This window comes from Flavobacterium sp. 2, from assembly GCF_049949195.1.
Classification (GTDB): Bacteria; Bacteroidota; Bacteroidia; order Flavobacteriales; family Flavobacteriaceae; genus Flavobacterium.
In genome coordinates, this window is record NZ_CP188206.1 from 519,043 (window position 1) to 634,385 (window position 115,343).

92 protein-coding genes and 1 pseudogene (1 of these 93 running past the window's edge) are annotated in these 115,343 nt (G+C 33.1%); 28 read left to right on the plus strand and 65 right to left on the minus strand.

The genetic code is table 11. The features are described from left to right. Positions 1 to 84 precede the first annotated feature (84 nt). The 3 genes from fdhD to ACNFIH_RS02165 all read left to right on the plus strand — a co-directional run bounded on the left by fdhD (position 85) and on the right by ACNFIH_RS02165 (position 4,395). Complete coding sequence (fdhD, locus tag ACNFIH_RS02155) at positions 85 to 957, plus strand: formate dehydrogenase accessory sulfurtransferase FdhD (RefSeq protein WP_426485279.1); 873 nt, start codon at positions 85 to 87, stop codon at positions 955 to 957. Between the two features lie 18 nt (positions 958 to 975). After that, positions 976 to 3,342, plus strand: a complete 2,367-nt coding sequence (locus ACNFIH_RS02160) for an FdhF/YdeP family oxidoreductase (protein WP_426485280.1) — start codon at positions 976 to 978, stop codon at positions 3,340 to 3,342. A gap of 234 nt (positions 3,343 to 3,576) precedes the next feature. After that, positions 3,577 to 4,395, plus strand: coding sequence for an alpha/beta fold hydrolase (locus ACNFIH_RS02165; RefSeq protein WP_426485281.1), 819 nt, complete (start codon positions 3,577 to 3,579; stop codon positions 4,393 to 4,395). A 775-nt stretch (positions 4,396 to 5,170) separates the two neighbouring features. On the opposite strand, the gene ACNFIH_RS02170 is transcribed toward ACNFIH_RS02165, so the two are convergent. From ACNFIH_RS02170 to ACNFIH_RS02190, 5 genes are all read right to left on the minus strand, one after another. Further along, complete coding sequence (locus ACNFIH_RS02170) at positions 5,171 to 8,221, minus strand: efflux RND transporter permease subunit (protein WP_426485282.1); 3,051 nt, start codon at positions 8,219 to 8,221, stop codon at positions 5,171 to 5,173. 8 nt (positions 8,222 to 8,229) lie between these two features. Next, on the minus strand, positions 8,230 to 9,315 hold the full coding sequence (locus tag ACNFIH_RS02175) for an efflux RND transporter periplasmic adaptor subunit (RefSeq protein WP_035644135.1): 1,086 nt from the start codon (positions 9,313 to 9,315) through the stop codon (positions 8,230 to 8,232). 11 nt (positions 9,316 to 9,326) lie between these two features. After that, on the minus strand, positions 9,327 to 10,658 hold the full coding sequence (locus ACNFIH_RS02180; protein WP_035644137.1) for a TolC family protein: 1,332 nt from the start codon (positions 10,656 to 10,658) through the stop codon (positions 9,327 to 9,329). Positions 10,659 to 10,714: 56 nt separating this feature from the next. Next, complete coding sequence (locus tag ACNFIH_RS02185; protein WP_035644139.1) at positions 10,715 to 11,332, minus strand: TetR/AcrR family transcriptional regulator; 618 nt, start codon at positions 11,330 to 11,332, stop codon at positions 10,715 to 10,717. A 90-nt stretch (positions 11,333 to 11,422) separates the two neighbouring features. After that, complete coding sequence (locus tag ACNFIH_RS02190; protein ID WP_035645078.1) at positions 11,423 to 12,190, minus strand: SDR family oxidoreductase; 768 nt, start codon at positions 12,188 to 12,190, stop codon at positions 11,423 to 11,425. 102 nt (positions 12,191 to 12,292) lie between these two features. Here ACNFIH_RS02190 and ACNFIH_RS02195 point away from each other — a divergent pair, with 102 nt between their 5' ends. Beyond that, positions 12,293 to 12,706: a winged helix-turn-helix transcriptional regulator gene (locus ACNFIH_RS02195; RefSeq protein WP_035644141.1), complete on the plus strand. Its 414-nt coding sequence runs from the start codon at positions 12,293 to 12,295 to the stop codon at positions 12,704 to 12,706. A 594-nt stretch (positions 12,707 to 13,300) separates the two neighbouring features. Here ACNFIH_RS02195 and ACNFIH_RS02200 read toward each other — a convergent pair. Next, positions 13,301 to 13,717 carry a winged helix-turn-helix transcriptional regulator gene (locus ACNFIH_RS02200; protein WP_426485283.1) on the minus strand — a complete coding sequence of 139 codons (417 nt, stop codon included), beginning with the start codon at positions 13,715 to 13,717 and terminating at the stop codon, positions 13,301 to 13,303. A 98-nt stretch (positions 13,718 to 13,815) separates the two neighbouring features. Here ACNFIH_RS02200 and ACNFIH_RS02205 point away from each other — a divergent pair, with 98 nt between their 5' ends. After that, positions 13,816 to 14,619 (plus strand): enoyl-CoA hydratase/isomerase family protein, encoded by an 804-nt coding sequence (locus tag ACNFIH_RS02205; protein WP_426485284.1) that lies wholly within the window; start codon positions 13,816 to 13,818, stop codon positions 14,617 to 14,619. A 6-nt stretch (positions 14,620 to 14,625) separates the two neighbouring features. Then, on the plus strand, positions 14,626 to 15,627 hold the full coding sequence (locus tag ACNFIH_RS02210) for an NADP-dependent oxidoreductase (protein ID WP_426485285.1): 1,002 nt from the start codon (positions 14,626 to 14,628) through the stop codon (positions 15,625 to 15,627). 637 nt (positions 15,628 to 16,264) lie between these two features. Here the strand turns inward: ACNFIH_RS02210 and ACNFIH_RS02215 are convergent. The 4 genes from ACNFIH_RS02215 to ACNFIH_RS02230 form a co-directional block, all read right to left on the minus strand. Next, a complete protein-coding gene (locus ACNFIH_RS02215) occupies positions 16,265 to 16,717 on the minus strand; it encodes an Lrp/AsnC family transcriptional regulator (protein WP_035644147.1) in 453 nt (150 codons plus the stop codon). 77 nt (positions 16,718 to 16,794) lie between these two features. Next, positions 16,795 to 17,787: a bile acid:sodium symporter family protein gene (locus ACNFIH_RS02220; RefSeq protein ID WP_426485286.1), complete on the minus strand. Its 993-nt coding sequence runs from the start codon at positions 17,785 to 17,787 to the stop codon at positions 16,795 to 16,797. A gap of 58 nt (positions 17,788 to 17,845) precedes the next feature. After that, on the minus strand, positions 17,846 to 18,877 hold the full coding sequence (locus tag ACNFIH_RS02225; RefSeq protein ID WP_426485287.1) for a methionine synthase: 1,032 nt from the start codon (positions 18,875 to 18,877) through the stop codon (positions 17,846 to 17,848). A gap of 31 nt (positions 18,878 to 18,908) precedes the next feature. After that, positions 18,909 to 19,961, minus strand: a complete 1,053-nt coding sequence (locus tag ACNFIH_RS02230; protein WP_426485288.1) for a DUF1852 domain-containing protein — start codon at positions 19,959 to 19,961, stop codon at positions 18,909 to 18,911. Between the two features lie 269 nt (positions 19,962 to 20,230). On the opposite strand from ACNFIH_RS02230, the gene ACNFIH_RS02235 reads away from it, so the two are divergent. Next, the gene (locus ACNFIH_RS02235; protein WP_426485289.1) at positions 20,231 to 20,860 is read left to right on the plus strand and encodes a nitroreductase family protein; all 630 of its coding nucleotides are present in this window, start codon (positions 20,231 to 20,233) and stop codon (positions 20,858 to 20,860) included. Between the two features lie 81 nt (positions 20,861 to 20,941). On the opposite strand, the gene ACNFIH_RS02240 is transcribed toward ACNFIH_RS02235, so the two are convergent. The 4 genes from ACNFIH_RS02240 to ACNFIH_RS02255 form a co-directional block, all read right to left on the minus strand. Continuing rightward, positions 20,942 to 22,594 carry a S41 family peptidase gene (locus ACNFIH_RS02240; RefSeq protein WP_426485290.1) on the minus strand — a complete coding sequence of 551 codons (1,653 nt, stop codon included), beginning with the start codon at positions 22,592 to 22,594 and terminating at the stop codon, positions 20,942 to 20,944. Next, complete coding sequence (locus ACNFIH_RS02245; protein ID WP_426485291.1) at positions 22,591 to 25,446, minus strand: thiopeptide-type bacteriocin biosynthesis protein; 2,856 nt, start codon at positions 25,444 to 25,446, stop codon at positions 22,591 to 22,593. The genes ACNFIH_RS02240 and ACNFIH_RS02245 overlap by 4 nt, the downstream gene beginning before the upstream one ends. Before the next feature lie 48 nt (positions 25,447 to 25,494). After that, positions 25,495 to 26,646, minus strand: coding sequence for a lanthionine synthetase LanC family protein (locus tag ACNFIH_RS02250; RefSeq protein WP_426485292.1), 1,152 nt, complete (start codon positions 26,644 to 26,646; stop codon positions 25,495 to 25,497). Positions 26,647 to 26,754: 108 nt separating this feature from the next. Further along, positions 26,755 to 26,925 (minus strand): hypothetical protein, encoded by a 171-nt coding sequence (locus ACNFIH_RS02255; RefSeq protein ID WP_426485293.1) that lies wholly within the window; start codon positions 26,923 to 26,925, stop codon positions 26,755 to 26,757. Between the two features lie 261 nt (positions 26,926 to 27,186). Here ACNFIH_RS02255 and ACNFIH_RS02260 point away from each other — a divergent pair, with 261 nt between their 5' ends. Beyond that, positions 27,187 to 27,564 (plus strand): helix-turn-helix domain-containing protein, encoded by a 378-nt coding sequence (locus ACNFIH_RS02260; RefSeq protein WP_426485294.1) that lies wholly within the window; start codon positions 27,187 to 27,189, stop codon positions 27,562 to 27,564. A gap of 140 nt (positions 27,565 to 27,704) precedes the next feature. Here ACNFIH_RS02260 and ACNFIH_RS02265 read toward each other — a convergent pair whose 3' ends face one another. The 4 genes from ACNFIH_RS02265 to ACNFIH_RS02280 form a co-directional block, all read right to left on the minus strand. Next, positions 27,705 to 29,597, minus strand: coding sequence for a hypothetical protein (locus tag ACNFIH_RS02265; RefSeq protein WP_426485295.1), 1,893 nt, complete (start codon positions 29,595 to 29,597; stop codon positions 27,705 to 27,707). A gap of 58 nt (positions 29,598 to 29,655) precedes the next feature. Next, entirely contained in the window at positions 29,656 to 31,881 is a 2,226-nt protein-coding gene (locus ACNFIH_RS02270) for a DNA/RNA non-specific endonuclease (RefSeq protein WP_426485296.1), read from the minus strand. Between the two features lie 48 nt (positions 31,882 to 31,929). Beyond that, positions 31,930 to 32,526 carry a CBS domain-containing protein gene (locus ACNFIH_RS02275; protein ID WP_426485297.1) on the minus strand — a complete coding sequence of 199 codons (597 nt, stop codon included), beginning with the start codon at positions 32,524 to 32,526 and terminating at the stop codon, positions 31,930 to 31,932. Between the two features lie 124 nt (positions 32,527 to 32,650). Further along, positions 32,651 to 33,562, minus strand: coding sequence for a hypothetical protein (locus ACNFIH_RS02280; RefSeq protein ID WP_426485298.1), 912 nt, complete (start codon positions 33,560 to 33,562; stop codon positions 32,651 to 32,653). A gap of 429 nt (positions 33,563 to 33,991) precedes the next feature. Here ACNFIH_RS02280 and ACNFIH_RS02285 point away from each other — a divergent pair. Beyond that, positions 33,992 to 34,247, plus strand: a pseudogene (locus ACNFIH_RS02285) (XRE family transcriptional regulator); the annotation flags it as partial. Positions 34,248 to 34,476: 229 nt separating this feature from the next. On the opposite strand, the gene ACNFIH_RS02290 reads toward ACNFIH_RS02285, so the two are convergent. Continuing rightward, complete coding sequence (locus ACNFIH_RS02290; RefSeq protein ID WP_426485299.1) at positions 34,477 to 35,574, minus strand: protein kinase domain-containing protein; 1,098 nt, start codon at positions 35,572 to 35,574, stop codon at positions 34,477 to 34,479. Positions 35,575 to 35,978: 404 nt separating this feature from the next. Here ACNFIH_RS02290 and ACNFIH_RS02295 point away from each other — a divergent pair, with 404 nt between their 5' ends. After that, positions 35,979 to 36,638, plus strand: a complete 660-nt coding sequence (locus ACNFIH_RS02295; RefSeq protein WP_426485300.1) for a hypothetical protein — start codon at positions 35,979 to 35,981, stop codon at positions 36,636 to 36,638. Between the two features lie 51 nt (positions 36,639 to 36,689). Here the strand turns inward: ACNFIH_RS02295 and ACNFIH_RS02300 are convergent, their stop codons facing one another. Then, on the minus strand, positions 36,690 to 39,065 hold the full coding sequence (locus ACNFIH_RS02300) for an outer membrane beta-barrel protein (protein WP_426485301.1): 2,376 nt from the start codon (positions 39,063 to 39,065) through the stop codon (positions 36,690 to 36,692). A gap of 196 nt (positions 39,066 to 39,261) precedes the next feature. On the opposite strand from ACNFIH_RS02300, the gene ACNFIH_RS02305 reads away from it, so the two are divergent. Next, positions 39,262 to 40,836, plus strand: a complete 1,575-nt coding sequence (locus ACNFIH_RS02305) for a histidine kinase (protein WP_426485302.1) — start codon at positions 39,262 to 39,264, stop codon at positions 40,834 to 40,836. Next, complete coding sequence (locus ACNFIH_RS02310; protein ID WP_426485303.1) at positions 40,833 to 41,528, plus strand: LytR/AlgR family response regulator transcription factor; 696 nt, start codon at positions 40,833 to 40,835, stop codon at positions 41,526 to 41,528. Before ACNFIH_RS02305 ends, ACNFIH_RS02310 begins: the two co-directional genes overlap by 4 nt. Positions 41,529 to 41,585: 57 nt before the next feature. Here ACNFIH_RS02310 and ACNFIH_RS02315 read toward each other — a convergent pair whose 3' ends face one another. The 6 genes from ACNFIH_RS02315 to ACNFIH_RS02340 all read right to left on the minus strand — a co-directional run bounded on the left by ACNFIH_RS02315 (position 41,586) and on the right by ACNFIH_RS02340 (position 46,400). Further along, entirely contained in the window at positions 41,586 to 42,164 is a 579-nt protein-coding gene (locus ACNFIH_RS02315; RefSeq protein ID WP_426485304.1) for a DUF4833 domain-containing protein, read from the minus strand. A gap of 17 nt (positions 42,165 to 42,181) precedes the next feature. Then, positions 42,182 to 42,613 carry a GtrA family protein gene (locus tag ACNFIH_RS02320; protein ID WP_426485305.1) on the minus strand — a complete coding sequence of 144 codons (432 nt, stop codon included), beginning with the start codon at positions 42,611 to 42,613 and terminating at the stop codon, positions 42,182 to 42,184. Position 42,614: 1 nt separating this feature from the next. Continuing rightward, complete coding sequence (locus ACNFIH_RS02325) at positions 42,615 to 43,301, minus strand: CDP-alcohol phosphatidyltransferase family protein (RefSeq protein WP_426485306.1); 687 nt, start codon at positions 43,299 to 43,301, stop codon at positions 42,615 to 42,617. A gap of 154 nt (positions 43,302 to 43,455) precedes the next feature. Next, positions 43,456 to 44,262: a phytanoyl-CoA dioxygenase family protein gene (locus ACNFIH_RS02330; RefSeq protein ID WP_426485307.1), complete on the minus strand. Its 807-nt coding sequence runs from the start codon at positions 44,260 to 44,262 to the stop codon at positions 43,456 to 43,458. Positions 44,263 to 44,489: 227 nt separating this feature from the next. Then, positions 44,490 to 45,278 carry an SDR family NAD(P)-dependent oxidoreductase gene (locus ACNFIH_RS02335; RefSeq protein ID WP_426485308.1) on the minus strand — a complete coding sequence of 263 codons (789 nt, stop codon included), beginning with the start codon at positions 45,276 to 45,278 and terminating at the stop codon, positions 44,490 to 44,492. Positions 45,279 to 45,344: 66 nt separating this feature from the next. After that, positions 45,345 to 46,400, minus strand: coding sequence for a PD-(D/E)XK nuclease family protein (locus ACNFIH_RS02340; protein WP_426485309.1), 1,056 nt, complete (start codon positions 46,398 to 46,400; stop codon positions 45,345 to 45,347). Between the two features lie 263 nt (positions 46,401 to 46,663). Here ACNFIH_RS02340 and ACNFIH_RS02345 point away from each other — a divergent pair, with 263 nt between their 5' ends. Next, on the plus strand, positions 46,664 to 47,359 hold the full coding sequence (locus ACNFIH_RS02345; RefSeq protein ID WP_426485310.1) for a pseudouridine synthase: 696 nt from the start codon (positions 46,664 to 46,666) through the stop codon (positions 47,357 to 47,359). A gap of 104 nt (positions 47,360 to 47,463) precedes the next feature. On the opposite strand, the gene ACNFIH_RS02350 is transcribed toward ACNFIH_RS02345, so the two are convergent. Further along, positions 47,464 to 48,669, minus strand: coding sequence for a hypothetical protein (locus ACNFIH_RS02350; RefSeq protein WP_426485311.1), 1,206 nt, complete (start codon positions 48,667 to 48,669; stop codon positions 47,464 to 47,466). 213 nt (positions 48,670 to 48,882) lie between these two features. Between ACNFIH_RS02350 and ACNFIH_RS02355 the strand changes: the two genes are divergently transcribed. Next, the gene (locus ACNFIH_RS02355) at positions 48,883 to 50,568 is read left to right on the plus strand and encodes a S41 family peptidase (RefSeq protein ID WP_426485312.1); all 1,686 of its coding nucleotides are present in this window, start codon (positions 48,883 to 48,885) and stop codon (positions 50,566 to 50,568) included. A 27-nt stretch (positions 50,569 to 50,595) separates the two neighbouring features. On the opposite strand, the gene ACNFIH_RS02360 is transcribed toward ACNFIH_RS02355, so the two are convergent. Continuing rightward, positions 50,596 to 51,297, minus strand: a complete 702-nt coding sequence (locus tag ACNFIH_RS02360; protein WP_035644210.1) for a response regulator transcription factor — start codon at positions 51,295 to 51,297, stop codon at positions 50,596 to 50,598. Beyond that, positions 51,294 to 52,649 (minus strand): sensor histidine kinase, encoded by a 1,356-nt coding sequence (locus ACNFIH_RS02365; RefSeq protein WP_426485313.1) that lies wholly within the window; start codon positions 52,647 to 52,649, stop codon positions 51,294 to 51,296. Before ACNFIH_RS02365 ends, ACNFIH_RS02360 begins: the two co-directional genes overlap by 4 nt. Positions 52,650 to 52,792: 143 nt before the next feature. Between ACNFIH_RS02365 and ACNFIH_RS02370 the strand changes: the two genes are divergently transcribed. The 8 genes from ACNFIH_RS02370 (at position 52,793) to ACNFIH_RS02405 (ending at position 59,286) form a co-directional block, all read left to right on the plus strand. Further along, positions 52,793 to 53,488: a redoxin domain-containing protein gene (locus ACNFIH_RS02370; RefSeq protein ID WP_426485314.1), complete on the plus strand. Its 696-nt coding sequence runs from the start codon at positions 52,793 to 52,795 to the stop codon at positions 53,486 to 53,488. Between the two features lie 442 nt (positions 53,489 to 53,930). Further along, on the plus strand, positions 53,931 to 54,701 hold the full coding sequence (locus ACNFIH_RS02375) for a putative quinol monooxygenase (RefSeq protein ID WP_426485315.1): 771 nt from the start codon (positions 53,931 to 53,933) through the stop codon (positions 54,699 to 54,701). 48 nt (positions 54,702 to 54,749) lie between these two features. Further along, complete coding sequence (locus tag ACNFIH_RS02380; protein ID WP_426485316.1) at positions 54,750 to 55,544, plus strand: DJ-1/PfpI/YhbO family deglycase/protease; 795 nt, start codon at positions 54,750 to 54,752, stop codon at positions 55,542 to 55,544. A gap of 167 nt (positions 55,545 to 55,711) precedes the next feature. Beyond that, positions 55,712 to 56,701 carry an aldo/keto reductase gene (locus ACNFIH_RS02385; protein ID WP_426485317.1) on the plus strand — a complete coding sequence of 330 codons (990 nt, stop codon included), beginning with the start codon at positions 55,712 to 55,714 and terminating at the stop codon, positions 56,699 to 56,701. Positions 56,702 to 57,000: 299 nt separating this feature from the next. Next, the gene (locus ACNFIH_RS02390; RefSeq protein ID WP_426485318.1) at positions 57,001 to 57,222 is read left to right on the plus strand and encodes a 2TM domain-containing protein; all 222 of its coding nucleotides are present in this window, start codon (positions 57,001 to 57,003) and stop codon (positions 57,220 to 57,222) included. Between the two features lie 13 nt (positions 57,223 to 57,235). Beyond that, positions 57,236 to 57,802 carry a cupin domain-containing protein gene (locus ACNFIH_RS02395; protein ID WP_426485319.1) on the plus strand — a complete coding sequence of 189 codons (567 nt, stop codon included), beginning with the start codon at positions 57,236 to 57,238 and terminating at the stop codon, positions 57,800 to 57,802. Positions 57,803 to 57,820: 18 nt separating this feature from the next. Further along, entirely contained in the window at positions 57,821 to 58,375 is a 555-nt protein-coding gene (locus tag ACNFIH_RS02400; RefSeq protein ID WP_426485320.1) for a carboxymuconolactone decarboxylase family protein, read from the plus strand. 56 nt (positions 58,376 to 58,431) lie between these two features. Then, complete coding sequence (locus tag ACNFIH_RS02405) at positions 58,432 to 59,286, plus strand: alpha/beta fold hydrolase (RefSeq protein ID WP_426485321.1); 855 nt, start codon at positions 58,432 to 58,434, stop codon at positions 59,284 to 59,286. A gap of 150 nt (positions 59,287 to 59,436) precedes the next feature. Here ACNFIH_RS02405 and ACNFIH_RS02410 read toward each other — a convergent pair whose 3' ends face one another. The 3 genes from ACNFIH_RS02410 to ACNFIH_RS02420 all read right to left on the minus strand — a co-directional run bounded on the left by ACNFIH_RS02410 (position 59,437) and on the right by ACNFIH_RS02420 (position 63,131). Beyond that, on the minus strand, positions 59,437 to 60,135 hold the full coding sequence (locus ACNFIH_RS02410) for a DUF1826 domain-containing protein (protein WP_426485322.1): 699 nt from the start codon (positions 60,133 to 60,135) through the stop codon (positions 59,437 to 59,439). A 218-nt stretch (positions 60,136 to 60,353) separates the two neighbouring features. Next, positions 60,354 to 61,076 (minus strand): DUF2278 family protein, encoded by a 723-nt coding sequence (locus ACNFIH_RS02415; RefSeq protein WP_426485323.1) that lies wholly within the window; start codon positions 61,074 to 61,076, stop codon positions 60,354 to 60,356. Between the two features lie 411 nt (positions 61,077 to 61,487). Next, entirely contained in the window at positions 61,488 to 63,131 is a 1,644-nt protein-coding gene (locus ACNFIH_RS02420) for an alpha-L-fucosidase (RefSeq protein WP_426485324.1), read from the minus strand. Between the two features lie 212 nt (positions 63,132 to 63,343). Here ACNFIH_RS02420 and ACNFIH_RS02425 point away from each other — a divergent pair, with 212 nt between their 5' ends. Then, positions 63,344 to 64,222, plus strand: coding sequence for a helix-turn-helix domain-containing protein (locus tag ACNFIH_RS02425; RefSeq protein WP_426485325.1), 879 nt, complete (start codon positions 63,344 to 63,346; stop codon positions 64,220 to 64,222). A 157-nt stretch (positions 64,223 to 64,379) separates the two neighbouring features. Here the strand turns inward: ACNFIH_RS02425 and ACNFIH_RS02430 are convergent, their stop codons facing one another. The 6 genes from ACNFIH_RS02430 to ACNFIH_RS02455 all read right to left on the minus strand — a co-directional run bounded on the left by ACNFIH_RS02430 (position 64,380) and on the right by ACNFIH_RS02455 (position 68,028). Continuing rightward, a complete protein-coding gene (locus ACNFIH_RS02430) occupies positions 64,380 to 64,757 on the minus strand; it encodes a DUF4440 domain-containing protein (RefSeq protein ID WP_426485326.1) in 378 nt (125 codons plus the stop codon). A gap of 52 nt (positions 64,758 to 64,809) precedes the next feature. Next, positions 64,810 to 65,295, minus strand: coding sequence for a PRC-barrel domain-containing protein (locus ACNFIH_RS02435; RefSeq protein WP_426485327.1), 486 nt, complete (start codon positions 65,293 to 65,295; stop codon positions 64,810 to 64,812). A gap of 93 nt (positions 65,296 to 65,388) precedes the next feature. After that, a complete protein-coding gene (locus ACNFIH_RS02440; RefSeq protein WP_426485328.1) occupies positions 65,389 to 65,544 on the minus strand; it encodes a hypothetical protein in 156 nt (51 codons plus the stop codon). Positions 65,545 to 65,814: 270 nt separating this feature from the next. Further along, the gene (locus tag ACNFIH_RS02445) at positions 65,815 to 66,267 is read right to left on the minus strand and encodes a hypothetical protein (RefSeq protein WP_426485329.1); all 453 of its coding nucleotides are present in this window, start codon (positions 66,265 to 66,267) and stop codon (positions 65,815 to 65,817) included. A gap of 38 nt (positions 66,268 to 66,305) precedes the next feature. Continuing rightward, complete coding sequence (locus tag ACNFIH_RS02450; protein ID WP_426485330.1) at positions 66,306 to 67,436, minus strand: hypothetical protein; 1,131 nt, start codon at positions 67,434 to 67,436, stop codon at positions 66,306 to 66,308. Positions 67,437 to 67,473: 37 nt separating this feature from the next. Then, positions 67,474 to 68,028 (minus strand): hypothetical protein, encoded by a 555-nt coding sequence (locus ACNFIH_RS02455; RefSeq protein ID WP_426485331.1) that lies wholly within the window; start codon positions 68,026 to 68,028, stop codon positions 67,474 to 67,476. Positions 68,029 to 68,675: 647 nt separating this feature from the next. Between ACNFIH_RS02455 and ACNFIH_RS02460 the strand changes: the two genes are divergently transcribed. Then, on the plus strand, positions 68,676 to 69,464 hold the full coding sequence (locus ACNFIH_RS02460) for a polysaccharide lyase (protein WP_426485332.1): 789 nt from the start codon (positions 68,676 to 68,678) through the stop codon (positions 69,462 to 69,464). 95 nt (positions 69,465 to 69,559) lie between these two features. Here ACNFIH_RS02460 and ACNFIH_RS02465 read toward each other — a convergent pair whose 3' ends face one another. From ACNFIH_RS02465 to ACNFIH_RS02480, 4 genes are all read right to left on the minus strand, one after another. Beyond that, on the minus strand, positions 69,560 to 70,564 hold the full coding sequence (locus ACNFIH_RS02465; RefSeq protein WP_426485333.1) for a VOC family protein: 1,005 nt from the start codon (positions 70,562 to 70,564) through the stop codon (positions 69,560 to 69,562). A 42-nt stretch (positions 70,565 to 70,606) separates the two neighbouring features. Then, positions 70,607 to 71,464 carry an SDR family oxidoreductase gene (locus ACNFIH_RS02470; protein ID WP_426485334.1) on the minus strand — a complete coding sequence of 286 codons (858 nt, stop codon included), beginning with the start codon at positions 71,462 to 71,464 and terminating at the stop codon, positions 70,607 to 70,609. A gap of 164 nt (positions 71,465 to 71,628) precedes the next feature. Further along, entirely contained in the window at positions 71,629 to 72,207 is a 579-nt protein-coding gene (locus ACNFIH_RS02475; protein WP_426485335.1) for a Crp/Fnr family transcriptional regulator, read from the minus strand. 84 nt (positions 72,208 to 72,291) lie between these two features. After that, positions 72,292 to 74,016 carry a tetratricopeptide repeat protein gene (locus tag ACNFIH_RS02480; RefSeq protein ID WP_426485336.1) on the minus strand — a complete coding sequence of 575 codons (1,725 nt, stop codon included), beginning with the start codon at positions 74,014 to 74,016 and terminating at the stop codon, positions 72,292 to 72,294. Positions 74,017 to 74,222: 206 nt separating this feature from the next. On the opposite strand from ACNFIH_RS02480, the gene ACNFIH_RS02485 reads away from it, so the two are divergent. Next, positions 74,223 to 75,830 (plus strand): class I SAM-dependent methyltransferase, encoded by a 1,608-nt coding sequence (locus ACNFIH_RS02485; RefSeq protein WP_426485337.1) that lies wholly within the window; start codon positions 74,223 to 74,225, stop codon positions 75,828 to 75,830. Between the two features lie 76 nt (positions 75,831 to 75,906). On the opposite strand, the gene ACNFIH_RS02490 is transcribed toward ACNFIH_RS02485, so the two are convergent. Beyond that, the gene (locus tag ACNFIH_RS02490; RefSeq protein ID WP_035644277.1) at positions 75,907 to 76,359 is read right to left on the minus strand and encodes a hypothetical protein; all 453 of its coding nucleotides are present in this window, start codon (positions 76,357 to 76,359) and stop codon (positions 75,907 to 75,909) included. A gap of 140 nt (positions 76,360 to 76,499) precedes the next feature. Further along, on the minus strand, positions 76,500 to 77,135 hold the full coding sequence (locus ACNFIH_RS02495) for a hypothetical protein (protein ID WP_035645111.1): 636 nt from the start codon (positions 77,133 to 77,135) through the stop codon (positions 76,500 to 76,502). 265 nt (positions 77,136 to 77,400) lie between these two features. On the opposite strand from ACNFIH_RS02495, the gene ACNFIH_RS02500 reads away from it, so the two are divergent. Next, positions 77,401 to 78,198, plus strand: coding sequence for a polysaccharide deacetylase family protein (locus ACNFIH_RS02500; protein WP_426485338.1), 798 nt, complete (start codon positions 77,401 to 77,403; stop codon positions 78,196 to 78,198). A gap of 228 nt (positions 78,199 to 78,426) precedes the next feature. Next, positions 78,427 to 79,206, plus strand: a complete 780-nt coding sequence (locus ACNFIH_RS02505) for a hypothetical protein (RefSeq protein ID WP_426485339.1) — start codon at positions 78,427 to 78,429, stop codon at positions 79,204 to 79,206. A gap of 90 nt (positions 79,207 to 79,296) precedes the next feature. On the opposite strand, the gene ACNFIH_RS02510 is transcribed toward ACNFIH_RS02505, so the two are convergent. Next, on the minus strand, positions 79,297 to 81,699 hold the full coding sequence (locus ACNFIH_RS02510; protein WP_426485340.1) for a TonB-dependent siderophore receptor: 2,403 nt from the start codon (positions 81,697 to 81,699) through the stop codon (positions 79,297 to 79,299). Between the two features lie 225 nt (positions 81,700 to 81,924). On the opposite strand from ACNFIH_RS02510, the gene ACNFIH_RS02515 reads away from it, so the two are divergent. After that, a complete protein-coding gene (locus ACNFIH_RS02515; protein WP_426485341.1) occupies positions 81,925 to 83,067 on the plus strand; it encodes a PepSY-associated TM helix domain-containing protein in 1,143 nt (380 codons plus the stop codon). A 27-nt stretch (positions 83,068 to 83,094) separates the two neighbouring features. Here ACNFIH_RS02515 and ACNFIH_RS02520 read toward each other — a convergent pair whose 3' ends face one another. From ACNFIH_RS02520 to ACNFIH_RS02615, 20 genes are all read right to left on the minus strand, one after another. Then, positions 83,095 to 83,862, minus strand: coding sequence for a methyltransferase domain-containing protein (locus tag ACNFIH_RS02520; protein WP_426485342.1), 768 nt, complete (start codon positions 83,860 to 83,862; stop codon positions 83,095 to 83,097). A 15-nt stretch (positions 83,863 to 83,877) separates the two neighbouring features. Beyond that, complete coding sequence (locus ACNFIH_RS02525) at positions 83,878 to 84,699, minus strand: AraC family transcriptional regulator (RefSeq protein ID WP_426485343.1); 822 nt, start codon at positions 84,697 to 84,699, stop codon at positions 83,878 to 83,880. A 93-nt stretch (positions 84,700 to 84,792) separates the two neighbouring features. Beyond that, positions 84,793 to 85,788 (minus strand): SDR family NAD(P)-dependent oxidoreductase, encoded by a 996-nt coding sequence (locus tag ACNFIH_RS02530; RefSeq protein WP_426485344.1) that lies wholly within the window; start codon positions 85,786 to 85,788, stop codon positions 84,793 to 84,795. A gap of 127 nt (positions 85,789 to 85,915) precedes the next feature. Then, positions 85,916 to 87,106, minus strand: coding sequence for a serine hydrolase domain-containing protein (locus tag ACNFIH_RS02535; protein ID WP_426485345.1), 1,191 nt, complete (start codon positions 87,104 to 87,106; stop codon positions 85,916 to 85,918). A 139-nt stretch (positions 87,107 to 87,245) separates the two neighbouring features. Further along, positions 87,246 to 89,234 carry an alpha-L-arabinofuranosidase C-terminal domain-containing protein gene (locus ACNFIH_RS02540; RefSeq protein ID WP_426485346.1) on the minus strand — a complete coding sequence of 663 codons (1,989 nt, stop codon included), beginning with the start codon at positions 89,232 to 89,234 and terminating at the stop codon, positions 87,246 to 87,248. Positions 89,235 to 89,285: 51 nt separating this feature from the next. Next, entirely contained in the window at positions 89,286 to 90,728 is a 1,443-nt protein-coding gene (locus ACNFIH_RS02545) for a glycoside hydrolase family 28 protein (RefSeq protein WP_426485347.1), read from the minus strand. Between the two features lie 34 nt (positions 90,729 to 90,762). Continuing rightward, complete coding sequence (locus ACNFIH_RS02550) at positions 90,763 to 91,905, minus strand: glycoside hydrolase family 28 protein (RefSeq protein WP_426485348.1); 1,143 nt, start codon at positions 91,903 to 91,905, stop codon at positions 90,763 to 90,765. Positions 91,906 to 91,927: 22 nt separating this feature from the next. Beyond that, positions 91,928 to 92,314: a glycosyl hydrolase family 28-related protein gene (locus tag ACNFIH_RS02555; protein WP_426485349.1), complete on the minus strand. Its 387-nt coding sequence runs from the start codon at positions 92,312 to 92,314 to the stop codon at positions 91,928 to 91,930. A gap of 48 nt (positions 92,315 to 92,362) precedes the next feature. After that, on the minus strand, positions 92,363 to 94,000 hold the full coding sequence (locus tag ACNFIH_RS02560) for a sodium/sugar symporter (RefSeq protein WP_426485350.1): 1,638 nt from the start codon (positions 93,998 to 94,000) through the stop codon (positions 92,363 to 92,365). 75 nt (positions 94,001 to 94,075) lie between these two features. Next, complete coding sequence (locus tag ACNFIH_RS02565; RefSeq protein WP_426485351.1) at positions 94,076 to 95,221, minus strand: acyltransferase family protein; 1,146 nt, start codon at positions 95,219 to 95,221, stop codon at positions 94,076 to 94,078. A 67-nt stretch (positions 95,222 to 95,288) separates the two neighbouring features. Beyond that, positions 95,289 to 98,435: a glycoside hydrolase family 2 TIM barrel-domain containing protein gene (locus ACNFIH_RS02570; protein WP_426485352.1), complete on the minus strand. Its 3,147-nt coding sequence runs from the start codon at positions 98,433 to 98,435 to the stop codon at positions 95,289 to 95,291. A gap of 98 nt (positions 98,436 to 98,533) precedes the next feature. Beyond that, on the minus strand, positions 98,534 to 99,406 hold the full coding sequence (locus tag ACNFIH_RS02575; protein ID WP_035644309.1) for an inositol oxygenase family protein: 873 nt from the start codon (positions 99,404 to 99,406) through the stop codon (positions 98,534 to 98,536). A gap of 122 nt (positions 99,407 to 99,528) precedes the next feature. Then, a complete protein-coding gene (locus ACNFIH_RS02580; RefSeq protein ID WP_426485353.1) occupies positions 99,529 to 103,566 on the minus strand; it encodes a hybrid sensor histidine kinase/response regulator transcription factor in 4,038 nt (1,345 codons plus the stop codon). 58 nt (positions 103,567 to 103,624) lie between these two features. After that, positions 103,625 to 105,454 carry a metallophosphoesterase family protein gene (locus ACNFIH_RS02585; protein WP_426485354.1) on the minus strand — a complete coding sequence of 610 codons (1,830 nt, stop codon included), beginning with the start codon at positions 105,452 to 105,454 and terminating at the stop codon, positions 103,625 to 103,627. Between the two features lie 238 nt (positions 105,455 to 105,692). Beyond that, on the minus strand, positions 105,693 to 106,463 hold the full coding sequence (locus ACNFIH_RS02590; protein ID WP_426485355.1) for a DUF4861 family protein: 771 nt from the start codon (positions 106,461 to 106,463) through the stop codon (positions 105,693 to 105,695). Between the two features lie 163 nt (positions 106,464 to 106,626). After that, on the minus strand, positions 106,627 to 108,423 hold the full coding sequence (locus ACNFIH_RS02595) for a hypothetical protein (RefSeq protein WP_426485356.1): 1,797 nt from the start codon (positions 108,421 to 108,423) through the stop codon (positions 106,627 to 106,629). 85 nt (positions 108,424 to 108,508) lie between these two features. Then, the gene (locus ACNFIH_RS02600; protein ID WP_426485357.1) at positions 108,509 to 109,075 is read right to left on the minus strand and encodes a hypothetical protein; all 567 of its coding nucleotides are present in this window, start codon (positions 109,073 to 109,075) and stop codon (positions 108,509 to 108,511) included. A gap of 12 nt (positions 109,076 to 109,087) precedes the next feature. Further along, positions 109,088 to 111,364, minus strand: coding sequence for a GH92 family glycosyl hydrolase (locus tag ACNFIH_RS02605; RefSeq protein WP_426485358.1), 2,277 nt, complete (start codon positions 111,362 to 111,364; stop codon positions 109,088 to 109,090). A 66-nt stretch (positions 111,365 to 111,430) separates the two neighbouring features. After that, positions 111,431 to 113,737 (minus strand): GH92 family glycosyl hydrolase, encoded by a 2,307-nt coding sequence (locus tag ACNFIH_RS02610; RefSeq protein WP_426485359.1) that lies wholly within the window; start codon positions 113,735 to 113,737, stop codon positions 111,431 to 111,433. Positions 113,738 to 113,862: 125 nt separating this feature from the next. Beyond that, positions 113,863 to 115,343, minus strand: the 3' portion of a protein-coding gene (locus ACNFIH_RS02615) for a RagB/SusD family nutrient uptake outer membrane protein (protein ID WP_426485360.1). Its footprint extends 130 nt past the window's final position; 1,481 of the gene's 1,611 nt are visible here — the last part of the coding sequence; its start codon lies beyond the right edge, outside the window — the gene reads right to left on this strand; its stop codon occupies positions 113,863 to 113,865.

Genomic DNA, 115,343 nt, shown 5'->3' on the forward strand with positions numbered 1-115,343 from the left:
AGTATGCTCTCAATTAATGAATGAAAGTATATTTTTTGAACCAATTTTTAATTAAATTTACGTAACAACTTCAATTACAACATCATGGAAATAAATTATACGGAATTAGTTTCCATCAAACACGTAAGTGTTCAAAGAATAGAAAATAACGGAACCTCATCGTTTTTAGATACGCTTTCTGTTGAAGAACCTCTTGAAATCAGGCTTTCTTACAGTCCTAATTCAGAGAGAATTCAAAAGAACATTTCGGTTACCATGCGAACTCCTGGCAATGATGTTGATCTTGCGATTGGTTTTCTGTTTACAGAAGGAATTATTGCTTCTTTTGAAGATATTCAAGATGCTTTTGCAATAAAAATGAATTGCTTGTCACAAAAACAAAACATTGTTCAGGTTGATCTTAAAGAAGGTTTTACTCCAAATTTGATGCAGACAGATCGAAATTTCTATACGACTTCAAGTTGTGGCGTATGCGGAAAAAGTTCAATTCAATCTATAAAAACGGTAAGCCCATTTGGAAATTTGATGAGACCTCAAATCCAAATTCATGCATCTGTTTTTTATCAATTACCCGAAAAATTAAGAATTGCTCAAAGCGATTTTGAATCCACTGGCGGTCTTCATGCCTCAGGACTTTTTAATACTCAAGGCGATTTGATTCTTTTAACTGAAGATGTTGGAAGGCATAATGCATTAGACAAATTGATTGGAAGATCTCTTGCAGATCAATCGCTGCCATTAAATGAACATATTTTGCTTCTAAGCGGAAGAGCCAGTTTTGAGTTAATCCAAAAAGCGGCAATGGCGGGAATTTCTATTATTGCTTCTATTGGCGCTCCATCCAGTTTGGCAGTCGAACTTGCCGCAGAGTTTAATATTACACTTTTAGGATTTCTAAAAGAAAACCGATTGAATATATACAACTCATCGGAACAAACCGTAATCGTAACACAATAGCCATTAAACCATAATACAATGAAGAAAGATCCACAACAAAAAACAGCTGATTTAACTCATAAATTACCTGAAGCAGAAAATCCGTACCAGCTTTCGAAACTTAAACTAACAAAAGTAGAAAAATGGGCTGCCGGCGTTCCTGCGGTTATGGCTGCGGTAAGCGATCTTATAGAAGACAAAACCATTCTAAGAGGCGGAAAAGCTTTGTTCAAGATGAATCAAATGGGCGGTTTTGACTGTTCCAGCTGCGCATGGCCAGATCCTGATGATGATCGATCTCCTTTGGGCGAATATTGTGAAAACGGAGCAAAAGCTCTGGCTGAAGAAGCTACAACCAAAAAAGTTGATGCTGCTTTCTTTAAAGAAAACTCTGTTTACAGCCTTTCAAAATTGGACGATTACCAAATTGGAAAAATGGGAAGATTGACCGAACCTATGTATTTGCCTGTTGGCGGTACACATTATCAGCCCATAAGTTGGAATGAGGCTTTTACAAAAATTGCTTCCCATTTAAATGCGCTTGAATCTCCAAATGAAGCGGCCTTTTATACTTCGGGAAGAACCAGTAATGAAGCTTCCTTTCTTTATCAGCTTTTTGCAAAAGAATTTGGAACCAATAATATGCCAGATTGTTCCAATATGTGCCACGAAACCTCTGGAACAGCTTTGAAAACTACAATCGGAATTGGAAAAGGAACGGTTACTCTAGAAGATTTTTATGATACCGATGTGATTGTGATAATCGGACAGAATCCAGGAACAAATGCTCCAAGAATGCTGAGTGCTTTAGAAAAAGGCAAAAACAATGGCGCAAAAATTATTGCGGTTAATCCGTTACCTGAGGCTGGCTTAATGGGATTCCATAATCCACAGGCTATAAAAGGGATAATTGGATCAGGCGGAAAACTTACAGACCTTTTTCTTCCGATAAAAATAAACGGCGATATGGCACTTTTAAAAGCTATTGAACTTTTGCTAATTGAATTAGAAAAGAAAAACCCAGGTGAAGTTTTTGATCATGAATTTATCAAAGACAAAACAACTGGTTTTGAAAATTTTGAGAAACAGTTTGAAAATTTAGACTTGGATCATCTTGCCTTTCTATCTGGAGTTCCAAAAGATTTAATTATAGAAGCAGCAAAAATACTGGCTTTCAAAAAAAGAATTATTGTTTGCTGGGGAATGGGACTTACCCAGCAGCCAAATGGTGTCGATATGATCCGAGAGATTGTCAATATTTTATTGATTAAAGGAAGTATTGGTAAACCCGGCGCAGGAGTCTGTCCCGTTCGCGGACACAGTAATGTTCAAGGAAACAGAACCATGCTTATTGATGAAAAACCTACCAATGAACAATTAGATCGTCTTCAAAATTATTTCGGATTTAGTCCGCCGAGAAATCACGGTTATGATGTAGTTGGAACGATAAAAGCGATTCATGACGAGAAAGTAAAATTTATGTTCTGCATGGGCGGTAATTTTCTATCGGCGGCACCAGATACGACTTATACCGCAGAAGCATTTCGAAAACTGAAACTGCTGGTGTGTGTCTCGACAAAACTCAATAGAGGCCATTTGATACACGGAAAAGAATCTCTTATTCTTCCTACGCTTTCCCGAAGTGATATGGATATCGTTAACGGAGAAGTGCAGATTATTAGTACAGAAAATTCTATGGGCGTGGTGCAGTCTTCAAAAGGCGTGCTTAAACCTATCTCGAATCAATTGACAAACGAAACTCAAATTGTCTGCCGAATGGCGATGGCTGTTCTTGGAGAAAAATCAGTCATCGACTGGAAGCGATACCACGACAGTTATGATGATGTGAGAGAAGCTATTGAAAATTGCATTCCAGGTTTTGAAAATTACAATAGTAGAGTTCGCGAAAAGGGCGGTTTTTATTTGCCTAATGCTCCTCGCCATGGTCAATTTACGGCTAAAGAATCTGCTGATCGTGCGGCATTTACTTTAACAGAAATTCCAGATAATGAATTGGAACCAGATGAATATATGATGGCCACAACTCGTACGCATGACCAGTTTAATACTACTATTTATGGTATGGATGACCGCTACAGGGGAATAAAAAATGAACGACGTGTTATTTTTATGAATCAAAATGATATTGATAAAGCAGGATTTAAAGCAGGAGATAAAGTAGATCTCTTTAATTATAATGATGGCATAGAAAGAATTGCACCTTTATTCCTTATTGTTTCTTATCAAATTCCAGAGCGAAATACAGTCACTTATTTTCCTGAAACCAATGTTTTGGTTTCTGTAAATAATGTGGTGAAAGAAAGCAATATGCCGGCATCTAAATACGTGAAAATAAAAGTAAAAAAACACGATCCTGCCATTTACGAAAAGATAAAACACATGTAATTCTTTTCAAATAAAAATAAGTTAGCGAAGACTTTTGAGGCATTTATTTAGATTAAAAATAGTAATAGCGCTGTTACAATTCATTACTTAATCTAGGTTAATCGACTGCTCTACTCTTCCTATATAAATTTGTCAAAGAAATCTAAGTCAAATAAAAAATGATAAAAACTTAGAATTTAACGACAATACCAAAATTAGGATACTCTTAATTTTATTAATCTTAAAACCAAAAAAATGAGCACAATTACAGTAAAAGACGGAACAGAAATTTATTATAAAGATTGGGGAACAGGACAACCTATCGTTTTTCACCACGGATGGCCTTTATCAGCAGACGATTGGGATGCACAAATGATGTTTTTCTTAAAACAAGGATATAGAGTTATTGCTCACGACAGACGCGGACACGGTCGTTCTGGTCAAAGTTCTGAAGGCAACAATATGGAAACCTATGCTGCAGACGTAGCAGAATTAACCGCTGCACTTGACTTAAAAGATGCGATTCATATTGGCCACTCAACTGGCGGAGGCGAAGTAATTCGTTACGCAGCAAAATATGGAAAAGGACGTGTCTCTAAAGCCATTATTATTAGTGCTGTTACGCCAATCATGATCAAAAATGAGGCAAATCCTGATGGTGTCCCATTGTCTGTTTTTGATGAAATCAGAGAAGGAACCGGATTTAACAGAGCACAATATTTCTATGATTTCCCAATCGCTTTCTACGGATGGAACCGCGAAGGAACAACAGTTCAGGAAGGTATCAAACACAATTGGTGGCGTCAAGGAATGATGGGTTCTGTACTAGCTCATTATGAAGGCATTAAAGCTTTCTCTGAATCCGATTTTACTGAAGATTTGAAAAGTTTAGTCATACCTGTATTGGTTCTTCACGGAGAAGATGATCAGATCGTTCCATATAATCAGGCACCTAAAGCTGCAGCTCTTTTGAAAAATGGAAAATTAATTTCTTATCCTGGATTTCCTCATGGTATGCCAACAACAGAGGCAGAAACAATTAATAACGATATTTTAGAATTTATCAAATCTTAAATATATCCTGATTTTTTAAATAAAAACCTCCAGTCTACATTTTGATTCTGGAGGTTTTTATTTATGATTTCTTTGATGATCTGTTGTCTAAAAATTAAATTGTTTTCGTGTTTAAACATTTGATATCATAATCGAATAACAAAATAGATAAAACTTTACTCATAACAAATATGTAAAGCAGTAAATCAAATTTTGTGGCAAATTCGTAGCATATGAGATTTGGAGTGGATATCTTTTTTGACGCAAAAATTTAAGGAAGTTTTTAATAAAAGAATTTAACTATCTGCTTTTTGATACTACATTTTTCAATCAATCCCCAACAGGACATCCAAACCAAATTCTTTAAGCTAATGAAAGACAGCCTTTACCAGTAGTAAGCCAATCTCTTCAAATCTTCCATAAAATTTATAGAAATTTGTCCTGTTGCTGTCACAAAGCCAAATGGCGCCAATTGAAGACAATTGGCGCCATTTTTTTATTTAACCCTTATCAATAAATGAGTTTGACTCGTTTTTGCTTTATTTTCTTCATAAATAAACAAACTTCAGAAAAACATTATTTATATGAAAAACAAGATAAATTTAAATTTTAGCGTTCGATAACTTAACAGGATTCGAACACCAAGAACAGAGCTGAAATTAAGTTTTACATTTTCAAAATTTGATAATTTCCTGTCTTCCCTTATCAATCTTTTTCAAGAAAAAAAGCCAGCAGTCTAAAACACGCTGCCGGCTTTAAAAATAATCATAATTTTAAAAAAATCTTTTCTCTCTTCTTACATCTTTTCAATACTAGGAGGGATCAATTTATACATCACGGGCGTTACAATTCGTGATAATATTGTAGAACTGATTAAACCGCCAATTAACACAATTGCCAATGGTGCGATCAAAGGATTTGAGTTTAATGCAATCGGAATTAAACCACAAATTGCAGTAATTGAAGTCAGTACTACAGGCAGAAAACGCGTTTCTCCTGCAATTGAAATAGCTTCATCGATCGAATGTCCTTCCTGCCTTAACTGATTGGTGAAATCTACCAGCAGCAAAGAATTCTTTACCTGAATTCCCGAAAGACCTATAAAACCGATTATAGCAACCAAAGACATAGGGCTTCCATTAAGAAGCAACAATAAAACACCGCCTAAAATCCCAAGCGGTATGATAGATAATACAATAATAATTCCTTTAAAAGTTTTAAACTGCAGCAGTAAAACTGCAACAAACAGAAAGGTACTCAAAATAATTACTGCCAAAAAGTTACCGCCCAGCGCATCGCCTTCCGATTCTTTCTCGCCCGATAATTTGTAATAATATCCTTTTGGCATTTTCAATTGATCTAGTTTTGGAACAATGTGCGTCAATAAATCATTGGCATAATACCCTTTTGCTGATAAAGCTGTTACTTTTGAAAAGCGTGATTTATTAAAATGGTTAATTGCAGTTGGAGAAGTTTCAAACGAAATTTCAGCAATCTGGTTCAGGGCAATCGGGATTCCCTGAAGGTTATTTACGTACAGGTTTTTCAAAGCATCGAGGTTCGAAAATTTATCTCGGGGCAATGTCAGCGTAACATTTCTGGCATCTCCCCTGTCATCTATATAATCACCGACTGTTAATCCTGCTACCGAAAGACGGATTACCCTATCTACATCGCTGGTCAATACGCCCAATGTTCTGGCTTTTTCTTTATTGATTTTAACTTTAACATCAGTTTTATACGTATTGAGTTCATTGTTGATATAAACAGTTCCTTCCTGCTTTCTCAGAATAGTTTCTACCTGTGAGGAAAGCTTACGCAGCACCTGCTGATCTTCACCAAATAATCTTACGACAATATTAGCTTCTAATGGTGTTCCCTGTTCAAAATCTTTGACCTCCACTTTTGCGTAAGGCATCGTTTTAAATCTATTTCGAAGTTCTTCAATCAAGGCTGTTTTCTCTGATGGTTTAGCTTCATCTTCGAGCTGGACAAAAATCTGCGCAAAATCGGGTTTTCTGTCCTGGGGATGCACATTGTAATAAATCTGCGGATTTCCTTTACCAACGTTCGAAGTGTAATACACAATTTCCTTATGATTTTTAAGCTCTGCTTCTACAATTTTTGTCACACGGTCACTTTCTGAAATATTGGTCTGAAGGGGCATTTTTATATTGATCAGAAACATCGGTTTTTCTGAAGTTGGAAATAATTTAAAACCCGTTACTTTAAACAATCCAAAAGCAGTGATGCTTAAAACTATAGAAATAGCAATAGTTGTTCTAGGATATTTTAATGCTTTGGGCATAATATCACGATATGCTCTGGTCAGGAATTTTTGCAGATACTGTAGAAAAATATTCCCTCCCGCATGATCGTGCGTTTTTAAAAATCGGCTTCCTAAAAACGGCACCAAAGTCAAAGCGACAATCATCGATGCTAGTACACTGGTAATAACTGCCATTGGAAGACTTCTGATAAATTCTCCCGAGACATCCGGCAGGAAAGCCAGCGGTAGAAACGCAATAATAAGTGTTGCTGTACAGCCTACTACGGCAATTCCAATTTGTTTGGTTCCTTTAAGAACTGCATCCATTTTAGAATGTCCTTCTCGCAGCCATCGCTCTATGTTTTCGACTACCACAATACTGTCATCCACCAATAATCCCAACGCTACTACCAGACCTACGATACTTAACTGATTTAAAGAAAAGCCAAAAGCATTCATTGCAATTAATCCTAATGCGAGGGATAATGGAATAGAAATCATCACAATTCCCGAAGCTCTTAAGCCTAATGGAAGCAACGTAACGATTACCAAAACAATGGCAAGGGTAAAATCAAAACCTAAATGTCCCAAACGCTGCGATACCATATTCGCCTGATCGAAGTTTTTTACTAATTTGATGTTTGACGGTAATTCTTTAGAAAATTCATCAACAATTGGCAGGAATTCTTTCTGCACATCTGTAATGTTTACATTATCTTTCATACCAGCTGTAACCAGTACACATCGGTGTCCGTTAATGCGGGTAATATGATCGACAACCTGCGACTTGTAGCCTACTTCGGCTACATCTTTCATATAGATTATTTTACCGTTAGCATTGTAGATTACTGTATTGGATACATCGTCCGCATTTTTAAATTTACCACTGGTTTTTACATTAAATACTTTACTGCCTAAATCAATGCTTCCTCCTGGAATATCGGCCGCTTCGCTCTGCAGGCTTGCCATGACTACATTTAACGGAATTTTTAATTGGGCCAACTTTTCCAGCTGTAAATCAATACGAATTTCCTGCTCGGGAATTCCAGCATATTTTACATCTTTCAGATTGGTAATTTTCTCAATTTTAGATTTAAGTTTATCCGCTTCATCACGAAGTTTTTTGTCTGATGCATTTTCTGAAACCAACGCTATCTGAAGGATTTTCACATCAGAAGAAGCAATTTTTTCGGTTTTTATCTGATAAATATCTTTTGGAAGTTCGCTGTTTTTAAGAGCATTCATTTCCGTAGAAATCTCCTGATATTTATTATCAACATCTACTCCGTATTTAAATTTTACCTGAAAAGCTGCAACACCGTCTTCTACTGTGGTTAATATTTTTTCGATGTTTTCGAGTCCGTAAATTTTATTCTCGATTGGTTTTACAACCTGCTCCTCCATATCCTTTGGACTTGTCCCGGGATAGATTACCGTAATTAAATATTGCGGTGGATGCGTTGAAGGATCTTCCGCTCTAGGCATGGTAAACAGCGTAAGATACCCCACCACAGCAATCAGCAGAAATATAATCAGCGTAAACTGATAATTTTTAACAGCAAAGTTTGTTATTTTCATGATACTGATTATTTAATGATCTTGATAGTTGATTGTTCGTTGAGATAAGCACTGTTGGAGATCACAATCTGATCTGTTTTCTGAAGACCTTCTTTTATGAATACTTTATTGTTCTCAAATTTATTAATGGTCACCGGTTGGCGTTTTACTTTGTTGTTTTCCACAATAAAAACAAACGCTTTGTTTCCGTCAGCTTCAATAAGCGAATTGTACGGAATGATGATGAAATCTTCTGATTGTTCTGCCTTTATTTCGGCTTTTCCAAACATTCCCACCGCTGGTTTACTTTTTTTAAGGCTCATTTTTAATTCGACTTGAAAGGAGCCCAATGCCGCATCTGCCGCCTGCGATTTTCTAAAAATAAAGGCATCGAATTTTTCATCAGGATAACCGTCAAGCGTTACAGTGGCTTTCTGCCCTACTTTTACCGCGGCCCATTCTTTGTCTGTCAATCCCACTTTTAGCAGATAATTATTGTTTTGGCTGGTTTCATTTATAGCCAGAATTGGCGATCCTGCGCCAACTACTTCTCCTTCGTTTGCTATTTTTTTCGAAACAAAACCATCTGCAGCAGCATAAATTTTAGAATAACGTGCATTAAAAGCCACTGCATCTTTCTGCTTTTTAGCAATGTCAAGACCCGTTTTGGTATTCTGAAGCTGTTCTAATGTATACACACTGTCTTTGTACAAATTGCTTGCTCGTTTATAATCACGCTCGTACTTTTTTAGATTTAAATCTGTTTGGTTCAATCCGGCATTTATCTCTGTTTCGTCTAATGATGCCAAAAGCTGTCCTTTCTTAAAAAACTGGCCTTCTTCAACATAAATACGATTGATGATCCCTCCTATTTTAAATCCGTAATTGGCCTGATTTTCTGTTGTTACTAAACCTGATGCGCTTATGGTATTGTTAAGAGCAAAAGATTCGACCGGAGCTGTTTTAATAGGGATAACATCTGTGCTTTCAAAGGGCGAATTTTCCTTTTTTTCTTCTTTACAGGCGTAAAAAAGTGTTAAAGCAAGCAATATAATCAACCCTTTTTTGGAGGCTGCGATATGTTTTTTTAGATATTTGTGAATCGTTAATTTCATGTTTTTTGTTTTTAGTTAAAAGTAAAAGTGGCGTTGGCTCTTTCTAATTCTGCAAAAGCAATCCAGGAGTTATAAAGCGAAATATTAGTATTAAGCTGCGCATTTACCCATTGGTTCTGTGCATCCAGCAGTTCTATATATATTGCCTGACCTTCCTTGTACAATTTGGTAATGTCGTCATTGTATTTTTTGGCCGACTGTTTTTGATTTTTATCAGCATTGAATTGCTCTAAAGCCGATTTTAGATTGTTCTGTGAAACCTGAAACTGAAGCAGTAACTGCTGTTTTACATTATCAGTTTGTGAAATGATTTTTTTACTGTCTTCTTCAACTTGTTTCAGCTTCCATTTGTTTTTGTTGCCCGAAAAGATATTCCACTCCAGCCCCACTCCGGCAAAATAGTAGCGTGAGTTTTTATCTGCTTCAAAATCAAAATCCTGAATTCCGAAATCAGCAAAACCATTTACTTTTGGCAGCCAGTACGAGTTGGTTAGTTTGCTTACATTTTCGTTTATTTCTTTTGCCTGAGTGAGCTTTTGCAACTCTTCTCTATTTTGGGTATTTTCTGAAAGGACTTCTATTGGGGGTACTTCACTCTCATCAGTTTCTATTGCGGCATCAAGTTTTTGATTCAATAAAAAATTAAAATACGATCTGGCATTATTGCTGGTTTGTCTGGCGGTTTCTAAATTGGCCTGAATGCGGATTACCTCATTATCGCTTCGTAAAACGGCAGTCCGGTTTATTTTTTCATTTCTAAATAAAGCCTGATTTACCCTTTGATTTTCTTTTACCAAAGCCAGGGCATCTTCATAAATCTTAATTCCTTCAACCGACTGCAGGTATTTGTAATAGGCAATTTTAATTTCCTTTACTAACTCTCTTTGGTAGATTTCGAGTTCTATTTTTTGAAGCGTCGTCTGCTGGGTTTTTATTCTTTTGTTATAAATAATTTCAAAATTCAGAAGCGGCATCGTGGTATGAATTTTAGCATCATAAAAATTATCCGGATTTATCAAGACCGACTGATTTTCTAACATTGGAAAAGCGTTAGAATTGGTAATCTGATTTAAAGTACTATATACCGGATTCAGCATATCTCCAATCGGAATATCGATTGTCCTTCCGCCTTCTGCCTTGGTGTAACTTCCGTTTAGGGAAACTGTTGGATAAAATAAAGCTCGTGCTTCTTTTAAGGCATACATGCTTTTATTAATGTCAAAATTATGCTGTCTGATTACTTCGTTATTTTTTAAACCGGTCTGTATATAAGTTTCCAGCTTGTTCTGTGCATACCCTAAATATCCTAGACAGAGTATTGCAAAAGTTAGTTTAATTTTCATTTATTGTACGTTGTTTATTGTTTGAACGTTGTTCATTTTTTTAGGCAAAAAAAATTTTAAAGCTTTTCTATCATTTTTAAATATTCATTATATCCGTCATACAAAATGGTATCGGGATTCGTAAAATTTACATTTTTAATTCTCTGGTGAATTTCCAGACAGCACATACCATGTACCAAACTCCAAACCATAAATGCCAACGGCTCTACACTATGGCCTTTAAAATAACCTTTGTTAATACATTCTTCAATAGTTTTTTTAACTAATCCAAATGCTGTACATCCTTCGTCCCAATCTTCATTCTCGGAGTCTTTCAGGAATTCTATTGGAGCTTTTAGATTAAACATCAAATCATACATTTCAGAATTTTCGATGGCAAATTTGATATAGGAAAATCCCATTTTCTTTAATCTTTCCTTCGGATCTTCTATAGTATATAACTCCATAAAATAACTATCTAATTCCTGAAAACCTATTGTATGAAGATCATGGAGAATATCATTTTTATCTTTAAAATAAACATAAACAGTACCTACACTGTAGTTAATTTCTTCAGCAATGTTTCTTATGGTAGTATGTTCAATTCCTTTTTCAACAAAAAGCTTTTTAGCACCTTTTAATATCAGGGCTTTTAAAGCTTCTTTTTCTTTTGCTTTTCTATCAATTGTACTCATACTTATTTTATTCAAGGCTTACTAAGGACAAAGATATAAAATAAAATGAACGCTGTTCATTTTTTATTCAGTTAAATATTTTTATACAAATTAAGATTGCAATCTGGCCGTAATACCTTTATGATTCAATAACTTGTAAGCTAACTTTGGTAAAAATCTATTTAACAGATAAATCGCTTTTGTATCGCCAACACGAATAGTGTACGTATTGTTTTTTAATCCTTTTATTAAAGCATCAATTAGCACATCTGGTGTTATCGATTTACCTTCCATTCCCTCAGACATATTTGTTTTTACCAACGGCGGCAATAATTCAAATATTTTTATTCTGCTTCCAATTATCTGTAAATGATCTCGTAATGCTTCTGTATAAAAACGTACCGCAGCTTTTGATGCTGAATAAGTTGGTACAAGATTAGACGGCGTGTAACTCAATATCGATGATGTATTGATAATAGCTGCTTCTTTTCTGCTTTTAAGCATATCCAGAAAAAGATCATTTAAGAGAATAACTCCTAAGTAGTTAGTATTAATTTCTATGGCAGCTTTTTCAAAATGTTTTGAATTACTGAAACCTAAATTATCCTGGCCATTCATAATTCCGGCATTGTTATAAAGTATATCGATACCACCCATTTCATTAATTTGATTGTACAAAGCAACCGCGGCTTCCTGGCTGGACGCATCACTTTTAATGGTCGTAATGGATGGATACATTTTTTTGGCAAGATCTAATTTTTTCTGATCTCTTCCTGTAATAATTACTTTAGCGCCTTCTGTAATGAATTGTTTTGCAGCCTCTAATCCGATTCCGGCAGAGCCACCTGTAATCAAAATTGTCTTACCTTTTAATTCCATAATTTTTCTATTTAGTTTATTATCCCTATATTTGCTTGCAAAATGCAAGTGCAAATATAAATATATTTACTTGCAAAAAGCAAGTGATTTTAAATTTATTTTATGAAAACTCAAAAAAAGAGATCAGACTGCCCAGTAAGTTTTTCACTTGAAGCCTTTGGTGACAAGTGGTCGCTGTTGATTGTGAGAGATTTAATGCTTAAAAAAAAATGTACCTATGGCGAATTGGCAAAATCTGATGAGAAGATCGCAACTAACATTTTGGCTGCTCGACTGCTTTCATTAGAAGAAAACGGAATTATTCAGAAACTGGAGCATCCCGACAGTAAAGCCAAAGTACTATATCAATTGACACAGAAAGGAATGGATTTAATTCCAATAATTGTTGAAATTAATCTTTGGGCAGAAAAGTATACCGACATTCCTGAAAAAAGAAAGGAATTGCTGGCACAAATGAATGCTGATAAGGAAGGATTTATTAAAAATGCTTTTAAAGAACTTGAATCAAATCGATAGTATATATTACATAGCTACTACTTTTTTTGCCACAATAAATTTGGGCTGGAATGTGCATGACAAAACACGCCCTCGCAGGTGTAGAACTGCCTCCAATTTTGTCACACAAGCTAAGGCGGTTTTAATAAAAGAGGTTAGCGATTTGTTTTTGAAGCTGCATTTTCCTTCAATCCCCAACGGGACATCTAAACCAAATTCATTAAGCCACTGGGAGACAAGTGACTACATATAATAAGCCAATTTCTTCAAATCATCCAAAAAAAATGTTGAAATTTGTCCCGTCGGGGTCACTAAAAGAGACAACTAGTTAATAGTTGTCTCTTTTTTTATACACAAATATGTAGATTTTTCAAACCTTCAACCTAACATTTGCGGTTCGATTTTTTAATAAGGAATTCTTAGTCTGTTTGAAATAAACAGTCTTAAAGTGGCGCTATTAGAGATTTAATCGAAGCTGAACGATGGATGATTCGAAACCCCGTTAAGGATACAGGATTTTTTTTCTCTTTTGGTTTATTGCAATTTTTTGATACTAAATATAGCAACTTCAAAATAATTTTAGCCTCGGTCTCATCTATCTGAGTGTCGTTCTTTTTAAACAATCATCTTTTTCATTTTATCGGCCAGCTTATCTATAAAAGCCTGTTTATCTTTCTTGATCTCTCTCAAAAATTCAATATGATGCTCAGAAAGTATAAAATACTTTTCACCCCAAATATACATCTCAATTAATACAGGAAGCAAATCAATCCCCTTCTCAGAGAGTTGATATAAAAATTTCACTTTGCTTTCAGGGTGATCCAGCTTTACAATAACCCCTCCTTCTTCAAGAGTTAACAATCTAGATGCAAGGATATTTGTAGCAATTTTTTCTTCCGATTTCAAAAAATCACCATAAGTACACTTCTTATAATACATCAGGTCACGGACAATTAAAAGTGACCATTTATCTCCTAACAAATCAAGTGAACTGCTCACCGGACAGCCCGACCTTTTTTTTATTTCTTTCATTATTTTTTTTCTACTTGCATTTTGCAAGTATATTTATTTATATTTGTACTTTCAATTTGCAAGTAAAATTACAAAAAATTAACCAAAATGACTAAATTATGATTTTTACGACACACAAAATTACAAATGGATACTGGAAAATCAGTTTCAACAATCCTCCTATTAACATGTTTGATACCGAATTTTCAAAACAGCTAATAACTGTGATGGACGAACTGGAGTCAAATGAAAACCTGAAAGTTGTAGTCTTTGAGAGTGAAAATCCAGACTTTTTTGTTGCTCATGTTGAACTGCTCAATGTTGGGAACTTTCCAAAAGGAACCGGAAAAACAGGTCTTTCGATAGCATGGCCGGATATTGCACGCAGACTGGAACTTGCCCCTTTTGTGACCATAGCTTCGATCCGAGGCCGTGCAAGAGGACTTGGAAGTGAATTTGCACAAGCATTTGATTTACGCTTCGCCAGCAAGGAGAAGGCGTTCTTGGCTCAGGTAGAAATAGGTATCGGTTCATTTCCTGGTGGTGGCGGACTTGAACGACTGCATCTCCTTACAGGACGCAGTCGAGCCCTTGAAATTATTTTAAGCGGTAAAGATTTTGATGCAGATACAGCCGCTTTATATGGCTGGGTAAACCGCTCAATTCCAGACCCCGAACTGGATGAATATGTTGAAAAATTTGCAAAACGAATAGATTCATTTGACAAAAAACCAATTGCTGCCATAAAAGAAATTATGAACCAAAGAGCTAAACTTGCTTCAAACGAAGAAATTTTAGACACACAGGTTAAATTCTTTGCTTCACTCGAGGAGCCGGAAGCACGCGGTCGTATTAAAAATCTATTTGAAAGAGGACTCCAGCAGAATGGAGATCTAGAACTAAATCTTGCTGATAACATCTAAAAAAATATGAAAGCATACATCTTACCTAAATACGGCAAAACAGAAAAATTATTTCTCAGCGATGTAAAAATACCTAAAATTGGAGATTATGAGGTATTGGTGGAAATTCATGCTGCCAGCATCAACCAGTTGGACTTAAAAATAAAAAATGGAGATTTCAAGTTAATCCTTCCTTACCAATTACCTTTAATATTAGGTCACGATATTGCAGGAATAATAGTGGAAACCGGTTCTAAAGTCACTCGCTTTAAAATTGGAGATCAGATTTATGGACGAGCAGCCGATTTTCATATCGGTACTTTTGCAGAATATATAGCTGTGAATGAAAATGATCTGGCACTAAAACCTAAAAATATATCAATGGAGCAGGCAGCATCAATTCCATTAGTTGGGCTAACCGTATGGCAGACATTCGTCGAAAAAACAAAACTTCATAAAGGCCAAAAAGTTTTTATTCAGGCCGGTTCTGGCGGAGTTGGCACAATAGCAATTCAGTTTGCCAAACATCTTGGGGCATTTGTCGCCACGACAGCTAGCGAAAAGAATTTTGACATGCTGAAAGCCCTTGGAGCTGATATTATAATAGATTATAAAAAGGATAACTTTGAAAATATTCTTAAAGATTATGATGTAGTGCTTAACAGCCAGGATGCTAAAACGCTTGAAAAATCATTGACAATTTTAAAACCCGAAGGTAGAATTATTTCAATTTCAGGGCCTCCAACTCCAGAGTTTGCAAAATCAATTGGCGCATCAGCAGTAATACGTTTTATCCTTTGGTTAACCAGCCTGAAAATTCGCAATAGGGTTAAAAAATTAAATATCAATTATTCTTTTTTATTCATGAAGGCCAACGGAAGACAACTGGAACAAATAGGTAATTTAATCGATTCTAACGAAATTAAACCGGTTGTGGATAAAGTATTCCCTTTTGAACAGACCAACGATGCTTTTGAATATATGCAAAGTGGACATGCAAAAGGAAAAGTGGTTGTGAAAATAAAATGATCACGTATTCCTTTTTAATTATCATCTATAAATTTTTGAAACAAATATTTTCCTAATTATTATTTAAATTTAGTTCTAATGCTTTGAATTTTTACAATCAAAAATTTATTACTGAAATTTGTAAACACAAATCAATTCTATAAAATCATATGTTTATCTAATTAACGATTTTTAACATCTAATTCTTCCGATACAGAAAAAACCGCTACCAACTAAAAGATTAAATAATTATCTTACAAATTCAGCTAGAAATAAGCAAATTTCTTTAAATCATTCATAAAATGATTTGGAATTTGTATCGTAGAGTCACTTAAAGAGGCAACTAACAAATAGTTATCTCTTTTTTTATACACAAATATGTAAGTTTTTCAAGTCTTTACGGCCTAGCGTTTATGATTTGAGTTTTTCACGAGAAATCCTTAGACTGTTTGAAATAAACAATCTAAAAGTGGCTTCATTAAAGGTTTATTTGGAGCTGAACAATGATTAGAAGTCCCGTTAAGAATATAGATTTTTTTTTCTCTTTTGTTTTATCGCAGTTTTTTGATGTTTAATATAAAATAATTTCAAAATGGACTTAATACATTTTTTGTCACAAAAGCTAAGGCGAATTTCAAATAAATAAGCCATCGCGAAACTATCCATACAGATTTTTTATCTCCGACATAACAAAGGTGCTTTGGGTACTCCCTATGCTTTCAACTGAGCCTAATTTATTAAACACAAAATCCTGATAATGCTTCATGTCTTTGGCAGAGACTTTCATTAAAAAATCGTAATCTCCTGAGATATTGTAACATTCCACAACTTCTTCTATTTTCATAATATCACTAACAAACTGATTCCCAATATTACGATCGTGCTGTTTAAGTTTGATATTACAGAAAACAATAAATCCTCTGTTTAATTTTTCTGCATCCAACAGAGCAATATATTTTTTAATATAGCCGTTGTTTTCTAATCTCTTAATCCGCTCAAAAACAGGCGATGCCGAAAGATTTACCATTTTAGCAAGCTCTTTTACAGTGTATTTAGAATTATCGTGTAGTATATTTAATAACTGAAGATCAATATCGTCTATTTGTTCCATAGAATATTTTGGTTTAATTTATTTATAAGACAGAATAAAATTCTTCAAATATAACCAAAAACAATACAAAAATCTTATTATACTTCTTTTCGTCGAGCCATACCCTGAGCAATGATGCTGGCGGCAATCAATTGCAAGGCATGGTAAAGCATGAGCGGCAACAATACAATGCCGGTGATAGTACTGTGCTGAAAAAGTACTTTTGACATAACGGTGCCGTGTACCAATGACTTTTTAGACCCGCAGAATAAGACAGTAATACGGTCTTCATCTGAAAAACCAAGCAGGCGGCTGAGTAGTCCAACACAAAAAAATACGGCAAAAAACAACGCCATCATCCCGGCTGCTAGTCCAGCAAGTTCAAGGGCGGTGAAGCCTTCAAAAAGATGTTCGGAAAAGGACTTGCAAAACGATGTATAAATAATCGTTAGAATAACTGCCTGATCGAAATATTTGAGCTGTTTCTTGTATTTTTCGGCAATGGTACCTAAACGGGAATTGAGGCTTATACCAATGATGACAGGCAGCAAGACTTGCAGAATTAACTTTATGACGATATGAGTAACATCAAAATCGCCTGTCGCAGAAGCTATAAATAGCCCAACCCAGAGCGGTGTAACCATTACTCCGATCAAACTTGAAATGCTTGCATTGAAAATGGCCGCGGGAATGTTTCCCTTGGCGATGGAAACCATGACCACCGAAGAGGAAACTGTAGACGGTAAAGCAGCCAGAAAAAATACACCCAACCAAAGCAGCTCAAATCCGTTATTGACAAACAACGGGCGAAATGCCAAAACAATGAGCGGAAAAAATAAAAAGGTTGTCAACTGAACGACAATGTGCATTTTCCAGTTAGAAAGTCCTGCTTTTAGCTTCTCAACACTCAATCGCATGCCATAAAACAAGAAAATAAAGGAAACGCCGGCATTGGCAATCTCCTCCAGCGAAACAGGTTCTTTGACCATGCCTGGCTTTGGCAAAAAATAAGCCATCAGAATCATTGTGGCTATCATTAACAGGAAACCGTCGAAACCTGCTTTTTTTAATACTTCTAATAATTTCTTCAATGTGTTTTAAATATTATTCCTCCGTGGAGGCACGGACTCTATTATTAATATATTGAGACTAAATCCCAAGTTCTTTGCGTATGATTTCTGCTCCTGCGCTTAAAGCATTTAACTTGCCTCTAGCTATGTTTCGAGATAGTGGTGCCATACCGCAATTTGTAGAAGGGTAAAGATTTTCGGCATCTACAAACTCAAGAGCTTTACGCAGGGTATTAGCTACTTCTTCAGGTGTTTCGATAGTGTTGGTTGCCACATCAATGGCACCGACCATTACTTTTTTACCACGAACAAGTTCCATTAAATTTAAAGGCACATTGGAGTTGTGACATTCTAAAGACACCACATCAATTTTAGATTTTTGAATTTTTGGAAAAATTTCTTCGTATTGTCGCCACTCCGAACCTAATGTCTTTTTCCAATCAGTATTTGCCTGTATTCCATAACCATAGCAAATATGAACCGCAGTCTGGCAGTGTAGACCTTCAATAGCTCTTTCTAATGCTGCCATTCCCCAATCGTTTACTTCATCAAAGAACACATTAAATGCAGGTTCATCAAACTGGATAATATCTACCCCTGCGTCTTGAAGTTCTCTTGCTTCTTCATTGAGTGCTTTCGCAAATTCCCAAGCCAATTTTTCACGGCTTTTATAATGGTCGTCGTACAAGGTATCTACCATTGTCAGGGGACCTGGCAATGCCCATTTTATAGGCTTGTTAGTCTGTTTACGTAAAAATTTAGCATCTTCAACAAAAACTGCTTTTTGACGTGCAACCTCACCTACAACCACTGGAACACTCGCGTCATAACGGTTACGGATTTTTACTGTTTTACGATTTTCAAAATCTACACCACTTAAATGCTCGATAAAAGTCGTTACAAAATGCTGGCGTGTCTGCTCGCCGTCACAAATGATATCTAAATCTGCCAATTGTTGTTCGTGCAGAGAAATGCGTAATGCATCTTGTTTACCTTCAAGTAGCTGATCGCCTTCTAATTTCCAAGGTGACCAAAGTTTCTCGGGTGGTGCAAGCCAAGCAGGTTTAGGTAAACTTCCAACAATAGAGGTGGGTAATAATAATTTCTTCATAATAGTATAATTTTAAATGCGTTGTAATCAATTAAAGGGTAAAATTAGCAGACCATTGTTCCAAGAGACTTTTGTAAGGCTTAATGAAATGCTCTTCTGCATATTTACCCTGTTCAATAGCCAATCGGCTACGCTCTTCGCGGTCATAATCCACGCGGGTCAGTGAATAATCTTCGTTTTTAAGGCTAGGTTGATAGATTTTCCCAGCCCCTGAATTTGCATTGTAAATTTCAGGACGATAAATCTTCTGGAAAGTCTCCATCGTGCTGATTGAGCTGATTAGTCCAAGGTCTGTATAATCAGCAAGCAGATCTCCGGAATGATAAAAAGCCATCGGTGCCACACTATTCGGAGGCATGAAAAAACGAACTTTTAAGCCCATTTTAGAGAAATATTCATCAGTGAGAGAATACTCATTCTGCAGATACTCAAAACCCAGAACCGGATGCTGATACTCCGTGCGAGTATAAGTTTTGTTGCTCGATACACTTAGACAAATGATCGGTGACATCTTAAAGTGCTCTTGATAAGTGGCAGAACTCACAAAGCACTTATAAAGTTTTCCGTGCAAATCACCAAAATTTTCAGGAATAGAAAAATTAGATTTGTTTTTATTGTGCTCAATCAATAAAATACTGAAATCATAATCCCGAACATAAGAGGAATAATTATTTCCGGCAACTCCTTCGATTTGCTGGCCAGTTTTATGGTCAATAATATTTGTTTTTAAAACTTCAATCATCGGTAGATCGTTACTACCATTATTATCATCAATACTCATTGTTACTGTGAGGATTTCAAGTTCCACATGGTAACGATCCGCTTTTGGATTATCCAAATGAGCTAATGCATTGAATCGATTGTTAATCATATTTAAGGCATTGCGTAAGTTTTGCTGGCGATTAGCTCCTCTGGCCAAGTTGGCAAAATTGGTTGTCAAACGCGTTTTACTTGAGGGGTGATAATTTTCATCTAAACAAGTGCTCTTTAGTGTGAATGCAAAATCATTCTTAATTGTATTCTGGGTGTTTTCAATATTCTCCTTTTCGCTTATTCTTAAATCTTCTTGTATGTTCGCTTTCATCTGATGACAAGGTTTAGTTTTTTTACCCTGCAAATTTTAAAACAAAAGATTTAATATCCTATCAAAATAAAAAATACAGTTAATTATTCTTTTTTAATACACTTTTGAAGATTATTAATCTTTTTATAAATATAATAAGAAAGGAAAACAGATAATTATTCTTTAGAGAACTAGGATATGACTGATTTGAAGTTTCCCATAGCAATTCAAGCCTAGAAAAACAAAACAAATAAATTTATATTTGCCAAAATTTTAAGATAGACATAGCAATGAATTTGATAGAAAATTTAAAATGGCGTTACGCCACAAAAGCTTACAATAACATTAAAGTAACAGAAGAGAAGATCGATCAGATCTTAGAGGCTATAAATCTTTCAGCATCTTCTTGTGGTCTGCAATCTTATCGTGTTTTTGTTGTAAGCAACCCAGAAATCCAAAAAAAATTAGGTGCTGATTCGTATAATGGACAGATTAGCTCTTGCTCTCATTTGTTGGTTTTTGCTGCATTCAATGACATGACTTCAACTTACATTGACAATTACATGGCAATGACAGAAAAACAAAGAGGTCTTGATGCAGGTGCTTTATCAGGATTTAGAAATGGATTGCATTCCTATTTTAGCTCTATTAACGCAGAGCAAAAAGCACTTTGGGCGGCCAAACAAGCTTATATTGCACTAGGAACTGCACTTATTGCTGCGGCAGAATTAAAAGTGGACGCCACTCCTATCGAAGGATTTAATGCCGCCACTATCGATGAAGTTTTGGGTTTGAAAGAAAAAGGGTTGCATTCTACAGTTATCCTCGCTCTAGGATATCGTGATTCGGAAAAAGACTATATGGCAGCTACGAAAAAAGTTCGTTTGCCTATAGATGAAATGATAACGAAAGTTTATTAATGTTATTAGATATATTAATTATTACGGTAAAAGTATACGTTCAACCTTGTAGATCCAATTCTCGTTTTCATATCTAAAATTTTATTTATTATTTTTAATATAGAAAATTGCCCGATCCAGAACTTCATCTTTTCCCTGTTGTATGCCTAAAACAGTACGTTTTACAACTATATCAGGAACAATTCCAATTCTTTGAGTTTCTTTACCGTCGGGATAGTAAACACCTATTCCTGAAAAAGGCGCATCATAATCTTTAACAAAATCGATATGACTGGTGTTACCATCTGCTCCCGCTGTTTGACTGCCAATTACTTTGGCGTCATCTGCGGTTTGAAAACACATTGTTGCCCATTCAGATTGACTTAATGAATTCTCATCTACTAATATAATTACTTTACCTTTGTAATTGTTTTTATTTTCCGTACCACAAATATCTAATTCTTTTTGCCAATAAAATTTACCTGGATAACTGAGATCCGGAATTGAGTATTTGGCAAAAGGTTTTGGGCTTGAATTTAGAAATTTAGAAATTTCAAAATTAGCCCCCTTAGGATAGTTCCTGGAATCTAATATTATAGCTTGTGTGTCGCGTAACTTATTGATCATTAGAGGAACCTCAGATATTTTGAGTTTGCCCATATTTACATAACCTATATTATCTTCTAGTACATAGTATTTTTCCTTTTTAGATTTTTTAAATTCATTACTATGTGATATGTTATAGTCAAAACATTCAATTCTTTTGCTGCTGGTAATTTTGTTGCGCGTGAACTCCAAGTCTATAAAATCATTATAACCAGAATAAATTTCAGAAACTAGATTTAGAAGATATGCTGATTCATTTGAAGCACTTATATATGGTCTTTCGTCTCTAATAATTTGCGCAATAGTTTTTCCATCAACTTTGTTAATCACATCACCAATCTTAATGTCATAATGTTCGGCTAATGTATCACTTAAAATTTCTGTCACCACCATTTTTTGATCCAGAATAATACATTTCACAGGAAGGAATTTTCTCATTTTCCCAATATTTTTAGACATTGTATAATAAAATGATGAATGAGTATCATTTATACGAACAACTAATTTTAGCATTGCTAATTTAAAATCATCTTCATGCTTAAAATTTAAAAAATTAGGCAGCATGTCTTCAAGGGTTCTATCCCATTTGTTATCCATCAAATATTTATAAGGATAGAAATATTCAATAACATTCCAATATCGAAAAAGAGCTAATAACCGTAAATCCTTTTTATTCCATTGAAAATCAGCAAAATTTTCATTCATTAAAAATATATTTCCTGCTTCAGTACTTCCAACATAATATGGCACTCCTTGGAATCTATTAACTTCTATGAATTTAAGCTTTTGAGAAAGATTTTTAGAGAATAATTCATTTTCAACTATCCAAGATAAATCAAAATTACGATCATAATAAACAAGATCAGGAGGAACAATATTCATTTCCTTAACCGCTCCTAAAGAATCTACCCAGTTTTCAATAATTTTTGAGAATTCGGCTGCTGTTTTTGCCTTTTCAATCTTAGGTAAAATTTCTATAAGTTGATTATCCCATTGTTTACTTCCATCGGCCACATTTGGATGATAATACTTTAAAAAGCCCCAAACTTTAGCTGTCGCGACTAACTTTTTAGTTTCACTAACATCATTTTGGGCATATCCGATCTGCAGAAACAGGATAAATAAAAGTAATTTCAACTTTCTCATCATGCTTTTTTTGTAAATTTTATTTGATTTAAAAAGGACTTAGTCAAATAATAGGTTTTAAATTCATTAAACCTTTGATTATCTTCAAAATGTCTATTCATACTCATATGAATCAAAATTGACACATAATTTTTCTTTGCAAATTTATCGTCTAGCTCTCTTTCAATACTCTTTTTTATCTTTTCATTATTTAGGTAGTTGGAGAACTGAAATTCATTAATCAAAAATTTAATAGTTAAGAATTCTTTATTAAATGACTTTCTTAAATCTGAAGTCAGATCAAATTCATTTTTAAACATATTAATTGAATCTTCGCAATAGTCAATCATTTCATCCAACGAAAAATCAAAGATTTCGAGATAGCTTTTTATTTTTAATATCCCCGTCATTTTAATTAAATCATCATTTAATTCTCCGTTAATCATAGTCATTAAAACATTTAAACTATCTAGATTAAATATATCTTCTGCTACTTCCATTAACCTGATGCCTCCATACCTGTGTATTTCCTGGTTGTAAAGCGATATATGATAATTACTTATAAGATTTATATTTTTTAACTCATGTATTTTACCAATTATATCTTCTTTATTTTTCTGAGATTTAGTCTTAAATCGTAATCTCAGGCATTTATCGGGATTGTAATAATTCACAAAAAAGAAGAGATCAACTTTGATATTTGCAAGAATCTCATTATGGACATATTTTAAGATATCTTTATTTGAGTATGAATTTGTAAACACTTCTACATATAACCAATCAGAGACTATAGGAATATTTAAATTATTATTTGCAATTTCCTCAATATCTCCATAAGGAACTGTTTGTCTGAAATAGTTCGTGTTTTTTACACCCACTGCCAGTTCATGCGAGTAATTGGAACTGCCTTTATCTTTAACAATAGGATTAAAAAATTCATATAACGACTCAGATATATAAACGAGCTTAATTGCTTTGATCTTTTCATAGAGAATCTTTAGGTCATCTTCATCTTCTGTATCAAGTACAAGAATCCCTTGTCTTTCCACAATATTAATCAATGTTGAGAAATTATATTGTTTAATCTTTCCTAATACATATTTTACAAACTCGGCAAATGTATAATCTTTATCTACCAGCAATATTTGTGCGGGCGAAAGCAGCACATTCTCTTCCATGTAAATTCTAGGAACATAAGGCTTAAAATAACTATATGAATTAAAATTAAAAATAACTCCATATATTTCCTGATTGTAGTATTCAAAATCACATAAAAACCTATATATCTCTGAATCAGAAAGAATAGGATTTAATGCCGAAGTTATTTTTGGCAAAATTTCCTTTTTATGCTTTTGAGATACAAGTCTTATTTTTCCGCCATTTAAATGCACGAATATATCGGAAAGCAATATGGCGTTTTCGTCATCGAACGATGTATTGATTGGAATAGAGAAGTCATAGAATTGTTTTTTAGCAGTTACGTTTATACTCCTAAAAGTACCAATACAGTTAATGTCTGCTAAAATTTTTTCACTATTCATTTCTTTCTCGAAATCAACAATCTCTTGGCAAATACTATTTGTAATATCACTAAATCGTGCTATTAAATTCAAAGCTGAACTGGAACCTAATGATTTTATATACAATACTTTCGCATTTGTTTTTTTACAAATTAATCCTTCAGCCATTACACTGAATGAAGCAGGTAGCTTATTTGTCTTTTTTTCTATATTCGAATTTAATGGCAAATTCAAATATATATCATCTTCTGACTCAGCTAAAATCTTTTGCAGAACTTCTTTATCTAATTCTAAATCATAAGATTCTACCAGTGATGTATATGCTAATCCTGAATATGGATTAAAAATTTTACTTATTGGTATAAATCCATCATTATAACGCTCACCTATTTTACCAATAAACTTTTTTAATGTGTCATTTCTATAAGAAGTATGCGAGTTATATTGAATAGTAAAATCAATATAGCGTCTTATTTTTTCTTTAAAATCAAAATCTAAAGTACCACCTTCTTTATCGTATGTATTGACTGCGTGCGAATACTTACCTTCATTATTTTCAAGTTTAAAAAAGCTGTCTTGTTCACTTAAGTATTGTTGTGAAAAATTTTTAATTTCATTTGATCCTTCTAGTATATAAAGATCTTTTCTCACCAATTTAGAATCTAAGTATTTATTTACTTTTGATAGTTTTTCCGCGTAAGGGTAAAAAAGAAAATATTCAATGATCAATCCGCAATCAACAACATTTTTTAAGTAAGATTTCACCTCATCTATTTCAAAACCCTCTAAAATTATATCATTTAAAACATCTTCAAGAACTGTAGGTTTTTTAAATCTATTTACTAACCACTCTAAATCATTATCATAATCAATTTCAACATGCTGTTGCTCCACCTTATCACCATTATGTATATCTGATTTAAAAAAACTTATTTTTGACTTGTTTAAAAAATGTATTGAGGGATTAATACAATACATTTTTTCTAACCATTCATTTCCAGAAATTGAATTTAAATGATTTGACAAAAACAAGCTGTCATACTTCACATTTAATGCAAGTACCTTTTCATTTTTTATTACAGTTGAGTTCCCCCACTTAATAGTTCCAACACTATTGAAAACACCAAATGGCGTAGGATTAAAATGTGCCCTGATGAAATATTTAGAAAGCGATTTTTTAATTTTATCATCCTTACTTTTAGTAACATCTTCATATAATGTTCTAGATGAGACTAAAATGGAAAGTCTAAATAACTCATTGGTTTTAAAAAAATTGATTTTATTCTTTCTATTCTCTTCGTATGATTGAATCGAAAAATTTGCAACTCGTTTTACTATATTATCAAAAAAAATCATATGCGTTATTGGATTACTATATTCGTTTTATTTTATGGTTAATAACTATTAATGTAAATTAAAAATATCCAACCATTGGAATGAACTCTGTTTTTTTAAAGTCAGCATTCCCATACCCAAACCTGCTAAACCAGTTAAAAGATTAATTTCTTTCATATACGATCCATTATAATATGTTAACAACTCACTAAAATTATTAGTCTGTTGAGATAAAACATTATTCCATTCTTTAATCGAATCATTCAAATTTATATTCATATTAGATGAAGCCAAATCATACTGAAGAATTATACCAATAGAACCGTGACAAAACGTATAATCTTTTACTCCTGAATCAGAAGGTAAAATGCGAATTATATTGTTAACTAATTCAGTTGCTTCACAACTTATAGAATTGTCGTTAAGATAAAGACCTAAATTAAATAACGCATTAGATATCCCCAAATCTCCTTGGCACCAACTAACAATAGGTTCAATTTGAAGATCTGTTTCTAAAATAATTAAATTAGGATAAAATTGTTTTGAACTAGCATGGCCCCTTTTATAATTCGTTAAGAAATCTGAAATTATAGATAATGGTTCTTTTATATCTAGTTTCATTTCCTTAAAATTTCTTTTTAAATCAATTAAAAAATTTATGTACCCAGCAGCCCCATGAGCTAAACCAAAATAATAACAGTGCTGATCAGTAGACACAGGTTCTCTTACAACATCTTCAAACTTTGTATTAATTTTTTCAATAAACTCTTGTGAAAATTTATATAGAATTTCAATTACTAAATCGTTCTTTTTAGTTTTGTAACGCTCTAAGAAGTATTTAGCTATACCCATTGCGCCATGTAAATAATCGTATTTATTTTCAGATGTTAACTCATCAAGTTCACCTTGCAGAAATAAATCAATATTTGTAAAATATTCTTCGTCAACATCAATAAAATTATTTTTTATTCTTAAAAGCATTAATCCATATCCTGCAATTCCACTGCATAGAGTCGCTGACGTCTCCTCTTCTTGTATTAATGTGTTAATTCTATCGATAATTATTAGTAATTTATTTTTATAATCTTCATTTTTAAAAACTTCATAAAGATTATAATAAAATAGAGCTATACCTGACAACCCATCCATAATACCAATTTTCTTTTCGTCAGGTACTAATTCCCATATATCACTCTCTATTCTAAATACTACTTCATCCATATTATAAAAACTTTTTATTAATTCTAAAAAGCAATGATTTACACTAAATTAAAAAGAGTAATCTTCATAAATTATGAAAATCACTCTTTTAAAATTGTATTTCTTAGTTTAATTAGTAGTACAGTTCCAAGCTTTTGAAGTACACTTCACTGGCCAAGTTGAAGCTTGATTACATGGTCCAGAAGTTTGAATCTTCCCCTGATCTCCTCCGTTAACGTTTCCTAATTCAGTTTTAGTCAGTTTTTTTACTGTCAGATTTTTTAATTCTAATTTTTTCATAATTTTTTTAAATATTTAGATTAATAAAGACCGAAAAGTAAAAACTTAAAACTTGTCTATCTATTCATTAGTAACATATAAAATTCCTAAACTAAATAAAATATTACAAATAAGAATATCAGCTATTTTGTTTTAGTATATTATATTTCTTACTAACATTTTACGAAAATTATAAAAATTCTTATCCATGAAATAAAAATAGACTAAGAATTTTAATACATTTACAAAAGTTACATGTAAATTAAAATTCTTTAAAATTTTATGAATATAGGTGAATTAATTAGAAAAATACGACTAGCAAAGGACATTAAATCTGTAGTAATATATGAAAAGTTAGGAATAAGCCAATCAACCTATTCTAAAATTGAAAACAATAAATATAAAATTGATATCAAAATTTTAAAAGAAATATCTACTATTTTATCTACTGACTTAACTACATTAATTGGAGAAGAGAAAGAAGTAAAACATGATCAAGTGAAGAAAAATGATATAGAAAATGATGTAAATATTTTCAAGTTAATAAAATCTTTAGAGACACAATCAGAATTATTAAGAGAGCAAAATAGCTTCCTAAAAAATGAGATTAATAACAAAAATAAAGAAATCAATCAGTTAAAGAGAAAATTAGCCAAATAAACAATAATTTCTTGTAAAAATATTCATTATCTTTTAATATATGATGATTGCATCTGTTTCAAAACAATCATTTCCAACTGTATAAAAAAGACTTGGAAGCAACACCTATATCCCTTTTATTTTTAGAATTATGATTTAACTTACTTAATCATATTTTTATCTTCTAAATCTTTAAGAATCCATTCAATTGTAGCTTTAGCAACTTTGTTTGCAATAGTTTTTTTATTTGTAGCTATAATAACCTTAATCAGGATATTTCCCAACCAGCCTTTTATTCTTTGGAAAAGACCTTCATGGTAATATTTTTTAATCCATTTCTCAGTTATTGGATGTTTTGATTTTTTTGTTTCATCACTAAATTTTACTATTGTAAGCTCCAGCATTTTTTTAACTCGCTCTTCAATTTTTGGTGCCAACGCAAATAATGGTTCGGGATTATAGACCGGCCATTTTTCAACAGTGCGTTCATATGGATTTCGATTTTTATTTCCATTATCCATTTTAATTTTTAATTCTTGCAAATCAGGAATAATAGGAAGAAAAACCTTTTTATCTCTGGTGAATTTAAAAGCTTTCACCATTTCGGTAGACCATTTGCTATGGATTGGATGTACATTCTTATTTTTTGGATCATATTCAAACGAGAAATAGACTTTGAAAAAGTTTCTTGCATTATCTCGTCCTAAGAAAAAATCATGATGCCTGAAATTTATATCTAAAAAACCTCCAAAAGCATAGACAGAGGAGCATGCTATTGCATCCTTTTCAGGTTGAAAATCTCCATTATTATCTTCATACCACCTAACAGGAAAAATTTCACCTCTGAAATATTTTTCAGTATGAAATTCTAGCATTTCCCTTCTTTTAAGTTTTGATTGGTCTTGTAAAGTACCAATAATTGAAGGTATAATGCTAAAAATATCTTCAGGATGTTTAACGTTTTTATCATAAATATGATCTGGGAAAGGATCAATCATTATTAGAGCAAACTTATCAGGTTCGTTTTTATTTTTTTCACCATATCTTTCTTTTAAAACATTCAGTACTTCCCCAATCGGTTCATTATTTATTGCTCCTCCATCCACTCCAACGAAATTAAACGGGTCTGGTAAATCTTTCCAAAGAAATTCAGGTTCAGGAGGAATATTTTCGGGCGATATTTTATTGAAGATTAATTTTCTGGAATTATTTTTAATATACTCTGAAGTAAACTCATTATTAAAAAACTTGCGAAAGCTTAAACCAATAGGAAATGCACCTGTAGCTTTTGTGGCCAATTTTAATCGATCAATATCTACTTGGTTTTTAAAAGGATCAAAGGGCAAATAAAAATCTTTGTGCAATTTTTGATCATAGTCTAATTTAAAGTGAGAAATAACAAAATGCTCAAAAGTATTGTAGTTAGGATAATTGTCTTTTTTTCTGAGACTACCAAAAGCATTATCAAAATCAATCGAAAGCGGAATACTTCTCAACAGGGCTTGTGATAGAAGGACTTCTAATTCAGTAGAAATGTAATTTGGAAGTTTTTTATCATTAGGCGAATCATCAATGAAAGCCCCGTCGCATATAGAATCGATAAAGTTTGAATTCAACAACGAAGCTATTTTGCCATCTTGCAAATCATCTAATTCTAAAATTTTCTCAAATAGTTTGATATTAGAATTTTCAGAATCTCCCATTAACACCCAACTATCATAAAGCAAATTCTTTTTTATACTGCTTTTATTAGAAGGATCTTTGACCGGATTAATTTTCCCTTTCATTGCATAAATTGCTGCCATTACGGTTGTCATTCCACCCGCTGAAGCTCCTCCCATTGCATCAATGATAACTTTGTGCTTAGGAACAAGTTTTTTTAATTCCGGGCTCCAATCTGCTGGAAATTTGCCCTCTTTAGCATTTTCCCATAAATCCAGTATCTCAAAAAGATAATCCATTACTCCAGCGGTGTAACATCCAGCTGAAACAGCTCCTGCCATAGTAATTCCAACATGGAATTCATTTTCCGAATCATTGTTAATTTTCGCCATGTTTTCTGTTTTTAAATTTTACAACACTCTTGGAAACATTTTTGACTTTGATCGAAATCTAAAGCACTATTGATTTTTCATCCGTCAGAATCAAACTTTCTTCACCATTATTTGGTTTGAAAGTGTCGTAGTTTTCTAAGCCCTGAAAATCAATTTCTGTTGCTTCACTGATACTTTTAATAGTGCATTGGTAATTTTTAAATTCTACCACCTGATCTATGTCAAGTGCTTCTAAATCCTCTCGCAGACTTTCATCAAAATGAATATTACTCACCAGCAATTTTTGAGATAATCTAAAGGCTGTGGCTTTTAAATTGTCTTCGTCATCAAGCCACACGATTATTTTAAAAAAATCCATGGGTGTTCTCAAGCCTCTGAAAATTTTGTCTGTTTTTTTATCGAAAATTGGTCCGTTAAAAACAGTCATTTTAGTTTCGTCGTTGTCAGTTTGTCTTTTAACCCCTTTTTCTAAAACTGCTTTTTCAAGTTTTCCCCAAACTCCACCTGCACGATTCAATCCCGGAACTTGTGGACATGCATTGGAATAAAAACAAGTATAAATGCCATTACGCAACTCATTATCTTTTGAGGCAGGAATATTCCATTTAGCATCCTGATAGCGACTCATATGGCCTTTGTCAAAATTAGATTTTGCATAAAACTTATCGTCGAGCTGGCAGGATTTATCTATCCTAGCATCACGAAGCCAGTCATCGCTGCGTTCTGTATCATCTATTCGAAGTGCGGGATCGCCCGATACATTCACAGCGCTTATTAAAGGCATTTTTCTAACGCCATTAAAAATAACACTGTAATTAAAATACTTAAGTATTATTGATTTGTCCTTTAGCTTTGCTATTTCCTCTTCAATGTCACTTCCTTTTTTGGGTATTGGCATTGGAACATTTATCCCAAGAAAATCAGCGCTATATCCACTACAGGCACTAAAATCCATCCCGTCTTCTTTACCCGTTTTAAAGGCCTCATCAGAAATTTTATTATCCGGATTATTGTCTTTTGGTCCTGAAACTCCAATTCCACCTATTTTTTTAGTTGACAAACTGATATCTATAGTTTTTTCACTGCTCAAAGCATCAACAGGGACGCTTATTAAAATGTTCTTGCTATTATTTTCCATAACATCTTGGTTTACTATTTTTTTTTGTTCAGTATCTACAACTGTATCATTAATCGAAAAATGCAAAATTTCTTTTTGGGGTAATTGCTCAATTGCTGTAATTATGGGGTCATTAGGATTTTTTTCTCTCACATGCTTTAAAATTGCACTAATTCTGATTCCCTCATTTTTAAGCCAGATCACTTTAGTAATGTCAATCTTACCATCATATTCTGGGATTATATTATCATCTTTATCTAAATAATGCTTGCCATCTTTGGTCATTTTAGCAATACTTTTATGATGAAGACCTACAACCTGCCACTGGTCATTAAACACTGGGCTTCCGCTACTTCCCTGAGCTGTATCTGTTTTGTAATAAATTTTGAAATCATCTATACCAACAAACAAATTTTCTCTGATAGACAACTGTTTATAATCTCCCAAAGGATGATGAATAATGTTAAGTTTTTCAACATTTACCTCTCCAATTTTACCTACTAGCCGATCCAGATATAAATAACCTATTCCATCTAAAGAATATTTATTATCTACATCGATAGGCGCTATTCCAACAAAGCAATAATCGAGTTCTTCATTGTTATAGAATTTTGTAGCGTCCATTTTAAATATAACCGGATCAATAGGATGTCCTAAATTGTCATACTCATAAAAAAAATGAGCCTCGCTTTCGGTTGCCATTTCCTTAGTCTTAAAAACGTGCCAATTGGTAAGCATTAAGTTTTTAGAAACCATAAAACCAGTAGCAAAACCAGTTTTTTTACCATTTTCTTTAATCACTATTCTGGCGACTTTTCTTTTAGTAATTGCAATGAGTTCAATAAAATTACTGTACAAAGAATCATTGTTTCCAATAGCTCTTTCATAAGCAAAATCAACAGGTTCAGCAGTTTTGGAAGCAAGCATATCCTTCCTGTTCTCTTTCCTTTTTTGATTTTCTTCTTCTGTAATATGTGGTATTGATTCAGCTACAATGCGATTGCCATTGAACTTATGATTTTCGGGAGAAACAACGTTTAAGTCTTCTCTATCGCCAAGCTCACCATCAATAGGAAAATCCTCATTTGCATTTACAGAAACGGCCGCGGTGTCTTTAACATCTTGATTGGTTTCTTTCTGTAATTGTTCTTTAGATACTTTTAGCATAAGTTTGTTTTTTAAGTTTACCTATTTTCTAATTATTTGTTTAGGTGATTATATTTTCTGATTGTTCATATATCGTATAATCTGAGTATCAGTAAGCCAGCCCGTTAATTCATTATTAGCATCAACAACAAATAAATCCTTATAGTTTTTTTCATTCATTATCTTTCTCGCGTCCTCTACTTTTTTGTCTTGATTTATATTCTCAAATTCAATTACTGAATGGTTTGCCTTAATAAATTCGTCTAATGTAGCCGCAGGTGTTATCTTAAGAATTTCATCACTCAAGGTACTTTTGTGAATTATACATTTCACTTTTCCTTTTTCTAAAATTGGCAGTCTGCTTTTCTTAATACTATCCAAAAAATCACGTAATCCTTTTAGATCAAATTTCGTTATGAGAGGATCATCAGTATCTAATGAAACCATGGTAAATTTGTCTATCATCACTTGTTTTACGAAAATATCATCTAAAATATCGGGAGTAAGTCTATCTATAACCTGATTGTAACTTTTAGTCGCCGCTTCAAAATTAGCTTTGCCAAAATAAAACGCCAGAATTGTTCCTACCCATGTACTGATTACAGGTAATATAATAGCGAAGAGTTTTTCAGGATCATTTGAACAATACATCCAATAACTGGTCATTAAGATTATAATTATAAAAGCGACCAAAAGTATCATTATAGCAATGTGGGAATTTGTTTTATTTTCTTCCATTTTTTCGTTTTGATTTAACTTACTCTATAAAATTTTAACTTTTACTCTTTTATCATTGTGTTGATGTAGTTTTAGTACTGCAGTACCAAACTTCAATTGTATTACGTATAGTTGTGTTATTAATTTTTTTCAGGGTAAATATTAATCCCGTCATATCTTTAATTCTTTTAGCCAGGAGATTTGCTACTTCAATATTAGTAGTCGCATAATATCGTATTTCATTTTCATCTTCTTTACTGCCAACAAAATCTAAAGGAGGCACTATATAATAAGGTTTTAATTGATTGGCTAAAAATTGGGTACGATCCTTTCCTACCACTCCTGTGTATTGTATATAAACTTTTAATGAATTTCCTGCGACCTTATTTGTAGCTTCGATTATTTCTGGCGATCTGTTTAAAAGCACTGTTTTACCTGTATTATTAGTTTGCGCAGACTCAGTATTTGATTTTGATGTGGCCGGAACTTTATCAATAGCTTCAACCAACTCATTATTTTTTTCGATTTTAGCAAAAGCTTTTTGAATATCTGAATTCATATTCGTTAATATCATTATAGGTCGTTGATTTTTTCCAATACCCAAATAGATACTATCATTTTTATAATATCCCGAATTAGCATTGAACATTCCAATCAGAAATTCTTTTGATCTCTTGTATTTTTTAGTGGTATCTGGGCCATTCATATCTGCCCAAACCATTTTTACCATATCTACCTCACTTTTATAACGATCTAATGCTTTCGATTTCTCTGTGCCTCTCCAGTTTATACAAAAAAATATTATTGTAACAAGCAATGTTAAGAATGGAAGAAAAACAGGAATAATTCTTCGTTTCATAAATATTTCTATTGGAGACTGCCCAGCATCTGTAAGGTTTTTAATTTCAAGAATTACCTTTTCTCTGTCCAAAGCAGCTTTATCAAGAGATTCAAAATCGATAACGCGAATTTTTTTGTTGCTCATAATAACTTTTAGATTTGTTTGAAAAATTTAAATCTTGATTGTTAGCATGTATGAAAAACGTACATCTGCGTTTCAATATCTGTATTTGTGGCGAATACAATTGATAAGATTATATTATGTATAATAATGTTCTCGTAAAACTTCATCATCATACACATATTAATGTCTTTATTAAGATAGACATGTCAAATATAACAATATTAAATACGTAAAAATCAAGTACTTATACCTGATTTGTAAATAAAAATACTTGGATGCAAATAAAAGATCTAAAAGCCTAAAAGCAGCTTTGTTAGAGATTTAATAGTAGCTGAACAATGGTTCGAAGTCCCGTTAAGGCAGCAACAAAAACTTTGCTCAATAATTATCAGCTTGATTAAAATAATTTTAATTTCCCTCCCAACCTTTTTTAGAAAATGGCCCATAAATTCATTTTTGCTTCATTACTCTGCTGTATTAAAAATTCCTGTTGAAGCTTTTCAGAATTTTGATGATGAACAGGCGGTAAATGTTATTGCAAATACATTTAATAACAATGATAGTGCAATTGGTTTTGTAATTAACAATCATAATCCAATTGAAAAAATTATTCAATTACACGAAGAAAAAAATTGCGTTATATGAGCGTATGTTGAAGGAGAAAGATGAAATGATGGTTAGGCTTGAGAAATTGATTGGGAAATAAATAGCTATTTATAAAAATATTTAATTAAAAAAGAGACCTTTTAAGTCTCTTTTTTTAATTAATATATCTTCAACTTATTACGTGATTAACATTATGAATTCGAAATCAGCAGATATCTGCATAGTTTTATATAATGACACTTAGTTGAGCTAGGCTTTTATGTTCATTTTAACTACCTGATAATTACTACAGGTTCATCTTATGAATTTCAAATACCATATCTTCTAATTTAAGCCATTATAATATCTTCTATTTCCATTGCCTCGTCTTCAACAAAAAGTAATAACTGATTTGCACTTTTCCATTTTAAAAGTTTTGAAGTAAATGTGATATAAAAATTAAATTTATATGGTCCCTCAAAGCTAATGCCTGTAGAATTTGTAATCCTTACACCATAATCTATAAGACCAATCTGCTTTAAAGAATAAAAACTAACAAACATCAATGGCTCTAATAAGGCATGAATTTTTGCTGGACGAGTATCTAAAAGTTTCATTCTTGCTCCATTTTTCTCGATCTCCAAATATTCTTTTTCTTCATCGCTCAAAGGAGGCATAAATCTTTCCGGTACATCTAATGGCCCACTAATGATAGTCATGTGGAGCGTGTTTTCAACAGCATGGTATAAAAGTTTCGATAATATTTTATGTTCCTTATCGCTTAACAGTGCCAGCTCGAAAGAAATTTCATCAAGCATTTCAATTTCTTTTTTTAATCCTCTGAAATTCTTAATTCTTTGACAATAATTATTGATAATTTTAAATCTGGGTTTATCACTATCACTACATTTCAAATAAAATTCGTCGATTATTCTCTTAAAATCTTTAAGGTCGCGATCTCCATTTGCATCTTTATATTCATACCACAAAAAATCAATAAGTTTTAAATAGCCTAGATTATTTATAATAATATTTTCATTATGTAGGTCTGTATGGAAAATCCCAAAATTATGTGCTTTTTCAAGACCAGACGCCAACTGTATAGTAAAATATAAAAGCACTTCATAAGCAATGTGATCTCTCGCATCTAAGTATTTTTGTAACGAATCACCATCAACAAAATCCATCATATAACAGCTTTTACGAGAGCCAGAAATCTCGCCTGAAGCGAGATAATACACCGTAGCAATTTCAGGCTCACCTGAAAGACCTGCAATTTTTCTGAATTCAGCAACCAAATAAGCATCATCTGCATCCTCGTATTCTGAAATAAATTTTGCTATAAGCTTTTTCCCTGTTGGAAAATCTGTAAATTTATAAGTTGTGTTGTCTTTTAAACATTCTGCATCATCAAGTTCGATAATTTTAGATTCTCTTAAATCGTACATATTTTTTTATTAGGAGTTGATTTTAATTGTTATCATAGTCATTTAATTAGGTAAGTTTACTAATATATTAAAAATAATTTTAAATGAAAAGTAAAAAAAAGATTTGTAATCAGTGTTTTTTTAGTTTACCTTCAGCTGGCGCGGACGTCTCGCTCGTGAACGTACGTTTTGAATTTAAAACTCGCTTACAATAATTATCTTTAGATAATTATGTAAATGATTTTATACATTGAGTGCACGAGCGAGACGCTCACGCAAGTTGGTGAGCTATCAGGCTACATAACAAAATTATCATTGACATTTCATTAAAATTTTAACAAAAACCACTTAACTACTTGTATTTCAGATAAAAAAAAATATTTTTTTTTTAGTACTTTAGATTCAATTCCAAAGACTAAAAAGATATGGCTAAAACTACTCCAGAACTTGTTGAAGATATTTTAAGTAATTACAAAGAAAATATGTCGTGGATATTATTAATATTTCTATTGTTATCCACATTAGGATCAGCGGCATTACAATACTTTCAAAACTTAAAATTATCAAAAAAAGTTGAAGCTTATAAAAATCAACTTGCGAAAAGTGAAATTAAATTCACTAGACATACCGAACTACAAATTGAAACCCTTAAACAGCTATATGATTTAGTTGTAAAAATTCATTTTAGTTTCATAGAACTAAAAACACCGATGGATAAAACACATGAAGCGTTAAATAAGAACATGAAAACATTTCAAGCTGTTTGTTATGAAGCTGTCATATATTTTCATCGGAACAAAATCCTTTTGACAGATGATATAATGGCTCAATTTCGAGTTGTTCACAATAAATATAGAGAGGTTGAGAAGCTTTGTATTTTAGAATCCGAAGAATTAGTAAGAATTGAAGATATTAATGGCTCTTTCGACCCTCAGATTTTGTATGGAAGTCAAGAAGGGGAGAATAAATATATAAATTCAAGACTTCAGATGTTAAATGACAATCATAATGTTAGCACTTTTGAAGATGATATATTAAAGTTAAGAGAAGTGATTGAAACCTACTTCAAAAAATTAGTAGCATAGTTTATAATTTCCCCATGCTGGCGCCAGCGTGGGGAGTTTTGTTCTATACTATCAATTACGATTAGCACTACTCGCCTGTCTAATTGCTTTTGGATCAGTTAAATTAAAACGATACACAAAACTAAGTCGGTAGCGGGCGGCGTTTGGGATACTGTTTTCGGTAATATAATAATCGGTTCCGGTTGTCGTACTTTTATTTTGGCGCAAGTCGAAAGCATTTGTTACATCAAAAACAATGGTAGCTTTGTCTTTTAATAAAATTTTGCTTAAACCAAAATCAAGCGATTGCAATGCCTCGTTTTTTGTTTGTGCATTTTGTTGTGCGCCTCGAAAATTATAACGTCCCTGAAAACTGAATTTTGACGGTAATTTAATCTGAGTACTTAAACGTCCGCTAAACGTTTTTCCTTCATAGTCAAGGTTTTCTTCCTGATAACTTCCCTTTTGCGCAAAATGATAAAAATTCATTTCTAAATTGACCTGAAGCCATTTTAACGGATTATATAATGTTGAAAGTTCTATACCACTTCGTATTTCGTGTTGAATATTAATGGGCGTTGTATAAAAAATATCATTTTCTCGATAAGTAAAATCCTGAATGTAACCACTCTCCCATTGATAATAAACGGAAGGATTCAACGTAAATTTTTTCCAAGTTTTAAGAAAAGCCAATTCAAATACATCAGAATAGGAAGGATTCAAATCCGGATTTCCAATATATTGTGCATTCAAATCGGTCAGCTCATTAAAAGGATACAAAGCATATAAAAGCGGACGGTTAATGCGCTTGCTGTAATTTAACTGCAAAGTAGAGGCTTCAAACTTATAACTTAAATTAACGGTCGGAAATAATCTGTTGTATTTTTTGTCATCATTATAGGTATTTTTAATATCTGTAATAGAAATTTTAGTGAATTCTGTACGAAGGCCCAGCATATAATTAAATCTTCTGAGTTTATTGCTGTATTGTGCATAAGCACTTGAAATGGTTTCGGTATAATTTAAATCATTATCAATATCCTGATAAATCGTCCAAATATCTCCCTGTTGCTGCTCAGCCAAAAACTGACTAGAAACTTTACGGATCTCTGTCTTAACACCCATTTCAAATACAGAAACAGAATCTATTGGCTGAACAAAATCACTCTGCATAAGCAAATCTTTGCTACTTCCTACTGAATTGGTTCTAATGCCGGGATAAGCCATCATTTCTGGATAAACTTGTTGCGTCAAAAGATTCCACTTTTTGTCACTGTTCCACCAATCATACTGAACATCGATAGTCCATTTTTTTGAAGGTTTTTTAAAAGTCTGTGTATAATTAAACTCAAATTGGTTATAATCTCTTTTTTCCAATGATTTTCCTTCTCTTGTTAAAAGACTATCCCGTGTATGATTTGCATTGCTGTAATCATATAATAAACGAGTTTTATCATCATCCTGCGTGGCATTTTTCAAGAAAGCTGCCGTAATGGTGCGATGTTCATCAATATAATAATCAGCACCCAGATACATCAATTTTCCATCGTCGTGGCGATCTTCATTCTGCACATGGTTAAGGTAATTTGGAGTACCATTATTCATAGTGGACTGATTCGTTGTATATAATCCAACGTAATCCGAGGAACGGATACCAAAATTGGAAAAAATATTGATTTTATCCGATTTAAAATTGATGCTTGGATTAAGGCGGCTGTCATTTGGCGATCCGGCTACTAATCGAACCTGACCACTGAAACCGCTTTTTTTGTTTTTCTTTAATATAATATTGATTATTCCTGCCGAGCCCGAAGCATCATATCTAGACGAAGGATTTGTTATTACCTCAACACGTTCAATCTGATCAGCAGCAATTTGATCGAGTGAATTGCTTTGCGTTAAACCAGACTGGCGTCCATTAATAAAAACCAATACACTGCTATTTCCACGAAGACTTATTCCGCCCGTTGGACTAACGGTTACCGATGGAACTCCGTTTAAAACATCGTGAGCAGAGCCATTCTGCGAAAGCACATCTTTACCCACTTCAAAAACTTTTTTGTCCAGTTTTAGGCTAATGCTGGATTTTTGTCCCGTCACTTCTACAGCATTTAATTCTACCGCATCGGCATGTAAAATAATCATTCCCAATTCTATTTTTGGTTTTCCTGAAATGATTTCAAGTGCTTGAGTATAATTTTGATATCCAACATAACTAAAAGAAATTGTCATTTTACCGCTTGGCAATTCTTCGAAATTAAACATTCCATGATCGTCAGTAACGCCAACAGCTACTGTTTTTGAAGCATTATCTTGAATTGATATTGTCACATACGGGATTGATTCTTTTGTTGTATTATCCTGAACTTTACCCGAAACTGCTGCTTTCTGCGCAAAGCTAAATATCGGAATAAATAAAATTAAAATACTGGTTATTAAGACTTTCATGTTTGTTGATTTTATGATACAAGATTACTTTATAAAATAAAATCTTACCTTTTAAAACATGCGAACGGCTCTAGGAGCTTTCGAAATGCATTTCTGTATTCGATATTTATTTTATCTTTATCTTATGTATCGATCGCCCTTTTTTATCGTTTTAGTACTACTATTGTTTTCATCATGTAAACAATACACCGAGTTTGTGAAATCGGATGTAACATATTATGTTGACGATGATAAACCGCAGAATTTTCTGGGGCAGTCGCCAGATTCTATATTTAAAGTTGTTATCGATGTTGAACTGCTTAAGCGCGAAAATACCTCAAGTCCGTTGGGCATTCAAGTAACTGGCTTTGGTGCTTTTGATGTTTATTGGGATGGTGTTTTTGTGGGAAGCAACGGGAAAATGACGAAATCCGGCCAAGCCGAAATTCCGGGAACTGAATTGACGTATTATCAAATTCCCGAAAAATTAGCCAATTTAGGCAAGCATACTGTAACGGTAGTCGGAACTCAGGTTTATTTACGCGAATCTCAACGTGGTATGAAAGTAAAACTTGAAAGCTTTTTAAGACTTCATCGTGCACCGCTTATTGTCATGTCTTTTATGAATCTCATGGCAGGAGCTTTTCTTATTGCTTCTATTTATTATTTTTTTCTCTACATAAACAGTACGCGTAAAGAAGCAACTGTTTTGCTTTTTGGGATAATTTGTCTTCTTTTTTTCTGCCTTCTTATTGTAGAATACGTGAAATTTTATGTCGATATTCCTTATACCCATTTTTATACCCGATTACAGATTGTTGGCTTGCTGACATTTATAATTTCAATACTGGTTCCCTGGTATTTTATGCTGCAATTTGGCTTTAAATTAAAACGATTGTTTTTATTTCTTTTGATTATAAGTCTTATAACAATCTATATCGTTTACTACGGCGAATATGATAGGACAGCCATCTATTTTAGTTATGCAATGTGCATCGTCTCCTTTATTGTTGCCATTGATGCGGCATTCCGAAAAATTAAAGGCGGTTTAATCGTTGTGATTGGTTTATTGGCAAGCGTGATTGTCAACAAATATATTTTTTATGATTTTGGATTGTTCATTGCATTTACAATTATTGTTCTGTCTATGCTTTATCTGCATACTATTCGGGCAAAAGCTCTAGAAGAAGCGCATAATGCATCGTTATTGCTTTCATCAAGATTACAGTTAGAATTGGTTAAGAAAAATATTCAGCCGCACTTTCTTCGTAATACACTGACTTCATTAATAGATTGGATAGAAGAATCTCCTCAACAAGGCGTTGTATTTATTCGTGCGCTAGCAGATGAATTTGATATAATGAATTCTATTGCCGAAGACACCTTAATTCCTATTCAGCAGGAAATTGAATTATGCCGAAAACATTTAGAAGTAATGTCCTTTAGAAAAGAAGTATGTTATAACTGGGAAGAAAAAAATATTGATGCAAATGAAGAAATTCCTCCAGCGGTTATTCATACTATTATTGAAAACGGAATCACGCATAGTTTACCTCCAAAACAAGGCTACATTACTTTCCGTTTAAGTTTTACCAAAGAGAAACAATACAAACAATATACATTGTTAACGATCGCAAAAAATAGAAACAGAAAACGAGAAAACAGCAACGGAACAGGTTTTAAATACATCAAAGCTCGATTAAATGAAAGTTACGGCAGTAATTGGCAATTTGATTCTTTTGCTGTAGAAGAAGGATGGTGTACAACAATTAAAATTTTTGATAAAAAATGAAAATTCTAATTATTGAAGACGAGGCCCGAATTGCCAAACGAATCGAAAGAATGACGCGCGATTTTTTTGATAAAGAAGTTCAGATTTTACTCGGTGATTCTGTTGAAAATGGATTGAATACAATTGAAAAACAATCCATTGATTTACTGCTTCTCGATTTGAATTTGAATGGCGAAGATGGATTTGAAGTACTGCAGACCGTTGTCGCAAAATCGTTTCAAACCATTATTATTTCCGCTTATACCGATAAAGCGATTATGGCATTTCATTATGGCGTTTTGGATTTTGTTCCTAAACCATTTGATGCAAACCGACTTGCTCAGGCCTTTACACGTTTTACAACACCAGAAAAAACAAATGGTCAGGATATTCAGTTTTTAGCCGTAAAAAAAGGAAAAACGATCAAACTCATCACCATTAAAGATATAAGATACATAAAAGGCGCTGGAATTTATACCGAATTACATTTAGTAAATGGCCACGTAGAACTGCATGATAAGTCTATGGAATCATTAGAAAAACTACTTCCTGCAACATTCGAACGAATTCATAAATCCTATATTCTTTGCTGGCAGGAGGCAGATAAACTTATTGTAGAAACTGGCGGAAAATATAATATGTTACTTAAAAATGGAGAACTATTGCCTGTTGGTCGTTCAAGATATAAAGAAATCAAACATAAACTGATTTAGTTTTTGATGACGTGTATACATGCAAACCGGTTCTAATAAAAATTTAAAATAAGTATCTTATTTTAGTAACATTCTTTCAGTAATTGTTTTATTTGAAGAAGCATCAATTCCGGTAACTTCGGCATATTTTACATTTGGAAACCAAAAAGAACCTCCTTCAATGCGAACAAATATTTTTTCTACCTGTATTCTTTTTTGATTCACACTTACAAAAACATGATATTTTTGATCTGAATCTATCTTTTTCAAGGTTAAGGGTAACTTTTTATAAGATACAAATTGAAGCTCAAACTCCTCATTATTTATGGTTTTACTTTCTATTCCGTATGCAAATTTGCGTTGCAAGTAATTAAAGTCTTTCTTCTCTCCTTTCTCAGCATATCGAATCCAATACGCTTTTATAGGATCGCTTTTGTTTATTTTTCCATTTTCCAGGTAGTTTATGGCATAAATAGCGGTGTTTATATTAGGGTCGCGCTGAATATAAAATAACATATTATCTATGTTTTTAGGCGTTGGAAAATTTAATGGCGACGGATTTTTAGATTGTGCCAATACATTTTCAGAAATTATACTTACTAAGATCGTTATAACGATTAGTGATTTTGTAAAATTTTTAAATGATAATTTATTCATAACGAAAAATTTATATTCTAATTTGATTCGATTACCTTCTGTTTTTCGTTTATCTTAAAAACCCAATATTTAATCAGTGGATAATTAAATCCATAAGAAACAAAACTATCCGTGATTAATCTTCCGATTCTGTAATCGATTTGAAATGATTTTTGCAAAATAAGCGTACCGAATGATTTTAAAGAAATACTTCCCAATACAACCAACGCAAATTTAAAAAGCTGACTATTAATGTGACTGCTATAACCCGATTGATTTTTAAATACCCAAAATCTATTGATGCTGAAATTGATAATGGCGCCAACGGTTCCAGAGATTAGAATAGAAAAAGTAAAATGTAATTTAAATACTTCTGTCAACAAAACCATTAAGCCATAATCGGTAATACCACCTACAAATGCCGCAACTTGTGCTTGCAGAAAAGTGAAAATGGATTTTTTACTGAACATATCAGTCTTGGTTTTTATCTTTTAAATCGCCCAACTTTAGAAGTTTTAGACTATCAATAGTATTGATAATTAACAATATAACCGTGATTAAACCAGCCAAATAGGTAATTGATCCGCGAAATGCAACTTCAATAATTAAAATTAAAGCAATAATAAATCGGAGTTCTGTTGGACCAACAAAGCCAGAATCTATACTGTATTTATTTGTAATTTTGTAGCGTAACTGGCTGATGATGATCGACCAACCATACAATGCAACAAAAGCAAAGGCTATTATTTGTGTGCCATTTTCAGCATAAATGTAATAGCCAAAGCCTATAAGTACAATACCAATCCAATCGGCGATAATGTCGAGTGCAAAACCATACCAACGGCGTGGAATATTTCTATAATAAGCCAATCTTCCATCTAAAGAATCGCCTAACCAATTTATAGCCAAACCGATAATACCCAAAAGCAAATACCAATTTGTTAAATAAGTTCCTAAAACAAAACCTAAAAAAACCAAACCCGAACCAACAGTACCAATAAAAGTGAGTACGTTTGGCGAAATAAATTTAGGCACTTTTGGAAGCAAAAATACAATCGTTAACTGTTCTGCTCTTTTTAAAATATTAGTGCGCTTACGGTCTGAAAATGTTCTTTTTGCAATTGCATTACGATCTTCAATCTGTGTTTCTTTTCCCATTACTAGCCCAATATTTGTAAGCCTGATGCTATAACCAATTCTACTTTTGCAATTTTTAATTTTACTTTTCTTTGGGTATTTTTAAAAAAATCTGTGGTACGTTTTAGCTTACCTGATCTAACCAGATAACTAAATGCGATAATAATCAGCATAATTATTTAACAATACCCGCAAAACGTTGATAGAAAACTGTTGGGCTGTTCTCATTTTTAGGCGCATATTTTCCGGCTATAATCGGAATATAAATAACTCTCCTTCTGCTTTCTTCGCCACGGATAGATGATTCTGCAACTCTGTGCCACAAACGGCCATCGTGAATGGTTAAATCTCCAGCTTCCGGAGTGATAGAAACCTCTTGTGGATCAGGTTTATTATCTAAAAAGTATTTTTTACGGAAAAGCATTTGATAAACACTTTGCTTGTGCGTACCCGGAATGATTTTAAGACCGCCGTTTTCAGGTTTTAAAGTGCTTAAATGAATTCCCACATTTAACATCGGGTTTAATTTTCCACCATAAAAGATATCTCTCAAACCGTCTGTATGCCAGCCCATTTTAGTAAACTTACTTTCTGGGCCATTGATATAATGATTGAAAACCATTCCGTCTTTTTCTTCAGTACCTAATCTTGCGCCATCGCCTGCCAATGGTAATAAACCATTAAATCTTGGATCTAGTAAAAGACCGCTCAAGGTTTGATGATGCTGATTGATAAAAGCAAAACGTTGCACAATAGCAGAGCCGTCTAAATCTTTCCCGTATTTAATAGGGACACCGTTTATTTTTTCAACTTCATTTTCAATCCAATTTTGTTCTACTTGTTTAGAGGCATCAATGATGGATGAAACCGTTTCTGGATTTATAAATTTTTTGAAATGAATGAAGCCATGTTCGTTAAAAAAGGCAATTTGCTCATTAGTTAATTGCTCAGTAAGGGTAAATGTTTTATAAGAAGATACCATGATAATATGTATTTAATAAATGAAATAATAAGTTTGAAATTTTATCTAAAAGTCTAGCAACAGCAACAACAACACATTCGCATGTTTGCCTGCATTTGACCTTTAGGAAAATTAAACTTATTTTTTCTTTTATTTGACATACTCTATAGGATTAGTAGAATTTAATACAAACATAACATATATTTTCTCTTTTGCAAAAATTATTTTTTATTTTTTTCGAAAAAAAATTAAATTTTATAAATTCCAGCTGCCGTTTTTTCGATGAATGCCTTTGGTAGTATACGATTGGCATACACCGAAATGATATTGGTAAACCCCGGAATAACTTCTGATTTTTTGTTGAACATGGCTTTTACAGCCATTTTTGCAACTTCATCAGGCTGCATATTAAACTTTTCAGCCATTTTGTTTAAAGCACTTAAACCAGCTCTTGCAGCAAAACCAGTATCAACCGGACCTGGACTAAAACAAGTTACTGAAATTGAAGTTTGGGCAAGTTCAAAACGCAAAGCTCGGGTAAACGATAAAACAAAAGCCTTTGTAGCCGAATAAACTGCCAGCGTAGGTACAGCCTGATAGGCAGCAGTACTCGATATATTTAAAATATAAGCTTGTTTTTCTTGTGAAAGTATGGGTACTAATAAATGGGAAAGCTCCACCACTACATTCATATTAAGTTGCATCATCCCAATTTGATCGGTTAGAGAAGACTTACTAAAATCGCCCCACACACCATAACCCGCATTGTTAACTAAAATGGCAACCGAATAATTATTCGTTTTTATCCAATCAGTTACTTTTTGCGATGCATCCTTTATCGAAAGATCAATCGATAAAAAAAGAGCATTGATGCCGTATTTAACTTGAAGATCATCAGATATTGCTTTTAATTCCGCTTCACTTCTTGCAACAAGCAATAGTGGATAACCCTTTTTCGCCAATTCATAAGCAATAGATTTTCCAATGCCTTTGCTGGCGCCAGTTATTAAGGCATACGGTTTCGTTTTTTCACTCATTTTATTAATTTAATGAATCAAATATAAAGATTAATTGTGAGCTGTTGGAGTAATAAAACAGTTGTTCTAATTCAGTTTTAATTCTAGTAATTCTGTTAGCCTATTGCCATTATCAATTTCCTTTTCGATAAAAATGACTAACTCGTCCATATTCATGTGCCAATAATTTCGGGTAAGTTTCTTGGATATCGATATATAAGCCTTGGTTTTGGGGCGGTTGCATTTGAAGTAACCAAATGTATTTTCTAAACTTAATTCCTCCATTTTTGGAATCATACTTTGAATCCAATCTTTTTTTGAAGTTCCGTATTTTTCGGCCACTACAAAGGCAAATTTTATGACATCATTTTGAAGCTGAATCATTGTCATGTATTTTTTCCCGCCAAAATAAATATTCGGCTTCAAATGAAAATCAATAAGAGCATCACCTCGGGTATCGGCAACGAAAGTACTTACTTTTTCAATTCGCAAGGAAAGAGAAGTTAAGAAACTTTTTTGAAGTATCGTTTCAAGTTGATTTTCAGCAATAAATTTCTCATATTCATTTTTATATAGAATGTTTAATTTATCGGCTTTCTTTTTTTTACCATCTAAGAAAACCATATCATATTTTTTACTGTCGTTTTGAAAATCTATTAATAATCCAGATAATTTACCAAGATATGTAATATATTCGCTAAGTATCACTGAATGAGAATCCTCATTTAGTCTTATTTTTTTCAAAGCTTCAAATATGCGGGTATATGAAATTCTTTTCCAGTTAGGATCTTTTACAATTTCGTCAATGAGAGTTAAAAAATAAAATTTTGGCTTAACTTTATGAGTCCTGCTGAATAGCTCAACATATCGTTCTAGCTGATTGGAATGCTGTGAAGATTTTAATTTATTTTCTATAACAATTAAATCACTATCTGTTTCTATAAGAATGTCGATTCTTTGACTCTCTGTCAAAATATTTTTTATTTCAAAAACGTTTTCAAGATTGAAAACAGTCATCAATAAATTACATTTTTGACTATCATTTAAAGCATTGCAATCTGATGAAAATATCCATGCCAAAATTTGCGAATGGATTCGCTCCATATCTGCTATTCCTAGATATTCGAAAAAAGTTCTATTCATAAGGTATCATTCTAAGTGTTTTTTTGTGAAAGTACTAAAACTTTGTGACTTATAAATCCCCCGATCGCGCGGATTTATAATCCGTGCCCACAAAGTATCTCCTAACAAATTTTAAAAAAAGAGAATCTAGTTTTTTAACGAGTATAATTTATATCAGTTTTTTATTAAAATTAGTCGTAGACACGAAAAAGAATTTCCGAACGATCGGCAAATAAACAACTCATAAAAACCATTTCAATCAAAATCTCGTCTACTTTTGCCGAATGTTAGAAATTCTTTACCAGGACGAATATATTATAGCCATTAATAAACCAAGTGGCTTGTTGGTTCACAAATCATTTTATGCGCGCGATGCAAAAGTGTATGCCATTCAGGAATTGAGAAATCAAATTGGGCAACACGTCTACCCTATTCATCGGTTAGATCGCAAAACATCTGGAGTTTTGTTATTTGCGCTGGATGCAGCTGTTTTAAAAATTATGAATGATCGTTTTGCCACACGCGAAGTCGAAAAGAAATATTTAGCCATTTTACGCGGTTGGTCATCCGAGGAACTAACAATTGATTATGATTTAACTAATGATGACGATGTTACTCAAAATGCAATAACCTACTTTCATCGTTTGCAAAATGCTGAAGTTGAATTAGCATTTAACAATAAACCAACATCACGATATTGTTTGGTTGAAGCCATTCCTGAAACTGGACGTATGCATCAATTACGAAAACATTTCAAACATATTTTTCATCCCATTTTAGGAAGTCGGCCACATGGTTGCAACAAACAAAATAAATTATGGCTGGAGAATTTTAATCTAAAAGGAATGATGCTTCATGCGCATCAGTTAATTTTTAATCATCCAATAAGCAATGAACAACTAATCCTGAATGCAAAGGTTAATGAAGAGTTTAGTAAAGTAGGTACTATTCTTAATCTGGATTTGAGTAAGTATCAATAGTATTTCATCTAAAAAATTTAAAATCCAATTTCGCAACGAAATGGATTTTTTTAACCTCTTTTTAAATCTATAAAAAGAAGATAGATTGTATTTTTAGCATACTATCAATCTTTTTCAAAAACAAAACCTTCAGCTACTAGTTTTTGTATCGTTTCATCATCAAACATATCTTTTGATAAACTAACCTGTTTGATATCCATTTCAACAGGAAACTGAATCAAACTCAATTTATTGTCTTTTAATTGAACATCTTTTAGTTTAATATTTCCCGAAAGATTGATGGCTTCCAAAATTGTATTTTGTACACTCAAATCATTAAGCAAATAGTTTTTTGACAAATCAAGAGATTTTATTGGATTTTCATCAATATAAAGTCTTTCAAGAAATAAATTTTGAGATAAATCTAGTTCAGACAAACCACTTGAGTTAATAAATAATTGAATTAATTTAGTGTTATGAGTGACATCTAAAAAGGTATGATTAATCTTTTCATAAGACCATCTATCATAATCTCCACCCAGATGTAGATATTTTAAATTTATATTTTTTTCAAGATTTATATTTGAGAATGCATTATCTCCAATGCGTAATTCTTCTAGCAGTATGTTATTAAAAAGATTGATTTCAGATATTTGATTCCATGTTATATCCAATTTCTTCAATTTAGGAAGCCCTGTGACATCTACTGAATCAATCTCTGCATTTTCTAAAGTAAGATCTTCTAATGCAGGCAATCCACTTTGTTCCCATTTACATGAACCACCATATGAGCAATATACTTTTTTTAATACTTTATTTTTTTCATTTAGCCTGGCATTAAAATTCAACATATGAGTAACATATAATTCTTCAAGATTTAAATTATATGTTAAATCAATATCATCCATTTCATTCAAACTATCCAAAACTATTTTTTTCAAGTTTATATTTGCCTTTAAATCTAAATTTTCAAGAAGTAAATTCTCTAGTTCTAAAACTTCAAGAGATGTGTTTTTTGAAAAATCAATTTCTGTAAGATGCTCACTGTTTTTAATATTAATCACTTTTAACTTATGATTAAAACCCAAATTAAGCTCCTCTAAATCAAATGAATTTATAGTTAGTATTTCTAGGTTAGGGAAATACTTAATTTCATCTATAGAAACAAGATTAAAATCTTCGCAATTCAGTTCAGTCACTTTCATTAACGAGTCAATTTTTAAGTCAGATATCATTCTTTTAAAATTTTCATCTTTAAAATCAATATCAGATACTTTTTTTACATTTTCTCTTTCGGTAACGCCGCGGAACCAACCTTTTATTCTATCCATAATTAATTCACTGTTTTTGTAATCGATAATAATAATAAATCATAGATCAACTTATTTAATTTTCCTTTTTATTTTAAGATTTAAATAACACAAACTGGATTTTTTCATTCACAAAAAAGTACGTTATTTACTCCAAATTCTTATTATCAACCTATATTACAGTAGTAAATTATTAAGAAGAGCTGTTGATAATTTAATATTAAAAACCCATTTATGAACAAAAAAAATGTTTTTACAATTACGCTTTGCATTTGCTTTATAATGCAAATGATTTCTCAAGAAAAACAAATTATTAATAATACTGAAAAATACAAACAATTTGGTTTGGTTTGGGGATTGATGAAATACCAACATTCTGAAGTAAGTAATGGAAAATACAATTGGGACGAAAAATTTGTTGAAAATTTTGATAAGCTTGAAAGTGTAACTTCACAAACAAATCTCGATGCGTTTTTATTAAATTTTATTTTATCGATTCCAGAAAGCAAAATAAAAACTGATACGGATACAGATAATCTATTTACAAAAAATTATGATTATAAGTGGATTGAACAATATTCAGGCAACACAGAACTTTATACCAAGTTAAAAAAACTAGAAACCAATATAAATATCGGCTTTTACTACACATCAAAAAACGGAATTCCGACTTTCGATAATGAGAAAGGCTTTAAAACATTTGACTATAAAATAAAAAGTCATAGACTATTAGAACTATTTAGTTTTTGGAATGTGATCCAATATCATGATGTAAATAAATATCTGATGGATAAAAACTGGTATAGTCAGTTAGAAAGCTTTATCGATAATTTCACAAGCGCTAATTCTCAATTAGATTATGAATTGGCAAAGACTAATTTAGTTGTATCACTTAATGATTCACATTCGTATTTTTTCTCAAAAACAGTATCCGATTCTCTATTTAAATTTAAGCCGCCAATCTCAGTAATGAACGTTAATGACACTCTAGTAGTTTCGGGAATTGTGAATGAATTGGCAAAAAAAGAGGATTTGAAATTAGGAGATTTGATTCTTGAAGTTAACGACATGGACATTAAATCATTTCGAAAGCAAAAGATAGATCCAAAGTTTTCTTCTTCAAATGCTACTCATTTAAAATATTGGACCCGATTTTTATTGTGGAGTAAAGAAGATAGTCTTAAAGTTAAGATAAAAAGAAAAGATGCTGTTACCACAAAATATATTCATCTCTATAAAACTTTTTCTAAAGATGACGAACGTTCTTATATACCGTTTTTCACCTATAAAAAAGAATGGCAAATCATTGATGATAATATTGGGTATATAAATCTAAGTACAATTTCAAAAGAGGAAACCAAAAAAGCATTTGAAGCATTTTCTAATACAAATGGAATTATACTAGATTTAAGAAATTATCCAAAAAATATTTCAGGCGCTGAGATTGCAAAATATACCTATCCAGACAGAAGGGAATTTATTAAAATTCTTTCACCATTAAGAGACAGACCATCGTTGGCAAACTTTGATAAACCTGCTATCAGTGCCATAATAGATCCTTTTAAAGCTGGTGGAAAAAACTCAAATTACTATAATAAAAAAATTATTTTATTAGTAAATACTACCACTCAAAGTAAGGCTGAGTTTATTGGAATGGCTATTCAGGCCTCTCCTACTTGTATAACTGTGGGGGAAACGACATCTGGTGCTCCATTGAATATTGCCGTTTTTAAATCGCCTGATGGGACAGAAATTCCATTCACTTCGATGGGAGGGTTTTATCCTGACGGTACGGGTGTCCAAAGAAACGGTTTGAAAATTGATCACTTTTTCAAGGAAACAACATCAAATTTTACTGCCGATCAATATATTCTTAAAGGAATTGAATTAATAAAAGCTGCAGAAAACAAAGCAAATTAAGAGACGCGTTGCAGTCTTTTTTGGTATTTAATCAATCAACTTAAATCCTTTATTTCTGATACTAAGAATTTCTACAGCTGGATCTGCACTTAAATATTTTCGGAGGCGGGTAATATAAACATCCATACTTCTGGCTGTAAACGGATTACTATCGCCCCAAAGCAGCAACAAAGCTTTATTACGATCTAATAATTGATTTTTATTTTGAATAAGTAAATCCAATAATTCTGATTCGCGTTGTGAAAGATTAACTGATTTCTCTTCAATTGTCAATTCTAGCCTATGAAGATTAAATTGAAAATTTCCAACCTTTATATTTTTATCGCATGTTGTGGAAGCTTCTTCACTTGAATGGATATACTTTCGTCTTACGAGTTTCTGAATTCGCAAAATAAGTTCTTCCATGCTAAAAGGCTTTTTCATATAATCATCGGCGCCGATTTTTAATCCTTTTAGAACATCTGTGATTTCATTTTTTGCCGTGAGAAAAATTATAGGAGTCAGCTGATCTACTATTCGGATATCTTCTACAAGCGAATATCCATCTTTTCTGGGCATCATGATATCCACAACACAAATGTCTGGTTTCTTGCTCTGAAATAATTCCCAGCCTTCTACTCCATTTTTGGCAATTGTAAAACTAAACCCTCGCAATTCAAGAGTTTCTTTTATGATAGTCGACAACACTTCTTCATCTTCTACCAGCAAAACATGAATTATTTCATTCATAATGGAAATTTAATAATAAAGGTTGTACCTGATCCTAAATGACTATTTACAATTATTTCACCCGAAAGTAAACTAACCAGTTCTTTTACATAACTCAATCCTATTCCGTAGCCTTTTACATCGTGCAGATCGCCAGATGTAATTCGGTAGAATTTATCAAAAATAAGAGGAAGATTTTCTTCGCTTATTCCGCTTCCATTATCCTGAACTTCCAGCTGCCAATATTTTGATGAACTCAAAACTTTCACTGTAATTTCGGCAGAATTAATACTGTATTTCAAAGCATTATCTATAAGATTAGTCAATATTCCTTCAATCATATCTTTATCAGTACGAATGATTTCATTTTCTAATTCCGCACTAAATGATATCTGATTGCTATCATTTACCTGAAATTTATCTACTATGCTTTTTATTAATTCTTCAATATTTACATCCGTTAAATTTACGTATTTTACGCCTAATTCATATCTCGTTATATCCAAAAGACGATCTATATTGTAATCCAGTTTATTTAAAACATCTGCATTAATCTTTAAATAACGATTTGTTTTTTCTGGATTAGAAGCTTCTCCAAATTGCAATAATGCTTCGTTAGTTGATTTAAGAATCGATATTGGTGTTCGCAATTCGTGCGTAATATTGCTTATAAAATTATTCTTTTTATAATCGAGCTGTTTCTGTCTGTAAATAATCAATCCGAGATACCAAAGGCTTCCGCCTGTCAGAATCACCAGAATTATGGATATCGAAAACGGAATGATATTTTTTGAAATCAGAAATTTTCCTGTTTTAAAAAGCCTGGCTTCAATTACCCAGTTTTTCTCACTTGTACCTAAAGGAACGCTTACTACTTCTTTAGAATCTGCAACTGCGTTCTTTTTCAATGACAATTTATAATCAATAAAGATTTTTTCTTTGTCGAGTTCTTTTCTAAAATCATCACTAACCAATTTCAAATCAATATTCTGCTTATTTGATGAAGCAATTAATTTCACCAAAAAAAGACGTACATTTTCCAGATTTGAGGTATCAATTTTTAGGGGTTGCATTCCAATTTTGATTGGTCCACCCGATTTCGAAAAATCTCCTTTTAAGTTTATTTTTTCTTTCTTTTCATCGGTAACTTCACTTACTATTGACAAATAAGGATCGGCATTAGACAGACTCATAGGTGTTCTGACCTTTTCCAGAAAGAATAAATCGACACTTCGCTGCAATGCATTTTTTACTTTCCCCTGAAAATTCTCCCGACTTTCTTCATAGGTTCTGTAAACCCAAAAAAGCTGGAAAAGCAAAATACTACACGCAGTAATAGAAGTGATTAGAATAATTTTAAACTGATTTTTCATAGCAAATGATAATATACAAATATATCTCATTTTGGTGATTGAATAACCCAGTTAACACTAGTTAACATTGGTTAAGAGAGCTTTAACCTGCAAGCAAAAGATTACTTCTACATTTGACTTGTATAACTTAAACAACTGAAACAATGCATAATAGAAATTTTTTAATCTGTGCGGCTACATGTTTGCTTTTCGTAAATATGAAAGGTCAGAACTTATCTAAAGATGATGCTTCGAAAAAGTCAATTCAATTTGTTTTACCAAATGGAGCTATTCTTAAAAATCTTGACAGTCTTGAAAATGCCTGGGGGAAAGATCAGATACTATTTAAACATAATGAAGAGGATGATCAAAACGGTGTGATGCATCTTGTAAAAAAGACTTCGGAATTTAAAGACAACGAAATTAAAAGTAAAAAAGCTTTAGCAGAAATGCTTAATAATCCTGCTCCGGAATTTGAACTTAAAGATCTTGAAGGTAAAACATGGTCACTAAAAAAACTTCGAGGAAAAATAGTAATTTTGAATTTCTGGTTTACGTCCTGCGCTCCATGTATTAAGGAAATTCCGGAACTCAATAAATTAGTGGACGAATACAAAAATAAAAATGTTGTTTTTCTTGGGCTTACTTACAATACGCCGCAACATGTAGAAAATTTTCTAAAAAAGCGTGCTTTTAACTACATACAATTGCCAAATGCGGGTGAAATAAACAATAAGTATTCTATTTTCTATTTTCCAACTAGTTTTGTAATTGATAAAAACGGTATTATTAAAGGTGTTCTGGAAAAAAGTGACAATATATACCACGATATAAAAACGATCATTGATAAAGAAAGCTAAAAATTAAATTTTAAATTTCAAAAGCTGTCCCAACGCTTTCTAAATAACAAACGTTAACTAACAATTCATTGTACTTATATAAGTCTTAGTATAATGTATTGTACGCTGCATGCCTTCGCTTCAAAATAGGAAAGAATCTTTCTTAACCCAAGTCAATGATTCTTCAGGAATCGCAAACCTAATTTTGCCCCGTAAAATCGTCTGAATTATTAGCCTTTTTATATAGCTAACGGTCTACGCCTGCATTCTGATTTTAACCCCTAAATCTTTAAACCCTTTATATCTAAAGGTTTGCTCTTAAAATGTGATTCAAATCACACTTTAAAAGTGAGTTGACGCAACCTCTAGTTTTCAGAGTTGACGGAAATTTGTCTTAGATGTAAAGCTAATTACGGATCACAAATTTTGTTTAACAAATTCAAATAATTAAAAAATAAAAATTATGAAAACAACAGCTTATAAATCAATTTCGAAAACAACGCTGGCAATTGCAGTGTACGCTTTTGCCCTAATAACAAGCAATATGAAAGCTCAGGATTCTTATAGAATAAAAACCGGAGTTTTAACTGAAACAACTTCTAAACTGACAAGATATGAAGTAAATGAACAAAATGTAGCACAATTTCAAAAAGCATTGACAGCTTATGTAAGAGCCTCAATTTCATCGAAAGAAAACATTATGGCCGAAGCTTTTTATGAACAAGATAAAACAAATGTTTTATGGCTGATTGAAAGATGGAATGGAAAAAATCAATTGGAGAATTTCAGCAAAAAAACAGAAGCAAAAGCATTACAGTCTTTAACTGAAAAATTAAAAACTGCTACAAAAACTTATTATGTAAAAGATCTTGAGCCTTTAACTAAAGAACAATGGCGCAGAACTTCTAAAAAAGAAGATAATCAACTTGTTATCATGCTTTTTGTGGATGGAAAAAAAGGAACAGAACAAAATTTCAAAGACACGTATCATGTTGCGATGCCGCAATTTCGCAGTGAACCTGGCGTAGTAACGTACCAACTTTCTGAAATTGAAGGAGATGAAACCCAGTTTGTAACTTATGAAAAATTCAGAAGCAACGATGCTTTTCAATATCATCTCAACTTTCCTCCTATCAAACCTGTAATAGAATATTTGGAAACAAGTATCAAGAAACCACCTTTTCAAAACGGAATTCATAATCTAATTGAATTCGCACCACTTACAAGAGAATAATTCACAAATAAAATTTCAAATAATAAATCAATTTAAAAATTAAAAGTCATGAAAAATTTAACACAAATTATCGGTACAAGCTTATTAAGCACATTTGCATTTTTTAATGTACAAGCTCAGGTTAAAGATCATAACCTTGATGTAATGAATCAATTAGCAACACCTTCACATGTTTCTGTGATGCCTGTTTCTCAATTATTGAATGCTCCGGGAAATGAAGCTTTAAGAGCTTTCTTCTTTAATCCTGTAAAAGACAAAACGGTTTTAAAAGGTAAAAAAATAGCAGTACTTGCCGCAGATGGTTTTGAAGAAATTGAATTGACCGGACCAGTTTGGTACTTTAGAGAACTTGGTGCTCAGGTTGACATTATCGCTCCAAAATTCAATCCGGCTCCGGCAAGATATGGATTGAGCACTCCTGAAATGGCAAAAACTCATATTATGGCAATTCAATATTTACAACCTGTTGGATGGATCAAATTTGATAAAACAGCAGATCAAATTAAAGTGAGTGATTATGATGCTGTATTTATTCCTGGAGGAGCTTGGAATCCAGATAACCTTCGTTATGACAAAGATGTTATAAAATTCATTCAGGATTTTAATAAATCTGGAAAATTGATCGCTGCTATTTGTCACGCCCCAGTTGTATTAGCTTCTGCTGATATTCTGAAAGGAAGAAAACTTACCGGATACTGGAATATTCAAAGTGATCTTAAAAATGCAGGCGGTATCGTATCTGATCAGCCAGTTGTAGTGGATGCAAACATTATTACAAGCAGACACCCAATTGATGTTGCCGATTTTTCAAAAGCAGTGGAAAGCTGGTTGGCAAAAAAATAATTTCTTCAATTATAATCAGAAAAATAACGGAAGATTAAACAGTCTTCCGTTATAAAAAACAATTGAGAATAAACTTCCCCAAATCGAAATCTCTATTACGGTTTAAAAAATCACAGTTATACAGACTTCAAAACATATAAAAGTCTTTAACATTAAAAAAAATAAAAATGGAATATAGAAAATTAGGAGATTCTGATCTCCAGTTATCTGCAATTACCTATGGAAGTTTCGCTATTGGCGGTACGATGTGGGCGGGAACAGAAAAAAGTGAAGCAAAAGAAGCTATTATGGCTTCTATAGATCATGGTGTGACAAGTATTGATACTGCGCCTTTCTACGGATTAGGGCTTAGCGAAGAACTGATTGGCGAAACCATTAAAGAACTTGATCGTTCTAAGGTTCAACTCTTAACTAAGTTTGGAATGGTTTGGGATGGCAGTAACAACGGAAAAGGTGATTTTATGTGGAATCAGGAACATGACGGAAAAAGTTATCCGCTTTATAAATATGCTTCAAAAGCGAATGTTATAAAAGAAACCGAAGAAAGTCTTAAACGATTAAAAACTGATTATATCGATTTGCTTCAATTGCATTGGCCAGATTCTACAACGCCAATTGACGAAACTATGGAAGCGCTTCAATCATTAATTGATCAGGGGAAAATACGTGCCGCAGGTGTAAGCAATTACAATAAAGATCAATTACTGGAAGCACAAAAAAGTATTCGCGTTGCATCCAATCAAATGCCTTACAGCATGTTAAATCGCGGTATTGAAAAGGATATTGTGCCATTAGCAATCGAAAACAATATTGGAATAATTGCTTACAGTCCTTTAGAAAGAGGATTATTAAGTGGCAAATATTTTAAAGGCGAAAAATTAAAATCAGATGATCATCGTCAAGATTATTTTGGCCAATTTAATCCTGAAAAAGTAGAAGCTTTCCTTAAAAAAATTGAACCTTTAGCTGAAGAAAAAAAAGCTAGTCTGGCGCAATTAGTTTTAAAATGGACAACGCTTCAACCAGGAATAACTGTTGTGTTGGCTGGTGCAAGAAATAAAGATCAGGCAATTAGTAATGCAAAAGCGATAGAGGTAAATCTGACAGAAAAAGAAGTACAATACATCAACAACGAATTGACGCAGCTTTCTTTATAATTTACCTTCTTTTTTACTTCCTTATCACCACGTAAAACATTCTCAAAACCACTTTCTATAAGCTTAGATAGGCAGCAGGTTTCTTCTTGCTGCAGCGGTAAGTCTGTGTCTTTTAGAACTTGTCTTCTTTCTATAATTAGAAATATCAAAATCATATTCTTCGTTTCGTTCTTAACCAAAGTCAATGATTTTAACGAAATACCGTCTCTACCTTTGTCATGTAAATAAACTGAAAATCAACCAATTAAAACATTTCTTTTTTAAAATAACCTATTACTAATAATTTAAAAAACTTTATTATGAAAACTAGATTTAACATCGACACTAAGACAACTAAAAATCTAAAGTTAGGATTCAAAATTCACTTTCTTGTCTTTCTATTAGTTAGTCCGATAATCTTTATTATTTGGTATTTAACAGACACTACATATCCATGGCCATTATGGTCTACATCTGCATGGGCAGTTGGAGTTCTTTTTCACTATTTAGGTGTGTTTGTATTCAGAAAAAATAAAATCTAAAACCTTAGAAATCATGGAAACAAATACAACATTCAGACGAATCGTAACCGGACATAATACAGAAGGCAAAGCCATTATTGTGTCAGATGAAGTTCCAACAAGAACCTATATGGTAGGCGGACCAAACGGAGCGAAATTTCATGAAGTTTGGAACACTAAACAAACTCCTGCTCTAATAGATGCTATTTCTAAAGACCCTGAAGAAACCGGACTTATTTTGGGACCTCCAAAACACGGAACAAGAATACGAGTAATCGATTTTCCGCCAGAAAGTGATGAAATTAGAAACCTTACCAAAGAACAGGCTTTTGAACATTTTAAAACTATGAGCGGTGAACATGCTTCAAAAGCTGGCGGAAATGCACCTCACCCATTAATGCACAAAACAGAAACGATTGACTACGGAATTGTTCTGGATGGCGAATTAACTTTAATCGTTGACGAAGGTGAAACAACAGCAAAAGCAGGAGACATTATTGTGCAACGAGGAACAAATCATGCCTGGAGCAATAAATCTGGAAAAACATGTCGTGTTGTCTTCATTTTGATTGATGGAGAATTTGAAGAAAACCTTCGCTAAATCTTAAAAACAATTGTTATGCGAGTAAATCCTATAAAACCAGAAACAATGAACGATGAAGTTCGATATGTTCATGATGAAGTTTTTAAACTCATTACACATAGTCAGGGTCCTGTTGTAATGACAAATAGTGAAGGTGCTTTAACCGGTCCTTTTCCGCCCATGCTTGCTTTTCCTCAATTTGGAATTCCGGCTTTAAGTTTTGTACGTTCATTAGACAATTATGCAACGCTTCCTAAAAAAGTTCGGGAAGTAGCTATTCTTACTGTTGGTGCTGCATTTGGCGCACGTTTCGAACTTTATGCTCATGAAATCATGGCAAAACATTTTGGCTTTTCTGCAACAGCAGTGGCATCACTGGCATCCGGAATTCGTCCTGCTGATTTAAACGAGGAAGAAGCTATCGCGTATGAAATCGCTTCAATTTTAGCAAAAGGCCGAATTGTTCCAGACTCTGCTTATAATCTTGCAAAGGAAATATTAGGGCAAGATGGTTTGGCCGAACTCATATTCTTAGTGGGTGCTTACACGCTACTTGCCACAGTTTTAAATGGTTTTGATGTTCTTCCATGATTTAAAAAGACATCCAATTTTTATAAAAAATAAAACAAATGATAAATTTAAAAACAATGAAAAAATCAAAAATTAATTCTCAAAATTCCTTAAAAACAATCTCAAAACTTTTCTTGCTGTTATTTACAGCCATTTCAACGGCATCATGTACAAATGACGAAAATGCTACGGTTACAAAAAAATCTCCTATTGTATTGGTGCACGGCGCATGGCAAGCATCATACGTATGGGATCAAACAGAAGCCGATTTAAAAGCTGCTGGTTATACTGTTACTGTTGTAAAACTGCCTGGACATGGAGAAGATACTACTCCTGCTTATCAGGTTTCGTTTAAAGCTTATATTGATGAAGTAAAAAAAGCAATTAACGCATACAATGAACCTGTAATTTTAATTGGTCATAGTTTAGGCGGAGCTGTAATTACACAAACTGCTGCTGAAGTTCCTCAAAAAATCAAAAAGTTGGTTTATGTAGCTGGTTTTATTCCTCAAAGCGGAAAAAGCGTTTTGGATTATTCTCAAATGGATAAGGCCTCACTTTTGCCAGCTTCTTTACAATTATCTGAAGATCAAACTTTAGCTGGAATCGTAAATCCAGAAGTTAATCTTCCAAAAATCTTTTCTCAGGATGCTACAGCTGCTCAAAAACAATTTCTTGTAGCGCGCTACAAAGCCGAACCTACAATTCCGCTTGGAACACCTTTGAACTATAAAACTGAAGATTATAATTTGGGAGGCAAAAAATATTACATCTTTACCACTGCTGATAATACCATAACTTACAACTTTCAACAAGAAATGGCAAAAGATGCCGGTATCACAAATACTTATACGATCAATTCTGGACATAGTCCGTTTATCTCTAAATCTGCAGAATTGACAAAACTTATAAAAGAAATTTTATCAAAATAAACATTATTCACCTTTTGATTGATAAAAGATTCCTTAAGAAATCAGTTAAAAAAAAGTCTCTGAATTTTTATAAAAATCCCTATGTATTTGATACAAAGGGATTTTTTATTATTAATCAAGATTTAAAAAACTTTCATCAACGGCATTGTATCAACAAATCAACAACAACCGATATTCACCTTTGTTTTCTATTGGTGCTCGATGAATACAAGGCAATACTTGTTGTTTTGGATGATCCACAGCCAGCCGCCAAAGATGCCCTAATCCTAAATTAATAGGTTTTGCATCTTCATGTGCCTCATAATGCAAATCAAAATAATTTCCCTTTAAAAAGTTTTCGAATTCTTCCTCTGCTCCATCATAAAGCTCTTTCAGCTTTGTTCGGATTTCTGGAATTAGAATTTTTTGCTCGGCTTGGGAATTAGAAACAATATCACTTGCGGCTCCGTGATAAGTGCATAAAAAAGTATCTGTTGCAATAGGAGAACGATCAACATGAAACGAATACACATCAGTCGATATGAAATCAAATTCATCATCACGTTCATAACACTTCAGTAAATTAAGAGAGGGTGAAGCTCCGAAATCGGTTAATAATTGTAAATCATTTAAGATTATTTCCCTTGCTATATTTCCCTTTTCTGAAAGTTGGAGCGCTATTAAGTCTTCAGCAAAAACTTCCGTTATATTTTCTTTTAAAGATAATTTGGCTACAATCTCATTAAAATCGCCATCCAAATTTCTGTACCAGCATAATGCATTCATTTCACCCTTGAAATTAGTATTTACTAAATCAAAAAAAGTTGAAACTATTCCTATTTGGTTGTTATCAGAAAAGGTATTGTTCATAGTATAATATTGCAGCGATAAATTATTGGTAAAACGTTAGTTTAGTTCCATTCTGGAAACTGTTTTTTATTTAAGTCAAGCTTTTTTAATTGCTTTCATAAATAATAAATACCTTAGATGGAATCTCGTTAAAATTACCTTCTAAATTTCTGTACCAAAATAACGAATTTATTTTACCCTTAAAATATCGGTATACACAAACTCAGAGAAAACAGTTATTATATTGGGTGACCAAAATCATCCGTTTTGAAAGATTGTGTAGCAAATTTATTAAAGAAACCTACATAAGTTCCATCTGCTTTTTGAACTATCGTGGCTCCATCCTGCCATATTGCGTTATCTGCAGAATGGCCACCATTTATAGGATCACCCTGATTTTGATGGATATCGTGCACACCATTACCTGTATTAAAAAATTGACCTAAAATCAATAATTTATCTCCCTGAATCAATACAGATTCTAATTGTTCTATAGCATCAATATTACTTCCTATTTTCCAAAACGATGATTGCTCCAGAACTATAATTTTAAAAGGTGCATTGGATCTTATTTCTGATTTCTCAAATTGTTTCAATTTCGTTGGATAAATCCATGGCGGTATTTTTATAATCCAATTATAATAAAACAATATTGGTATTCTTATGGTCACCCACATTGGTTTCCATCTTATATAATCAATAGCTCCACTCGATTCATTAGAAATCAAATGAGTCCATCCATCTGGCTTTGATACAATCATAGCTAAATCGCTAGCAGAAAGATTAATAATCCTCCATTGTATTTGTGTTGACTGACTATCAACATCTATAGCACAACGATAATTAATTCCGTTGGCCAGAATTTCAACATTTCCATGATAAAATTTTCCAAAATTATCCGGTTGATCTCGATAATATTTAAATTTAGTACCCTTAAGTACTCCGTATTTGTCTAATGGCATAGCTCAACTTTTATTAGGTTAATTTTCCCTGATCGGGGCTTATAACATATTTTTTAATAAGTGGCGTTTAACAAAAAAACAACGGGAGTGTAAACAATATGTCTTCACAAACAAAAATAAGAAAATTCACTCAATCAAAAACAAGTACAACTACCTGTTTTTCAAACACATAATCATTAAGTAGATTTTAAAGACATATTTCGGATATATCTCAAATTAAGTCCTTTATCTAAGATTAATATCAAATAAAAATCCACTCGTCTGACCTTATTTATCTAAATATAAAATGCCTCCGTTTAAAGAGGCATTTTTTTTAATAAAGATATAAGTTGTCAAAAAAACACTTTAACTCCATTCCGGAAACTGGGTTCTATGTTTAATTTTTAAAAGTCATTCTCAAACAACTCATTTTTAACTTATTTCTAAAGCATTAGCAAATGAAGCTTCTGTTTTTTGTTTTGGAAAATACACTTCGAGCGCTTGACTGTTTTGTTTAAAATTAAGTTTCTCTCCAGTACTAACTAATTTTATCTGTTTTATTTTTCCGGTATAATAAGGCATTTCTGTGCCTAAACTTTTAATAACAGCAGTTCCGTTTTCTGGCCAATCCATAACGGTCGCATAAAGAACATTGTCTTTTTGCACAAAACGAATGTCTTGTGATGTAAAAGGCTTTCCCTTTCCTTCATTGAAACCCTGCGCTGTTAATGCTCCGGCACTTTCCTGTTGAGGTCCTTCCCCAAATATTTTCCACGGACGTGTACCATAAATACTACTACCGTTAAGCTTCATCCAAACTCCAATTTCCTTTACAATTTGTCGTTCTAATTCATCGATACTTCCATCACCTCTTACCGGAATATTAAGCATTAAATTCCCATTTTTGCTTACTACATCTATTAGCGAATGAATAACCGTTTTAGCTGATTTGTAGCGCTTATTTTCGTAAACACTTCGATCGTAATGCCAGTTACCAATGCAAGTATCTGTTTGCCAAGGCAAAGGTTCAATTTCATTACTTTGTCCTTTTTCAATATCCCAAACCAAAGCTTTTCTCTGCTGTTCGGTTAAAATTTTACCTGTAATTACGGTTTGAACGCTTTTATTTTTTTGAAAACTTTTATTATAAAGATGCGCTGCAATACGCAAACCCGCATCGCTAATTGGCCAGAGTGGCAACGCTGTATCATCAAAATAAAGCATATCAGGATTATACTTATCGATTAAATCAATAGTTCTGTTATGAAAATTTTCGATGTAAGTTTCACTCGGTTTTGCCACACCGCTACCCCAGTTCCATTGGCTGTGTATACCATTATTGTCATCACTTTTTTCGCTTAGCGGATGATTCTGTGCATACAATTCCTGTGGATCTAAACCTTCCCACCAAGTTCCTTTTCCATCGGCTTTGGTCAATTTCCCATCATAAGGAACACCTGCCAAAGGGCCATTTATATCAGAGCGCTGAGCTGTCTCAAACCAACTCCAGGCATGCGCAGCGTGGACACTGACAGCAAAAGGAAGATTTGCTTTTCGGGCAGCTTTTTCCCATCCAGCTATAATATCTTTTTTGGGGCCCATTTTGGTCGAATTCCAATTTGGCTGATATTTGCTGTTATAAAGATCTAAATTATCATGATGGTTTGCCATAGCCATAAAATACTTAGCTCCAGCGTCTTTATATAAGCTGACTAACTCTTCAGGATTCCAATTATCAGCTTTCCAAACGTTGATTACATCTTTAAAACCAAATTTAGAAGGATGTCCGTATTTTTCTAAATGAAATTTATATTGACGAGAACCTTCCTGATACATGCTTCTTGCATACCAATCACCAGCTTCAGGTTCACACTGAGGTCCCCAATGCGCCCACATTCCAAATTTAGCATCACGAAACCAATCTGGAACCTGATATTTGGCAAGTGAATCCCAAGTGGGTTCAAAAGGACCTTTGAAATCTGGTGAACCTAAAAAGTTTCTTTGAGCCAACAAAGGCGATAAATACAAACCAACAATTCCTGATGCTGCTAATTTTAAGGCGTTACGTCTATTCATTTTATTCTTATTTTTTTACTTCTTAGCTTTTTTTATCAATTCTAACAATCTTAATTCAGATTAAAATTTCTGTATTTTTTTATTCTAAAAGCTTAAAGATTATTTGTTTTAATGTTAAAATTTAAATTATCCCAAAAGCAAATATATCGGATAAGTGATATATTTGTTTTATCTAAATTCGATTTTATATTATTTAAAAACGACTTTTTATCATGTTCAAAAGCACTTTTAAACATTCATTCTCTTTATTGCATGTAGATTATGTGAAATTGTATCAAAATTGGAATTACAATAATGTAATTAGTCCTTATTATCGCTTGTATTATATCGACGAAGGCGAAGGATTTATTTCTGACCAGTATGGGCGCTTAACTTTAGAACCTGGAAATCTATATCTTATTCCCAGTTTTACAATATGCAATCTAAATTGTGACGATTATTTAAGTCAATATTTTATTCAGTTTTTTGAAGAATCTCCAGATGGAATCTCACTTTTTAGCAACAATAGGTCTGTGATGAAATTACCTGCGGAAGAAATTGATATCGCTCTTATTAAAAGATTACTTCAGAGTAATCCCGGAAGAGGAATTAATAGGTCCGAGAATCCGGAAGTTTACGAAAAAGAAGTGTATTACAAGGAATATTTGTCTTTAAACAATAGAATGAAACCACATTTAGCTTTTGAAAATCAAGGAACACTTATTCTTTTAATTTCGAAATTTCTGAAGTTAACGAATTTGAAAGCAGACGAAACAAAATCTATTTCTTCTAAAATATTGGATACAATGAGCTACGTTCAGCTTAACTTAAGCAAGAATATTACGATTTCTGAACTTGCTAAAAGAGTAAATCAAAATCAGGATTATTTTTCAAAGCAATTTCTAAATCACACCGGACAAAGACCATTAAATTACATTCATGAGAAAAAAATAGAAAGGGCTCAATATCTTATTACGACCACAACTAAAAGTTTCCTCGAAATCGCTTTAAATACCGGTTTTTCTAATTTGCCGCACTTTTCAAAAATATTCAAAAAGATAGTAAAAGTAACTCCCGGTGAATATCGTAATAAAAACACTTTTTTGAATTGAATCGATATGAGCCAAAATAATTTTATCTTCACTTCTAACCATTTTTAAACATGTTGCAAATTATAATCTGAAACAAACTTTCTAAGTTTAGAGATACGCTTAAAAAAAAAAACGCTAAACCAAAAGTTTAGCGTTTTTTATGTCTTGTTTTTGTAATCTATTGCTGAGACAATTCTGTCTCTGTATGAAGTGCACAAACCCAATTGTTATTTTTTTTAATCCAAGTAGAAGTACATACACATTTCATTGGCGATTTTTCTTTATCGTCTGCTATTTCTAATTCTATTAAATATCCAATTATTGTGGTATTTTCACTAATTGACTTTTCTTCCACATCAGAAATATTCAATACTTTTATTTTACCACTATCAACAGACTCAAACATCTTTTTAAACATAGATTCGTCTACACTTTGTAACCCAGTTTTGCCGGCTATCATGCAAGGAAACAACGTAAGTTTTTTTACTGTTTCATAATCATGATTTTCCATTCCCTGCCAATATCTTTTTTCCAGTTCAATAATTTGCGTTTCCATAATCATCTTTTTAATTGATCAAACAATTTACAAAAAATCTGATAAAAAAATATTATTTGTGGTCAAATTCTCTGCGGTCATAAAAGGTATCATCATCGCTATAATACACAGAATCAGGATCATTTCGTTCAGGATAATACGAATTCATTACTCTTCTTTCATAGTCCCTGTCAAAATTGTGTTGTCTGTTATATCTGTTTGTATTTCTGAATGTATCGTATCCTATGCTGTTTGCCATAACGATTTTCGTGTCTTTATTTATACTTACAGATCCAATTGGTATGATAATATGGCTATCTCCGTCTTTATAGAGAAATTCCCTTCCATTATCGTTGGCAATAACGTCATGTACCTCATTGTGTTTGTCCTCAATTAGTTCTTTAGCTACTTTGACATCCAGATAAACAACGCGCTGCATATCCTTATTCACCCAAAGATTATCAATTGTACCAATGGTGCGGTTGTCAGCATCAACTATCTTCCATCCTCTCACATCAGAATAATTTGATGCAATTTTATAATCAGATAGTTCGTCCAATCTATATAGGTTTCTGTTTTTATTTTCCATAATTTCTAATTTTAATTATATATTTTGCCGGATTTAAATTTGGTGTTTCCTGGCTATTGTGCTCTATTGTGCACTTGTAGTGTTTTCAATTTCTACACTATTTTCATTGTGAACGGTATGGTCACAAAAATAGATGTAGTATATAATACCTGCGATAACTAACAGCACAGCAACCCACGGCCATACCGGTTTTTTCTTCTCAATTTTAATTTCTGCCATAACTCTATTTTTTTGATTTTATAATAGTTTTAATACTCTACTAAAGTTACAAAAGAGAGAAAAGTAAGACGTATTTAATTTCAGGAGGATGTTACAAAATTCCCAGTAGATTAATTTGGAAGATTATTATAAGAAATAGTATTAAATAAAAAACGCTAAACCTTTGGTTTAGCGTTTTTTGCTTTTTTTAAACTCTAAAATTTTAGATTACAGTTTTTATTTATTTTCAATTAATTCAATACTTTGTTTCAACGATTTTATGGTTTTTATTTATTTCACTAAGCCCAATAAAACATTCATTCTATCTATAAAATACTGGGCAGTTTTTATATAAAATATCCGTTGATCATCAACAAGATTTTTCTCTTTATCCCACACAAATTTTCCGGGATGTTTTTGTTGAAATTCTTTCATCAATTTAGCAATATACCAATACGATGATCTTTTCCATTCGCCCTCCGTAAGATCCATTTCTTTCATTTTTGCAGGAGTATTGCTTTTTTCAAGAACTTTCCTTACTGCAAAAAACACATCGGCCTGATAATCCTGCAGAACATGATAATATTCTTTACGGCAATCAAGTTCATGATCTGGATGTTCTTTTATGCATTGTTGCAAATCATTTTTAAACATGGCCAATGTATCACTATATCGAATATTTAAGTCTTGTGAAAAACAATTCAATATTGGAAAAAGCAAAAAGATTAAAATTTTAAAATTCATATTTTCTATAGCTATCGCCAACTTTTAATAATAAGATTTTAATAATAAGAAATTTTACGGGTTATAAGGGTTGTAAGTTTTACGCCTTTAATAACTGTATCCCAGGTTTCGGTTTCCCAGTTGCCAAATTTTTCATAAGTAAAATGACGTGGATTGATTTTTTCTTCTTCCCCTTTCTTTTGGCTATAAATAAACCTGCCATTATTGTCATAAATGTAATTGATAACTACTTCTGGCTCTTTCTTATTCTTTCTCTTAATTTGGTTTATTTTATCATTTTTGTCATAACCAAAAGAACAGCTTTCTTTATCGCGATCTTGGTAATTCGCAACCCTTCCCAATTTATCATAATTTATAGTAAAATCGTATTTGACATCACTACTACTATTACTATAGAAAACTTTAACTCTCTCTACAATATTTGAATTATTTAAATAATAAACCGACTTTGAAATTAAACCTTTTTTCTCATCTGCTCTATCTTTTAATTCCGTTTTTTGTTCTTTGGCATAATATCCTTTTTCTACAATAGAATCTTTGTAATTTTCATAAAAAATCTCCTTTCCGTCGATAAAATCTTTTGAATATCCCGGTCTCTTTCTAACAGAATAATAATATTTTTTCTCTAATTGATTGGATTTTGAAAATTGATATTCAACAACTTTCCTAAAAGTATCTACTCCGCCAGTACCATGAAATACGAACGAGCATAATTCTTTAACAATACGCCTGTTATGGTCAAAAAATACAGAGTCAATGGAAGTAGTAAATAGGCCATCTTTATATTTTACAAGTGGTTCTTGTTTTATTACTATTAAATTTTCAAAATATTCGTACGATCTATTGTCATTATCCACATAATTCTTAAAGAGCGCAATCGTGCCATCTTGATTGAATTGGTAATAATATTCTATCGTACCATCTGTATTGGTGTCTATAGTTAACTCCTTAACGGGCTTATCTTTTCGTAACCCAAAATCATCAAACGTAAGATAATATTCTTGCCTTTTGTATTCATTTTCAACATTTGTATTAAAATACGTCGCAATACCTAATTCATATTCTGCTAGCGGGACGTCGCTGTTTTTATCTAATTGCGGAGTGAAGTAAGTTTGAGCAGAAAGTTTGAAAAATAACAAACAAAAAATTGCAGTATAGATTTTTAGCATTTATGGAATTTTACGTAATAATTTAAGATATCGCACCTTACTTTTTTTCAATTAATTCAATACTTTGTTCCAACGATTTTTCGGTTTGAATGATATCCAAAAGAATCATTTTTAAAGTTTGCTTTGTATTTTGATCCGTTGCATTTATGTTTGAATATATAAAACTCATTAAAAATTCACTTTTATTTTTCAATGTTTCTTTTAATTCTTCAATGTTAGAAAGTGAAGCTACTTTTTTATAATCAATTAAATCAATTTTACTGTTAGATACCGATTTCCATGCATTAATTTTAATTTGCGGAATGTAGATTCCTTTCGATTTTTTTACAATATCTAAAATTGCTACATTTTTGCTTTTATAATAAAATTGTAATGAGTCAACTAAAGACTCTTGCTTGGGAATAATTGTCTGGATATCTTCTTTAGATTCCTTTAATTCACTATCAATAGTTGAAAATACTTGATCAATATAAACCTTGTCTTTGTGTTCAGAATTCCAATTATCAATAAAAAGAGCTATTAAAATACCTGCAATTACTGGAATGATTTCTTTAATAAATTGAATCGTGTAGTTTTTAATTTTTTGCTTCATTAATTCTGTTTTTGGATAGGCGGATATTGTTATTCTTTTACGGAATTCGGCATTTTTTTTCTAAAAAAATAATGTTGGAGCTATACGCCGTAAAATGGTTTCGCTAATTTAATTAAATATTTGAATTAGTTGTTTAATCAATTTATTTTAATAAAATCTTGTAAATACTTCAAATCTTGATTTTAAAAATTTTGTATTTTCCCATATAACCCTTATTCTCTTTCCAAATTTGGAAAAAATAACATTATTGAATCAAAATTATAATTTACTGATTTTGAGATATTTTATATTTTAATTTTAAAATTTAACAAGTTTTTATTTATAAAAACAACCAATTTGAACGCAAAATCTGTACTCTGGATTATTGTGTACGTAAAACCGTACTTTATTACTCCTTCTCAAAACAATAATTAATCACCTTTACACTATAGTTGCAAACATAATAACAAGAACAATCTTAATATTAAAAACGCAACTATATAAATTTCAATACATTGAATAAATATGCATAAAAAACGGTGTTTCAATTGCGCATCAATATGATGCAATTATGAGAAAGAGAAAGCATGTACTTCAGTGTCAAATAATGTATGACTATCTATTATTTACTAACCATAAATTATTTACTAACCTTTAACCTTTAAAAAATGAAAAAAATCCTAAAATTAACAAGTTTATTATTTATTACAGCATTAGTATTTGCTTCCTGTGAAAAGGAACAAAATCTAAATGTGGCGGAATCTGCTATTAAAGATGAGCTGAAAATCGTTAACAATGCTGTTACCGCTAAAGCCGCAGCAGAAAACGTTGCCGCGCTAGCAGGTGGTGGCGCCGGAGCCAGAACAATCACATTGGGAACAAATACATTATCTTGTCCTGGTGGTTTATGCACATCTTTCGGTGTTTGGTCAACGGGCGTTTATACTGTTTGGTTCCAAATGAAATTTAATTCAGGCTTTTATTGGAGCCGAGGCGGAAAATGCGGATACGGTATCCTAATTGGTGACCAGAATACAGGTGGCGATCCAGGATGGGATGGAAATGGCGGTAGTGCAAGATTTATGTGGTATTGTCCAAATGGTTCAAATACTGCTAAAGGAAGCGGAGCTTACTTGCAACCTTACGTTTATTATAGAGATCAGCCTGGACAATTTGGTAATGATTTTGGAAAAAAATATTACATTCAGGAAGGCGTGACATACAACTGTCAGATATCTGTTAAGTTAAATACAGGTTCAAATACTGATGGATATGTAAAATACTATGTAAATGGTACAGAAATCCTAAATCAAAAAATTCGTTGGGTGACTAATGATGCTAAACGTAATGTTAATGCAGTAAGTTTGCACACTTTCCGTGGCGGAAGTCAAGAATATTGGAAAGCTCCTGTAACAAGTTCTATTTACTATCCTAGTGCGTCTTGGGATGCGCAATAATAATTAATTACTTTAAAACAATCACTTTTTAGTAAATAAAACAGCCGCCCACAAAGGCGGCTTGTTTTTAAAACTGATAAAACGAATTAATCTAATTATTTCTGATCAACAAAAACATACAACTTTTGTATTTTTCCGTTTTCAATTACAAACAAATCCATTCCGCTTACTACAGCTGGTTTTACTTTTGAACCAAACTGCCAATACAATCTAACTACATTGTGATTCGTTTCTACTGATTTTGCAGTAAATCTAAAATCAGGGTTTTTACTCTGAAGTTCTACAATAAATTTACTGATATCCTCTGTTCCTTCGGCAATAAAATGATGGTCTACCATTTCTACATTCGGTGCATAAACTTCATTTAATAAAGCTTTACGTTTTGCTTCATCTTTTTCATTCCAAATTTTAAGATGATTTTCAACTATAACTGTATTCTTTTTGGCATCGAAATCATCTGCAGAAGCTTTTTTAACTACATTATTCTTTGGCGACCATAATACTGTTTTTGGATGTGATTTTTCATATCCTTTTCCATTCGGATAAGAAACCAATTCCATTTTAGAACCCCACGGCGTTTCAAAATAAACCCAAGATTCTCCGGCTGTATCGCCAGATGGCGTTGTAAAAGGCTCTCCCAATATTTTTACACCTTTACTTTTTAAATATTGTACAGCTGCATTAATATCATTAACATAAAATGCAATATGTGATGCACCAATATCATCGGTTTTTGGATGATTCATACTTCCTTTATTTTCGGCATATTCAAATACTTCTATGCTGGCTCCGTTTCCTGCATTTATCATTTTAATAGTAACAGCCCCCGTGTTAGGATTGATGTTATTTAATTTCTTCCAATCAGCGTCAAGCGGAATTGGTCCTAATTGTGTTACTGGTTTAAAACCAAGTACATCATCAAAAAATGTAACGGCTTTATTGAGATCCGGAACATTAATTCCAACATGATCTATTCCCACGATGTCTATCTTATTTTGAGCAATTGTTTTTTCTGAAGCTGAAAAAAGTATCAATACATTGAGCATTGCTGCAGCTGAAGTCTGCACTTTTCTATTTGATTTTTTATGATTTGTTTTCATTTTTATAAAACTGTTTTGAATAAATTATTTGATGTTTAAAAATTAATTAGTGTAAGCTGCTAGCCATTTTGCTTTAATATTAGCACGGGCTTCAATAAATTCTTTGTCAGTTCCCTGAGCAATGGCGTCAAGTGGAAAACGAAGTGGTCGCTCCCCTTTTTTCATGCTTACTAATTCTAAAATACCGTCAGCAATAGTTTGCGGATTCATATCGAACTGAGCCATTTTACCAAATAATGCTGTACCTAATGCGTTGAATTTTTCTGATGCAGCTTCTCCATATTCTTCTATAATTTCAGCTTTATCTGCATGAATACCTGCTTTAGAACCGTTATTCATTTCGGTTGGATAAACTCCTGGCTGAATGCTTACATTTTCAATTCCGTAAGCTGCAAGTTCGTCTTGCAAACCTTCTGTAAAACTTTCAACTACAAGTTTTGATGCGATATACGGAATCATAAAAGGAAGTGTATGTCCGCTTGCTCCAGTTGTAATGTTGATGACAAGTCCGTTTTTTTCTTTTCTCATAGAAGGAAGTACTGCCTGATACATACGAAGTACGCTGTAAACATTCACATCGAACATTTTACGAACCTGATCAATCGAGTAACCTTCAAGCAAACCAAAACCACTTACTGCCGCGTTATTGATAAGAACATCAATTTTTCCGTATTTAATTAGGATTTTTTCGACAGCTTCACGAACCGATGCATCGTCTGTAATATCGATATCGACTACTTCAATGTTTTCTATTGCTTCCAGTTCTTTTGCCGGAATCGCATTTTTATCTTTTGTGTTGCGCATTCCTGCAATAACTGAATGACCAGCGTTTGCTAATGTTATTGCTGTAAGTTTTCCAAAGCCTGTACTTGTTCCTGTAATAAAAATTGTTTTTGACATGATTTCTAATATTTAAATGTTTATAATGTTTGTTTCTTTTGAACATTACAAAGTTGCGCTTAATGCAAAACCTGCACATTGATTAGAAATAAGTAAAAACTTGATTTAGATCAAGAGTTTGGATTAGGCATAAAAAAAGGAGCTTTAAAAGCTCCTGATGTTATTTATTTTTTTGCCGTCTGTTTTCGAATGCGACTTAATGTTTCTGGCGTCATTCCAAGATAAGAGGCAATCATAGTTTGAGGAATTCGGGAAGCAAAGCCCGGATATTTATTTACAAAGTTTAGATACTTTTCTTCTGCAGTTAAGGTCAGCGAAGCCTGAATTCGGTTTTGAGCCGCTATAAAACTTCTTTGCAAAATCATATTGACCATATTATTAAATGCTGGAATTTCTTTGCAAAGCAATTCAAAATTTTCATGAGTAAAAAGTACAAGTTCTGTATCTTCAATGGCATCAATGTTAAAACGGGACGGTTGCTGCATCATTAAACTCTCACGATCTCCTGTCCACCAATTTTCAATACTAAAGCTATTTACATGCTCACTTCCTTTTTCATCAACAGTATATGTTCTGACACAACCTTGCGTAATGAATGCATCGTATTTCCAAACATCTCCTTCCTGAAGCAGATATTGTCTTTTACGAAGTTTTTTAATTATAGCAAATGATTGTATACGTTCTGATTCAGCCTCAGTGAATTCGGCTTTTTCTTCAATATATTTTTGGAATATTTCATACATAGAATGTAAAATTATACAAAAGACATTTGATGAACAAACTTTTCAAACGCTACATAACTATTAGAAATACAAAAACTATGTTGATTAATCCATAATTGAAGCCGATGAAACAATTTTAAAATCAGCATATCGCCATGAATTGTCAAAAGCCGATTTAATTTTCAAAGCCTCATTTTCTTTTTTCTGTTTTATTAAAGAATTATAAAGTCCAATTAAAGCGTAGCCATTTTTGGGCCAGATTTGCAGATCTTTTTGATAGATTTTTTCTGCTTCGTTGTATTTTCCAGCTTTAATTAGCACCGCTCCTAAATAATGTCGTACCGAAAAAAACCAATCGGGCGGTTCATTATAATTAAGATGATCTTCAATAACAATTGCCTCATTTAATAACGAAATTGCTTTATTTGAATCATTTTTCTTTGAAGCAATTCCCGCAGCAAGAACTTTTGAAGCAATCTTCACAAGATCTTCAGTAGTATTGATATTCCAAATTGTAATCTCTTTTAATACTGCATTTTTTGATAATTTATCAAGAACGACAAATTCCTTTTCAGCATTTGTCAAATCATTTTTGCCGAGATACGCCATTCCTCTCGCATAATGCCAAACAGCTTCCGGATAAATTAGATCTTTGCCTGGTTTAGGAAGTGAAATTATAGTATCCCACATTGAAAATTTTACGGCAATATAATATGGAATAGTATAATAATGCTGCAAAGTCCCCCATCCCGGTTGGCGCATTATTTCGACTGAAGTATGTTCCTGAAGTTTTTTTGCAGCATTCCAAGCCAATTTCGAATTCCCTTCTAAAGCTGCTGTTGCTGCTAAAAAATGATAATTATGCGGATAATATCCTAACGGATAAGCGCCTTGCGCGTGGCATAATGTTGTATAAAGACTATCTACTTTTACCGCCTCAATATTTGAAAGCGATCCTTCGTGATAATCTCCGGTACGAATGTATATGTGCGACGGCATGTGAATCAAATGTCCTGATCCAGGAACCAAAGTTTCTAGCAATTTGGCACTTTTCAAAGCTTTTTCAGGAGTTGCAGAAGCTTCAATTGCATGTACATAAAAATGATGAGCACCAGGATGTTTTGGGTTTTTAATCATTAATTCTTCTAAAACTTTGACTATTTCAGGAGTCCACTCTTTTGCTGCGCCAGTGTTTTTATCATATAAATCCCAAGGATGAAGATTCATTAAGGATTCGGCATAAAGTGCGCCAATATCAGGATCTGATGAGAATTTCACATACACTTTTTTCATCGCTGCTGCGTATGCAATATCCAATGGTTTTCGGTCCGAAGGAGGATTTGCAACATATCTCACCGTTAATGCGTCAATAAGTGCCTTTTCTTTTGGAGAACAATTTGCAGAAAGTTGCTTTGCTTTTTGGACCGCAGCATATGCCCGCTGAAAATTATCTTCTTCCATTCCGGCATTGTAGTTTGGACCCAAAACATAAGCAAAACCCCAAAATGCCATTGCACAATTGGAATCTAAACGTGAAGCTTCATAAAATGATCTTGCAGCTTCAGCATGATTGAAACCATACGCCAGCATCATTCCCTGATTAAAATACTGCTGAACTTCCTGATTATGGGTCGAAATCTTAAAATCGATTCCACCAAGGCCTTCAAACTTTGGCGCTTTTTTATTAAGCGTATACCAATCTTCATCTGTTGTCTTTGGAACATAACACCCCTGATTAGACGTTATCGGAGTTGATTTCGTTTCAGCATTTTTATTTTTATTGCACGCAAAAAGCAAAAAAACAGCAAGAATTAAATAATAATGTTTCATCAAAAGAATATTTTATTTAATAAATCAGTGTCAAAAGCGCCTAAGAAAAGTAAAGTTGGGTTTTCTTAAACAAACTTACAAAAATTACAATAAATAACTGTTTATCAAATCGATAGAGTTGTGATATTTAATTTACAACTACTACAAATCTTTTCAAATCAATATTAAAAAAATCACTATTTTTAACTAACCTTCATTTTTGTACTATGACAGATACATCTCAACTCCGAAGCTCCATTTTTAGACACCTTGACGGTTTAGCAGTTGCTCCGGTAGCGATAGCATTAAAGAAAAAAGAAGTTTTAGCACTCATTCTTGACAAAAAGCAAATTCAGCTGACAGAACTTGCTACAATTTTTAAAGCAAATGAAGGCTATCTGAATGTCGGTTTAAGAATTCTGGCTTCACAAGGATTTTTAGAGTATGAGGTCAATAACAAAACACAGAAAATTACGATTTCTGTAAATGAAAAATCAAAAATTGCTTTTTCACTATTCTATCTTTATGAAGATGTTGTCGATTTGCTTCAATTTTCGGCGCATTTTCATCCGCGTCTTTTTGAAGATGCACCTTTTGAAAAACTCGACAGTATTTTTGAAAAATATAAAAAAAATTACGGACTTAAATCTTCCGATAATAACTTGACGAACAATATTCAAAACCAAATTTTGAAACATATCGAAGGTTATTTAATCGGACCAACAATAGTGCGCCTGGCTATGAAAGGAATGTTTCATAAATACTTTATGGAAACATCTTTTAAACCAGAAGAGTTCCATAAATCACCGGAAAATTTCAAAAAAATATTAGATTTCTTTGTTCATCTTGGCTGGTTTTTAGAAAAAAAAGGAAATTATCAATTTACTGATGTTGGTTTGTTTTTCGCAAAAAGAGCCAGTGCTTATGGCGTTACGGTTTCTTACTTGCCTACTTTTGCCAAAATTGAAGAGCTAATGTTTGGCGATCCCGCTGTTTTAAGAATGATAGCCGATGGCGAAAACGAAATTCACGTTGATCGCGAAATGAATGTTTGGGGAAGCGGCGGTGCACACGAAACTTATTTTAAAATTGTCGATGAGATAATAATCAAACTTTTCAATTTGCCTATTGAGGAACAACCAAAAGGCATTTTGGATATGGGTTGCGGAAATGGTGCTTTCCTTCAGCATATTTTTGAAGTAATTGACAGACAAACTTTAAGAGGAAAAATACTTGACGAATACCCATTATTTTTAGTCGGAGCTGATTATAACCAAGCTGCGCTAAAAGTAACACGTGCAAATCTTATCAAAGCTGATATTTGGGCAAAAGTAATATGGGGCGATATTGGACGTCCGGATTTACTTTCAGATGATTTGAGAGAAAATTATAATATTGATTTGAAGGATTTGCTAAACGTAAGAACATTTCTAGATCATAATAGAATTTGGGAAGATCCGAAAAACAGCGATAAAGATAGGAATAGCCATTCTACCGGCGCATTTGCTTTTAGAGGAAAAAGACTAAGCAACAATCTAGTTGAAGATAATCTCCTGGAACATTTGCAAAAATGGTCGCCCTATGTGCGTAAATTTGGTTTGCTTTTAATTGAATTGCATACTATAAATCCAAAATTAACAGCTAATAATTTAGGAAAAACTGCCGCAACAGCTTATGATGCTACTCATGGTTTTTCTGATCAGTATATTGTTGAAATTGATGTTTTTAATAAAATCGCTGCTGAAGCCGGTTTGTTTCCAGATAAATCCTTCTTCAGACGATTCCCAGATGCTGACACCGCGACTGTTAGTATCAATTTGTTGAAAGGAAACTGAATTTCAAATATTGCTTAAAATAAAAAAACTCCAAAATCAAATGACTTTGGAGTTTTTTATATGATATCTCAAAATATTACATTTCGTTCAAGTCGTTGAATTCGTGTAAAGATTTTAATGTACTTTCGTAAAATAAGATAGCCGCGATAAGGTTTCCTTTATCAGAATATGGCATCATCTTTCTTTGAAACTCTACTGTCGTATCCAAGAAAGTTGTAGTTCCTAACGCTTGACCGTCTAAAACTTTTTTGTGCTCATTATCGTCTGGAATACCTAAGTCTGCCATAGTAACACCTGGTTTTGTAACCAAAGCAATGTAAGGCAAAGTTTTTACCAATACTTTAATACGCTCAATGTACAATTCTAAAAGCTCTCCTTTTTGCATACCGCTCAATTCTTTTTGATCGTGGTATTTACGGATTAGTGCTGTTGTACTGATAATACTTCTTGGAGCATTTTTTGCTTGTGCTGATACAGCTACAGTCGCCAAGAAGCAAAGGAAACTTAGTAAGAAAATCTTGCTCTTCATTTGTTAGTAGATTTGGTTAATTGTGATGGAAACAAAAATATATAAATTAACTTAAATTGCAACTTAATTAATTTCTTTTTTGCAATTAAATTTTTATTCTTAAAATATTGTAGCTAAAAAACTACGATTAATGTAGATTTTTATGATTTAATTATTCTGAAGCGTCCAGGATATTTTATCCAGATGCTTTTTTTATTACCGTAATAATCCATATAGTCTTCGCAAACAAATACAGCATGCGCTGTAGACCATGCAACAACACCACAGAATTCACTTCCCGACTCTCTCTTTAGTTTTTCGATTTGTTTGCCTTTTTGAAATCCCAAATATTTGTAAATCGTTGGCGTATAAACTTCTCCGCTTTCTAAATCTTCTAATGCTCTGTCAAAAGTATCTTCTTTGTCAATAATTTGTTTGTACTTAGCCATAACTGCGTACGTCAAAATTGCATACTCGATAATTTTTTCGTTTTCGCAATTGTCTTTAATACAAACAAAATCAGCAGATACTTTTGCTTTGCTTATTTCCTCACTATTAAGATGGAACGAATCATTATTCTTTAGCGTTATCTTTTGTACATTATCATCTATTTTTTCAGTAACAAAAAGATTATCTAAACCATAAATATTAAGAGAAGCTTTAATAAATGCAATCGATGAGCAATTTGTACGTTCTCCTTGTTTAAAGCTTTCAAATATTTTATCTGAACTCAACTGTGCATAAGAATTTGAACAGACAAACACTAAAAATAAAAATATTGACGTATAAGATTTCATGCCTTTGGATTTTATAATTGTACCCCAACACATCTTTTGAAAATAATATTGGGTTTACAAATCTAAAAAAAATCAACTCATAGTCTCATTTACTTTTCAAATTTTATTAAAAATTATAAATTGTTTATTGGTTTCTTAAAAAAGAAAACTTAAAAGTTATGAAATTAATTTTTAAAAATTATCTTTATATCTACTCAAACAGAGCATGAAAAGGACAAAAAAACAATAAAATTGCCGTTTAAGAACTAATCGAACTTTCTTTTTTATGAAGAACTTATTTTCAAAAAAAATAGCACTAATCCTAATTGTTGCTATTGCCATTTTTGTTTTATTTTTTAAAATGTATTCAGAAGAAAAAACTTCTGCAGCAAAACCACCAAAAAAATCATATCCGCCTGGTGTCCTTTTTACTTTTGACGATGATTATATTGAAGATTGGTACCAAGCCGATCAACTATTACATCCTTACGGCTGGAAAGCAACTTTTTTTGTTTGCTGGTATGGGAGTTTGACTAAAGACCAAAAATCTAAACTGCATTTTTTACAAAACAGAGGACATGATATTGCCGGTCATGGTTATAATCATCTGAATGCGCTAAAATATTCAAAGGAATTTGGCATTGAAAAATACATTAATGATGATATTTTGCCCCTTAAAGCTGCGATGAAGAAAGATGGGTTTAATATACACTCTTTTGCGTATCCTGATGGAGCTCGAGATGCAGAATTAGATACTGAATTACTCAAACATTTTGATATTATTAGAGGCACAACTTATGAAGAAATTCGACCAGAATCTCAATTTTGCTATTATGAAGGCAACAGAGTGGTTTACGGTTTAGGAATTGATGACGATTACAAACAATTCAATATTCCGTATTATAAAACTCTAATAGATTATGCCAAAGCGCATAATAAAATAGTGATTTTTTACGGTCATAAAACTGTTGCTAATGCTGATGAAAAGTTAGAGACTCCGCTTTCTGCATTGGAAGATCTTTGCAAATATGCCAAAAATAATGGTCTGAAATTTTACACTATTGATGATTTGGCTAAATTATAATTAAAGAAAACAGACAAATACAAGCTAAAATACTGATAATGAAATAAAAAAGGTAAATTCTATACTTTTGAAGCAAAATAAAGCAATATCTTTATGTTAATGTAAAAATAAAATACGCCCTAAACCTAACATATTCCACTATGCAATAAAATATTTTTTCTGAAAAAACTTAAGATCTCAAATAATAAGTATAATTCAAATTGTAAAATTAAAAATTTGATCAACTGTATGGAAACAAATACACTAAACCAGACGGATGCTGGCGTAATTGCACTTTTGCTTTTTATTTTAATGATTTTTTCGAGTTTTATTGGTAAAAAAATAGGGAACTATATTCGGAGTAAAAGACCTCCCACAGAAAAATCTTCTGAAACTTCAACACTTGTAGCCTTGCTTTTTTTCTTATTGGCCTTCACTTTTGGCATGAGCAGTGACCGATATAATTCACGAAGACAAGTTGTTGTGGAAGAAGCAAATGATATTGGTACAGCTATACTGCGAAGTGATTTATATCCCGATTCAACAAGAGCTTTATTCCGAAAAGATTTTAAAGATTATGTTGAAGTCCGAATTTCCTATTATGAAACAGGACCAAATATAAAAGGAATTTTAAAAGCCGATAGTTTATCTCAAGTAATTTCAGGAAAATTGTGGAAAAGAGCAACAGATCTTTCCAAAGATCCAAATAATCTTGCCGCAACACAACAAATGATTCCGGCATTAAATACCATGATTGATGTAACTACTACCCGCCTTTCCGGAGAAAAAGCAAAAGTTCCGCAAAGTATTTTAATAATGTTGTTTTTTCTATCTATTATAACGGCATTTTACGGCGGCTATTCAGAAGGACGTAATGGCAGAATCGATTGGCTGATACAAATTGGATTCTGTTTGCTAGTTTCATTGGTTGTATTGTTCACACTTGATTTAGACCGACCACGCCGAGGTTTTGTAAATCTGGATACACCTAACCAAACTATAATCGATTTAAGGAAAAATTTTAATTGATTAAAAAAGTAAATCAATAAAAAAGGGATGATTTCAAATAATTGAAATCATCCCTTTTTATATTGTAAAACTTTATTTTCGAAACAAAAATTAGAACTTAAACGTCACATTTGCTGTCACACGTGTTGGGTTTTGGGCAGCCAATCTGTATGACCAATATTTTTCATTTGTCAGATTGTCAACCTTCAAACCAATTCTATATTTTGGCTGATCGTAAAAAAGAGAAGCGTCCAAAACTGTATATGAAGGAATTGAGAATTTGAAAGTCGTTGTATTAGTCTGATAATATTCACTTCCGTAAATTCCACCAAAACCAATTCCTAAACCTTGTGCACGTCCTGTAACAATTCTATAACTTGCCCATAAATTTGCTGTTCTTGGCGATCCTGCTGTACTTGGTCGTAAACCTTGAACACTGGCATTACTCTTTTCGTATTTACTGTCATTATAAGTATAACCAGCGACAATATTTAATCCCGAAATTGGATTGGCAATCAACTCTGCCTCAAAACCTTTGCTAACCTGCGTTCCATCTTGAATTGTATAATTAATATGATCTGGGTCATCACGTGTTATGTTGGTCACAGCAATATCATAATAACTAAGTGTTGCCGATATTTTAGGAAGATCAAATTTGAAACCACCTTCCCATTGATTCGCCTGATTTGGTTTAAAAGTATTTCCATAGAAATCAGAACCAGAAACATTACTGAAACCATTCATATAATTACCAAAAGCCGCCACTTTATCTTTTACAAGTTGGTAAACTACTCCAAATTTTGGAGAAACTGCCGTTTGGTTATAATTCCCAGCAATAGAATCTTTGCTAGGATAATAAGTACCATGATTCTCATATTTATCAATACGAACACCACCCATTACTAATAATTTATCTGTTACATTTAAAACATCAGAAACATAAGCGCTATATGTATCTTCGTCATTAGATACAAAATTTGCATAAGTGGCATTGGCAAACATTGGTTCCACTTTTTGAAGAGTAAAATTATCGTAAGCTGCACCTGGCTTCTTGTAATCCATCGCTGGCATATTCACTGTCGCATCATTTCTCGTAGCGCGCAGACTGTAAAAATCCAAACCTGCTACTACTCTGTTTTTAAGTTTGCCAATATTAAATTTTCCAATAAAATTTTGCTGGATATCAGTTCCGTAAAATGGTGAATCCTGGTTAGTAACCTGTTGTCTTAATGTTGTAGCCGATCTCATTTGTAAAGCCACAACATAACCCTCAGACGATGATCTTGTTCTTGACAAAATAGTTTGAGAAGTCCATTCATCAGACATTTTATATTTTAACTGCGTAAAAATATTGTATTGCTGACTCGTATAATTGATCGTATTATTAGCGAAAGATAATTTATAAGGAATATCAAGTGCTTCAATACTGCTTTGTGTGTTAGCCACTACAAAAGGTGCAAGTCTCGTTGGCGAAGTTGCTTTGTACAAACTAAATTCAATATCAATTAAAAGATCTAGCCTGTCATTGATTTTGTATGAAAAACTTGGTGCAATTGAGAAGTTTCTGTTAAAACCAGCGTCCTGAAAACTTCTTTCGCTATGAAGCGCCGTATTGATTCTCAACAAAGCTGTTTTATCCTGATTAATTGGTGTATTTACATCAAAAGTCAATCGGTTTAAGTCCCAGCTGGCTGCCGAATAGGAAACTTCACCTTTGAAAGTGTCAAAAGGTTTTTTAGTAACACGGTTAAACAAACCTCCAAATGAGGATAAAGTACTTCCGAAAAGTGTTGCTGAAGGCCCTTTAATTACTTCAATTCGCTCTAAATTTGAAGGATCGATTGTAGTATAGGTAAAACTACCAACACCGTTTCTAACTACTTGCGGAGTAGGAAAACCACGAGACATTGAAGTAGTTCGCCCTTGATTTCTAACCTCGGCGATACCTGCTCCGGGAACGTTTTTAAAAGCGCTGTTATAATCTGTTACTACTTGCTCTTTCATTAATTCCTTGCTTACTACGATGTAAACCTGAGAGTTTTCAATGTTTTTCAAAGGCATTTTTGCCACATCAAAACTTTCTTTTTTTGCAAATCTATTTCCTCCTGTTCGGATCACAACATCATCTAAATTTTCAATTGATGAATTTACTTTGATATCAACTGAGATTGATGGAATTTGTTCTGTAAGCTCAGCCGTTTCAAGTGAAGATTCATAGCCAGACATGGTAACTTCTAGTGTATATTTTCCAAAAGGAACTTTTTTAAATTCATAATTACCCGCTGAGTTTGTAACCGCTGTTTTATTGATTTCAACCAATTTTACCAAAACCCCCTGACCAGCATTTCCTTCATTTGTAATTACACTTCCTGAGATTTGTCCTGTTTGAGCTTGAGCAAATCCAAAACTGAAAAACAAAGCAATTAATAAAACTGTTGAGCTGCTTATTAAACCTGATATTTTTAAACTGGAAGATTTTATAAAAAAGGAAATTAAATGTAAAGATACTTTCATACTATTCTTATTTATACTTATTCTAAATATGGCACAAATGAACAATATTTATTTCAATCTATCAACTGTAAAACATTATTTTTTCAGAAAAAAATCATTAAAAATAAGCGTGATAAAAACACTAAACCAAATCCTTAAAAAGCGCTAATTATTATTTGGACTGTTTCTAAAATACAGCTATATTTGCGCGCACAGCCCATAATTCTTAATAAATATATTTCAATTATGATTTCAGTTCCGAGTCTAAAACAGATTAAAAATATAGCGCGTCAAGTTCATTTATGGCTTGGACTTGCCACCGGAATTATTGTTTTCATAATTAGTATAACAGGCTGTATTTATGTTTTTGAAGAAGAAATAAGAGACTTTTCAAAAGACGAAAAATTATATGTTGCAATTCAGGAAAAACCTTTTGTAGGATTGGAAAAAATTGTAACTAATTTTCAAAAAGAAATTCCTAAACAAAAGATTACTTCAATCAAAATAAACCAGCAAATTCCAAATGCCGCTGTAGAACTTTCGACAAAAAAGAAAACCTACTATTTTAATCCGTACGACGCTGCTTTGATAGGAAATGAAAAACAAGATTGGCTTACTGTTGTTAGAAAACTACATACTGAACTGCTTTTAGGCGAAACCGGGAGTTTTATACAACGTTGGGCAGTTGTAATTTTTGCCTTGATGCTAATAACCGGACTAATTTTATGGTTTCCTCAGCAAATGAGGTCATTAAAACAATCTTTGACAATTAAATGGAAAGGCACTTTTAAACGCGTTAATTATGATTTGCATAATGTATTAGGATTTTATGCTTCATTTTTCCTTATTGTAATTGTCTTTACGGGTTTATTTTTTGCTTTTAAAGAAGTTAAAAATGCGGCTGCTTTTGTAACAGGAACAGAGCTTACTGAAGGAATAAAAGTAAAATCGGAAAACATAATTACGAAAGAATCTTTAGCTGCACGTTACGACCGAATTTATAAAACGGCAAATCAAAAATATCCGGGCGCAAATACCGCAACATTTTCAATAAAAAAGGACAAAGATGTAAGATTAAGAATGACTTATCCGTACAAATGGTCCCGAAATCAAAATACATTTTTTTTTGATGCCAAAACTGGGCAACTGCTTCGTTACAAATTATATAAAGATTTCAATGCCGCTGATATTATAGAAGCATCAAATTACGAAGTTCACACGGGAAGATTCTTTGGATTATTTGGTAAAATCGTTGCTTTTCTTGCCAGCTTAATTGCTGCAAGTTTACCAATTACAGGGTTTATTATTTGGCTTAAAAAGAAGAAAAAAGCAAAGAAAAAATCTCCTGTAAAAACGGTAAATAAAAAATTGAATAAGGCAATCGCTTAAAGATTATCTTATTCTGTTTTAGTATTTTTAAGCTTTAATTCCATAAAGAAAAATTCTTTTAAAGGCATAAATAGCTGGAAGTTTAGGGAAATTCTTCTCTATTCTCTTTTTATATTCAATAACAAAAAGCTTCTTCTGATCTTCTTCAAGAAGTTCCATATACGGAATCAACGCTGAGCCTGAAATAAAATCAAAAAGTGCGTCGTGATCTTGAGCAATTATTGGGTATACTTTTGTCATAATCTGAATATCTTCAAGATTGCCGTCAAACATTATTTGTGCGTACTGATCCATACTCAAAACAGGAGAATTTCTTTTCCAGCCTTTTAAATAACTTTTAAATGGCTCTTCACTTACAAGCTGATGTAGAATTTGATTGAGCTTATTTTCATTCTGAATCGGCATTTGTACTGCAAACTGTCCGCCAGAATTAAGCAAGTTAATCAGCTTTGGAAATAATTCTTCATGATTGTCAGACCATTGCAAAGCTGCATTACTAAAAATTAAATCCCATTTTTTATCTGAATTTGCAATACCTTCGTTAGTAGATTGTTCAAAATGAAGATTTTCTGTCACATATTCCTTTGATTTTGCTAGCATTTCTGCTGAAGAATCGACGCCTAAAAAATCAATCTGCTTGAATTTTTCGGCTAAAAAAATAGACTGTTCCCCTGTTCCACAACCTAAATCAATTGCTTTTCCAGAATCTATCGGTTTTATAAGTTCCATTAAATCAACAAACGGCTTAAACCGAATGTCTTTGAATTTATTATATATTTCAGGATTCCAAGGCATGTTTATTTCTATTTACTAATTGTTAGTATTTACTTTATTCAATAAATCTGTTGGCGCATATCCAAATCTCTTTTTAAATGCAGCCGAAAAATGCGAAAGATTTTCAAAACCAGTTTCGTAACAAACGTCGATTGGTTTCTTTCTTTTTTCAGCAAATTGATAATGTGCCAATTCTAATCTTTTCTTTGTAAGCCAACGTTGTGGTGTAGTGTCAAACGTTTTGCTGAAATCTCTTTTGAATGTAGTCAAACTTCTGCCTGTCAAATAACTGAATTTTTCCAAGGGCAAATTGAACATAAAATTCTTCTCCATATATCCTGCCAAATCAATTTTACCGGGTTCTTCAAAATTTGCCAGCACATTGTCAATATCTTTATCAATAGTTCTTAGAATCGTAATGGCTTCTGTAATTTTCAGAGAAGCAATGTCACTTGGAAGCTCTTCCATATCAAAATACGGAATTAATGATGCCAGACAGCTTTCCAACAAAGGATGATTATTGAAACTGTATATTTTTTGTGATTCTAATGGTTTTGGTTTTAAATCCAATTTAGCATAAAAATCACGCAGTTTTCCTACTGATAAATGCATTACAACCGTTTTATGCGGCTGTCCATCTTTAGGATAATTGATAATCGTTGCCAGTTGATTTCTTGGTATCAAAAAAATATCCCCTTTTTTGAAAACATAAGTGGCATCGGCCTGTACTATTTTTGTTTCACCCGAAATAAACCAAATCAACATATGATGCTCAAACATAATGTCTGATTTGAAAAATGCATCTTCATATCGGGAAAGTTTTATGTCTTCGGTGATGTATTTTGCTTCGTAATTCATTGTATTTCTTTCTGATAAAAAAACACTGCTTTTATTTTTTAATCTTTATTCTTCTAAAGATATTAAAAAATAAAAAAGCAGTGTTGATTTTGTTTACTTAATATTGAATTTAATGCCCGCCATTTCTTCGCTTAAAGTCCATAAACGTTCGGCATTGGCTTGGTCTAATGAATACAATTTAATACCTTTTTCAATAGTATCTCCACTAGCAATTGTTGCAATTTCTGAATCCTCACAATAAACACCGCCAATATTATTCAATTTTGGACTCACAGCGCACCAAACTGTTGTTGCAGCGCCTTGAGGTATTGTTTTAAGAGAAGCTGCAACTTCTGGCTTTATATTGCCTTCAGCATCACAAAGTCCCATTTTAATAAATAATTCCAGTGGCGCTTCTCGGGCTAATTCGGTTCCTCCAATAGAACCTGGATGTAGTGAATAAGCTCTTACTTTATGTTCTTTTGCTCTTTGGTCTAATTCTAAGGCAAATAAATTGCTCGCTGTTTTAGACTGACCGTAAGCCTGCAGTGTTTCATATTCACGATTAAAAAAATTAGGATCATCAAAATTAAAATCCCCAAACTGATGTCCTTGCGAAGATACATTTACCACTCTTGCGCCCTTCGCTTTTTTTAAAGCCGGCCATAATCTGGCGGTAAGCTGAAATTGAGCCAAATAATTGGTAGCCAATTGTGATTCGACACCATTACTTGTTCTGCGGAGCGGTACCCACATTATACCTGCATTGTTAATTAGCAAATGAAGCGGTCTGTCCGAATCCAAAAACTTTTCGGCAAATGCGTCAATCGATTTTGGTTCAGATAAATCCAACGCTTCGACTTCTGTGTTTTCAATCCCTGCCAGATTTCTATTTGCTTTTTCAACATCTCTTGCTGCAACAATAACTGTTGCACCTGCTCCTGCCAGCACTTTTACTGCTTCGAGTCCAATTCCTGTGTTTCCGCCTGTTACAATTGCGATTTTACCTGTAAGGTCAATACCTTTTATTACATCACTTGCTGTTGATGCAGCATTAAATCCAGAATTAACTGGTTTTTGCATTAATCCTTGATAATTGTTTTGTTCCATTGTTAGAAAATTTTTAATTATTCTTAATGGAACAAAGGTATTGGCGATTCACTGTCTCAATTTTGTTCAAACGTCCGAATGTACTTTGTTTAAACGTCCATAATATTTATGCAGCAAAAACGGTAAATTACAATCCTTTTTTAGCATCATAAGGAATATATTGATCCCATTCCCATGGCGTATAGATATCTGCAATTCCTATTTCCAACAAATATTTTATTATTCCGCTTGTAGGGTAACTGTTAGACATTATGAGCATTCCAATTCCTTTTTCAGGATACACAATACTATAATTTTGAAAACCGGAGCCCTGTCCTTCTTTGAAAGCGCCAACGCCATATGGTGATTTTAAAACTCCCCATCCTAATCCGTAAGAAAGTTCAATTCCGTCATTCCAGTTTCCATCTTCCAAAGCTCCGGGGCCGAATTGGTTTTTAGAATGAATCCGAATCTGTGGACTGAACATCTCCTTATATGATTTTGCTTTCAGAATCTTTTTGTTCAAAACCGCGGTGATAAACTTGCTGTAATCTTCAAAAGTAGTTTCAAGTGTTCCCGCTCCTCTTGGTGCGTTATCTTTATCTTTTTCTTGTTTTTTCCCTTCTGTATCATATCCATACGCAAAATCTTTTTCAAATTGCGGTTGCCATTTATAACTGGAAGAAGTCATACCAAGAGGTTTGAATATTTTTTCCTGAGCTAATTCCTCTAAAGGTTTTCCGGTAATTTTTTCAATTACAACCTGAAGATACGTCAAACCTTCTCCTGAATAACTGTATCGCGTTCCAGGTTCAAATTTTACTCGCAGCTTTTCATCAGATTCAAACCAGCGCCAATTTGGAAATCCAGCTGTATGATCGAGACACATTCTGGCTGTTATTTTTGTGTATTGAGGACTGTCCTTCAAATCTTTATAGTCTTCATGCCAAACCTTATGTTCGTACTCATAAATTGGTTTTGGAAGATAACTTTGAAGTGGTTTGTCTAAATCTAAAACTCCTTCTTCAACAAGTTTTAAAACCAAAACGGCAAAAACAGCTTTGCTTAGTGAAGCTCCATACAAATTGGTCTGTAATTGCAATTGCTTTTTATTCTCGACATCGCTGTAGCCAAAAGTTTTAATGTAAACAGGCTTTTTTGAATTAAAAACGGCAACGCCTAAACCTTTGACGTCGCCGTTTTTCATTAATTGTTCTATTTTTTTGGTCAGGCTATCCGAAGAAATTGTACTTCCGTCAAGCTTCTTTATTAAAACAGAATTTTGTGCTGTACTTCCAAAAATACCGGCGAAAAAAATAATCAATAACAGTTTTCTCATTTTAAAGTTTATTAAATTATTTATAGTTTTTGAATTTATTCACTTTTAAACCTTCATTTTTAAAGCGTTTACTTAGTAAATAAATATATAACAATCTAATTATAAACTTAATAGAAAAACCAATACAATCAAAATTACTTTAATTAATCAATTTTAATTTCAAAACTGTTACAGAAAAAGCCTGCAGATTTAGTACTGCTTTCTTGCCTTTCAATTTATATTCTGTTTCTTTTGGACTTATTTTCTTAGGTTCACCAAATGTATTTTCATCTTGTAAATTCGGGCTTGTCAGTATAATTACTGATCCTTTTGAAGCTAATTTTGCATTTTTCAAATCAATTGTAAATTCTTGTGTCTCAGCTGAAGTATTTACCAATTTTATAATTACTTCTTTCTTATCAACATCTTTTACTGCCGATGCATATAAATTGTTTTCGCCTACTACTGCTTTTCCGTCTTTTGTAATAGCCAATAAATCGGTTCCTTTATTAGTTGAAAATAATTGCTGTACGTAATAATTCGCAGAGCCAAATGCTGTTAAATTATTGAACCAAATCATATCTGGCGTCCATTGCCAAGCTTCTTCGTGCGCCATTAGGGGTGCATAAGAAGTCATATTTACCACTTCAGCATTTCGCTCTAGTCCAGTCATAAAAGCAGCTTCAGAAAACGCACATTCCCAATTGTTTCTATTATTTGGATTGGCACCCGAAACACTTTGCGCAGCGTATTCCCCTGCAAATATTTTAGGCCCTTTTCGGTCGTATTTATCGTAACGTGTAGCATTTTCTCTAAACCATTTCGGGCTTTCATAATAATGCTCGTCGATGAGTTCTGCATTTAATTTTTTAAGTTCCTGCATTCCGAATTCAAAAAACTCTCCATTTGGAGATGGCCCGCTGCCGGAAACAATTGTAATATTTGGATATTTTGCTTTAATCGCTTTTTCAAAAACTATAAATCTTTCAATATAAGCCGGTCCCCATTGCTCATTTCCAACTCCAATAAACTTTAAGTTAAATGGTTGTGGATGTCCCATGTCTGAACGTAATTTTCCCCAAACGGTTTCTGATCCGCCATTTGCAAATTCAATTAAATCTAAAGCATCTTGCACATAAGGATCTAATTCTTCCAGTGGAGCTAATTCTCCTGTATTATATTGACAAGCCATTCCGCAGCTTAAAATTGGCAAAGGAGTTGCTCCAATGTCTTCTGAGAGCTGAAAATATTCAAAGAAACCAAGTCCGAAGCTTTGAAAATAATCTGGTGTTTGTTTGTGGCTGAATTCCACATTCCAGCGGTTGATCATGGTTCTTCTGTTCTCCACTTCCCCTACCGATTTCTTCCATTGATAACGATCAGCCAAAGTTCTTCCTTCAACAATACATCCGCCCGGAAAGCGCAAAAATCCAGGTTTCATATCATATAAAAGTTGTACAATATCTTTGCGAAGACCATTTTTTTTGTTTTTCCAAGTATCTTCAGGAAATACTGAAATCATGTCTAAATCAATTGTTCCTTTGCCTTCGAAAGTTATTCTGAGTTTTGCTTTTGCTTCCGTTTCCGTGGCAGTAAAATGTGTTGCATACGTTTTCCATTCATCAGATGTTGGTACAATACTCGTTTCACCAATAACCTTTTTGTCTTTATCAATAAACTGAATAATTATTTTTTTGATCGCACCTTCGTGATTGGCTGCTTTTAATGAAAGATTATATTTTGCCTCTTTTTTAACGCCCATGCCGCGAAAACCTTCATTAATGATTTCATATCCTTTTGGATCATTGACAAGAATTCGGCAAAAATTAGTATTGTTTTTATTTTCCAATACTTTAATAGGCGTTGCAACACCCGAATTCATGTTCAAAGAAGATCTTTTTGTATTAGGCTGTTCCCATCCCATCAAAGGTTTATCAAACTCAAAAGACCTGTTTTTTATCATTTCAGCGTACAAACCTCCATCTGCGGCAAAATTGATATCTTCAAAAAACAAACCGAACATCGTAGGCTTAATTTTAGTGATGGATTTAGTAACATCAACTTCTAAAGTTGTTTTTTGGGCATATCCGTAAATACCACTAAATAAAAGAGTTCCTAAGATAATCTTTGTAATTATGTTTGTTTTCATTGTATTGATTTTATGCTGAAATGTACTGCTTTTAAATTTCTTTCAAAAAAATTATTGTTTTTTCACTGCTTCATATTTCTCAGGAAAAGCCGATTCTCCGTCTAAATTGTTGACTTTTAAAACATCCACATTTTTACTTTCTACAGCATATTTAAAATAATCCGGCTTGTTTTTTCCCCAAGAAACGGAGCAATTTTGGACTTTTATATTTTCTGCCGTATCAAAATAAAATCCTGAAGTACTTCCTTTTATAAAACCGTCCACTTTTGAAGGACGACGATCGTAAATTCCGCCAGGAAAATTTGAAGTTTTATCGATTGAAACATTAACTCCTTCAAAAACAATATTTTTGATTTTATCTTTACTTTCTCCGCTCACATAGACGCCATTTTCACCAGTACATTGAATATTGGTAAAATAAATATTGCTTATTGTCCCCACTTTTCCTTCGGTTGCTCCTTTCGGGAATCGCCAGTTTGCATCTTTATGATTGCCACTGGCACGACTGTAGGCTGTTACATAAATTGGTTCTGCTTTTCCCCACCAAGTGTCTGTAGTCAAACGACCTTCAATAATTATGTTGGAGAAAATAACGTCGCTCACTGTTCCTTCATCTCTATTTTGAATTCCTACTCCACGATTGCTGTTTTTGATAATGCAATTATTGAAAACTACCTGTCTGATTGCATCCATATTTTCTGAACCAATTTTGATCGCACAACTGCTGCTGGTCATCGTGCAATTTGTCACAGTTATATTTTCACACGCTCCAAACTCTTCAAATTCTCTTCTATTTTTTAGACAAATACAGTCATCACCGCTTTCGATATAACAATCACTAATGCGAACATTTTTTGAATGGTCAATATCAATACCGTCACTGTTGCGGACTTTTAAACTATTCAGCAAAGTAATTCCACTGATAACAACATCATTACAACCAACAAGATGAACGGTCCAATATGCCGAATTTCCAATATGAACGTCTTTAATTCTGATATTTTTCCCTCCAATTAAAGTCAAAACATGTGGTCGTGGATCGAGAATATTAAACGGTTTCAAAACATAAGAATCTGCTAATTCTTCTCCCATGAAAGAAATTCCGTTTCCGTCAATTTTTCCGCTTCCGCTGATGGTGAAATTCTCGATGTTTTTTCCTCCAATCCAAATTGTGCCTTCACCTTTGTTATCTCGAAAAGCACTTTCTGTATATAATTTTTCATCTGGACTTGCTAAAATTTTTGCACCTCCTTCAATATGCAACTCTACATTTGATTTTACATTAAAAGGTCCTGCTAAAAATGTAAACGGAGCAGGAATTAATACTTGTCCTCCCGTTAAACTACAGGCGTCTATTGCTTTTTGAATCGCAGCAGCGTCGTTGGTTTTACCGTCTCCCTTGGCCCCGTATTTTTTTACATCATATATTTTTTGCGCGATAGCAGTCAATGAAACACAAAAAACGATTGCAGTAATTATTGATTTCTTTATCATTTCTTTTTTATTTATAAATCTAATTCTCTTGATTTTACCTTGCTGGCAACACATAAGTATTTTGAGCAGGTTCATTTTTTCTTTTTAAAGCTTCTGCATCGAGATTGCTTGACAAAACATCTTTAAAAATAATCTGATTTGTTTTATCTGAAGGAACATCAATTTTTTCCATTGAAAGTGCTTTTACATCATCAAAAACAAATGCCGGACGAAAATCCTCTTTTTCGTGGGTTACTTTTATATTTTTCATTTCAATTCCGTTGACATGACGCACGTAAAATCCAAACGAAGGCAATTCTCCAAACATGGTAAATTCAGGATATCCTTTCTCATTTTCAAGAACATCTTTTAATCTGCTCAAAGGCAAATAAGCCATTCCTTTTGAAGCTCTTCCTGGATATGTAATTTCAATATTTTCTAAAACTACATTTTCAATAGAGTATCCCGGAATTCCGGCAATTGAAGCAGGAAAAGGATTGTGAAAATAATCGACTTCTGGTCCGCGCAAATCATAATCAATATCAGGACGACCAAACGGAATTTGAGCTTTTACATTTTTAATAGAAACATTTTTGATATAACCCGGCTTTTCCCCATTTCGATGACCCAAGCGAATTAAAATAGCATTTCCAGTATTTACAGCTGTTATATTTGATACTTTAATATTCTCAATTTCAGCGCCATCTACAGATTCAATCGCAATTGCCGATCTGAAAGTATCGTAAACCTTAATATTATCAATGGTAACATTTTTGAAACTTCCGTATGAACCAGTTCCAAATTTAACCGCGCTGGCACTTGATCTAACGGTACAATTTGCGATATAAATATTATTATTTTGCAGTCCCGGAGAATCTGATTTTAAACAAATTCCGTCATCTGCAGCGTTTACATCGCAATTGGTAACGCTAACATTTTCACAGCCGTCGATATCAATTCCATCATTATTCCAATAGGCTCTACTGTCGACTTTTATGCGATCAACAACAATATTCTTAGATTGTTCAAAACATTGTACCCATCCTGAACTATTTTTCAATGTAATATCGATCATTTTTATTGAATCACATTTAACGAAAGAAACCAATTTTCCTCTTCCATCTGAAGGGCGCATTCTTCTGTAATTATAATTGGGATCGATTTTTACTCCTGTATGATGCAGACTATCGACTGCCAATGCCAATTCTCGGCCCTGACCATCAATAATTCCTTTTCCGGTAAATCGCTATGTTTTTTGAATTATAAGCCAAAACCAATGCTCTTATTCCTTCATATTTAGGATAATCATTTGGATTTATACTTCCTAAAAGTATTGCTCCATCTTCAAAAAATAATTCTACATTATCTTTCAAGACAATACTGCCTGACAGAAATTTTCCTTTTGAAACAATTACTCTTCCTCCTTTATTTTTATAGGCGGCGTCAATTGCTTTTTGAATTGCTGTAGTATTTAGTGTTTTTCCATCGGCCACAGCGCCAAAAGCTGTAACTAAATAATCTTTTCCTTTTGCGTAAATCCCAATATTACAACACAATAGAAAAAGCAAAATGATGGAACTTTTCTTTAAAAATCTTTTTTCAGTCATTTTTAATATTTTTTAATTTTTATAAAATCGAAATTTTACAAAAACGGTTTACCAGAAAATAGTATACAATGCGATTAAGATTCCACAAATGATAAATGATCCGACAACAAACTCTGAAGACACTCCAAACATCGATTTATCAACTTCAATTTTGTGCGCTTCATGTTCTAATACTGGCTCTGGTTTTAAAATACTGATGGCTCCCATAATTATTACTATTGCAATAAATGTGATGCTCATTCTGTCTAAAAATGGATAATCTGGAAAAGAGCCATTTGTCCAAACTGGCAAAAATTTCAAAACTGCAGCAATTGGTACAGTGAGTAAAGCGCCGGCAAGTCCTGCTTTCGCCGTAGTCCTTTTCCAAAACATTCCTAATAAAAATACGGCAAGAACACCAGGTGAAAAGAAACCTACATATTCCTGAATAAATTGGTAAGCTTGGTCTAATGATTTTAAAGCAGGCGCTACAGAAGCCGCAATAAACATGCAGACTACTACACAGACTCTTCCAATGCGCACCAGTTTTTTTTCAGAAGCCGTTTTATTGAAGTATTTCCTGTAAATATCTAATGAAAAAATGGTCGAAATACTATTTGCTTTTCCTGCCAAAGAAGCCACAATTGCTGCGGTCAAGGCGGCTAAAGCAATTCCTTTTAACCCAGAAGGCAATAAATTCATCAACGTTGGATACGCACGATCTGGTTTTAAAACTCCTGTTGCATCAAGCATTTCGTGTTGAAACATTCCGTTTTGATGCATTACATACATGGCAATACCCGGTAAAACCGCAATAACAGGAACTAATAGTTTTAAAAAAGCAGCAAATAAAATTCCTTTTCGGGCCGTTTTTAAGTCGGCTCCCAATGCTCTTTGAACAATGTATTGATTACATCCCCAATACGCTAAATTATTAATCAGCATTCCTCCAATAATTACCGAAGTTCCCGGCAATTCAGTATAATGCGGATTTGATTTGTCGAATATCATTTGCAAGTGACCGGGAGCTTCATCTTTTATAATAGCCAATCCTTTAAGTATGTCTTTTCCAAATCCAAATTGTTCAGATAGCAAAGTCAACGCCAAATAAGTTGTCACTAATCCACCCAATATCAAAACTATAACCTGAAACATATCGGTATATCCAATAACTTTCATTCCACCTAAAGTAACTATAACAGAGAACAGGCTCAATGCTATAATACAAAATTCAAAGCTCAGTGGCGCAATTGATGAAATTGCCAAAGCTCCCAAATAAATAATCGATGTAAGATTTACGAATACGTAGATCAATAACCAAATTACAGCCATAATGGTACTTACGGTATCATTGTATCTTTTTGCTAAAAATTGAGGCATTGTAAATATCTTGTTTTTAAGATATACCGGCAGAATAAAAACCGCAACAATAATCAATGTGGCAGCCGACATCCATTCATAAGAAGAAATTGCTAGACCAAGCGCAAAACCTGATCCGCTCATACCAATAAAATGCTCTGCCGAAATATTAGACGCAATTAAAGAGGCTCCAATTGCCCACCATGTAAGCGATCCCTCGGCTAAAAAATAATCATTTGAACTTGTTGCTGCATTTTTTTTGCTTCTGTAAATATAGATGCCGTAGGAAGTAACAATTACAAAGTAAATGAGAAAAACGATGTAATCTGCGGTTGTTAATGTATTCATGTTTTTGTGGTTATTGTTGGTTAGTATAGTAAAGCTTTGTTTTTAGTCAAATGATAAAATTTATGATTATCATTTTTAAACCTTTAAAAACCACTTTCGCTTGTACAGAAAATAAAGCAGAGCTAGCTGTACAATTGTGACAGATATAGTTGTAAAAACAGGCTGCCAATCTAATGAAGAGAATTTAATAAGACCTCCAAATACATAATCTGCCGTATGTTTAAAATCTACTAATCCTTCTGATGCCATATAAATCAAAATCGAATTTGAGCCAATTAATAGCAAAGGAAATGCCCACTTATGAAAACCTAAAACATCAATTGTGAGGTAAAAAAAAGTAAAAAATAAAATACTGAATCCACCAACAAAACACACAAATGAACTTGACCACAAGTGTTTGTTAATTGGAAAACTATAATCCCATAAAAGCCCTATAACAATCAAAATAATTGCTGAGGCGATCATCATTAATATTTTTTGACTTATCGAAAAATCATTTTTTGCTTTCAAAAATGTTCCCAAAAACATTCCAAGCAAAGCTGTTGCAATGGCTGGTATAGTTGAGAATAATCCTTCGGGATCATAAACCTGACTATGTAGTCGTCCTGGCAAGAAAAGTCGGTCAATGTATCCTTCTAAAGAACCTTCTTTGGTTAAAATACCAGCTCCAAAACCTGGAACTGGTATCAGCTTCATTGCTAAAAAATAACCAATCAAAATACCTATGAACCAGTATATTTGCTTTTTTAAATCAAAATTCAGAAAGATCAGACCTGCAAAAAACCATGCAAGTCCTATGCGTCCTAAAACACTTGCAAAACGGGTTTGATCAAATCCGTCAAAACGCAATATTCCATTGACCACAAATCCTAAAATCAATAAAATACAAGTCCGTTTTAACATAGACAGATATATTTTTCTTTTTTCGCTTGACGGCAATTCCATTGGAGATGTTACACCTGCGATTTTCATTTTCTTTTCGAACGAAAATGGCATTGAAACTCCGGCTACAAATAGAAATACAGGGAATATCATATCATAAAATGTAATCCCATCCCACTCTGTATGATGTAATTGCGACGACATCCAGACAAAAACTGGAATTGGAGCGGCTTTCGCCAAAGCATGAATGATATGTTCACCGCTCATGATCCAAAACATCACGAACCCTCTTAGCGCGTCTAAAGAAGTTAATCTTCCATTTGTGATATTATTAGTCATACGTTACTTCTTTATATGCATATTTTCTGTCGATGACCTAAGCCTCGACTATTTTTTTACTTTATTATTATTTAATTGGTTTTATTATAAAGCCATAGCTGTATTCACTTGCTTTTAATAAATATTGCTCGTGCGGATATGCTCCCCAACTTGTATCCCCTCCTAAACCTCGTTGAGTCAAATCGGTACATACTACAATTTCTTTTCTTGGTGTGATATCGCTGATGTGCTGATTCTTTTTTGTCAAACCCGGATCAAAATCACTCGGATAATTATTCAGTGTACTCATTCCTAAAGACTGCAAACCTTTTATTTCAAGTCCGTTGCCATTTTTGTCTGAAAGTTTAAACCAGCGAACATCAGTTTTGTATCCGTTTTCCTGTGGACGTGTGTAAGACACATACTGATCAGCTACTTTGCTTTGATAAATTCCTTTTAATGCCGAATCTTTTCGATCAGGATAATTTTCCCAGGGGCCTCTTCCGTAATAATCAAGGTTTTCGAAGTCACTTTTTAAAGAAAAAATCATTCCGAAACGAGGCATTTCTGGTATTGGATTATTTCCTCTTTTGAAAGATGGAAATACTTCTAAAGCGCCATCATTGTTCAAAGAATATTTAATGGTATAATCTGAAGAAACGTCATTAAGTTTCAGCTTTGCAACAACATAATTTTTTCCATTTTCCTCTGTTTGCTGAATTGATTCTATAGTATAATTATTGCCAGCAGTTCGCCAAACATTTGATTTTATAGGCATCTTATTTCCAAAATCATTATCTGTCGGAGCTCTCCAAAAATTAGGTTCTGGATATTGTTTAAAGTATTCTTCGCCTTTTGAGCTGTAATATGTAATCAGTCCTGTTGTTTTACTAATCTTAACTACAACATTTGCAGCGTTTAAAACAAATTCTGCTTTTTCTTCTTTTATACTTGAAGATGAATTCTTTTGAACTGCTTGTGTAAAATAATCTCCACCTTCGATAACAAATTGTTCTCTTGCTATTTCAAAATTTTGAGGCATTAATTCAGAACCTGTTTTAGTATTTGCAAAAACATTCAATAAATATTCAAAACCTGATTTAGCAGTTATTTTCGGCAAATTAATTTTAAATTCTTTTTCAGATTTCGGATTTAAATCAACCTCAATCTGACCTTCTTTTATGACTTTTCCATTTTCTAAAACTTGGTAATTAAAGTTGTAACTGCTCAAATTTGTAAACCCAAAATCATTTGTTATTTTAATCACTCCATTTTTAACATCAACAGCATGAAATAAAATATCCTGATATACTTTTTTTACTTCAAATGCCGCCGGATTTGGTGTTCTGTCAGGTAAAAGCAATCCGTTATTACAGTCGTTTTCATCATTTGTGTAATTTTGGCTTCCTAAATCGCCTCCGTAAGCCCAGTATTTTCGGCCTACTTCGTCTTTCGCTTCAAATCCTTGATCAACCCAATCCCAAATGAATCCGCCTTGCATATTTTTACTTCCGCGGATAATATCCCAGTATTCCTGAAAATTTCCGTTGCTGTTTCCCATGGCATGCGAGTACTCACACATAATAAAAGGTCGTGTCACTTCTTTGCGTGAAGCATACTCTTTCATATATTCAATCTTTGGATACATCGGACAAACGACATCTGTATTTTCATTTTCTTTTGCTTGTTCAAACTGAACCAATCGGGTTTTGTCTCTGTTTTTTATCCATTTATAAGCATCATGAAAAACTGGCCCGTTCGCACTTTCATTTCCTAAAGACCAAATGATTACTGAAGGTGCATTTTTATCCCTTTCGACCAAACTGTAAATTCTGTCCATGTGAGCATTGTACCATTCCCGAAGATGACCTGGATTAGTTTTTGGATTCATCCAAATAAGAGGTTGTCCCTCGACCCCCATTCCGTGGCTTTCTATATTGGCTTCATCGACTAAATACAAACCATATTTGTTGCAAAGTTTCATCCATAAAACATTGTTCGGATAATGACTAAGACGAACTGCATTGATATTGAATTGCTTCATCAATTTGATATCCTTCATCATCGTTGCTTCATCCTGATAATGACCGGTAATAGGATTTGTTTCGTGAATATTTACGCCGTGAAACATAATTCTCACTCCATTTACAAGCAATTGCCCGTTTTTGAGTTCTACTTTTCTGAAACCAATTTCAGTAGAAACAGATTCTACTACATTTCCTTTTTCATTTTTTAGAGTAAGAACCAAATTGTACAAATTAGGTGCTTCAGAGCTCCATAATTTTGGACTTGATACATCTTGGGAGAAATTGATTGTCTGAATTTTATTTCCTTCGAAATTGACTTTTAGCTCTTTAGTAAAAACAGTTGTTCCCGAAGCATCAACCAATTTGGCTTCTAATTTTTGATTGTTTACATTGTTTGAAGTCAGGTTTTTTAAACTCACATCAACATTTAAACTTCCATTTTTATAATTGGCATCTAAATCCGGTTTTGCAAAAAAATCGGAAATCCGAATGTGATCTGTACTGTACAAATAAACATTTCGATCAATACCCGAAAGTCTCCAAAAATCCTGATCTTCAAGGTAAGAACCATCACTCCATCTGTAAACTTCAACACCGACGCTGTTTTTTCCTGGTTTTAAATATCTTGAAATATCAAATTCGGCGGGGCTTTTTGTGTTTTCGGTGTAGCCCACTTTTTCTCCATTAACCCAAACATACATGGCCGAAGTTCCTGCTTCAAAATGAAGAAATACATGTCTGTTTTTCCAGTTTTCCGGCAAAATAAAATCTCTTTTATAAGATCCAACCGGATTATCAGAATGGTTTATAAAAGGAGGATTTCTTTCAAAAGGGTATGTAATATTGGTATAAATTGGAATTCCGTATCCTTTAAGTTCCCAATTTGAAGGCACCGAAATCTCTTTCCAATTTATGGTATTAAAATCTGTTTTATAAAAATCTTTTGGGCGCTCGTCTGGTGTTGGTGCCCAGGAAAATTTCCAATTTCCATTTAATGAAAAATACCAAGGCGAACTAGTATAAATATCTTTTATTGCCGATGCTTCATCTGCATAAGGCAGAAATGATGCACGCGCTGGCTCCCTATTTATCTGAAATACTTCAGGGTTTTCCCAATCGTTTCTACTGTTTTTTTCTTGTCCAAAAACAATAGAACTCCAAATGGCAAAAAGGGTCAATAAAATTATTCTAGTTCTTATATTCTTCATTATTATTCTTTTATATGAAACCATAAAGAGTTACACCTGCAAGGTTTTGAAACCCTGCAGGAAGAAGCTCTTAATCTAAAAATGTTGTGATTTTTATTCTAAAAATTCAGTTTTTCCGGCAAATATTTAGCGACTAATTCTTTGTAGTATGGAAGCAAGGCTTTTACATCTGGCTTAACAGGTGCTTTTGTATATAAATCGTATGGATTGAATTTTTTAACCCATTCAAACATTTCTACATCTTTTTCATTCATCAAATGTGCGTAGGCATTTTCTCTGTGTTGTGAGTAAAATGAATGATATCTAATCATGTATAAAGCTGGATCTGGCAAATAATCTTTCATGATTTGGTACAAATATTCGTCATGGCCCCAACTCATTTTTACTTTATCTAAGCCACAATTTTCAGTATAAATTCCTAATTTGGTATTAAACCTACTATCTGTGTAATCTGGATTGTCTTTGAAAAATTCTGGATAAACAATTTTATCTGAATACGCACAGCCTACAGGAAAAGTATCTCCAACAACAGCCCATTGCGGTTCTCCAAACAAACATAAAACTTTACCAAGATCATGCAAAAAACCAGTTAAAACAAACCAGTCTTCGTGCCCATCTGCTCTGATAGCTTCTGAAGTCTGTAAAAGATGCTGCGTTTGATCTAAATCAATATCTGGATCACTATCGTCAACAAGTGTGTTTAAAAATTCAACCGCTTCCCAAATAGACAAACTCTTTTTATTAAACTGCAAAAATTCTTCTTCTTTGCTGCAAACAAAATCATAAGTCTGATACGTGTGATTCATTCTGTAAAACTCCTTAACAGTTTCTACTCTTTCGGAATCGACATAGTTTCTAAACTCTTCTTTCTCTTTTATATTTTCAGCTGGATCAGGATAACGTATTAGTAAATCGTCTTCCCATTCATCCAAATTCTTTAGCGGTTTATCTGTGTCTATTATCTTTTTCATGTTGTTTTATTTAAAGATTACTACACAAAAATATACTATCAATTAGAGAATTAAATGGACTAATTCGTCAAAAACATGGATAGATTCTAACCAAATTAATTGATTTACAATACATTACAAAATCAACCCGTAATTAACTTGCTTGGCGGGAAACCAAACTGCTTTTTAAAACAGCGGCTGAAATAAAGAGGATCATTAAAGCCAACTAATTCTGTAACTTCAGAAACATTGTATCTTTTTGTTTTCAAAAGTTGTGCAGCTTTTTTCAATCGTATGGTTCTAATAAATTCGTTTGGAGCCAAATCTGTAAGCTCTTTAATTTTTCGATAGAGTTTTGAAGAACTTACACCTAATTTATCACAAAGGAATTCCGTAGACAATTCAACCTCGCTCAAATTATCGTTTATCAAACCTGTGATTTTTTCCATAAATTCTTCATCAATAGGAGAATGTGTAAGCAAACCCACTTTACTTTCTACTTCGCCTGAGAATTTTTCTTTTAACTCTAATCTCGATTTAATAATATTTTCAATCACCGTTTTTAGCAATGAAGGCTCAAACGGCTTTACAATATAACCGTCGGCACCAACTCCGTAACCACGAACCTTATCATCATTTTCAGAAAGCGCAGTCAATAAAATAACCGGAATATGACTGATAAATTCGTCTCTTTTCAATTCCTCACAAAATTCTAGTCCGTCCATTACGGGCATCATAACGTCTGCCACACAAAGGATTGGTTTAATTTGTCTGCATAATTTCAGACCTTCCATTCCGTTTTCGGCTTCGTAGACTTTGTAATAATCAGATAAATAATCTACCAGATATTTTCTTAGTTCGGTATTGTCTTCTACGACTACTATTTTCTGTTTTAGTTCTGTATTCTGGAGAATTTTTTTCACCGTTTTCTCCGGAATAGACATGCTCTGATTATCATTTTTCAACACAAATTCAAATGCTTCTTTATCACTGTAACAACTGCGATCGATTGGCAATTCAACAGTGAAGATACTTCCTTCACCTTCTGTACTTTCTAATTTAATTGTTCCTTTATGAAGCGCCACTAAAGATTTCACCAATGATAAACCAATTCCAGATCCCGTATTTTGATCCTTATTGCCTTTAACCTGATAAAAACGCTTGAAAATTTTCTCTTGACTTTTTAACGGAATTCCAATTCCATCATCACTTACTTCAATAATTAATCTGCCTTCTTCTCCATCTTTAAGCCTCATGAACAAATCTACATTTCCGAATTTATTGGTAAACTTTAAAGCATTGGATAATAGATTGTATAAAATTTTATCATACTTATCATTATCAATCCAGCCCGTTAGATTTTCGTTTTCGGTATTAAAATTTAATGTGATGTTTTTATTGTAAGCCAGTTCTTTAAACGATTCAAAGATGTTTTTTGAATACGAAATAATATCTGTCTCCGAAACTTTAAGTTTTAATTCGCCAGCCTGAGCGCGCCTAAAATCCAAAACCTGATTTACCAGATTCAGCATTCGACTTGCATTTTGATGAATCAAATTGTATCTGCTTTTTTGGTAATCGCTTGCATTTCCTTCTTCTAATAATTGTTTGGCGGGGCCTAAAATTAAAGTCAAAGGTGTTCTTAATTCGTGTGAAATATTGGTAAAAAAACGAAGCTTTTCATTGTTGAGTTTAATATCCTGTTCTCGCTTAATTTTTTCAGTCAATAATTCTTGTTTTAAGCGAATACGGTTTCTAATTTCTTTTCGAACAAAATAAAAGATAACCGACAAAAGTATTAGAAACAGAAATAAAGCAAATGGCGTTAACCAAAAAGGAGGCTGAATTACGATTTCATAAGAAACTACTTTGCTCCAATGTCCATCGCTATTACTTGATCTGATCTTAAAAGTATAAGTTCCCGGATAAAGATTGGTGTACTGAACCGTTCTCGAACTGCTATTAGTCGTAATCCAATCTTTATCAAAACCTTCCAACATATATTCAAACTTATTGAGCTTTTCGTTTGTAAAAGAAGGCGTTGAAAATTGGAGTGAAAAATCGCGATTTTTATAATTCAGTTCTATCTTTTTGCTGTAATTCAAATCAGATGAAAGCGGTACTTGTCCGTTAATTTCCGTTCCCGGAACAATCTCTTCATTCTGAATTTTAAATTCGGTAATTACTGGCGATGGCGACCATTTATTATTGATTATTTTATCCAACGAAAAATAAATAATGCCGTTTTTAGTCCCTAAATAAATATTGGAACTATTAAAGTTGAAAAAACTACTTGAACTAAAAACATCTAATCTGTTGCCACTTTTTACATGATAAACGTTTACATCTTTTAAATTCGAATTAAGTCTTGCTACTGTATTGTTGTTGATATTTAGCCACAAATTTCCCTTACTGTCTGATAACATATCGGTTATCCAGTTTCCAGATAATTCTTTCGGATTTGTAAGCGGAATGAAATTATCTTTTGAAGCGGAATAAAGACATAACCCAACACGCGTTGAAGCCCAGATTCTCCCTTTACTATCAACTAAAACATCACTAATATTATCATCATGCGGTATGCCTTTTTCTTTAGCATAAAGCGATTTATAGATTTTTATATTACCTGTTTTTGTATTGTATTTTGCTACGCCGGTTTCAGTCGCAATCCAGACATTATTGTTTTTGTCTTTTTCAATGGCATTAATTTGAAAACCAGGAAGCAATTTACCCGTAGCACTTTGTACTTGCAATGTTTGCGTATTCAATATCACAGCTCCTTCTCCAAAAGAGCCAATCATAATGGTCTGATCTCCAATCTTGCTAAAAGCAAAAACTGGTGTCGTATTAAACCCAACATTTACTTCTTTTGAAGAATTCGTCACATAATTATACACCAAAACATTTCCATTCCAGAGTCCGCAGTAAAATATTTTTCCGTCATCAGAATAAATACTTACCATGTCTTTTTTGTTGTTGTATAATGGTGCAAAACCTTTTGCAGTAGATATAAAAAGCCCGTCGTGTCTTGTTTCGACAATTACTTTTCCATCATAAGTTTTTGCAAACCCTCTAATTCTAGGAGACTGATTTCCAATATAATGCGAAATATCTTTATTGAGAATAAATTGGTTTTCATACGGATCATATTTGTCCAATCCATCTTCGGTTCCAATCCATAAAACGCCTGAAGCATCAAAATATAAAGCCGATACCAAATTGTCAACTATCGAAGTATCATCAGACAATATCGAATAATACCATTTGTAATTTCCTTTTTGAATGTCTTCTAACTGATTGCAAACCAATAAACCACCAAGTGTTCCAACCCAATATTTTCCATCTGGAGCTTTGGCAACCGACAAGAAATATGGCCCTAAATTATTTCTGATTTCTTTATTTTCAATATAAAGATTTACAAACTTATTTGCTGCTTTATCCAGTTTATAAAGACCTTCGCGGGTTCCTATAAAAATATCCGATTTTGCATCTTCATAAATAAAATTGATGTATGGATTTTTTTCTGCTGAATTGGGAACCAATAAAGTATAATTATTTATGCGAACAATTTCACCTTTCGCATCTAAAGTAATTTTTGCGACCGATCCGGTTTCATAACTTCCAACCCAGATTCCGCCGTTTTTATCTTCAAAAATTTCATTTACATATTGAAATCCCGGAATCGAAACTTTCTCAAAACGGTTTTCTTTTTGAAAAAAGATATAAACTCCTTTGGTTTTGGTTCCTACCCAAATCCTTTTGAATTTATCTACATGTACTGCTCTAATTTCTTCATCAGGCAAACTTTTTGGATTGTTTGTCTGAGGCAAAAATGTTGTAAATTCATTAGTATCAATTTTGTAACGTGTCAGACCTTTTCTAGTACCAATCCATAAAATGTTTGAACTTTCATCGAGATCTAAAGCCGTAATATCATCATTATGCAATCTGTTTTCGCTTGGTGAAGAACTCATGTATTTTTTAAACTGATATCCGTCAAAACGATTCAGCCCAGAGAAAGTCCCAAACCACAAAAAACCTTTTTTATCCTGAACAATATGGCGCACAGAGTTGTGTGACAGTCCGTTGTTGTCATTATAATGATCAAATTTAATATTCTGAGAATGAGAATAATAACCAATAATCAAACAAAAGAATAATATAAAGGAATTCTGTTTCATAAAAGGAATTATATATGCAAGCTAATTATTTTTAAGCATTAAAAATCTTAAGATTCATTTAAGGTTTTATGCGCTCAATTGTGTTATTTTTTAAGTTGATTTTAAAATGATTTGAAGGCTGGCTGTTCATTGTTTTTAAAAATATTTTTGCCCATAAAATCAGTTTTTCATCGTTAGATTTTTCAAGTTGTTTGCAGACGATTTCATATTGTTTCAATCTGTTTAAACCAATTTCGGGAGCCGCTAATTCATCTGCATTTTTTAATCTGTAAAAATCAAAAATCATATCCCGACCTTTCCATGATTCAAAATTTTGAAGCGCTAAATTACTCGCCGATATTTCTTTTTCTATTTCTGAAGTATTTTTATTGATCTCTAATAAATCTTTACCTGAAAGATTTGCAAACGACGCTAAAAATGCGGTCGGAAAATCTTCTGGCAAAAATCGAAGACGTACTAATTCTTTTAAATGCCATTGTGTAAAATCTTCATAATTTTTGGTTTTCAAAATATCTTTATTCCAAATATTTAGGCTTTTTATATCTTGTAAATGCGCATATTCTGCTTCATAAAAAGGAAACAAACTACTAAATTTTGGAACAGAACCAACCACTACAGTTTCTATCTCAAAATCAGAATTTGAATGTATGGTAAGTATCTTATAAGCTGGTTTGTAAGCTGCCAATGATGGCGTCTGAATATTGAATAATGTATTGCCGTTTGCCGATGTTTTCACTCCAGTATCGTTAATATGCATGTGTCCGCCAAAGTGAATCTGAATGCCTGCATCCGCAAATATTTGCGCCACTTCTTCTGCAGGAACTCTTGATAATTGCATTTTATCTGAACCAAAAAGCTGCTTCATTTCCGTCGAAGCATTATCGTTAAAATCAACCATTGGATAATGACTAAAAGCAATCAGAATTTTTCCTTTTTGTTTGGCTTCCGCCGAAACTTTTTTAATCCATTCAATCAAATGTTTTTTATAAATAAGAACGTTATTATAACCAATGCTTGCTCCCGAAAAATCATTCGGATTATTGGATAAACCCGATAACTTTTCGTTTGGAACATAAGCATTTGCATCAATCGCCAAAAGCCATATTCCTTTTGTTGGTTCAACCAAATAACTTGCATCCGGAAGAAATAAATTGGTGTCTTTTACAGCATAAATTCGCTTTTCTAATGCCGATTCTTTTACTGCTTTATCAAAATTATAATTATCATATGAATAATTTGAAAAAGGAGTTTCCCAATACAAATATTCTTTTTTTGGAAAGAATCCGAAACTAGCCATTTCATTCAAAGTCTCTTTGTAGCCTCCATTTTTCATATCAGATGTAATAATGGGTTCTAACTGATTTTCTTTCGTTTTTAAAATAGTTTTAGAACTGCTGATAATTTGTTCGTTCCCATCTTTTCCCAAAAAATCAGTTTTAGCGGCGTCCTGAGCAAACGGTTTTGGAGCATCATGATTTCCGGTTGTTACAAAAAATGATATCCCGTATTTTTTTGAATAAGAATCAAGAATTTTTCTTAATCCACGTATATGAACGGGCTGCCCGTCATCGCTGAAATCACCCGGAAGCGCAACTTGTTTAATGCCTCTTTTTGCAATATCGTCCAGAGCCGCAATAAAGGCAAAATAATTTTCATTGAATATTCGGGTCGAATGCACTTGTGAGTTCATCGTTCTAATATTGGCATATTCGCCAGTCATAGGATTCTTAATTCCTTGATAATTATTATCCTGAAATTTCCCGAAAATGTCACCTAAATGCGCATCGGCAATAAAAGCAATTTGTTGCGGTTTTCTTTCTTCTGGTTGTTTAATTTTACATCCATGCAAGGCAAACAAAAGCAATATTAAGCACGATATTCTAAGCATGTAATTTTATTCTTTTTTATGACTATTCGTTATTTGTACTAATTTTTAAAATGGCACACGGATGACACGGATGACACGGATTTAAACTGATAAAAACGGATTTTTATATTAAATCGGTGAAAATCCGTTTAATCCGCGTTATCTGCGTGCTTTTTAAGTTATTAGTATGCTAAGCAGACATTCATATTTTTTATATAAACCTATGTTTTAAACATTTGCACAACGAAACGTCACTACACTATTTTATGAAGGCTTCCAATTTATCCAAAGTGTTTAATTCTTGTTCTCTGGCGCTTGAAGAAATGATTTGGGTTTCTAAATTTTTAGTTGGTTTAGAAATTAGCAGATACTGTGTTCCATCATCTTTCGTTTTTTCATAATCTTTAGGATTATATTTAATTGCAGCTCCAATTTCAATAACTTCGGCGGCAACATCTTCAGGGTGTTTTCCCCAAACAGCAATATAATTTGCTCCTTTTTTAGTTTGAAAATCTTTAAAATAATTTACTCCAGTAGCAAATTGCACTTTTTCTCCAGTTAAACTAACAGCTTCAACTTTAGCTTCTCTTTTTCCTGAAAATACAGTTACACGAACTAAAATATCCACTTTTTTTCCTTTATACGGAACTCCTTTTGAAATCATTTCCATCCATGAAGTTGTATCTGTTTTTCCAACGCGTGCCAAACGATTTGTTACCGGATTTAATGGAACTAATTTTTCTCCATCCCAAAGTTTTACACCTCCTAATCCTACAGTTGATGCCACTTTATAATAATCAGCTCCCCAACCTTCCTTTTGCTGTTCTGGTGTTGGATACCAATGTGCCGCTTTCAATTCTAAACCTGGTTTTGCTTTAGAATAAACATCGATTGCCACTTTATCACTAAAATATATTCTCAAAGCCATCCATTCATTTTCGACTGCTGGTCCGTGATGTCCAATTGTTTGATATAAATCACCTGATTCTGAGCCTATGTCAGTCAAATAGGTAATTTTATCAGACTTCATATACAAACTTGTGTCGGTTTTATTTTGTGAAAAACAAACACAACTAAACATAAGGGCGGTCATCAATGATAATTTCATAATTTCAATTATTTATAGTTTAAAGTTTAATTCTCGTAAATTTAAACTAACATTTTAATACTTTCACTATTACGCAAACGATTTCTCAAGAAATAGTCATTTTGTGATAAAACGGTGTAAATCCGGTAATGTAAACATGTTCTCCACTAGTACGCAGACTGCCTTGATGGTAGGTATATTCTTCGCTGTCTAAATTTTCTACATTATAATGCTCACATTTTCCGGGACCAAATTGTATTGTATTTCCATTGGCTACAATTTCTCCAGATCCAGATTTTAGAAAATAGTTCTTTTTTACATCCTGTTCTGCTCCTTTAATTATAGTTCTTTCACTAAAGCACATTTCAATGGTAACTTCAACATTTGGCGGACCTTCTACTTTAAAATCTAAATTTAAAGTGCCATTATTCTCGGTGATTTCAATTACTGTAGTTTGCAATTTTACATTGCTGTTAACTCGCGAATCAAAATCCATTTTATTCCAAAAACGGCCATCTGGCGAAGGTGATAATTTATAATCGCCATCGGCTTTTCGAAATTCTGGCGCAAGAGGCTGGTAATAATCGCCTTCTTTAGTCTCTTTCAAAATATATTTGTTTCCTTCTTTTACAATTCCGTCACTGCTAAAATATCCCAATCTAAAGAATGAAGTAGAAAGACGCATATATTTTAAGATTGCATCGCCTTTTCGATACATCAAAAAATTTGGATTTGAAGATCTTCCCGAAACAACTTGCAAAGGTTTATCATTTCCTCCAAATAATGTCATCGAAGCTTTTCCGCGTCTGATTCTCGCTAAATTTGAAACTGCAAAATATTTTTCGAAATCATTTGCAACTTTGCCTTCAATAGGAATCTCTCTTTGGAGCTCTGGATTTTCCATAAAAAACGCTAAAGAATCTGGAAGAATATCACTGGTAAATTCTGGAAGACTTTCGATAAGTTTAACCATGTACGCGAACATCGGATTCTTGGTATGAATAGCCATGTAACGGTACTGCAGATAAAATTTATTTACTTTGATATTCATAAATTGATCCTGTCTTTTTGAATCAACTGTTACCAAATCGCCATTTGTTTCGGTGTAATAGAAATAAGTAGTCAAATTTTTATTTACGATATCCAATAACTGCGGACGATTCAGCAATCGTGCCATCGTAATTAGTGCTTTGTCAATTACGGCAGAATATACTCCGCTTCGCTCTGAATAATGTCCATCTTCATTGAGATAAATTCCTTCGGCGAGCCATTGGTCAATTCTTTGCACATATCTTTTATCTGGGTAAAGTGAATTTATACTTGCAAGAGCCGCACAAATTACCCATCGGTGATTTGGAGTGTGAACACCGCCGGTTGTCATTGCTTCACCGGCGTTCTGTATAAACTTTTTTAATTTGTCTTTTATCTCTGTCAGCTCTTTTTGTTTATTACTATTTAGTAAAACTGCTGCTGGACAAATGTATTCTAAAATAAAAGCAGTATCTGGAGGCGATTGTCTGTTTCCTCCGGCGTCAAGTGTACCATCACTGTATTGTTCTTTTAATAAAATATCAACAACCTGATTTAACTTTTGAGCTACAGATTCTGATTTATAATATTCGGATTTTGAATTGGATATCGAAGCTGCCAAAACTGTAACAGCACCTGCTATTGGGCGAAAATTACTGATTCTGATTCCCGGTTCTGTCAGCTCTTTATTTAATAAGGTTTTAACTTTGGCATCATTGCTCAAAATGAGCTTTTGCATCAATAAAAAATCTTCTTTTGAAGGATTATTATTTGAAAAAAAATCATTGGCAAAAGCTAAGTCACTTACTAAAGTTCCTGCCAGCGAAAGGCTTCCTAGCCTAAGAAATTCTCCACGGCTCATTTGATTTTTCATAAAATCTCATTTTGGTTGTGATAGTTAATAGTTTGTGTGCCGAATTGTAAAACCATTGGTCAGATGGTTCTTTTTTTTTGATAAATTATTTATCTACAATTTTCACAAGCGTAAAATTTATTCCTAAAGGATTTTCGGTTATTTTACAGATTAAAGGAAAATCCGGATTCTTGATAATCCACATTTCGGTTTTATCAATTTGAGCTAAAACGTGATAAGCATCAATTGTTTTTCCATCTAAAATCACATTGCCATTATCTGTTTTTTCATCTAAAACATACGTAGTATTATTGTAAACGAACTTCTTGTTTTTTACTAAATCCTGATAAGTTGATTGAGAAATCATAAAAAATGTCTCATTAGGTTTTAATGCTAAAACAGGTGAAAATTCGCCTTGATTAAAACTTAAAGCATTTCCATTTTTTAATGCTTTTTGGCTTATAATAATACTGCTTTTTACTCCTCTTGTTTCTAAATCAAACACAAGCGTATCTTTCGCCGTTTTGGTTAAGAGTGTTAAAGATCGTGTTTGTCCATGCAATTTGCAGACGTAACTTAACTCTGTATTGTTCTTAATTGAAGGAACGTAATTTTGTGAAAATCCTAATTGAAATATTGCACAAAAAAGGATTGCTAAAATTGTATTTTTCATGTGCTGAATATTTTATTTTTTTGGCGGTAAAATTGTTGTTCCCCAATTTGAAGGTTTTGAGTCCATTTCATAACTTAGTTCCCCGCCTTTCATAATATCATCGTGAGAAATCCATGCTTTGCTGTATGGTTTTCCGTTTAAAGTTGCCGACTTTATATATTTATTTTTATTGCTCATATTCTTAGCCGTAATCTTAAACTGATTTCCATTTTCCAATTGAATAGTTGTTTCTTTAATAAATGGCACGTTCAGCAAATAATACGGCTGACCAGCATTTGGGTATAATCCCATCATGTGAAAAGCAAGCCATGAAGACATTGCTCCCGAATCATCGTTTCCAGGTAAACCTTCAGCAGAAGTATTGAAATTATTCGTGATAATTTCGTGAATTCTATCACTGCTCAAATACGGTTTTCCTATCCAATGATACAAACAAGGCGTTAAAAAGGAAGGTTCGTTGGCAACATTATACAATTTTGAATCAAAAAAGATGTCCAGTCTCTTTTTGAAAGCTTCTTCACCTCCTGATTTGCGAACAAGTTCAGGTACATCATGAGGAATGCTGAAGGAGTATTCCCAAGAAGTTGCTTCGTAGAAAAACACGCACCAATGACAAACATACCAAGGCGACTCAATAATTACGGGAGTATATCTAAATGTTGGTTTTTGAATTTTTGATTCTCCAAAAACAATATCATCCAGCCAATTTCCTGAAGCATCTTTTGGCATAATAAATCCTTTGGCTCCATTATTTTCATAATCAGAACGCCATAAATTTTGCCAGCTGTCAGCTTGTTTCATGTACTGATTATATAAATCATTATAACCCAATCCTTTTGCTACAGTCGCAATATTGTAATCATTATAGGAGAAATCAATCGTCATATTTCCTGCTCGAGGAACATTATAAGGCACATAACCCAAACGTAAATATTCCATTAATCCTCCTCTTCCTTCTTTTTCTTCATTTCCTCCGGGAGGAACAGTAGCATCTTTCAACATTGCTTTTAATGCCAATTCGTAATCAATTCCTTTAAGGTTTTTCACAAAAGCATCTGCCACGACAACCTCAGCATTAGAACCGCCTTGTGTACGGCCATTATCATTTCCGCTTCTGCCTTCGGGCATATAACCGTCTCTTTTGTAAATATTCAGCATCGCATTTACAATTTCAACTTGGCGCTTAGAATCAATTAATGAAATCAGAGGACTTGAACTTCTGAAAGTATCCCAAATGCAATAAAAATCATCGTAATAAGGCTCATCGTTCGTCCATAAAGGGTTTTCGCCAGTTCTGTTTACTGGCGCGAGCATAGTGTGGTATAAGCCTGTATAAAACATTTTTTTATACTCCAAAGATGTATCTGAGGACAGTTTGATTCGGCTTAACAAAAGCTCCCATTTATTTTCTAAACTTGTTAATACAGCATTAAAATCCCAATGCGGAATTTCAACCTCAATGTTATTTTTTGCTTTTAATTCGCTCAGGAACGAGATTCCGATTTTTACATTCAATTCCTGTTTTCCTTCTTTTCCGAAAGAAAGCAATGCCGCTGTTTTTTTCCCAGAATCAAATTGAGCCGATTTATCGCTATAAAATTTTCCATCTTTCCAAGTAACGTATTTTGCAATTGGCTGATCAAAAGTAGCCCAGAAATAAACCGTATAAGCACGCCCGTTATTCCATCCGCCACGAATTCTACTATAGCCTCGAACTTCATGATCGGAAACAATTTCGATTTGTGAACCTACAAACTGCTGCGCTTCTCTTCCGTCTGGTTCAGGTGATTCTCCCAAGAAAAAACCCGGATCGATTTTTAAATCTTTAGATGCATTTTTAGGATACGTAATTCGGTAAAACGAAGCTTTTTCAGCTGTTGTTATTTCTGTTTTGATATTATTTTCTTTGAAAACAGTTTCATAATATCCCAATTTTACATTTTCTTCAGCTCTATACGAAGTTTGATCCAGTTTGTCTAAAGTTCCTGAAAATGGCATAATTTGGATATTCCCATATTTAGGACCTCCACCCGTTCCGCTAACATGAACTTGACTAAATCCTGTTACTTCTTTTGGCAAAGCAAGCCATCCGCTGTTTGAATTTACCGTACAATCCGGGCTCGGTTTTACCATTCCGTATGGACAAGAAGGTCCGACGAAAACCCTACCAACACCTTCAGAACCAATCATAGGATCTACGTTATTGTGAACCTGGTTTTGTGCATTAATCGCAAGTGTGAAAAATGATGATATTCCTAAAAAAAGTATAGCCTTAGTATATTTTTTCATTTGCATTTTTTATACTTTAATTGTTGTTTTAATCGTATTGAGAATATTTACTTTAAAAATTTGATATTATGGCTTGTTCGCCATTTCTAAAATTAATTCGCCTCCGCCTGTAATGTCATTGTGCGAAATTGTGAAATTCTCAACAGGTTTAGTATTGAATTTTGTTTTGCTTATATAAATATTTTCGGCGCTGTTATTAACAGCTTCGATTACAAACTTTTTGCCTTTGTAATAATCAGGATTTAATTGAATGGACACTTTATTAAAAATAGGACTTCCTATTTGATACACTGGATTTTCATCTGTTCCGCCATTCATTTGAAACAAACCCATCTTGAGCAATACGTTTAAACTTCCCATCAAACCTTGATCTTCATCGCCATTATATCCCGTTGTTGGAGATAATCCGCTGAAGGTTTCTTTTACGACTTCACGAGTCCAATATTGCGTTAAATCTGGTCTTCCAATCAAATTAAAAACAAAAGAGGTTTGAATGGAAGGCTGATTTCCAAAGTTAATTGGAATTCGGCTAAACTCGGGATGTAATTCGGCATCATGCGAAGTGCCTGAGGTAAATTTCTGTTTTTTAGCCGTTTGAAATTGCGTATTTAATTTTTCTACTGCTTTTTCATTTCCGCCCATCAATTTAATCAAACCGTCAATATCATGCGGTACAAACCAAGTTGCTTGTGCGCCATTGGCTTCTATAAAACCATTTTCATATTTATACGGATCGTAATTAGCAAGCCATTTTCCATCAACATTTTTAGGACGCATCCATCCTGATGATTGATCAAAAACATTTTGATAATTTTGAGACCTAGCTAAAAAGTACTTATAGTCATCTTGATGATTTAATTTCTTTGCCAATTGAGCTAAAGTCCAATCCTGATACGCATATTCTAATGTTTGGCTGGCACCGTCTTGATGACTTCCAAATTGTCCTTCAGGAAGCGGATAAGGAACATATCCTTTTTCTAAATAATATTTTAATCCTCCTCCACTATTTGTATTATGTTCATATCCAGCTTTTCCCATAATACCATTCAGCATATGATTTTTCTTCAAAGCAATATAAATCGATTCTAAATCATCTTTTACAATTCCTTTTTGAATGGCTGTGACAATAAATGGCGTAGTAGATGCTCCCGTCATTACATAAGTATCATTTCCTCCGGCTGGACCACGCGGAATCATTCCGCCATCTTTATAATATTGCATTAAGGAATGTACAAAATCATCCATGATTTCAGGATAAGCAAGTCCCCAAAGCGTATTGATTGTCCATTGAGCGCCCCAAAACGAATCGGAATTGTATTGATTGAATTTTGGCTTTCCTTTTGCATCAATTGGTAATTGTCCAATTCTGAATTTTTCTCCCGTATTATCCGGATAGGCGCCATTTGCATCGCTTATCATTTTTCTTCCCTGCAAAGCATGCCAAAGATCGGTATAAAATCTTCTTTGATCCTTTTCAGTACCGCCTTCTATTTTAATTCTTCCAAGAAGACTATTCCATTCTTCACGCGATGCTTCAGCTATTTTGTCAAAATCCCAATGTGGTAATTCTTCCTGAATATTAAGTGACGCATTTTCAATAGAAGTATAAGAAATACCCACTTTCATCAATATTTTTTTATCGGAATTACCGAAGTTAACCAAGTAATTTCCAGTTTTAGAATCTTTCTCAACAGAACTTATCGGTGCATTTAATTTAATTTTGAAGAATACTTTTACCGGTTTTGGGCGTCTGAAATTGGTGCTTAAAACCAATGAACCTGAAAGTTCATTATCGTTATTCTTTTCTAATATGCCATCTGTATTTTCGCATGGTCCTAAAATCGTATTCAGATTCAAAAGAATTGCTTTTTGAGCATTTGCAGGAAAAGTATATCTATGAAAACCAACTCTTTTTGTACTCGTCAGTTCTGAAGTAATTTGGTATCTGTCCAATATTACCAAGTGATAACCAGGAGTTATTTTTTCTGTGTCATGACTAAATTTAGAATAAAAATCTTTAAAAATCTCTTTTCTATTTTCGTTAGAAACCACAACCGGCATTACTGAAAGTCCTGACAATTGCCATTCATGAACATGGCTGAATCCTTTTATGGTGTCTCTGTCAAATTTATAACCACATCCCCAATCACCATTAATTTCTGTGTCGGGACTTAAATTTACCATACCAAATGGACGGCTAGCGGATGAAAAATAAAACCATCTTGAGTTTTGAGTATCAAGCAAAGGATACACCTTATCTACCAATTGATTTTTTTGGAGATAAGCTGTTTTCTCACTTTGGCACGATACTAAAAAAATAAGACATAAACTTATTCCTAAATATCCAATTTTATAAATTTTACTTAATTCCATTATTTTGTCCTAAAAAAGTTTTGAACTTTGGATTTGCTGCTTTTAATAAAAAAGGAGAAGAATTTTTGCTCTTCCTCTCCTTTTTATAACTATTACAATTTGTGTTTTTAGCTTATTTTTTTGTCTTAATAACCAGGATTCTGGTCTAACTTAGGATTTAAAGCTTTGGCGTAAGTTGGAATTGGAAATATACGACGTGTAGGATCGGCGTTTGTTTTAAAGCCCCATTGACCTTCGTATTTACCAAAACGAATCATGTCATTTCTATGCCATGCTTCCCATGCAAATTCACGGGATCTTTCTTTATACAGATCATCTAATGTTACAGCAGTCCATGCCGCAGATGTTGAACGATTAGAACGAACCATGTTTACCAACGAAACAGCTGTATGTCCAAGAGTGGCATTTCCTCCACGAAGAATAGCTTCGGCTTTCATCAAAATAACATCTGAATAACGTAAAAATGGAACATCGTTATTTTGGTTACGGCTAGTTGAAGTATTATCAGGATAAAATTTAATGTTTCTATACCCCATATTCCATGCAATTTCATCATTACCACAATCAAACAAAGATGCATTCTGACGAAGAACAATATCAGGAGTTAAGTTTACCTGATATGTATATGCTGCGCCACCATCAGATCCTGTATAGAATTGGTCATACCCTTTCTTTGTTGTAGTAACCATTACCGGAGTAACACCGTCATTCATGTATTGCAAACCAGTCAACCATTGTTTATTACGAATATCATTAACATCATTAAAATAAGCATAAAATGAAGGCAACGTACTTCTAGGTGCGCTAGGTGTAAATGGAAGACCAAATTTAGTTCTTTCAGAACGTGGCACATCATAACGAGCATGATACATTTGTCCATTGAAACCTACTGATGTAGCGGCAGGATCAAAAGGTACAGCAAAAATAAATTCTTTCATTTGCGGTCCATTATTTGGATAGAACATCTGAAGATAAGTTGCTCTAGGCTCAATAACATACAAACCAGAATTAATTACAGCATCAGCAGCAGCAATACAATCATTGTAACGTTGCGTTCCTGTATAAACCTCAGCATTTAAATACAATTTAGCAAGCATTGCATTTGCTGTTTGTTTATTTGGTCGACCATATGTTGTTATTCCAGATGCAGGATTTAAATTAGGAATAGCATTTTTTAATTCTTTTTCAATGAAATTAAAAACTTCAGTCCTACTAGATCTCTCTTTAGAACTAAATTCTCCAAATACAGTATCTAATGGCACACCTCCATAAGAATCCATCAACATAAAATAACTGATAGCACGCATTGTTTTTAATTCAGAAATCATAGTTGATTTTTCTGCACCTTTAGGCATGTTTTTATCTAGAATAGCAATGGTTTGATTACTTGTTCCAATAACTTTTTCTGCCCAATCCCACGGTCCAACTCCATTATCTGCAGTCCAATCATGATAATGCTGACAAGCATAACCTCTGTTATCAAACCAGTTTCCTCCACGTGCAGGCATAATGGCCTCATCAGTAGTTAGTGACTGTGACCACCACCAGGAAAATGCAAAATCGCCACGAAAAGCAGCATAAACTGCACCAGATGATTGAATATATT

What these genes read in the sequence shown, in the direction of transcription:
- fdhD (WP_426485279.1), top strand. Translation starts at nt 85, where the DNA reads ATGGAAATAAATTATACGGAATTAGTTTCCATCAAACACGTAAGTGTT.
- ACNFIH_RS02160 (WP_426485280.1), top strand. Translation starts at nt 976, where the DNA reads ATGAAGAAAGATCCACAACAAAAAACAGCTGATTTAACTCATAAATTA.
- ACNFIH_RS02165 (WP_426485281.1), top strand. Translation starts at nt 3,577, where the DNA reads ATGAGCACAATTACAGTAAAAGACGGAACAGAAATTTATTATAAAGAT.
- ACNFIH_RS02170 (WP_426485282.1), bottom strand. Translation starts at nt 8,221, where the DNA reads ATGAAAATAACAAACTTTGCTGTTAAAAATTATCAGTTTACGCTGATT.
- ACNFIH_RS02175 (WP_035644135.1), bottom strand. Translation starts at nt 9,315, where the DNA reads ATGAAATTAACGATTCACAAATATCTAAAAAAACATATCGCAGCCTCC.
- ACNFIH_RS02180 (WP_035644137.1), bottom strand. Translation starts at nt 10,658, where the DNA reads ATGAAAATTAAACTAACTTTTGCAATACTCTGTCTAGGATATTTAGGG.
- ACNFIH_RS02185 (WP_035644139.1), bottom strand. Translation starts at nt 11,332, where the DNA reads ATGAGTACAATTGATAGAAAAGCAAAAGAAAAAGAAGCTTTAAAAGCC.
- ACNFIH_RS02190 (WP_035645078.1), bottom strand. Translation starts at nt 12,190, where the DNA reads ATGGAATTAAAAGGTAAGACAATTTTGATTACAGGTGGCTCTGCCGGA.
- ACNFIH_RS02195 (WP_035644141.1), top strand. Translation starts at nt 12,293, where the DNA reads ATGAAAACTCAAAAAAAGAGATCAGACTGCCCAGTAAGTTTTTCACTT.
- ACNFIH_RS02200 (WP_426485283.1), bottom strand. Translation starts at nt 13,717, where the DNA reads ATGAAAGAAATAAAAAAAAGGTCGGGCTGTCCGGTGAGCAGTTCACTT.
- ACNFIH_RS02205 (WP_426485284.1), top strand. Translation starts at nt 13,816, where the DNA reads ATGATTTTTACGACACACAAAATTACAAATGGATACTGGAAAATCAGT.
- ACNFIH_RS02210 (WP_426485285.1), top strand. Translation starts at nt 14,626, where the DNA reads ATGAAAGCATACATCTTACCTAAATACGGCAAAACAGAAAAATTATTT.
- ACNFIH_RS02215 (WP_035644147.1), bottom strand. Translation starts at nt 16,717, where the DNA reads ATGGAACAAATAGACGATATTGATCTTCAGTTATTAAATATACTACAC.
- ACNFIH_RS02225 (WP_426485287.1), bottom strand. Translation starts at nt 18,877, where the DNA reads ATGAAGAAATTATTATTACCCACCTCTATTGTTGGAAGTTTACCTAAA.
- ACNFIH_RS02230 (WP_426485288.1), bottom strand. Translation starts at nt 19,961, where the DNA reads ATGAAAGCGAACATACAAGAAGATTTAAGAATAAGCGAAAAGGAGAAT.
- ACNFIH_RS02235 (WP_426485289.1), top strand. Translation starts at nt 20,231, where the DNA reads ATGAATTTGATAGAAAATTTAAAATGGCGTTACGCCACAAAAGCTTAC.
- ACNFIH_RS02240 (WP_426485290.1), bottom strand. Translation starts at nt 22,594, where the DNA reads ATGATGAGAAAGTTGAAATTACTTTTATTTATCCTGTTTCTGCAGATC.
- ACNFIH_RS02245 (WP_426485291.1), bottom strand. Translation starts at nt 25,446, where the DNA reads ATGATTTTTTTTGATAATATAGTAAAACGAGTTGCAAATTTTTCGATT.
- ACNFIH_RS02250 (WP_426485292.1), bottom strand. Translation starts at nt 26,646, where the DNA reads ATGGATGAAGTAGTATTTAGAATAGAGAGTGATATATGGGAATTAGTA.
- ACNFIH_RS02255 (WP_426485293.1), bottom strand. Translation starts at nt 26,925, where the DNA reads ATGAAAAAATTAGAATTAAAAAATCTGACAGTAAAAAAACTGACTAAA.
- ACNFIH_RS02260 (WP_426485294.1), top strand. Translation starts at nt 27,187, where the DNA reads ATGAATATAGGTGAATTAATTAGAAAAATACGACTAGCAAAGGACATT.
- ACNFIH_RS02265 (WP_426485295.1), bottom strand. Translation starts at nt 29,597, where the DNA reads ATGGCGAAAATTAACAATGATTCGGAAAATGAATTCCATGTTGGAATT.
- ACNFIH_RS02270 (WP_426485296.1), bottom strand. Translation starts at nt 31,881, where the DNA reads ATGCTAAAAGTATCTAAAGAACAATTACAGAAAGAAACCAATCAAGAT.
- ACNFIH_RS02275 (WP_426485297.1), bottom strand. Translation starts at nt 32,526, where the DNA reads ATGACCAGTTATTGGATGTATTGTTCAAATGATCCTGAAAAACTCTTC.
- ACNFIH_RS02280 (WP_426485298.1), bottom strand. Translation starts at nt 33,562, where the DNA reads ATGAGCAACAAAAAAATTCGCGTTATCGATTTTGAATCTCTTGATAAA.
- ACNFIH_RS02290 (WP_426485299.1), bottom strand. Translation starts at nt 35,574, where the DNA reads ATGTACGATTTAAGAGAATCTAAAATTATCGAACTTGATGATGCAGAA.
- ACNFIH_RS02295 (WP_426485300.1), top strand. Translation starts at nt 35,979, where the DNA reads ATGGCTAAAACTACTCCAGAACTTGTTGAAGATATTTTAAGTAATTAC.
- ACNFIH_RS02300 (WP_426485301.1), bottom strand. Translation starts at nt 39,065, where the DNA reads ATGAAAGTCTTAATAACCAGTATTTTAATTTTATTTATTCCGATATTT.
- ACNFIH_RS02310 (WP_426485303.1), top strand. Translation starts at nt 40,833, where the DNA reads ATGAAAATTCTAATTATTGAAGACGAGGCCCGAATTGCCAAACGAATC.
- ACNFIH_RS02315 (WP_426485304.1), bottom strand. Translation starts at nt 42,164, where the DNA reads ATGAATAAATTATCATTTAAAAATTTTACAAAATCACTAATCGTTATA.
- ACNFIH_RS02320 (WP_426485305.1), bottom strand. Translation starts at nt 42,613, where the DNA reads ATGTTCAGTAAAAAATCCATTTTCACTTTTCTGCAAGCACAAGTTGCG.
- ACNFIH_RS02325 (WP_426485306.1), bottom strand. Translation starts at nt 43,301, where the DNA reads ATGGGAAAAGAAACACAGATTGAAGATCGTAATGCAATTGCAAAAAGA.
- ACNFIH_RS02330 (WP_426485307.1), bottom strand. Translation starts at nt 44,262, where the DNA reads ATGGTATCTTCTTATAAAACATTTACCCTTACTGAGCAATTAACTAAT.
- ACNFIH_RS02335 (WP_426485308.1), bottom strand. Translation starts at nt 45,278, where the DNA reads ATGAGTGAAAAAACGAAACCGTATGCCTTAATAACTGGCGCCAGCAAA.
- ACNFIH_RS02340 (WP_426485309.1), bottom strand. Translation starts at nt 46,400, where the DNA reads ATGAATAGAACTTTTTTCGAATATCTAGGAATAGCAGATATGGAGCGA.
- ACNFIH_RS02345 (WP_426485310.1), top strand. Translation starts at nt 46,664, where the DNA reads ATGTTAGAAATTCTTTACCAGGACGAATATATTATAGCCATTAATAAA.
- ACNFIH_RS02350 (WP_426485311.1), bottom strand. Translation starts at nt 48,669, where the DNA reads ATGGATAGAATAAAAGGTTGGTTCCGCGGCGTTACCGAAAGAGAAAAT.
- ACNFIH_RS02355 (WP_426485312.1), top strand. Translation starts at nt 48,883, where the DNA reads ATGAACAAAAAAAATGTTTTTACAATTACGCTTTGCATTTGCTTTATA.
- ACNFIH_RS02360 (WP_035644210.1), bottom strand. Translation starts at nt 51,297, where the DNA reads ATGAATGAAATAATTCATGTTTTGCTGGTAGAAGATGAAGAAGTGTTG.
- ACNFIH_RS02365 (WP_426485313.1), bottom strand. Translation starts at nt 52,649, where the DNA reads ATGAAAAATCAGTTTAAAATTATTCTAATCACTTCTATTACTGCGTGT.
- ACNFIH_RS02370 (WP_426485314.1), top strand. Translation starts at nt 52,793, where the DNA reads ATGCATAATAGAAATTTTTTAATCTGTGCGGCTACATGTTTGCTTTTC.
- ACNFIH_RS02375 (WP_426485315.1), top strand. Translation starts at nt 53,931, where the DNA reads ATGAAAACAACAGCTTATAAATCAATTTCGAAAACAACGCTGGCAATT.
- ACNFIH_RS02380 (WP_426485316.1), top strand. Translation starts at nt 54,750, where the DNA reads ATGAAAAATTTAACACAAATTATCGGTACAAGCTTATTAAGCACATTT.
- ACNFIH_RS02385 (WP_426485317.1), top strand. Translation starts at nt 55,712, where the DNA reads ATGGAATATAGAAAATTAGGAGATTCTGATCTCCAGTTATCTGCAATT.
- ACNFIH_RS02390 (WP_426485318.1), top strand. Translation starts at nt 57,001, where the DNA reads ATGAAAACTAGATTTAACATCGACACTAAGACAACTAAAAATCTAAAG.
- ACNFIH_RS02395 (WP_426485319.1), top strand. Translation starts at nt 57,236, where the DNA reads ATGGAAACAAATACAACATTCAGACGAATCGTAACCGGACATAATACA.
- ACNFIH_RS02400 (WP_426485320.1), top strand. Translation starts at nt 57,821, where the DNA reads ATGCGAGTAAATCCTATAAAACCAGAAACAATGAACGATGAAGTTCGA.
- ACNFIH_RS02405 (WP_426485321.1), top strand. Translation starts at nt 58,432, where the DNA reads ATGAAAAAATCAAAAATTAATTCTCAAAATTCCTTAAAAACAATCTCA.
- ACNFIH_RS02410 (WP_426485322.1), bottom strand. Translation starts at nt 60,135, where the DNA reads ATGAACAATACCTTTTCTGATAACAACCAAATAGGAATAGTTTCAACT.
- ACNFIH_RS02415 (WP_426485323.1), bottom strand. Translation starts at nt 61,076, where the DNA reads ATGCCATTAGACAAATACGGAGTACTTAAGGGTACTAAATTTAAATAT.
- ACNFIH_RS02420 (WP_426485324.1), bottom strand. Translation starts at nt 63,131, where the DNA reads ATGAATAGACGTAACGCCTTAAAATTAGCAGCATCAGGAATTGTTGGT.
- ACNFIH_RS02425 (WP_426485325.1), top strand. Translation starts at nt 63,344, where the DNA reads ATGTTCAAAAGCACTTTTAAACATTCATTCTCTTTATTGCATGTAGAT.
- ACNFIH_RS02430 (WP_426485326.1), bottom strand. Translation starts at nt 64,757, where the DNA reads ATGGAAACGCAAATTATTGAACTGGAAAAAAGATATTGGCAGGGAATG.
- ACNFIH_RS02440 (WP_426485328.1), bottom strand. Translation starts at nt 65,544, where the DNA reads ATGGCAGAAATTAAAATTGAGAAGAAAAAACCGGTATGGCCGTGGGTT.
- ACNFIH_RS02445 (WP_426485329.1), bottom strand. Translation starts at nt 66,267, where the DNA reads ATGAATTTTAAAATTTTAATCTTTTTGCTTTTTCCAATATTGAATTGT.
- ACNFIH_RS02450 (WP_426485330.1), bottom strand. Translation starts at nt 67,436, where the DNA reads ATGCTAAAAATCTATACTGCAATTTTTTGTTTGTTATTTTTCAAACTT.
- ACNFIH_RS02455 (WP_426485331.1), bottom strand. Translation starts at nt 68,028, where the DNA reads ATGAAGCAAAAAATTAAAAACTACACGATTCAATTTATTAAAGAAATC.
- ACNFIH_RS02460 (WP_426485332.1), top strand. Translation starts at nt 68,676, where the DNA reads ATGAAAAAAATCCTAAAATTAACAAGTTTATTATTTATTACAGCATTA.
- ACNFIH_RS02465 (WP_426485333.1), bottom strand. Translation starts at nt 70,564, where the DNA reads ATGAAAACAAATCATAAAAAATCAAATAGAAAAGTGCAGACTTCAGCT.
- ACNFIH_RS02470 (WP_426485334.1), bottom strand. Translation starts at nt 71,464, where the DNA reads ATGTCAAAAACAATTTTTATTACAGGAACAAGTACAGGCTTTGGAAAA.
- ACNFIH_RS02475 (WP_426485335.1), bottom strand. Translation starts at nt 72,207, where the DNA reads ATGTATGAAATATTCCAAAAATATATTGAAGAAAAAGCCGAATTCACT.
- ACNFIH_RS02480 (WP_426485336.1), bottom strand. Translation starts at nt 74,016, where the DNA reads ATGAAACATTATTATTTAATTCTTGCTGTTTTTTTGCTTTTTGCGTGC.
- ACNFIH_RS02485 (WP_426485337.1), top strand. Translation starts at nt 74,223, where the DNA reads ATGACAGATACATCTCAACTCCGAAGCTCCATTTTTAGACACCTTGAC.
- ACNFIH_RS02490 (WP_035644277.1), bottom strand. Translation starts at nt 76,359, where the DNA reads ATGAAGAGCAAGATTTTCTTACTAAGTTTCCTTTGCTTCTTGGCGACT.
- ACNFIH_RS02495 (WP_035645111.1), bottom strand. Translation starts at nt 77,135, where the DNA reads ATGAAATCTTATACGTCAATATTTTTATTTTTAGTGTTTGTCTGTTCA.
- ACNFIH_RS02500 (WP_426485338.1), top strand. Translation starts at nt 77,401, where the DNA reads ATGAAGAACTTATTTTCAAAAAAAATAGCACTAATCCTAATTGTTGCT.
- ACNFIH_RS02505 (WP_426485339.1), top strand. Translation starts at nt 78,427, where the DNA reads ATGGAAACAAATACACTAAACCAGACGGATGCTGGCGTAATTGCACTT.
- ACNFIH_RS02510 (WP_426485340.1), bottom strand. Translation starts at nt 81,699, where the DNA reads ATGAAAGTATCTTTACATTTAATTTCCTTTTTTATAAAATCTTCCAGT.
- ACNFIH_RS02515 (WP_426485341.1), top strand. Translation starts at nt 81,925, where the DNA reads ATGATTTCAGTTCCGAGTCTAAAACAGATTAAAAATATAGCGCGTCAA.
- ACNFIH_RS02520 (WP_426485342.1), bottom strand. Translation starts at nt 83,862, where the DNA reads ATGCCTTGGAATCCTGAAATATATAATAAATTCAAAGACATTCGGTTT.
- ACNFIH_RS02525 (WP_426485343.1), bottom strand. Translation starts at nt 84,699, where the DNA reads ATGAATTACGAAGCAAAATACATCACCGAAGACATAAAACTTTCCCGA.
- ACNFIH_RS02530 (WP_426485344.1), bottom strand. Translation starts at nt 85,788, where the DNA reads ATGGAACAAAACAATTATCAAGGATTAATGCAAAAACCAGTTAATTCT.
- ACNFIH_RS02535 (WP_426485345.1), bottom strand. Translation starts at nt 87,106, where the DNA reads ATGAGAAAACTGTTATTGATTATTTTTTTCGCCGGTATTTTTGGAAGT.
- ACNFIH_RS02540 (WP_426485346.1), bottom strand. Translation starts at nt 89,234, where the DNA reads ATGAAAACAAACATAATTACAAAGATTATCTTAGGAACTCTTTTATTT.
- ACNFIH_RS02545 (WP_426485347.1), bottom strand. Translation starts at nt 90,728, where the DNA reads ATGATAAAGAAATCAATAATTACTGCAATCGTTTTTTGTGTTTCATTG.
- ACNFIH_RS02555 (WP_426485349.1), bottom strand. Translation starts at nt 92,314, where the DNA reads ATGACTGAAAAAAGATTTTTAAAGAAAAGTTCCATCATTTTGCTTTTT.
- ACNFIH_RS02560 (WP_426485350.1), bottom strand. Translation starts at nt 94,000, where the DNA reads ATGAATACATTAACAACCGCAGATTACATCGTTTTTCTCATTTACTTT.
- ACNFIH_RS02565 (WP_426485351.1), bottom strand. Translation starts at nt 95,221, where the DNA reads ATGACTAATAATATCACAAATGGAAGATTAACTTCTTTAGACGCGCTA.
- ACNFIH_RS02570 (WP_426485352.1), bottom strand. Translation starts at nt 98,435, where the DNA reads ATGAAGAATATAAGAACTAGAATAATTTTATTGACCCTTTTTGCCATT.
- ACNFIH_RS02575 (WP_035644309.1), bottom strand. Translation starts at nt 99,406, where the DNA reads ATGAAAAAGATAATAGACACAGATAAACCGCTAAAGAATTTGGATGAA.
- ACNFIH_RS02580 (WP_426485353.1), bottom strand. Translation starts at nt 103,566, where the DNA reads ATGAAACAGAATTCCTTTATATTATTCTTTTGTTTGATTATTGGTTAT.
- ACNFIH_RS02585 (WP_426485354.1), bottom strand. Translation starts at nt 105,454, where the DNA reads ATGCTTAGAATATCGTGCTTAATATTGCTTTTGTTTGCCTTGCATGGA.
- ACNFIH_RS02590 (WP_426485355.1), bottom strand. Translation starts at nt 106,463, where the DNA reads ATGAAGTCTGATAAAATTACCTATTTGACTGACATAGGCTCAGAATCA.
- ACNFIH_RS02595 (WP_426485356.1), bottom strand. Translation starts at nt 108,423, where the DNA reads ATGAAAAATCAAATGAGCCGTGGAGAATTTCTTAGGCTAGGAAGCCTT.
- ACNFIH_RS02600 (WP_426485357.1), bottom strand. Translation starts at nt 109,075, where the DNA reads ATGAAAAATACAATTTTAGCAATCCTTTTTTGTGCAATATTTCAATTA.
- ACNFIH_RS02605 (WP_426485358.1), bottom strand. Translation starts at nt 111,364, where the DNA reads ATGAAAAAATATACTAAGGCTATACTTTTTTTAGGAATATCATCATTT.
- ACNFIH_RS02610 (WP_426485359.1), bottom strand. Translation starts at nt 113,737, where the DNA reads ATGGAATTAAGTAAAATTTATAAAATTGGATATTTAGGAATAAGTTTA.